Annotated in this window: 122 protein-coding genes and 1 tRNA gene (2 of these 123 running past the window's edge); 60 read left to right on the top strand and 63 right to left on the bottom strand. The window is 58.8% G+C overall.

Annotation, left to right across the window (positions count from 1 at the left end; all coding sequences use genetic code 11):
* Positions 1 to 836: the 3' portion of a diacylglycerol/lipid kinase family protein gene (locus HUO14_RS13615; protein ID WP_176280381.1), read on the top strand. It extends 73 nt beyond the left edge of the window; the window shows 836 of its 909 coding nt (coding positions 74–909); its start codon lies off the left edge, out of view; it ends in the stop codon at positions 834 to 836.
* An 11-nt stretch (positions 837 to 847) separates the two neighbouring features.
* Here the strand turns inward: HUO14_RS13615 and HUO14_RS13610 are convergent, their stop codons facing one another.
* The 10 genes from HUO14_RS13610 to HUO14_RS13565 form a co-directional block, all read right to left on the bottom strand.
* A complete protein-coding gene (locus tag HUO14_RS13610) occupies positions 848 to 1,738 on the bottom strand; it encodes an alpha/beta fold hydrolase (protein ID WP_176280380.1) in 891 nt (296 codons plus the stop codon).
* 77 nt (positions 1,739 to 1,815) lie between these two features.
* On the bottom strand, positions 1,816 to 4,554 hold the full coding sequence (locus HUO14_RS13605) for a carboxypeptidase-like regulatory domain-containing protein (protein ID WP_176280379.1): 2,739 nt from the start codon (positions 4,552 to 4,554) through the stop codon (positions 1,816 to 1,818).
* Between the two features lie 56 nt (positions 4,555 to 4,610).
* Positions 4,611 to 5,327 (bottom strand): fimbrial biogenesis chaperone, encoded by a 717-nt coding sequence (locus HUO14_RS13600; RefSeq protein WP_343046108.1) that lies wholly within the window; start codon positions 5,325 to 5,327, stop codon positions 4,611 to 4,613.
* Between the two features lie 357 nt (positions 5,328 to 5,684).
* Positions 5,685 to 6,176 carry a DUF4402 domain-containing protein gene (locus tag HUO14_RS13595; RefSeq protein WP_176280377.1) on the bottom strand — a complete coding sequence of 164 codons (492 nt, stop codon included), beginning with the start codon at positions 6,174 to 6,176 and terminating at the stop codon, positions 5,685 to 5,687.
* A 264-nt stretch (positions 6,177 to 6,440) separates the two neighbouring features.
* Positions 6,441 to 7,406 carry a ParB/RepB/Spo0J family partition protein gene (locus HUO14_RS13590; RefSeq protein ID WP_176280376.1) on the bottom strand — a complete coding sequence of 322 codons (966 nt, stop codon included), beginning with the start codon at positions 7,404 to 7,406 and terminating at the stop codon, positions 6,441 to 6,443.
* The gene (locus tag HUO14_RS13585; protein ID WP_176280375.1) at positions 7,406 to 8,188 is read right to left on the bottom strand and encodes a ParA family protein; all 783 of its coding nucleotides are present in this window, start codon (positions 8,186 to 8,188) and stop codon (positions 7,406 to 7,408) included. The genes HUO14_RS13590 and HUO14_RS13585 overlap by 1 nt, the downstream gene beginning before the upstream one ends.
* A 28-nt stretch (positions 8,189 to 8,216) precedes the next feature.
* Positions 8,217 to 8,834 (bottom strand): 16S rRNA (guanine(527)-N(7))-methyltransferase RsmG, encoded by a 618-nt coding sequence (gene rsmG / locus HUO14_RS13580; protein ID WP_176280374.1) that lies wholly within the window; start codon positions 8,832 to 8,834, stop codon positions 8,217 to 8,219.
* Positions 8,831 to 10,696, bottom strand: a complete 1,866-nt coding sequence (mnmG, locus tag HUO14_RS13575) for a tRNA uridine-5-carboxymethylaminomethyl(34) synthesis enzyme MnmG (protein ID WP_176280373.1) — start codon at positions 10,694 to 10,696, stop codon at positions 8,831 to 8,833. Before mnmG ends, rsmG begins: the two co-directional genes overlap by 4 nt.
* Before the next feature lie 73 nt (positions 10,697 to 10,769).
* A complete protein-coding gene (mnmE, locus tag HUO14_RS13570) occupies positions 10,770 to 12,068 on the bottom strand; it encodes a tRNA uridine-5-carboxymethylaminomethyl(34) synthesis GTPase MnmE (RefSeq protein ID WP_176280372.1) in 1,299 nt (432 codons plus the stop codon).
* Positions 12,069 to 12,083: 15 nt separating this feature from the next.
* Positions 12,084 to 12,356: a DUF6489 family protein gene (locus HUO14_RS13565; protein ID WP_067196713.1), complete on the bottom strand. Its 273-nt coding sequence runs from the start codon at positions 12,354 to 12,356 to the stop codon at positions 12,084 to 12,086.
* Between the two features lie 132 nt (positions 12,357 to 12,488).
* On the opposite strand from HUO14_RS13565, the gene HUO14_RS13560 reads away from it, so the two are divergent.
* Both HUO14_RS13560 and HUO14_RS13555 read left to right on the top strand, forming a co-directional pair.
* Entirely contained in the window at positions 12,489 to 13,187 is a 699-nt protein-coding gene (locus HUO14_RS13560; protein WP_176280561.1) for a dienelactone hydrolase family protein, read from the top strand.
* Complete coding sequence (locus HUO14_RS13555) at positions 13,184 to 13,585, top strand: nuclear transport factor 2 family protein (RefSeq protein ID WP_425500489.1); 402 nt, start codon at positions 13,184 to 13,186, stop codon at positions 13,583 to 13,585. The genes HUO14_RS13560 and HUO14_RS13555 overlap by 4 nt, the downstream gene beginning before the upstream one ends.
* Positions 13,586 to 13,616: 31 nt before the next feature.
* Here HUO14_RS13555 and HUO14_RS13550 read toward each other — a convergent pair whose 3' ends face one another.
* From HUO14_RS13550 to hemE, 5 genes are all read right to left on the bottom strand, one after another.
* Positions 13,617 to 14,345 (bottom strand): YjbE family putative metal transport protein, encoded by a 729-nt coding sequence (locus tag HUO14_RS13550; RefSeq protein WP_176280371.1) that lies wholly within the window; start codon positions 14,343 to 14,345, stop codon positions 13,617 to 13,619.
* A complete protein-coding gene (locus HUO14_RS13545) occupies positions 14,338 to 14,637 on the bottom strand; it encodes an antibiotic biosynthesis monooxygenase (protein WP_176280370.1) in 300 nt (99 codons plus the stop codon). The genes HUO14_RS13550 and HUO14_RS13545 overlap by 8 nt, the downstream gene beginning before the upstream one ends.
* Positions 14,638 to 14,656: 19 nt before the next feature.
* On the bottom strand, positions 14,657 to 15,913 hold the full coding sequence (rho, locus tag HUO14_RS13540) for a transcription termination factor Rho (RefSeq protein WP_176280369.1): 1,257 nt from the start codon (positions 15,911 to 15,913) through the stop codon (positions 14,657 to 14,659).
* A 146-nt stretch (positions 15,914 to 16,059) separates the two neighbouring features.
* A complete protein-coding gene (locus tag HUO14_RS13535) occupies positions 16,060 to 16,503 on the bottom strand; it encodes a CopD family protein (RefSeq protein ID WP_176280368.1) in 444 nt (147 codons plus the stop codon).
* Complete coding sequence (gene hemE, locus HUO14_RS13530; RefSeq protein WP_246255650.1) at positions 16,500 to 17,534, bottom strand: uroporphyrinogen decarboxylase; 1,035 nt, start codon at positions 17,532 to 17,534, stop codon at positions 16,500 to 16,502. The genes HUO14_RS13535 and hemE overlap by 4 nt, the downstream gene beginning before the upstream one ends.
* A gap of 301 nt (positions 17,535 to 17,835) precedes the next feature.
* Here hemE and HUO14_RS13525 point away from each other — a divergent pair, with 301 nt between their 5' ends.
* The 11 genes from HUO14_RS13525 to HUO14_RS13475 all read left to right on the top strand — a co-directional run bounded on the left by HUO14_RS13525 (position 17,836) and on the right by HUO14_RS13475 (position 24,975).
* Positions 17,836 to 18,681 carry a pyruvate, water dikinase regulatory protein gene (locus HUO14_RS13525; RefSeq protein ID WP_176280366.1) on the top strand — a complete coding sequence of 282 codons (846 nt, stop codon included), beginning with the start codon at positions 17,836 to 17,838 and terminating at the stop codon, positions 18,679 to 18,681.
* Position 18,682: 1 nt separating this feature from the next.
* Entirely contained in the window at positions 18,683 to 19,279 is a 597-nt protein-coding gene (locus HUO14_RS13520; RefSeq protein WP_176280559.1) for a Maf family protein, read from the top strand.
* Complete coding sequence (gene aroE / locus HUO14_RS13515; protein WP_176280365.1) at positions 19,276 to 20,094, top strand: shikimate dehydrogenase; 819 nt, start codon at positions 19,276 to 19,278, stop codon at positions 20,092 to 20,094. The genes HUO14_RS13520 and aroE overlap by 4 nt, the downstream gene beginning before the upstream one ends.
* Entirely contained in the window at positions 20,091 to 20,699 is a 609-nt protein-coding gene (coaE, locus tag HUO14_RS13510) for a dephospho-CoA kinase (RefSeq protein WP_176280364.1), read from the top strand. Before aroE ends, coaE begins: the two co-directional genes overlap by 4 nt.
* Positions 20,700 to 20,726: 27 nt before the next feature.
* Positions 20,727 to 21,422 (top strand): DNA polymerase III subunit epsilon, encoded by a 696-nt coding sequence (gene dnaQ, locus HUO14_RS13505; protein ID WP_176280363.1) that lies wholly within the window; start codon positions 20,727 to 20,729, stop codon positions 21,420 to 21,422.
* A 56-nt stretch (positions 21,423 to 21,478) separates the two neighbouring features.
* The gene (hpf, locus tag HUO14_RS13500; RefSeq protein WP_176280362.1) at positions 21,479 to 22,054 is read left to right on the top strand and encodes a ribosome hibernation-promoting factor, HPF/YfiA family; all 576 of its coding nucleotides are present in this window, start codon (positions 21,479 to 21,481) and stop codon (positions 22,052 to 22,054) included.
* A 127-nt stretch (positions 22,055 to 22,181) separates the two neighbouring features.
* On the top strand, positions 22,182 to 22,649 hold the full coding sequence (locus HUO14_RS13495) for a PTS sugar transporter subunit IIA (RefSeq protein WP_176280361.1): 468 nt from the start codon (positions 22,182 to 22,184) through the stop codon (positions 22,647 to 22,649).
* A 7-nt stretch (positions 22,650 to 22,656) separates the two neighbouring features.
* Positions 22,657 to 23,136, top strand: coding sequence for a PaaI family thioesterase (locus HUO14_RS13490; protein WP_176280360.1), 480 nt, complete (start codon positions 22,657 to 22,659; stop codon positions 23,134 to 23,136).
* Positions 23,129 to 23,467 (top strand): DUF1491 family protein, encoded by a 339-nt coding sequence (locus HUO14_RS13485; protein WP_176280359.1) that lies wholly within the window; start codon positions 23,129 to 23,131, stop codon positions 23,465 to 23,467. The genes HUO14_RS13490 and HUO14_RS13485 overlap by 8 nt, the downstream gene beginning before the upstream one ends.
* Before the next feature lie 204 nt (positions 23,468 to 23,671).
* Complete coding sequence (locus HUO14_RS13480; RefSeq protein ID WP_176280358.1) at positions 23,672 to 24,379, top strand: cell wall hydrolase; 708 nt, start codon at positions 23,672 to 23,674, stop codon at positions 24,377 to 24,379.
* Between the two features lie 80 nt (positions 24,380 to 24,459).
* Positions 24,460 to 24,975 carry an MmcB family DNA repair protein gene (locus HUO14_RS13475; protein ID WP_176280357.1) on the top strand — a complete coding sequence of 172 codons (516 nt, stop codon included), beginning with the start codon at positions 24,460 to 24,462 and terminating at the stop codon, positions 24,973 to 24,975.
* Positions 24,976 to 24,985: 10 nt separating this feature from the next.
* On the opposite strand, the gene HUO14_RS13470 is transcribed toward HUO14_RS13475, so the two are convergent.
* Positions 24,986 to 25,639, bottom strand: coding sequence for an ankyrin repeat domain-containing protein (locus HUO14_RS13470; protein ID WP_176280356.1), 654 nt, complete (start codon positions 25,637 to 25,639; stop codon positions 24,986 to 24,988).
* A gap of 94 nt (positions 25,640 to 25,733) precedes the next feature.
* Here HUO14_RS13470 and HUO14_RS13465 point away from each other — a divergent pair, with 94 nt between their 5' ends.
* Genes HUO14_RS13465 through HUO14_RS13455 form a run of 3 tightly spaced genes read left to right on the top strand, consistent with a single transcriptional unit; the run spans position 25,734 to position 27,533 of the window.
* Entirely contained in the window at positions 25,734 to 26,366 is a 633-nt protein-coding gene (locus tag HUO14_RS13465) for an SCO family protein (protein WP_176280355.1), read from the top strand.
* Complete coding sequence (locus tag HUO14_RS13460; RefSeq protein ID WP_176280354.1) at positions 26,354 to 26,800, top strand: YcgN family cysteine cluster protein; 447 nt, start codon at positions 26,354 to 26,356, stop codon at positions 26,798 to 26,800. Before HUO14_RS13465 ends, HUO14_RS13460 begins: the two co-directional genes overlap by 13 nt.
* Positions 26,787 to 27,533 carry a M48 family metallopeptidase gene (locus HUO14_RS13455; RefSeq protein ID WP_176280353.1) on the top strand — a complete coding sequence of 249 codons (747 nt, stop codon included), beginning with the start codon at positions 26,787 to 26,789 and terminating at the stop codon, positions 27,531 to 27,533. Before HUO14_RS13460 ends, HUO14_RS13455 begins: the two co-directional genes overlap by 14 nt.
* 7 nt (positions 27,534 to 27,540) lie before the next feature.
* Here HUO14_RS13455 and HUO14_RS13450 read toward each other — a convergent pair whose 3' ends face one another.
* Entirely contained in the window at positions 27,541 to 29,655 is a 2,115-nt protein-coding gene (locus HUO14_RS13450) for a transglycosylase domain-containing protein (RefSeq protein ID WP_176280352.1), read from the bottom strand.
* Positions 29,656 to 29,744: 89 nt separating this feature from the next.
* Positions 29,745 to 30,143: a peptide-methionine (R)-S-oxide reductase MsrB gene (gene msrB / locus HUO14_RS13445; RefSeq protein ID WP_176280351.1), complete on the bottom strand. Its 399-nt coding sequence runs from the start codon at positions 30,141 to 30,143 to the stop codon at positions 29,745 to 29,747.
* A gap of 153 nt (positions 30,144 to 30,296) precedes the next feature.
* On the opposite strand from msrB, the gene HUO14_RS13440 reads away from it, so the two are divergent.
* Positions 30,297 to 30,803, top strand: a complete 507-nt coding sequence (locus HUO14_RS13440; RefSeq protein WP_176280350.1) for a DUF4402 domain-containing protein — start codon at positions 30,297 to 30,299, stop codon at positions 30,801 to 30,803.
* Position 30,804: 1 nt separating this feature from the next.
* Here HUO14_RS13440 and holA read toward each other — a convergent pair whose 3' ends face one another.
* From holA to HUO14_RS13420, 4 genes are read right to left on the bottom strand one after another with little or no spacing between them, the layout of a single operon-like run.
* A complete protein-coding gene (gene holA / locus HUO14_RS13435) occupies positions 30,805 to 31,833 on the bottom strand; it encodes a DNA polymerase III subunit delta (RefSeq protein WP_176280349.1) in 1,029 nt (342 codons plus the stop codon).
* A complete protein-coding gene (gene lptE, locus HUO14_RS13430; protein WP_176280558.1) occupies positions 31,830 to 32,339 on the bottom strand; it encodes an LPS assembly lipoprotein LptE in 510 nt (169 codons plus the stop codon). Before lptE ends, holA begins: the two co-directional genes overlap by 4 nt.
* Before the next feature lie 8 nt (positions 32,340 to 32,347).
* Entirely contained in the window at positions 32,348 to 34,876 is a 2,529-nt protein-coding gene (leuS, locus tag HUO14_RS13425) for a leucine--tRNA ligase (RefSeq protein ID WP_176280348.1), read from the bottom strand.
* A 27-nt stretch (positions 34,877 to 34,903) separates the two neighbouring features.
* On the bottom strand, positions 34,904 to 35,353 hold the full coding sequence (locus HUO14_RS13420) for a DUF3576 domain-containing protein (protein ID WP_176280347.1): 450 nt from the start codon (positions 35,351 to 35,353) through the stop codon (positions 34,904 to 34,906).
* Between the two features lie 413 nt (positions 35,354 to 35,766).
* Here HUO14_RS13420 and HUO14_RS13415 point away from each other — a divergent pair, with 413 nt between their 5' ends.
* Positions 35,767 to 36,447, top strand: coding sequence for a hypothetical protein (locus HUO14_RS13415; protein ID WP_176280346.1), 681 nt, complete (start codon positions 35,767 to 35,769; stop codon positions 36,445 to 36,447).
* A 6-nt stretch (positions 36,448 to 36,453) separates the two neighbouring features.
* Here the strand turns inward: HUO14_RS13415 and HUO14_RS13410 are convergent, their stop codons facing one another.
* A complete protein-coding gene (locus tag HUO14_RS13410; protein WP_176280345.1) occupies positions 36,454 to 37,029 on the bottom strand; it encodes a thiamine phosphate synthase in 576 nt (191 codons plus the stop codon).
* Positions 37,030 to 37,064: 35 nt separating this feature from the next.
* Between HUO14_RS13410 and HUO14_RS13405 the strand changes: the two genes are divergently transcribed.
* Positions 37,065 to 37,754 (top strand): YggS family pyridoxal phosphate-dependent enzyme, encoded by a 690-nt coding sequence (locus HUO14_RS13405; protein ID WP_176280344.1) that lies wholly within the window; start codon positions 37,065 to 37,067, stop codon positions 37,752 to 37,754.
* Here the strand turns inward: HUO14_RS13405 and HUO14_RS13400 are convergent, their stop codons facing one another.
* Genes HUO14_RS13400 through pdeM form a run of 5 tightly spaced genes read right to left on the bottom strand, consistent with a single transcriptional unit; the run spans position 37,755 to position 43,427 of the window.
* Complete coding sequence (locus HUO14_RS13400) at positions 37,755 to 39,593, bottom strand: cation:proton antiporter (protein ID WP_176280343.1); 1,839 nt, start codon at positions 39,591 to 39,593, stop codon at positions 37,755 to 37,757.
* A 57-nt stretch (positions 39,594 to 39,650) separates the two neighbouring features.
* Positions 39,651 to 40,916 carry an adenosylmethionine--8-amino-7-oxononanoate transaminase gene (locus HUO14_RS13395; RefSeq protein ID WP_176280342.1) on the bottom strand — a complete coding sequence of 422 codons (1,266 nt, stop codon included), beginning with the start codon at positions 40,914 to 40,916 and terminating at the stop codon, positions 39,651 to 39,653.
* Positions 40,913 to 41,542: a dethiobiotin synthase gene (gene bioD, locus HUO14_RS13390; protein ID WP_176280341.1), complete on the bottom strand. Its 630-nt coding sequence runs from the start codon at positions 41,540 to 41,542 to the stop codon at positions 40,913 to 40,915. Before bioD ends, HUO14_RS13395 begins: the two co-directional genes overlap by 4 nt.
* On the bottom strand, positions 41,539 to 42,681 hold the full coding sequence (locus tag HUO14_RS13385; protein WP_176280340.1) for an 8-amino-7-oxononanoate synthase: 1,143 nt from the start codon (positions 42,679 to 42,681) through the stop codon (positions 41,539 to 41,541). The genes bioD and HUO14_RS13385 overlap by 4 nt, the downstream gene beginning before the upstream one ends.
* A gap of 17 nt (positions 42,682 to 42,698) precedes the next feature.
* The gene (gene pdeM / locus HUO14_RS13380) at positions 42,699 to 43,427 is read right to left on the bottom strand and encodes a ligase-associated DNA damage response endonuclease PdeM (protein WP_176280339.1); all 729 of its coding nucleotides are present in this window, start codon (positions 43,425 to 43,427) and stop codon (positions 42,699 to 42,701) included.
* An 80-nt stretch (positions 43,428 to 43,507) separates the two neighbouring features.
* On the opposite strand from pdeM, the gene trhO reads away from it, so the two are divergent.
* Together trhO and HUO14_RS13370 are read left to right on the top strand one after the other, a co-directional pair.
* Positions 43,508 to 44,446 carry an oxygen-dependent tRNA uridine(34) hydroxylase TrhO gene (trhO, locus tag HUO14_RS13375; protein ID WP_176280338.1) on the top strand — a complete coding sequence of 313 codons (939 nt, stop codon included), beginning with the start codon at positions 43,508 to 43,510 and terminating at the stop codon, positions 44,444 to 44,446.
* Complete coding sequence (locus tag HUO14_RS13370; protein WP_176280337.1) at positions 44,443 to 45,093, top strand: glutathione S-transferase; 651 nt, start codon at positions 44,443 to 44,445, stop codon at positions 45,091 to 45,093. Before trhO ends, HUO14_RS13370 begins: the two co-directional genes overlap by 4 nt.
* A gap of 204 nt (positions 45,094 to 45,297) precedes the next feature.
* On the opposite strand, the gene HUO14_RS13365 is transcribed toward HUO14_RS13370, so the two are convergent.
* From HUO14_RS13365 to HUO14_RS13350, 4 genes are all read right to left on the bottom strand, one after another.
* On the bottom strand, positions 45,298 to 46,104 hold the full coding sequence (locus HUO14_RS13365) for a transporter (protein ID WP_176280336.1): 807 nt from the start codon (positions 46,102 to 46,104) through the stop codon (positions 45,298 to 45,300).
* Positions 46,105 to 46,383: 279 nt separating this feature from the next.
* Positions 46,384 to 47,313 (bottom strand): retroviral-like aspartic protease family protein, encoded by a 930-nt coding sequence (locus HUO14_RS13360; protein WP_176280335.1) that lies wholly within the window; start codon positions 47,311 to 47,313, stop codon positions 46,384 to 46,386.
* A gap of 120 nt (positions 47,314 to 47,433) precedes the next feature.
* Positions 47,434 to 48,384, bottom strand: coding sequence for a retroviral-like aspartic protease family protein (locus HUO14_RS13355; RefSeq protein ID WP_176280334.1), 951 nt, complete (start codon positions 48,382 to 48,384; stop codon positions 47,434 to 47,436).
* Positions 48,385 to 48,443: 59 nt separating this feature from the next.
* A complete protein-coding gene (locus tag HUO14_RS13350; RefSeq protein ID WP_176280333.1) occupies positions 48,444 to 50,954 on the bottom strand; it encodes a ligase-associated DNA damage response DEXH box helicase in 2,511 nt (836 codons plus the stop codon).
* A 187-nt stretch (positions 50,955 to 51,141) separates the two neighbouring features.
* On the opposite strand from HUO14_RS13350, the gene HUO14_RS13345 reads away from it, so the two are divergent.
* Complete coding sequence (locus HUO14_RS13345) at positions 51,142 to 52,233, top strand: AI-2E family transporter (protein ID WP_176280332.1); 1,092 nt, start codon at positions 51,142 to 51,144, stop codon at positions 52,231 to 52,233.
* On the opposite strand, the gene HUO14_RS13340 is transcribed toward HUO14_RS13345, so the two are convergent.
* Complete coding sequence (locus tag HUO14_RS13340; RefSeq protein WP_176280331.1) at positions 52,217 to 52,672, bottom strand: DUF1801 domain-containing protein; 456 nt, start codon at positions 52,670 to 52,672, stop codon at positions 52,217 to 52,219. The two genes, HUO14_RS13345 and HUO14_RS13340, sit on opposite strands and share 17 nt — an antisense overlap.
* Positions 52,673 to 52,936: 264 nt before the next feature.
* Between HUO14_RS13340 and HUO14_RS16445 the strand changes: the two genes are divergently transcribed.
* Positions 52,937 to 53,059, top strand: a complete 123-nt coding sequence (locus HUO14_RS16445; RefSeq protein WP_281365411.1) for a hypothetical protein — start codon at positions 52,937 to 52,939, stop codon at positions 53,057 to 53,059.
* A gap of 179 nt (positions 53,060 to 53,238) precedes the next feature.
* Here HUO14_RS16445 and pgmG read toward each other — a convergent pair whose 3' ends face one another.
* From pgmG to HUO14_RS13325, 3 genes are all read right to left on the bottom strand, one after another.
* Complete coding sequence (gene pgmG / locus HUO14_RS13335; protein WP_176280330.1) at positions 53,239 to 54,648, bottom strand: phosphoglucomutase/phosphomannomutase PgmG; 1,410 nt, start codon at positions 54,646 to 54,648, stop codon at positions 53,239 to 53,241.
* Between the two features lie 88 nt (positions 54,649 to 54,736).
* Positions 54,737 to 55,174, bottom strand: a complete 438-nt coding sequence (locus HUO14_RS13330) for a J domain-containing protein (protein WP_176280329.1) — start codon at positions 55,172 to 55,174, stop codon at positions 54,737 to 54,739.
* Between the two features lie 3 nt (positions 55,175 to 55,177).
* Positions 55,178 to 56,002 (bottom strand): division plane positioning ATPase MipZ, encoded by an 825-nt coding sequence (locus HUO14_RS13325; RefSeq protein ID WP_176280328.1) that lies wholly within the window; start codon positions 56,000 to 56,002, stop codon positions 55,178 to 55,180.
* Between the two features lie 101 nt (positions 56,003 to 56,103).
* Here HUO14_RS13325 and panC point away from each other — a divergent pair, with 101 nt between their 5' ends.
* Together panC and HUO14_RS13315 are read left to right on the top strand one after the other, a co-directional pair.
* Positions 56,104 to 56,943, top strand: a complete 840-nt coding sequence (gene panC / locus HUO14_RS13320; RefSeq protein ID WP_176280327.1) for a pantoate--beta-alanine ligase — start codon at positions 56,104 to 56,106, stop codon at positions 56,941 to 56,943.
* 173 nt (positions 56,944 to 57,116) lie between these two features.
* Entirely contained in the window at positions 57,117 to 57,413 is a 297-nt protein-coding gene (locus HUO14_RS13315) for an SEL1-like repeat protein (RefSeq protein ID WP_176280326.1), read from the top strand.
* On the opposite strand, the gene HUO14_RS13310 is transcribed toward HUO14_RS13315, so the two are convergent.
* Genes HUO14_RS13310 through HUO14_RS13290 form a run of 5 tightly spaced genes read right to left on the bottom strand, consistent with a single transcriptional unit; the run spans position 57,410 to position 60,777 of the window.
* On the bottom strand, positions 57,410 to 58,567 hold the full coding sequence (locus HUO14_RS13310; protein ID WP_176280325.1) for a GNAT family N-acetyltransferase: 1,158 nt from the start codon (positions 58,565 to 58,567) through the stop codon (positions 57,410 to 57,412). The two genes, HUO14_RS13315 and HUO14_RS13310, sit on opposite strands and share 4 nt — an antisense overlap.
* Before the next feature lie 11 nt (positions 58,568 to 58,578).
* Positions 58,579 to 59,340, bottom strand: coding sequence for a glycerophosphodiester phosphodiesterase family protein (locus HUO14_RS13305; protein ID WP_176280324.1), 762 nt, complete (start codon positions 59,338 to 59,340; stop codon positions 58,579 to 58,581).
* Entirely contained in the window at positions 59,337 to 59,804 is a 468-nt protein-coding gene (locus HUO14_RS13300; protein ID WP_176280323.1) for a RidA family protein, read from the bottom strand. Before HUO14_RS13300 ends, HUO14_RS13305 begins: the two co-directional genes overlap by 4 nt.
* Before the next feature lie 12 nt (positions 59,805 to 59,816).
* Positions 59,817 to 60,494: an HAD family hydrolase gene (locus tag HUO14_RS13295; RefSeq protein WP_176280322.1), complete on the bottom strand. Its 678-nt coding sequence runs from the start codon at positions 60,492 to 60,494 to the stop codon at positions 59,817 to 59,819.
* Positions 60,487 to 60,777 (bottom strand): DUF3572 domain-containing protein, encoded by a 291-nt coding sequence (locus HUO14_RS13290; protein ID WP_176280321.1) that lies wholly within the window; start codon positions 60,775 to 60,777, stop codon positions 60,487 to 60,489. The genes HUO14_RS13295 and HUO14_RS13290 overlap by 8 nt, the downstream gene beginning before the upstream one ends.
* Before the next feature lie 52 nt (positions 60,778 to 60,829).
* Here HUO14_RS13290 and HUO14_RS13285 point away from each other — a divergent pair, with 52 nt between their 5' ends.
* Positions 60,830 to 61,198: a response regulator gene (locus HUO14_RS13285; protein ID WP_176280320.1), complete on the top strand. Its 369-nt coding sequence runs from the start codon at positions 60,830 to 60,832 to the stop codon at positions 61,196 to 61,198.
* Between the two features lie 18 nt (positions 61,199 to 61,216).
* Here HUO14_RS13285 and rpmG read toward each other — a convergent pair whose 3' ends face one another.
* Positions 61,217 to 61,384, bottom strand: a complete 168-nt coding sequence (gene rpmG, locus HUO14_RS13280; RefSeq protein ID WP_066741431.1) for a 50S ribosomal protein L33 — start codon at positions 61,382 to 61,384, stop codon at positions 61,217 to 61,219.
* Between the two features lie 195 nt (positions 61,385 to 61,579).
* Here rpmG and HUO14_RS13275 point away from each other — a divergent pair, with 195 nt between their 5' ends.
* The 4 genes from HUO14_RS13275 (at position 61,580) to HUO14_RS13260 (ending at position 66,910) form a co-directional block, all read left to right on the top strand.
* Positions 61,580 to 61,915 carry a hypothetical protein gene (locus HUO14_RS13275; protein ID WP_176280319.1) on the top strand — a complete coding sequence of 112 codons (336 nt, stop codon included), beginning with the start codon at positions 61,580 to 61,582 and terminating at the stop codon, positions 61,913 to 61,915.
* A gap of 12 nt (positions 61,916 to 61,927) precedes the next feature.
* The gene (locus HUO14_RS16520) at positions 61,928 to 62,494 is read left to right on the top strand and encodes a TMEM165/GDT1 family protein (RefSeq protein ID WP_176280318.1); all 567 of its coding nucleotides are present in this window, start codon (positions 61,928 to 61,930) and stop codon (positions 62,492 to 62,494) included.
* 132 nt (positions 62,495 to 62,626) lie between these two features.
* Complete coding sequence (locus HUO14_RS13265; protein WP_246255646.1) at positions 62,627 to 63,091, top strand: Dps family protein; 465 nt, start codon at positions 62,627 to 62,629, stop codon at positions 63,089 to 63,091.
* A 303-nt stretch (positions 63,092 to 63,394) separates the two neighbouring features.
* Entirely contained in the window at positions 63,395 to 66,910 is a 3,516-nt protein-coding gene (locus tag HUO14_RS13260) for an autotransporter domain-containing protein (RefSeq protein ID WP_176280316.1), read from the top strand.
* Between the two features lie 156 nt (positions 66,911 to 67,066).
* On the opposite strand, the gene HUO14_RS13255 is transcribed toward HUO14_RS13260, so the two are convergent.
* Positions 67,067 to 67,732 (bottom strand): cold-shock protein, encoded by a 666-nt coding sequence (locus HUO14_RS13255; protein WP_176280315.1) that lies wholly within the window; start codon positions 67,730 to 67,732, stop codon positions 67,067 to 67,069.
* 187 nt (positions 67,733 to 67,919) lie between these two features.
* Positions 67,920 to 68,282, bottom strand: a complete 363-nt coding sequence (locus HUO14_RS13250) for a DUF4870 family protein (RefSeq protein ID WP_176280314.1) — start codon at positions 68,280 to 68,282, stop codon at positions 67,920 to 67,922.
* A gap of 229 nt (positions 68,283 to 68,511) precedes the next feature.
* Between HUO14_RS13250 and HUO14_RS13245 the strand changes: the two genes are divergently transcribed.
* From HUO14_RS13245 to rpoN, 5 genes are all read left to right on the top strand, one after another.
* Positions 68,512 to 69,129: a ribonuclease D gene (locus HUO14_RS13245; protein WP_176280313.1), complete on the top strand. Its 618-nt coding sequence runs from the start codon at positions 68,512 to 68,514 to the stop codon at positions 69,127 to 69,129.
* Between the two features lie 59 nt (positions 69,130 to 69,188).
* Positions 69,189 to 69,833: an LPS export ABC transporter periplasmic protein LptC gene (gene lptC / locus HUO14_RS13240; protein ID WP_176280312.1), complete on the top strand. Its 645-nt coding sequence runs from the start codon at positions 69,189 to 69,191 to the stop codon at positions 69,831 to 69,833.
* Entirely contained in the window at positions 69,834 to 70,382 is a 549-nt protein-coding gene (locus HUO14_RS13235; RefSeq protein WP_176280311.1) for an LptA/OstA family protein, read from the top strand.
* A 204-nt stretch (positions 70,383 to 70,586) separates the two neighbouring features.
* Entirely contained in the window at positions 70,587 to 71,348 is a 762-nt protein-coding gene (gene lptB, locus HUO14_RS13230; protein WP_176280557.1) for an LPS export ABC transporter ATP-binding protein, read from the top strand.
* A gap of 2 nt (positions 71,349 to 71,350) precedes the next feature.
* Complete coding sequence (gene rpoN / locus HUO14_RS13225) at positions 71,351 to 72,865, top strand: RNA polymerase factor sigma-54 (protein WP_176280310.1); 1,515 nt, start codon at positions 71,351 to 71,353, stop codon at positions 72,863 to 72,865.
* Here rpoN and HUO14_RS13220 read toward each other — a convergent pair.
* The 6 genes from HUO14_RS13220 to HUO14_RS13195 form a co-directional block, all read right to left on the bottom strand.
* Complete coding sequence (locus tag HUO14_RS13220; protein WP_176280309.1) at positions 72,862 to 73,380, bottom strand: GNAT family N-acetyltransferase; 519 nt, start codon at positions 73,378 to 73,380, stop codon at positions 72,862 to 72,864. The two genes, rpoN and HUO14_RS13220, sit on opposite strands and share 4 nt — an antisense overlap.
* The gene (locus HUO14_RS13215) at positions 73,377 to 73,586 is read right to left on the bottom strand and encodes a DUF5818 domain-containing protein (RefSeq protein ID WP_246255644.1); all 210 of its coding nucleotides are present in this window, start codon (positions 73,584 to 73,586) and stop codon (positions 73,377 to 73,379) included. The genes HUO14_RS13220 and HUO14_RS13215 overlap by 4 nt, the downstream gene beginning before the upstream one ends.
* Positions 73,583 to 74,554, bottom strand: coding sequence for an oxidoreductase (locus HUO14_RS13210; RefSeq protein ID WP_176280308.1), 972 nt, complete (start codon positions 74,552 to 74,554; stop codon positions 73,583 to 73,585). Before HUO14_RS13210 ends, HUO14_RS13215 begins: the two co-directional genes overlap by 4 nt.
* Positions 74,555 to 74,674: 120 nt before the next feature.
* Positions 74,675 to 75,796: an alanine dehydrogenase gene (gene ald, locus HUO14_RS13205; RefSeq protein WP_176280307.1), complete on the bottom strand. Its 1,122-nt coding sequence runs from the start codon at positions 75,794 to 75,796 to the stop codon at positions 74,675 to 74,677.
* A gap of 84 nt (positions 75,797 to 75,880) precedes the next feature.
* On the bottom strand, positions 75,881 to 76,870 hold the full coding sequence (locus HUO14_RS13200) for a peptidylprolyl isomerase (RefSeq protein ID WP_176280306.1): 990 nt from the start codon (positions 76,868 to 76,870) through the stop codon (positions 75,881 to 75,883).
* A gap of 425 nt (positions 76,871 to 77,295) precedes the next feature.
* The gene (locus HUO14_RS13195; protein WP_176280555.1) at positions 77,296 to 78,399 is read right to left on the bottom strand and encodes a peptidylprolyl isomerase; all 1,104 of its coding nucleotides are present in this window, start codon (positions 78,397 to 78,399) and stop codon (positions 77,296 to 77,298) included.
* Between the two features lie 206 nt (positions 78,400 to 78,605).
* On the opposite strand from HUO14_RS13195, the gene HUO14_RS13190 reads away from it, so the two are divergent.
* From HUO14_RS13190 to HUO14_RS13155, 8 genes are all read left to right on the top strand, one after another.
* Positions 78,606 to 78,693, top strand: a tRNA-Ser gene (locus HUO14_RS13190).
* 421 nt (positions 78,694 to 79,114) lie between these two features.
* Positions 79,115 to 79,903, top strand: a complete 789-nt coding sequence (exbB, locus tag HUO14_RS13185; protein WP_176280305.1) for a tonB-system energizer ExbB — start codon at positions 79,115 to 79,117, stop codon at positions 79,901 to 79,903.
* A 4-nt stretch (positions 79,904 to 79,907) separates the two neighbouring features.
* Entirely contained in the window at positions 79,908 to 80,333 is a 426-nt protein-coding gene (gene exbD / locus HUO14_RS13180; protein WP_176280304.1) for a TonB system transport protein ExbD, read from the top strand.
* Positions 80,330 to 81,091, top strand: a complete 762-nt coding sequence (locus HUO14_RS13175; RefSeq protein ID WP_176280303.1) for an energy transducer TonB — start codon at positions 80,330 to 80,332, stop codon at positions 81,089 to 81,091. Before exbD ends, HUO14_RS13175 begins: the two co-directional genes overlap by 4 nt.
* A 17-nt stretch (positions 81,092 to 81,108) precedes the next feature.
* Positions 81,109 to 83,439: a TonB-dependent receptor gene (locus HUO14_RS13170; RefSeq protein ID WP_176280302.1), complete on the top strand. Its 2,331-nt coding sequence runs from the start codon at positions 81,109 to 81,111 to the stop codon at positions 83,437 to 83,439.
* 63 nt (positions 83,440 to 83,502) lie between these two features.
* A complete protein-coding gene (locus HUO14_RS13165) occupies positions 83,503 to 84,186 on the top strand; it encodes a Fe2+-dependent dioxygenase (protein WP_176280301.1) in 684 nt (227 codons plus the stop codon).
* A 56-nt stretch (positions 84,187 to 84,242) separates the two neighbouring features.
* Complete coding sequence (locus tag HUO14_RS13160) at positions 84,243 to 84,770, top strand: ferric reductase-like transmembrane domain-containing protein (protein WP_176280300.1); 528 nt, start codon at positions 84,243 to 84,245, stop codon at positions 84,768 to 84,770.
* Positions 84,770 to 85,096 (top strand): PepSY domain-containing protein, encoded by a 327-nt coding sequence (locus HUO14_RS13155; RefSeq protein WP_176280299.1) that lies wholly within the window; start codon positions 84,770 to 84,772, stop codon positions 85,094 to 85,096. The genes HUO14_RS13160 and HUO14_RS13155 overlap by 1 nt, the downstream gene beginning before the upstream one ends.
* A gap of 65 nt (positions 85,097 to 85,161) precedes the next feature.
* Here the strand turns inward: HUO14_RS13155 and HUO14_RS13150 are convergent, their stop codons facing one another.
* Genes HUO14_RS13150 through HUO14_RS13140 form a run of 3 tightly spaced genes read right to left on the bottom strand, consistent with a single transcriptional unit; the run spans position 85,162 to position 91,301 of the window.
* On the bottom strand, positions 85,162 to 88,416 hold the full coding sequence (locus HUO14_RS13150) for an efflux RND transporter permease subunit (protein WP_246255642.1): 3,255 nt from the start codon (positions 88,414 to 88,416) through the stop codon (positions 85,162 to 85,164).
* Positions 88,413 to 89,804, bottom strand: a complete 1,392-nt coding sequence (locus HUO14_RS13145; protein WP_343046106.1) for an efflux RND transporter periplasmic adaptor subunit — start codon at positions 89,802 to 89,804, stop codon at positions 88,413 to 88,415. Before HUO14_RS13145 ends, HUO14_RS13150 begins: the two co-directional genes overlap by 4 nt.
* Positions 89,805 to 91,301, bottom strand: coding sequence for a TolC family protein (locus HUO14_RS13140; protein WP_343046105.1), 1,497 nt, complete (start codon positions 91,299 to 91,301; stop codon positions 89,805 to 89,807).
* 138 nt (positions 91,302 to 91,439) lie between these two features.
* Between HUO14_RS13140 and HUO14_RS13135 the strand changes: the two genes are divergently transcribed.
* On the top strand, positions 91,440 to 92,081 hold the full coding sequence (locus tag HUO14_RS13135; protein WP_176280298.1) for a TetR/AcrR family transcriptional regulator C-terminal domain-containing protein: 642 nt from the start codon (positions 91,440 to 91,442) through the stop codon (positions 92,079 to 92,081).
* Positions 92,082 to 92,102: 21 nt separating this feature from the next.
* Here the strand turns inward: HUO14_RS13135 and HUO14_RS13130 are convergent, their stop codons facing one another.
* Positions 92,103 to 93,227, bottom strand: coding sequence for a M14 family metallopeptidase (locus HUO14_RS13130; RefSeq protein ID WP_176280297.1), 1,125 nt, complete (start codon positions 93,225 to 93,227; stop codon positions 92,103 to 92,105).
* On the bottom strand, positions 93,224 to 93,832 hold the full coding sequence (locus HUO14_RS13125; protein WP_176280296.1) for a DUF4136 domain-containing protein: 609 nt from the start codon (positions 93,830 to 93,832) through the stop codon (positions 93,224 to 93,226). Before HUO14_RS13125 ends, HUO14_RS13130 begins: the two co-directional genes overlap by 4 nt.
* 153 nt (positions 93,833 to 93,985) lie before the next feature.
* Here HUO14_RS13125 and galE point away from each other — a divergent pair, with 153 nt between their 5' ends.
* From galE to HUO14_RS13110, 3 genes are all read left to right on the top strand, one after another.
* The gene (gene galE, locus HUO14_RS13120) at positions 93,986 to 94,990 is read left to right on the top strand and encodes a UDP-glucose 4-epimerase GalE (protein WP_176280295.1); all 1,005 of its coding nucleotides are present in this window, start codon (positions 93,986 to 93,988) and stop codon (positions 94,988 to 94,990) included.
* A gap of 101 nt (positions 94,991 to 95,091) precedes the next feature.
* Positions 95,092 to 95,217, top strand: a complete 126-nt coding sequence (ykgO, locus tag HUO14_RS13115) for a type B 50S ribosomal protein L36 (RefSeq protein WP_011415100.1) — start codon at positions 95,092 to 95,094, stop codon at positions 95,215 to 95,217.
* Positions 95,218 to 95,224: 7 nt separating this feature from the next.
* Positions 95,225 to 95,854 carry an HAD family hydrolase gene (locus HUO14_RS13110; RefSeq protein ID WP_246255641.1) on the top strand — a complete coding sequence of 210 codons (630 nt, stop codon included), beginning with the start codon at positions 95,225 to 95,227 and terminating at the stop codon, positions 95,852 to 95,854.
* On the opposite strand, the gene pyk is transcribed toward HUO14_RS13110, so the two are convergent.
* Entirely contained in the window at positions 95,851 to 97,302 is a 1,452-nt protein-coding gene (gene pyk / locus HUO14_RS13105) for a pyruvate kinase (protein WP_176280294.1), read from the bottom strand. The genes HUO14_RS13110 and pyk overlap by 4 nt on opposite strands.
* A gap of 85 nt (positions 97,303 to 97,387) precedes the next feature.
* Here pyk and HUO14_RS13100 point away from each other — a divergent pair, with 85 nt between their 5' ends.
* From HUO14_RS13100 to ruvA, 7 genes are all read left to right on the top strand, one after another.
* Positions 97,388 to 97,696, top strand: a complete 309-nt coding sequence (locus HUO14_RS13100; RefSeq protein ID WP_176280293.1) for a DUF1244 domain-containing protein — start codon at positions 97,388 to 97,390, stop codon at positions 97,694 to 97,696.
* A gap of 43 nt (positions 97,697 to 97,739) precedes the next feature.
* Positions 97,740 to 97,982 (top strand): DUF2312 domain-containing protein, encoded by a 243-nt coding sequence (locus HUO14_RS13095; protein WP_067197204.1) that lies wholly within the window; start codon positions 97,740 to 97,742, stop codon positions 97,980 to 97,982.
* A 42-nt stretch (positions 97,983 to 98,024) separates the two neighbouring features.
* A complete protein-coding gene (locus tag HUO14_RS13090; protein ID WP_176280292.1) occupies positions 98,025 to 98,345 on the top strand; it encodes a heavy metal-binding domain-containing protein in 321 nt (106 codons plus the stop codon).
* Between the two features lie 22 nt (positions 98,346 to 98,367).
* Positions 98,368 to 99,117 (top strand): YebC/PmpR family DNA-binding transcriptional regulator, encoded by a 750-nt coding sequence (locus HUO14_RS13085; RefSeq protein ID WP_176280291.1) that lies wholly within the window; start codon positions 98,368 to 98,370, stop codon positions 99,115 to 99,117.
* A complete protein-coding gene (locus HUO14_RS13080) occupies positions 99,117 to 99,467 on the top strand; it encodes a DUF3147 family protein (RefSeq protein WP_176280550.1) in 351 nt (116 codons plus the stop codon). Before HUO14_RS13085 ends, HUO14_RS13080 begins: the two co-directional genes overlap by 1 nt.
* 1 nt (position 99,468) lies before the next feature.
* Positions 99,469 to 99,939, top strand: coding sequence for a crossover junction endodeoxyribonuclease RuvC (gene ruvC, locus HUO14_RS13075; protein WP_176280290.1), 471 nt, complete (start codon positions 99,469 to 99,471; stop codon positions 99,937 to 99,939).
* A gap of 246 nt (positions 99,940 to 100,185) precedes the next feature.
* Positions 100,186 to 100,791 (top strand): Holliday junction branch migration protein RuvA, encoded by a 606-nt coding sequence (gene ruvA / locus HUO14_RS13070; RefSeq protein WP_176280289.1) that lies wholly within the window; start codon positions 100,186 to 100,188, stop codon positions 100,789 to 100,791.
* Between the two features lie 140 nt (positions 100,792 to 100,931).
* Here the strand turns inward: ruvA and HUO14_RS13065 are convergent, their stop codons facing one another.
* The gene (locus HUO14_RS13065) at positions 100,932 to 101,237 is read right to left on the bottom strand and encodes a GIY-YIG nuclease family protein (protein WP_343046104.1); all 306 of its coding nucleotides are present in this window, start codon (positions 101,235 to 101,237) and stop codon (positions 100,932 to 100,934) included.
* A gap of 70 nt (positions 101,238 to 101,307) precedes the next feature.
* Between HUO14_RS13065 and ruvB the strand changes: the two genes are divergently transcribed.
* The gene (gene ruvB, locus HUO14_RS13060; RefSeq protein WP_176280287.1) at positions 101,308 to 102,339 is read left to right on the top strand and encodes a Holliday junction branch migration DNA helicase RuvB; all 1,032 of its coding nucleotides are present in this window, start codon (positions 101,308 to 101,310) and stop codon (positions 102,337 to 102,339) included.
* Positions 102,340 to 102,543: 204 nt separating this feature from the next.
* Here ruvB and dapD read toward each other — a convergent pair whose 3' ends face one another.
* The 5 genes from dapD to HUO14_RS13035 all read right to left on the bottom strand — a co-directional run bounded on the left by dapD (position 102,544) and on the right by HUO14_RS13035 (position 107,049).
* Complete coding sequence (dapD, locus tag HUO14_RS13055) at positions 102,544 to 103,380, bottom strand: 2,3,4,5-tetrahydropyridine-2,6-dicarboxylate N-succinyltransferase (protein WP_176280286.1); 837 nt, start codon at positions 103,378 to 103,380, stop codon at positions 102,544 to 102,546.
* Positions 103,377 to 104,060, bottom strand: a complete 684-nt coding sequence (locus HUO14_RS13050; RefSeq protein ID WP_176280285.1) for a pyrimidine 5'-nucleotidase — start codon at positions 104,058 to 104,060, stop codon at positions 103,377 to 103,379. The genes dapD and HUO14_RS13050 overlap by 4 nt, the downstream gene beginning before the upstream one ends.
* 50 nt (positions 104,061 to 104,110) lie before the next feature.
* Entirely contained in the window at positions 104,111 to 106,039 is a 1,929-nt protein-coding gene (gene dxs, locus HUO14_RS13045) for a 1-deoxy-D-xylulose-5-phosphate synthase (protein ID WP_176280284.1), read from the bottom strand.
* A gap of 97 nt (positions 106,040 to 106,136) precedes the next feature.
* Complete coding sequence (locus tag HUO14_RS13040; RefSeq protein ID WP_176280283.1) at positions 106,137 to 106,595, bottom strand: Fur family transcriptional regulator; 459 nt, start codon at positions 106,593 to 106,595, stop codon at positions 106,137 to 106,139.
* 46 nt (positions 106,596 to 106,641) lie between these two features.
* Positions 106,642 to 107,049 (bottom strand): MerC domain-containing protein, encoded by a 408-nt coding sequence (locus HUO14_RS13035; protein ID WP_343046103.1) that lies wholly within the window; start codon positions 107,047 to 107,049, stop codon positions 106,642 to 106,644.
* A 187-nt stretch (positions 107,050 to 107,236) separates the two neighbouring features.
* Between HUO14_RS13035 and HUO14_RS13030 the strand changes: the two genes are divergently transcribed.
* From HUO14_RS13030 to rpsI, 4 genes are all read left to right on the top strand, one after another.
* Complete coding sequence (locus tag HUO14_RS13030) at positions 107,237 to 108,253, top strand: COX15/CtaA family protein (protein ID WP_176280282.1); 1,017 nt, start codon at positions 107,237 to 107,239, stop codon at positions 108,251 to 108,253.
* Complete coding sequence (cutA, locus tag HUO14_RS13025) at positions 108,250 to 108,564, top strand: divalent-cation tolerance protein CutA (protein ID WP_176280281.1); 315 nt, start codon at positions 108,250 to 108,252, stop codon at positions 108,562 to 108,564. Before HUO14_RS13030 ends, cutA begins: the two co-directional genes overlap by 4 nt.
* Before the next feature lie 156 nt (positions 108,565 to 108,720).
* On the top strand, positions 108,721 to 109,200 hold the full coding sequence (rplM, locus tag HUO14_RS13020; RefSeq protein WP_176280280.1) for a 50S ribosomal protein L13: 480 nt from the start codon (positions 108,721 to 108,723) through the stop codon (positions 109,198 to 109,200).
* A complete protein-coding gene (gene rpsI / locus HUO14_RS13015) occupies positions 109,200 to 109,739 on the top strand; it encodes a 30S ribosomal protein S9 (protein ID WP_176280279.1) in 540 nt (179 codons plus the stop codon). Before rplM ends, rpsI begins: the two co-directional genes overlap by 1 nt.
* A 58-nt stretch (positions 109,740 to 109,797) precedes the next feature.
* On the opposite strand, the gene HUO14_RS13010 is transcribed toward rpsI, so the two are convergent.
* On the bottom strand, positions 109,798 to 111,109 hold the 3' portion of the coding sequence (locus HUO14_RS13010) for an oligosaccharide flippase family protein (RefSeq protein WP_176280278.1). The gene runs 35 nt beyond the window's last position; only the last 1,312 of its 1,347 coding nucleotides appear in the window; its start codon lies off the right edge, out of view — the gene reads right to left on this strand; it ends in the stop codon at positions 109,798 to 109,800.

The following is a 111,109-nucleotide window of genomic DNA, read 5'->3' as shown; positions in this document are numbered from 1 at the left end:
CGTTTCAGGCATGCGGAGCGCAGGTGCGGCTCGGCCGGACCGAAAGCGACGGGCTGTTCGATATTCTCCCCGATTGCGATCTCGTCTGCGTATCCGGCGGTGACGGCGCGTTGCGGCTGGTTGTCGCATCGATGGCCCGGACGAAAATATTGAAACCGCTCTGCGTCTTTCCCGCCGGCACCGTCAATCTGGTCGCCAGGGAACTCGGCTATTCCGATGACCCGGAGATATTTGCCCGCGAGGTGATGGCGGGATATCTCGACAAGGAAAAATCACGGCTGGCAGCGCCGATGGTAGCCTTCGATGGCCACCCATTTGTCGCCTGCCTTAGCGCCGGGCCGGATGGACAAGCGGTCGCCCGGCACGATCCTGCGCTGAAGAAACGCTTCGGCGGTGCTGCCTATGGCTGGGCACTGATCCGGCTGCTCGGCAACTGGCCGCAGTTCCGCTTTTCGCTGGCGCTGGATATGTCCGACGAAACCACCGATCACCTGAACTGCAGCGCCTTCTATGTGATCAAGGCGCGTCATTATGCTGGAAACTGGGTGTTGGCACCCGCCGCCAGATTGGGGTCACGACATTTCCACGTCCTATTGCTGACCCGGGCCCGGCGCCGCGACTTTTTGCGATTCATCACCCAGATTGCCCTGGGTCGCGATCCCGCACGACTCGATTTCGTCGAGTGCGTGCCGGCCTACCGGCTGACGATGATAGCGAAAGACGAAATCTCGCGATCGGCGGCGTTCCAGGCGGACGGCGACACGCTGGAGACCCAGCCGCACGAAATCCGGATGACCGGACAGACGGTTACTTACTGCCTGCCCCTAGCCGACTGAACACCGGTTGCTCATGCTGCCTTGCAGTGAGCCGTGATCAGATCCACCATTTTGGGCAATTTGCTCGGTGGCAAATCGTGACCCATGCCCTCGACCAGCTCAAAACTTGCGCCTTTGACATTGGCAGCGATATCCTGACCGCAGGCTGACGGGATGAGCGGATCTTCAGCGCCGTGAATGACCATCGTCGGGGCCGTGATCCGGTTGGCCGCAGGGCGTAGATTCCCGCTGTCGATGATCGCAGCCATCTGCCGTTTCGGACCAGCCGGATAAAAGGCCCGCTCCTGTGCAAGTTTCATCAATTCCCGCCGTTCGTCCGGCCGGTTGCGTCCTTCTTCCGACGCGATAAGCGAAGAAAAGGCCAGGCCCAGCTCCAGCGCCTCGTCCGGGGTCCGGGTTTTGGCGCGCGCCGTCTGCATCAGCACCTTGCGCACTTCCGCGTCGGCTCCCGGGAGGCCGGGGCCGTTGGTCGACGACATAACCGGAGTCAGGGAAAGCACGCGATCGGAATGCTCCGCCGCAATCAGCTGACCGATCATGCCGCCCATTGACGCACCGACAATATGCGCCCGGTCAATCTTCAGCGCATCGAGCACGCCAACCGCATCGCGGGCCATATCGCTCAAATTATAGGGTGCCATCTGCCGCTTGGGGAAAAAACGCTTGGCGATCATCTGGCGGAGCGGATGGGGCGGGCGTACGCCATCAAACTTGTAGCTGAGCCCGACATCACGGTTGTCGAACGTAATCACACGGAAGCCGTTTTTGACCAGACCGTTGACGAAATCCATCGGCCAGTAGACCAGCTGGGCGGTGTAGCCCATGACCAGAAGAATCGCAGGATCCTCTGGATTCCCGTGGTCTTCCGCTTCTATATTGATGCCATTGGCGATGATCTGCATGGATATTCCCTGACCTGTCCGAAAACAGAATCAGTAACAGAAAGCACAGCCGTTACAAGAACCGCAAACCTCTATGCCTAGGGCCGGTTTCCCGGTTCCGGCTGATCCACATCATTGGCCGCCATATTGGCATTGGACGTGACGGTGACCGTGCCCATGCGCGCCACCTGATTATCCTCGTCAACCACTACGCGAGTCAACAATGTGGTGGATACCTGGATAGCCTGCGCTGACAATTTGGCTATCCGGACGGCATAGCTGCCATAAGGAACCCCGTCGAACAGGAAGAAACCGTCAAATTCGGTCTGGGCTTCGCGAACCACACGACCTTCGACGTCGACCAGCTCCAGGCCAACGCCGGAAATGGTGCCGCCGCCCTTGCGGACCAACGTGCCCTCGACCTCGCCGGCGCTGACCAGCGGCAATTCCACCGTCACCGCGACCCCTGGCCGCGGCGTGATCACCACCCCTGGCAGGGCCGGCTGGACATAGGGATTGGCGAGACTGCTGCTGTCGATCCCGATCAGCACCGGTCGGAAAGGCTGCAAATTGTCGATAATCGCTCGCCCGTTGATATCGGTGGCGGTCAACGCCACCGACTGACCGGCGGTAAGCTCGACATTCTTTACCAGTGGCTCGTTTGACTGTCGGATACCGTCCCGGTTTTCGTCCCGATAGACAATCGCCATCGCCTGCCCGTTGTCGGCCAGCTTGTTGCTGGAGAAACGGAATTTGCCGTTTCGCGGATCGGGTCCCAGACTGAAAGCCAGATTGAGGCCGGCCGCCACCGAACCATCGGTTGCGGCCTCGGCGCTGGCGGTGAGCGAAAACTTGTCAAAACGGCGAATAATCCCGATTCCGGCTCGTCCACGGTCGAGACCGGCATCATAGCCAAGTTCCGCGCGCCAGTCCGAACGTTCCCCGGCACGCCATTCACCGGTGAAATTCACCCGTTCAAACCGTTTTTCCGGTGCCAGACGGTAAACCGCTTCTCCGCGCAGCCGGACCTTGCCGATCCGGCCATTGGCGAGCACCCGCGCGTCAAGCCGATCCGGCGGATCGGGTCCGACATCGCTGAAACGTTTCTCCCAGTTCAATTCCCCGGTTAGCGATAACCTGTTGAAATTAAGCGACATTCTACCAGTTACGTCGAGGCTGTCGCGGCCATCCGAGCGTGTCTCATATTGCGTATCGATGTGGAAGGGCACCGCGCGGCCACCAATCTTGAAACTGTGATCCACCGACAGGCTGTGGCGCGACTCGACATTTTCACCGATCTGATCCGAGACGAAATTGCCCCGTGCCCATAACGATTCGGCGGAAATATAGCTATTTCCGAGCTGACCGAGCAACTGGCCACGAAAGGCCGTTCCCTGATCGAGGTTCGAAGACGCCGAAAGCTCTAACAGCGCCGGTCCCACCGCTCGGCGCACCGATCCTTCCAGATAGTTATGGCGATTGCCGTCAATTTGCAGACTGAAAAGGGACGCTGCCACCGATGTCTTGGTGTTTATCCCCCGCTCGACACCAAATCCGCCGCGCCAGCCGGCCTGGCGGATCGGCACGAACGCGCCCAGCCGGATCAGGTCTTCGCCGGCTTCATTGATCCCCGCCCAATAATAGGTGTCTCGCGGTGGAATCGAGTCGAGCCCGACTGGAATGACTTTGGTGTCGCGCCGGACCTGGCCTTGTGGTCCGTACAGCACTATCTCGATGCGATTCTGTCCGTAGAGCAGCGGGACATCGAGAAATTCATAACGGCCGTCGGTGCGATTTTCGGCAAAGGCCAGCAATTGGCCGTTGCGATAAAGCTCTGCATCCCAGCCGCTCGGCAATTCGCCGCGGAAACTGGTACGATCAAAGCTGTCCGGGCGCTCGACCGGACGATTGGTCACCAATGCGCCGCGTCCCGCAACAGACTGCGATACCAGCGGCGTCGATATGGTCGACACATCGCCCAATGCGAAATGGGTGGCCTTCAATGGCCCGAGAAGTTTGCCCTTCGGATCGGTCCGGTAGGCCCGAAGCCGCAGATTTTCGGGAACGCCGCTGTTGTTTGAGGAAAGCCGGGCATCAAAGCTCGCCTTGCCGACCTCTCCGGATGCGTATAGTTCATAGCGCAGATCAAACTGCTGGCCCGAGCGCTTGTCTTTCAGGCCCCCGGCGGAAACCACCGCATCCACCGACGGAGTCCGCCAGAATCTATATGGCTCCGGGGATTGCGGCAGGGCGGACAGGTCAAAACTGTTGCGAGGACGGATTTTGGCGGCCTGTTCCTTGCGCTGGAGCGCCCGTTCGAAGGGCAGTTGAGTAGCAGACTCGATTGTCAGCAGCGCATTGGACAGATCGGGCTCGAGTTCGACATCAAGCCAGTCTGACAGGCTTTTCAAATCGACGCACCAGCCTTCCGGGACGTCGTGAATCTGCCCGGCCTGCAATTTTGCCTTCGTGTTCACCTTTTGTACTATGTTGCTGTCGCGGTCGATGGTCAGTGTCTGGGTCTCCGAGAAGATCCAGCCAGTTGCGCGGCGCGACTTCTTGTCGAGACGGAGTGGAATATCCATCGCCATGATCATATCGGCAAGGTCAACGCATATACCGGCATCGGTCTGGTAGCCCCTGACCCCGTCTCCAAGGCGATATTTGCCCGAACGAAGGTCAAACAACAGCGCATCGTCGTCGCTGGCGGTCCATTCGCTCGCCGCAAGGGCCGGCGGCGCCAGAAACAGCGAAGCCGCCGAGATCGCTGTGATCCCCGCGGCCTTGACCAGGGCATCAAAGCCCCGGCCGAGTATATTATGTCGCTGTCCCATCATTCACATCATGACTTAGTGGCGGCGTGAAGCCTACCTAAGCTACTGATATTAAATGCTTATCTAAGAACCATATCGGTTTTGGCGATCAGCCCGCCACCAGCATTGGCCGGCTCGTAATATTCGACCGACACATTGCCCTTGAGCTGCGCAGCCACTTCTGGCGGCACCGGCAAGACGACTTTGCGTTGATTCACCTCGGGATAGACCGCTATGCCGCGCGCAACCATCACCGGTTCGCTCAGTCCAGGCTTGATAACGCGGATCTCTCCATAAATGGACCGGTCTCCCGATCGATTGAGGTCGAAAGTCAACGCTTCACCATCCGTTTTCTTTTCTAAACGGCCATTGGCAATGGCCGCAGTTGCCTCCAAATTTCCCTGGCGGATGATGACTGGGATGGTCACTCCGTAAATTGGGGTCAGCGCGATAGAGAAGCCTCCCTCGGGAATATTCTGCTCGGTTACCGACCTGGCAGCAGGAATCGCCCGAAACAAAAGATGTGCCCGATATTCCCCGTCAGGAAGCCCTTCGGGGGCCCGCACACCCAGGCGGATCGCTTGTGGCTGGTTGGGCGGCAGGGTCACTCGACGCGGCGCATAGCGGATCATCGCCTTGGCGGCCTGCTCGATTTCATTTTCCTGTTCTTCGCTGACATCTTCCAGATTTCCCTCTGCTGTCATCCGACGAAGCTCGAGCGAAATACGATAAGTAGCTGTTTCCGAACCAATGTTATTCAGTATCACTTCGGTTCCACGCTGGCCGTCGATGACCACCCGGGTCGGAGCTACCAGTAGATCACCAGCCGCCTGCACTGGCGTAAGGGGCAATGCAATTGCTGATGCCAGGGCGCCCAGCCCGATGCAGGTTTTCCGCAACAATTTGAATCTCTGGATGATCATGATTTTCTCCGGTTTTACTGGTCATTCGGAGAGGCTGGTCTAAGGCCTGTCCCCACGCAGCCCTTATGGCCAAATAGGGTTACCAAAGCGCTAACCACAGTCGGTTTTTGGCGGACATTGCTGCGAGACGGACAGACCATGCTCCACAGAAAAGCCCGCTCGCAACCAGTGTCGCGAACGGGCTCCTTTGTTGGCTAGATCACCGGCCCCAGTGGACCGATGGTCCGGTTTTTAGTTGTAGTTTACGGTAACATTGAAGGTACCGACATAAGCGCCGTCAGCTTGGTTTGCGCCCACGTTGAGCAATCCACCGACGTTGAAAGATCCTACGCCACCGGTCAATGTCATGGTCGAAACGCTGGACACGATGTTGGCGGTCATGCTGTTCGTTCCGCTGTTCAGTGTAACACTGGGGTCCGAGGCAACGCTGACGGTTTCGCCATCGGTTCCGGTTACATCAAAACCCGCTGCGGAAAAGGCGCCCGAGCAAACGATGCCAGCACCACAAGAGCGGCCGCCACCGCTGACGGAAACCGTAGAAGCAGCTGCACCGCTCACGATCGTACCGAAGTCGAGGTCGCTGCCGTCAGAAGTAACGGTGACCTGCTGCAGGATGTTTGCGCGCGCATCAGCCGAAGCGGTTGCAGCATTTGCAGCATTGGCGCCCATGACAGAAGCCGCAAGCACGGAAGAAGCCAAAGCGGCTTTGATAAATTTAGACATAAGTTCTGGTCCCTATTTTTTTCAACATTGAAAGAGCACTTGCGGTGCGATCCCGTCAAACCCACTGACCGGAACGTCGCCAGAGCCAACATTCAAGTTCGCTTATCCAAGGGAAAGGATAAAACTTTGCTGTCAGCCATGGTTAATTTTTGACTAACCTTCTAACATGTTGATATAATACGGTATTTTGAGAATATCGGAATCAGGATTGCGGGCATTCCGTCCCCGCTCGCAGAGCAATGGCGACAAGATTATAGCCAGATCCTAGATATGCTCCCCGGTCAGCCGCTGGCAAATCAGATCGAGCTGGTCGAGATTCGCATATTCGATCGACATCGCTCCGCCCTGCCCGTTCGACTGGATATTCACTTTCAAACCAAGCAGATCACCGAGATGCGTTTCCAGCGCCTGGATGTCGGCGTCGGTCTCCGACATCAAAGCCTGTTTTTTCGCCGATACGGGCTTGTCCCCCGCCAGCGCTTTGCGAACCATCCGCTCGACGTCCCGGACCGACATGCCCTGTTTGACGATTTGCGGTGCCAGTTCGTCGGCATTGGGTGCATTGATCAGCGCACGCGCGTGGCCCATCGTCAGTTTCTCGTCGACCACAAGCGTCTTCACGCTGTCCGGCAGTTCGAGCAAGCGCATGAGATTGGCAATATGGCTCCGCGATTTGCCGACAACCTCGGCCAGGCGCGACTGGCTATGCCCGAAATCCTGACTCAGCTTTGCATAAGCCTCCGCCTCTTCGATGGCGTTGAGGTCCTTCCGCTGGACATTCTCGACGATCGCGATTTCCAGGGTTTCTTCATCGCTGAGATTGCGCACCACGGCGGGAATCTGATGCAAACGCGCGCGTTGTGCGGCTCTCCAGCGCCGCTCGCCGGCAACAATCTGGAAGTTCTTGCCATGCGGGCGCACGACAATCGGCTGAATCACGCCACGCTGACGCATGCTGTCGGCCAGCTCGTCGAGCGCGTCGGTATTGAAGGTCTGACGCGGTTGATCGGGATTGGGCCGGATGTCGGACACGGCGATCGAACGCAATCCGTCGATCACGGTGCCGGTGACCTGTTCCGCTCCGTCGCTGTCACCGCCGGACTGCGCGGACGTGTTGATCGGTTCTTCCCGCTGGATATCCCCGAACAGGCTGTTGAGTCCCCTGCCCAGGCCAGTGGCCCGCTTTGGTGCTTTCCTGCTGGTGTCTTCCTGCACGTTATCCTCTGCCATTATGCGGCTACCTTTCTGTCCGGCAAGCGTCCGATCAGTTCGCGCGCGAGGTCGATATAGGCAACCGACCCGCTGCAGCGATAATCATAGATCAAAGCAGGCAGACCGTGGCTTGGCGCCTCGGAAAGGCGAACATTGCGGGGGATAACGGTGTCGAACACGACATCGCCAAGGCAGGCGCGAACATCGTCCGACACCTGTTCGGTCAGCTTGTTGCGCCGGTCATACATTGTCAGGACAACGCCCATCACCGAAAGCTGACGATTGAACCGGGCGCGAATCCGTTCCACAGTCTGCAACAGCTGGCTCAGCCCCTCGAGCGCGAAAAACTCGCATTGCAGCGGAACCATGAGCGATTCGACGGCGACCATCGCGTTGAGCGTGAGCAGGCCGAGCGACGGCGGGCAATCGATCAGGCAGATATCCCAGCGACCATTGTCGGCGCTGTCCAACGCCTTTTTCAGACGATGGGTCCGCTCCTCGAAACCGACCAGCTCGACTTCGGCGCCGGAAAGATCAACGGTCGCCGGCACGATTTCGAGACCGGGTACTTTGGTCTGGTTGATACAATCCGCCAGTGGCACGTCGTTGATCAGCAAATCATAGCTGCTGTTAACCCGGTCGCCCTGCGTCAAGCCGAGGCCGGTCGAGGCATTGCCTTGCGGATCGAGATCGATCAACAGCACTTTCCAGCCGGTGGCGGCCAGCGCTGTCGCCATGTTAATTGCTGTTGTTGTCTTGCCTACGCCGCCTTTTTGATTGGCAATTGCGATACGAACCATGGTCTGTTCAGCCCTATAAAATAGGTTTCTAGCCCTTTCCCACCAAGATTCCGGCGTTCGGATCGGTCAAACTATGTTCCACGTGGAACATTTTTTGCCGTTTTGGCGACAGGCCTTTAAGTTCTCTTACCGCATTTTTTCCTTTAGGTAAGAGCCAAACCGTATTTTCTGTGGAAAAACGGTGTGAAAGTGCGATGAGCCGTTCCAAGGGAGCAAATGCACGGGCGCTAATTACATCTGCGGGAAAGCTCTCGACATTCTCGAGCCGGTCACCAATCACATTTGCATGATCCCCAATGCCGGTCTGGTCGACCACATGGGACAGAAACTCGACCCGCCGCTTGCGCGATTCAACCATATGAACATGATAAGGCGTCAGGATCGCGATGATGATTCCCGGAAAGCCCGCGCCGGTACCGAGGTCCAGCCAGGTCTGCCCGGTCTCGGGTGCTGGCGCGTAGCGCAGCAACTGCGCACTGTCGACGATATGACGGGCCCACAGGCTGTCGGCACTGGCCTGGGATATCAGGTTCTGGCGCTGCATCTCATCGCGAAGCAAGGCAATAAACGTTTCCAGCCTCTGCCATGTTTCACGTGAAACATCATATTCTGCGTGAAGCCAGGCTTGCGCTTCCTCTTCCGTCATGCAGCAATATTCCTTGAATCCCGACGACGGGCGTGAACAAGAATAGCCGCAAGGGCAGCAGGCGTGATGCCCCTGATCCGTGAAGCGGCGGCGAGGGATTCGGGCTGCGCCGTTGCCAGCCGCTCTACCATCTCGTTGGAAAGTCCGGCGATAGCAGCATATTCCATATCGTCGCCAAGCCTGATCATCTCGTTGGCACGAAGGTCGCGCAATTCGGATTCCTGTCGCTCGAGATAAGGCGCGTAGCGCGCGTCTTCTTCAATCTCCGCCAACAGGTCGGGCTCGGCAGATGACAAACATGCTTCCAATCCTTCCAGTGAAGCAAGCTCGATATTCGGAAAGCGCAGCCACTGGAACAGACTCTGCTTGGTTCCGTCGCGGCGCACATTGATCCCCAGCTTCACCAGATCCTCGCTGGAATAGACAGCTTCAAGAACCTTGGAAATATCGTCCCGCGCCTGTTGGCGATCACCAAACCAGTCGGCCCGCTCCCCGGCAACACAGCCAAGGGCCAGGGCAATCGGCGTCAGTCGGGTGGAGGCATTGTCCGCCCGCAACCGCAACCGATATTCGGCACGGGCGGTCAACATGCGATAGGGTTCGGTCACGCCCTGCAAAACCAGATCATCGATCATCACCGCCATATAGCTGGTGCCCCGATCGAGCGCCGGCGCGTCCTTGCCCTGGACAAGGCAAGCCGCGCCGATACCGGCGATCAGGCCCTGCGCCGCAGCCTCTTCGTAACCAGTGGTCCCGTTAATCTGTCCGGCACAATAGAGGCCTTCCAGATCACGAACCTTGAGCGACCGATCTAGCGCCCGCGGATCGATATGATCATATTCCACCGCATAGCCGGGAACGACGATTTCGGCCTTCTCGAGACCATCCATACTGCGCACGAAGGCGAGTTGAACATCGGCGGGCAATGAGGTGCTGATCCCGTTCGGATAAACGAGATTGGTATCGAGGCCTTCGGGTTCGAGAAACACCTGGTGCGAGTCACGATCGGAAAAGCGGTGAATCTTGTCCTCGATCGACGGGCAATAGCGTGGCCCCTGCGCATCGATCGCGCCACTGAACAATGGCGAGCGATCGAGCGACCCGCGAATGATTTCGTGAGTCCCGGCATTGGTCCGGCTGACCGCACAAAATGTCTGCGCGACCGTCCGTCCCTTTGACAGCGGCGACATCGTCCATCCGTCGTCGTCGGAGGGTTGCTCGGGCAGCGCCGCCCAGTCGATCGTCCGGCCATCAATGCGTGGCGGGGTCCCGGTTTTCAAACGGGCAATCGGCAGTCCCGCATCCCGGATCTGTTGACCCAGCGACACCGAAGCAGCCTCGCCGGTCCGGCCGCCCTCCAGTCTTTCCTCGCCACGGAACAGTTTCCCGTTGAGGAATGTGCCGGTCGCGAGGATGACGGCCTGCGCCTCGATTGTTGATCCATCCGCCATGACGATTCCGCTGACCCGTGATTCCGTCATGACCAGACTGGCGACTTCGCCCTCGATAATCGTCAAATCGTCCTGCGCGTCGAGCATCCGGTGGATCGCCGCCTTGTAGAGTTTGCGGTCGGCCTGGACCCTCGGCCCCTGCACCGCGGTGCCCTTGGAGAGATTGAGCATCCGATAGTGGATCGCTGCAGCATCGGCAGCCCGGCCGATCAGCCCGTCAAACGCGTCAACTTCGCGGACAAGATGGCCCTTGCCGAGACCACCGATGGCCGGGTTGCACGACATCGCCCCGATGCTGTCGCGGGTGAAACTGACCAGCGCGGTCGATACGCCCATGCGCGCGGCAACAGCCGCTGCTTCGCAACCGGCATGGCCTCCGCCCACCACGATGATGTCAAATATTCGGTTCATGGCGCAGCCCATAGCCCAAGCCGGTTTGCAGGTCAAAATCTACCGGTTATGGCCACTGTTCCACGTGGAACAATCATTTGCCGATACAGAATTTTCCGAACAGGCCGTCGAGCATATCTTCGGTGCTCGCCTTGCCGGTGATCTCGTCCAGCGCCTTGCGCGCCATGCGAAGATGTTCGGCGACAATCAGATAATCCGTCTCGTCGATAACCGCCGACAGAACATCCCGGGCGGTGGATAGCAGTCCGGCCTGACGCGCGTTGACGCTGACCTGGTCACCATCGGGGAGAATGTCTTTCGCCCGGACGATCAGTTGATCGACCAGAGCGTCCATCCCCCGACCGCTGACCGGCGACAGGGTGAAGGCGGCGCTTGCTTTCGGCTGGTGATCCGGATGGTCGCAGCGGGAACTGATCTCGATGAGATTGTCCTGCGCCGGTCCCTGCCCCTCCTCGCCCAGCCACAATATTATATCGGCGGCAGAAAATTGCTGGCGTGCCCGGTCGATGCCGATTTGCTCGATCGTCTCCGCTCCGCTATCGCGAACGCCGGCGGTATCGATGAAGAGAAACGGAATGCCGCCCAGTGCGACCGGCACCTCGATCACGTCCCGCGTCGTTCCGGCGATATCCGACACGATGGCCGCTTCGCGCTCGACCAGGGCGTTGAGCAATGTCGACTTCCCGCTATTGGGCGGTCCGCCGAGGACCACCCTGATCCCGTCGCGCAACTTTTCAGCGCGCGGCCGTTCCAGAAGATTGCCCATATCATCGACCAACGGGCGGACGCTGTTCTGGATCCCCGCAACCTGCTCGGGCGCAACATCATCCTCGTCGGAAAAGTCCAGCTCGGCTTCAACCCGCGCCGACAGCGCCAGTATCTGCTGCTGCCAGTCATCAATCTTGCGCGACAAGGCACCACCGGCATTGCGGACCGCTGCCTTGCGCTGCAACTCGGTTTCGGCGAAGAGAAGATCGGACAGACCTTCAGCCTCCGCCAGATCCATTTTGCCATGGGTGAAAGCGCGGCGAGTGAATTCGCCCGGCTCCGCTCTGCGCAGGCCATCAATCTGTTCAAGCGCCGCTTCGATCGCCCGGATAACCGCGCGGCCACCATGGCAGTGAATCTCCGCCAGATCTTCACCTGTCGCGCTGTTCGGCCCCGGAAACCACAGGCATAAAGCCGAATCCAGCAGCTCCCCGTTAACCATATTGGTGATATTATACAGGCCTGCAACCCGCGGTTTTGGTAAATGTTCGGTGAGCGCTTCGAGCGCCTGCCCGGCCCGCGGCCCGCTGATCCGCAGGATTCCTATCGCCGCCGGCGGTTGTCCGCTGGACAATGCGAAAATTGTATCATCAGCGGACAACATGTCTGAAAGCGGCAGCTAGTCGTTCTTTTTCTTGGTCGATGAAGATTTGCCGCCACCCGATGCGGCACCCATGGCACCGGTCAGGAAGGAGGAAAACATCTTCAGACCCGCTTCTCCCATCGGCGCGATGATCTTGGTGAAATTCTGCAATTGCTCGACCGAATTTGCACCCTGCAGGAATTTCGACATTTCCTGGACATAGCTTTCGTTGAGTTTCGCGACGTCGGGCAAGCCGATCAGGCGGCGCGCCTCTTCCGGTGTGCAATCCAGTTCAACGCTGACTTTCATTATATATTCCTCTTTTTGGCCGTCGCGACGAAGTTCCCCCTCCATGCAACAGGTTGATGTTCGACCTTGCCTGCCACCGATATGGGGATATTGTGGTCAAAGAATCAAGACATGATGCAAAGGAACGACAAGATGGGTGCAATCGAACAGGTAAAAACATTGAGCGGAGACGCCGAAATTCCCTGCTACATGGCACGACCTCAGGGTGAGATCAGCGCAGCGATCATCGTCATTCAGGAGATTTTCGGCGTCAATGAAGGGATCAGGGCGAAATGCGACCACTGGGCCAGCAAGGGCTATCTCGCCATCGCTCCCGACCTGTTCTGGCGGATCAACGAAGGCACCGATCTCGACGCCGATGTCGAGGCTGAATTCCAGCAGGCGCTCGATCTGATGGGCAAATTCAACCAGGATCAGGGCATTCGCGACATCGAAGCGGTCATCCATTTTGCTCAGAACAGCATCGGCAGCCACAAGATCGGCTGCGTCGGTTACTGCCTCGGCGGCCGTCTGGCCTTCATGACCGCCTGCCGCACCGATATCCGCGCCTCGGTCGGATATTACGGCGTCGGTATCGACGGCCTGCTCGGCGAGAAGCACGCGATTGCGCATGAAGTGATGCTGCACATTCCCACCGCCGACGGATTTGTGCCCGCCGATGCACAAGCCGCAATGCACGCCGGACTGGATGACCATCCGAAAGTGACCCTGCACGATTATGACGGTCTCGATCACGGATTTGCCGCCGAGTTCGGAGACCGCCGCGACGACGTTGCCGCAACGCTCGCCGACAGCCGCACCGAAGCCTTTTTCAAGGAACATCTGGCATGAGCACCCGTGACAATCTGAAAGTCTGGCATGACCGGATGGAGAACAAAAGCCCGGGAGAGCTCAGCGCGCAGATCGCCGATGATGCCGTGTTCCACTCCCCGGTCGTCCACACCCCGCAAGCCGGCAAACCATTGGTCATGGCCTATTTGTCGGCGGCGGATAATGTCCTCGGCAATGACAGCTTCCGCTACGTCCGCGAAATCGTCGACGAAAGCGTCAATATGGCGATGCTCGAGTTCACGCTCGAGCTCGACGGCATCCAGGTCAATGGCGTCGATATCATCAGCTGGAATGACGAAGGCAAGATCCAGGATTTCAAGGTCATGGTCCGGCCGCTCAAGGCGATCAACAAGGTCTGGGAAGAAATGGGCAAGATGCTGGAGACGATGAAGGGCTAGGCCGCCTCATTCATTTGCCGCATCTTTTCCATTAACCGAACAGCGTCAGCACACCGATCGTCTGCTCGTCACCCATCAGCCCGGAATAGATCATCTTGCCGGCGACATAGACGATCACCGCCAGCCCCAGATAGGCAATCCATTTGTAGCGCTCGATATATTTGGCGATGACATTGGCCGCCAGCCCCATCAGAGCCACCGAAAGCACCAGACCGATCACCAGAATGCCGGGATGTTCGCGGGCAGCACCGGCGACGCCGAGCACATTGTCGAGACTCATCGAAACGTCGGCCGCCATCACCGCCCAGGCTGCCGCCCAGAAGGTCTTGCCCGACTTGACGCCGCTATGTTCGTCGCCCTCGATTTCGGGTGAACCGGCGGATTCCCCTTCGTGGAAAATCTCGCGGTAGAAATTCCATGCGACCCAGAGCAACAGAAGGCCGCCAGCCAGCACCAGACCGACGATCTGCAGCAGCTGCACCACGATCAGCGCGAATAATATGCGCAGCACCAGAGCCGCCCCGATGCCGATCAGGATGACCTTGCGCCGTTGTTCAGCCGGCAAACCGCCTGCCAGTGCGCCGACGACGATCGCATTGTCGGCGGCGAAAACCAGATCGATCAGGATGACCTGACCAAAAGCCGCCATCGCCTCGGGTGTTCCGATCTTCGAGAAATCGGTAAGGATTGCTTGCCAGATGTCTGCAGGCGAACCGAGGCCAGCGGCGGCGGCGGAAAAGATGGAAATCAGGTCAATCATCGAAAATACTCGCTCCGTAATAAGCTATCTCGGGCATCGGGTCGTAAAAAGCGTGGAGCAATGCGCGCCAGCGCTGATAATCTGCGGACCGGCGAAATCCGTCGCGATGCGATTCCATCCGGTCCCATGTCACCAACAACAAATATCGCTCCGGGTTCCCTGAATGCGGTCGAACGTCGATCGAATGGAAACCCGGCTGCCGCGCAATCAGCGGTCTGGCCTGCGCCATCGCCGCTTCAAAGGCTTCTGATTGCCCCGGTCGAACCTGCAATAAGGCATGTTCCAAAATCACCGGAGCAATGCAGTCGTTTCTACTGGTTCATACTGTCGAAGAAATCATCGTTGGACTTGCTGTCCTTCATCTTGTCGAGCAGGAATTCCATCGCGTCGATCGTCCCCATCTGCATGAGAATACGGCGCAACACCCACATTTTCTTGAGTTTCTCGTCCTCGACCAGCAGCTCTTCCTTGCGGGTTCCGGACTTGCCGACATCGAGCGCCGGGAAGATACGCTTGTCAGAGACCTTTCGATCAAGCACGATTTCAGAGTTGCCGGTGCCCTTGAATTCTTCAAAGATGACTTCGTCCATCCGGCTCCCGGTATCGATCAGCGCGGTGGCAATGATCGACAGCGAACCGCCTTCCTCGATATTACGGGCAGCACCGAAAAAGCGCTTCGGACGCTGCAGTGCGTTGGCATCCACACCACCGGTCAGCACCTTGCCCGAGCTCGGCACCACGGTGTTATAGGCACGGCCAAGACGGGTGATGGAATCGAGCAGGATGACAACATCATGCTTGTGCTCGACCAGGCGCTTGGCCTTTTCGATTACCATTTCGGCAACTTGGACGTGGCGGGTCGCCGGCTCGTCAAAGGTCGAGCTGATCACTTCGCCCTTCACCGAACGCTGCATGTCGGTCACTTCTTCCGGCCGTTCGTCGATCAGCAACACCAGCAGATAGACTTCCGGATGATTGTCGGTGATCGCCTTGGCGATATTCTGCAGCAGCACGGTCTTACCGGTCCGGGGCGGCGCCACGATCAGCGCGCGCTGGCCCTTGCCCTGCGGCGAAATGATATCGATCACCCGGGCGGACTTGTCCTTGTCGGTCGGATCGAGACTGTCCAGCTTGAGCTTCTCGTCGGGATAGAGCGGGGTCAGATTGTCGAAATTCACCCGGTGGCGCACAGCATCCGGATCATCGAAATTGATTGCGGTCAGCTTGGTCAGGGCAAAATAGCGCTCGCCATCGCGGGGTGCGCGGATTTCGCCTTCGACCGTATCGCCGGTGCGCAGACCGAATTTGCGGACCTGGTTGGGAGAGACGTAAATGTCGTCGGGACCGGCAAGATAATTGGCTTCCGGCGAACGCAAGAAACCAAATCCGTCGGGCAGCACTTCGATCGTTCCAAGCCCCATGATCAGTTCGTCCTGATCCGCGAGCTCTTTCAAAATCGCGAACATCAGATCCTGCTTGCGCAGGGTCGACGCGGTTTCAACGCCTAGTTCTTCGGCCATCGAGACGAGGCCGGCGGGGGATTTTTCTTTTAGTTCTTTTAAATGCATGGAGGTTTATCCAGATAAATTGGGGAAGCTATTTTTATTTTGCATGTGTGCAGCTGGTGGCTGTCGACGATGTACATGAAAATTTCGCCCGGACGGGCTTTGACGCCTGATTACGCCTTTGTTATTTCTGTGTCAACTGAGCCCGGTCAGAACGGCTTGATAATCACCAGTATCACGATGACAGCAGCCGCAATGCCGGGTACTTCATTGACCAGCCGCAATTTCCTGTCGGTCATCGTCCGTTCGCCGCGCGACAGTTTTTTGGAATAGGCGATCATCCAGCCGTGATAGCCGGATAGCGCCAGCACCATCAGCAATTTGGCATGAAACCAGCCCTGGCTGAACGCGCCGATATCATAGGCGAGCGCCAGTCCGACCACCCAGACGATGACCAGCGACGGATTCAGGATGATCTTGCGAAGCTTGCCCTCGCGCTCGATCCATTTGGCATCTTCGTCGGAGCCAACGGGGGATTCCTGATGATAGACGAAGAAGCGCGGCATCATGAACAAGCCCGCCATCCAGAAGATGACGAAGATGAGATGGGCTGATTTCAACCAGAGATAGAGCATGGACAGAATTTCATTCATTGCCTGACAAGTGTAAGCAGCTTTTCAACATGTTCAATGGGCGTATCGGGTAAAATACCGTGGCCGAGATTGAAGATATGCGGGCGGTCTTCAAAGACTTGCAGGATATGCCGGACCGATTGTTCCAGCGCTTCGCCGCCGGCGATCAGCGCCAGCGGATCGAGATTGCCCTGCAGCGGCAGATCGACCGGCAGGTTTTCATGGGCCCAGACCGGATCGACCGTTTCATCCAGGCCAATTGCATCGGCACCGGTTTCATTGGCATAAGCGACCAGTTTCGCGCCGGCCCCCTTGGGAAAACCGATGATCGGCAGATCGGGATGAACCGCTTTCAGCCGTGCTATGATCTCTGCATTGGGCGCAATTACCCATTTTTCAAACTGCGCCGGTGACAGCGATCCGGCCCAGCTGTCGAACAGCTGCACCGCATCAACGCCGGCCTCGATCTGGCCGAGCAGATATTCGACGGTATTTTCGATGATCGCGTTGATCAGTTCGGCGAAAGCCGCTTCGTTCTGATAGGCAAAACGCCGGGCGACACCCTGATCCTTGCTGCCCTGGCCGTGGAGCATGTAAGTCGCGACCGTCCAGGGGCTGCCGGCAAAGCCCATGAAGGTCGTTTTGTCGTCGAGCCGTTCGGAGACCCGGCGCACGGTGGCGTATATGGCTTTAAAATGCTCGGGAGCACCCTCTAGAGACGACAAAGCGGCATCGACCAGCCTTGGTGCCAGCCGGGGTCCCTCTCCGGTCTCAAACCACAATTTCTGGCCCATCGCGTGCGGGACGATCAAAATGTCGGAAAACAGGATCGCGCCGTCAAAGCCAAACCGCTTGATCGGCTGCAATGTGACCTCGGCGGCCGCTTCGGCATCATAGCAAAGCTCGAGAAATCCGCCCTTTTGCGCGCGCAATTCGCGATATTCCGGCAAATAGCGCCCTGCCTGGCGCATGAGCCAGACCGGCGTTTGATCGGTCTTCCTGCCGAGCAATGTCTGAAGAAGAATTTTTTGAGAGTCGGTTCCGTTCGGCATAGAAAGACGGTCATCCATTATATTATATAAGTATTTAATTTAAAATTGTTGTTGATGATGGGGCGTGGAAAAGGCGGTAACCCGCCAGCGCCGCAAATACAAACAGATTGACAGGCGGGGCTTAATGAAAATTTAACCGATTCCGAATTTCGATCCCCGCTATCCACAGACTGTGGATGGAATCTGTCAATGTTGGCCTGCTGTGGATAGATTGGCGGGAGTCGGGGATGAATATGGTCGAACCACTTATCCCCAACTTCATCCCTTGCTTTATCCCCCGTGAAATCACAAAGCTTAGGCCATGAACAGGCTCCACCTCCATCTGCTTTCGGATTCCACCGGCGAGACACTGGAAAATATCGCCAAGGCAGCGCTTGCCCAGTTTGATGGCGTCGAGATCATCAAGCATTTCTGGCCCATGGTCCGTTCGGAGAAGCATCTCAACCGGATATTGGCCGAGGTCGCGAATAATCCCGGACTGGTCATCTTCACCATCGTTAACCGCGATATCAGGGCCAAGCTCGAACGCGAATGCCGGCACCTGGGCCTGCCATCGGTTCCTGCGCTGGACACGGTGACCGATGCCTTGTCCAATATGCTGGGACAGGAAGCCAAGGCGCGGCCCGGCCGCCAGCATGTTCTGGACGCTGCCTATTTTGCCCGGGTCGAGGCGATCCAGTTCACCATCGCGCATGATGACGGCATTGGCTGGGAAAATTGGGAAGAGGCGGATATCGTGCTCGCCGGTGTTTCCCGGACCTCGAAAACCCCGACATCCATCTATCTTGCCAATCGCGGGTTCAAGACCGCCAATATTCCGATCGTGCCGGAATCGCCGCCTCCCGATGCCCTGTTTCATTTGAAGAATCCGCTGGTCGTCGGGCTGATCACCGGTGCGTCGCGTCTGGTCCAGGTGCGCCGCAACCGCCTGCTGTCGCTCAACCAGGCCCCGGAAACCGACTATGTCAACGAAGAGAAGGTCAAGGCCGAGACGCTCTATGCCCAGCGGATGTTTGCCGATAACGGCTGGTCGATGATCGATGTGACCCGCCGTTCGATCGAGGAATCGGCCGCGGCGATTATCAATCTCTACAACGAGCGCCATGTTGCCGCCGAAGACAGCAAGAAAGTCGTTCCAAGTGAATGATATGCCCGTGATACTGGCGTCGAGGAGCCAGGCGCGGCTGGCGATGCTGACCGCCGCCGGCGTTGCGGTCGAGGCGATTGCGCCCAATGTCGACGAGGAATCGCTCAAGGACGGGCTGAAAAGCGAGGGCATAACCGCCCGCAATCTTGCCGACGCGCTGGCCGAGGCAAAAGCGGTCCGGCTGTCGCGGCGTGCGGGAACCGCTCTGGTGCTGGGTGCGGACCAGGTTCTCGCGCTGGAAGACGGAACGATGCTCGACAAGCCGGTCGATCCCGCAGACGCGATCGCGCATCTCAAGCTGCTGTCCGGCAGGAAACATAAATTGTTCAGCGCCGCGGTGATCGCCGAAGAAGGGCGTCCGGTGTGGCGTCATGTTGATATCGCGACGCTCTCGGTCCGGAACCTGAGTGACTCTTTCATCGCGCAATATGTCGAGACGGAATGGGACAATATCCGCCACTGTGTCGGCTGTTACGAGATTGAGGGCCGCGGTGCCCAATTGTTCTCCGCGATCAGCGGCAGCCAGTTCACGATCATGGGATTGCCGCTTCTCCACCTGCTGGACTATCTTCGCATAAGAGGAATTTTGACGTCATGACCACCAATATCCCCTATGCCGAAGTGATCGGTGATCCGATCGCGCAGAGCAAATCCCCGCTGATTCACAAATTCTGGCTCGAACGGCTGGCGATCGAGGCCGATTATCGGGCCCATCATGTCCTTCCCGCCGATTTGACCGGCTATATTGCGCAGCGCAGCGCAGACCCGTCCTGGCGCGGCTGCAATGTGACCCTGCCGCACAAACTGGCGATCATGGATCTGGTGAGCGATCCCGGCGGCGTGCGCGACAAAATCGGCGCGATGAACACCATCGTGCGACAGGAGGACGGCAGTCTGATCGGCACAAACACCGATGCCGCCGGTTTCATGGCCCCGATTGCCGACAGCGACTGGTCGGGCAAACATGCGGTTGTGATTGGAGCGGGGGGTGCCGCGCGGGCGGTGCTGTTCGCCCTGAAACAGGTCGGCATTGGCGAAATAACCTTTGTCGCGCGCAGCGGATTGAAGGCGACCGGCCTGCTGATGCAGGCATCGGTGAAAGGCGGCGTCCTGCCGATGGATGCGCGCCTGCCGGAGGCCGATATATTGATCAACGCCAGCCCGCTCGGGATGACCGGCAAGCCGCCGCTGGAACTCGATCTCGATCCCCTGCCCGCCGATGCCCTGGTCTACGATCTTGTCTATGCCCCGCTTGAAACCGATCTTCTGCGCGCGGCGAAAAAGCGTGATCTGGCGGTGGTCGATGGTCTCGATATGCTGATCGGTCAGGCGGCTCTGGCCTTCGAGCTGTTTTTCGGCGCCACGCCCCCGATGGAAGATGATGAACAGCTCCGGAAGCTGTTGACCGCATGACCGTCCGCGACCGACCCTATATTATCGGCCTGACCGGCTCGATCGGGATGGGCAAGTCCACGGTGGCGCAAATGTTTGCCGATGAAAATGTGCCCCTGTTCGACGCCGATGCCGCGGTGCACCAGTTGCAGGGACCCGGCGGCGCTCTGGTCGACGCTATCGAATCGATGTTCCCGGGATGCACGAATAGCGAAGGCGTCGACCGGCAGAAACTGGGAGCCGCGGTGCTCGGTGATCCGGCGGCCCTGAAGCGGCTGGAACAGTTGATTCATCCGGCGGTCGGGGAAATGCGGCTGGCCTTTCTGCAGGACAACAGGGACCAGCCGATGGTCCTGTTCGACATTCCCTTGCTGTTCGAGAAATCCGGCGCGGACGGCATCGATCATATTGTCGTGGTTTCCGCCAGCGCGGAGGACCAGCGCGCCAGGGTTCTGGCCCGTCCGGGTATGACCGAAGAGCGGTTTGAACAGATAAAGTCGCTGCAAATGCCGGATGCGGAAAAGCGCAAACGGGCCGATTCCGTGATCGATACATCGCTGCCGCTGGCAGAAACACGACAGCAGGTTCAGAAACTTGTTCAAAAACTGAAAGCATCCCTTGCGTAACCCAGAGTTCGGTCCGATATTGAGCTTATGCGAGAGATAATTTTCGACACCGAAACCACCGGATTTGATCCACAAACTGGAGACCGGATGGTGGAAATCGGCTGCATCGAAATGATCGACCGGATCGAAACCGGCAACAGCTTCCACTGCTATTATAATCCCGAGCGACCGATGCCCAAGGCGGCCGAGAATGTGCACGGGCTCTCCGACATATTCCTGTCCGACAAGAAACTGTTCGCACAAGGTGCGGAAGAGCTTCTGGCTTTTCTCGGCGATTCAAATCTGGTCGCGCATAATGCCCAGTTCGATTTCAATTTTCTCAACGCCGAACTGGTCCTGTGCGGTTATAAACCGATATCGCGGTTTCGCATGATAGACACGCTGGCAATCGCCAAATCGAAACATCCCGGTGCCAAATTGTCGCTTGATGCCCTGTGCTCGCGCTACGGCATCGACCGCAGCCACCGGGTGAAGCACGGAGCGTTGCTCGACGCGGAATTGCTGACCCAGCTTTATATCGAATTGACCGGCGGGCGGCAGATCGGCCTGGGGCTGGCCGAAGACAGTGGCGGAGGCGATTCCGCCAATATGAAACCGATAGTTCAGCAGGTGCCGCGCAGACCCTTTATGGCGGTTCGCGAACATCATGCATCGGCGGATGAACTGGCGCGGCACAAGAAATTCATCGAGGGCATTGAAAGCCCCTTGTGGACAAAGGTTTGACGGATTTAGACGTACCGACAATCGTGTAACGGTACCAAATGAAGAGGAGAATTAATATGGAAGTTCGTGTTTCGGGACACCAGGTTGATACTGGCGATGCTCTGCAAACCCACGCCGAAGATCGGATGCACGCGATCGCCCAGAAATATTTTCCCAAGGCACTTTCAGCCAATGTAACGGTGAGCAAGGCACCGCATTCGCAGTTTAAATGCGATATCGTCAATCATGTCATGCAGGGCCTGATGCTCAAGGCCGATGCCGAGGCCGGTGATGCCCACCAGGCTTTTGAAAAAGCCGCGGACAAGGTTGAAAAGCAGCTGCGCCGCTATATGCGTCGACTCAACGACCATCATGTTCAGGCGCAATATGCGGCGAAACAGGAAGAAGCCGCCTACCGGGTGTTTGAATCGTCGGACGACGACGAGGAAGAAAGCGAGGTCAATGGCGACTCCCCCCCGATCATCGCCGAAACCAGCACCGACATCCCGGTCACCAGCGTTTCCACCGCGGTGATGATGATGGATTTGCGCAACACCGGCGCGCTGATGTTCAAAAACTCTGGCACTGGTGCCCATAATATGGTCTATCGCCGCGGAGACGGCACCATTGGTTGGGTCGAACCGCACAGCTGATAGGGCCGCATTTCCGTTAAGGGGCCGGCAATGGTGGTTCTGCCAGTCGGCCCGAAGCGCTCCGGCGTACAGATTTCGAGATATTTCTCGATCTGGCGGATTATCGCCGGGACAAAAGGAAAATATGATGACTATCTTGTCCGTTCGATTGGATATCACTGCCGTCAGGGATTGTCCCGGCGCCGGCAGCAAGGACGAAATTCTGCGCATGATCGGCGAGATCGGGCAGGAATGCTACCGGCTCGATGCCAAAACCATCGAAACGGGGCTGATCGCTCGCGAAGCCTTGGGATCTACCGGATTTGGCAGGGAAATCGCCCTGCCGCACACCAAATTGGCCAATCTCGACGGTTGCACCGGTATCTTCCTCCGGCTCGCCGAACCGGTTGCCTTCGATTCCCACGATGGCAAGCCGGTCGATCTGATCTATGCCCTGTTGTCGCCGGAAAAGGCGGGAGTCGAACATCTGCAGGCTCTGGCCGAGATTTCCCGGTTCCTGCGGGACGACAATATGGTGGCCAAGTTGCGGGGCGCATCGGGTCAGGACGCCCTCTATGCCTTGCTGAGCAAACAACGCAATCAGCAGGCTGCCTGAGCGGACCATGGCAGACGAATCCGACAAGATCGCGGACACAGGCGGCGCCCAAGGGCATTTCCGGGCTCTGGAACGGCTCTATGCGGAAGCGCCCATCAACCAGCTGTTCGATTCCCGTCTCGAAATTGGCGAAGCCGGTACCGCAAGAATCTTCTTCGATGTCGACGAACGCTATTATCACGCAGCCGGGGCCGTCCACGGCACCGCCTATTTCAAGATGCTCGACGATGCGGCCTTCTATGCCGCCAACAGTCTGGTCTCCGACCGTTTCATCCTGACCACCGCCTTCAACCTGCTGTTCACCAAGCCGCTCAAATCCGGTCCGGTGATCGCGGAAGGCCGCTGGGTGAGCGGCAAGCGGCGGGTATTTGTCGCCGATGCGCGGCTGGTCGACAGCGAGGGCGAGGAAATAGCGCGTGGCACCGGAACGTTCATGCGCTCGCATATCCCTCTGGCATCGCTGCCGGGCTACAAGACGGATGATTGAGCCGCGGCTTTCCGCAGAGATGAAGGTCCAGTCCCTGCTCAGACTGGTCAGTCAAAATGGTGGCTTTGGCGCCGTGCTGAAAAAGGGTGACCGGATATCCGGTGCCATTCTCATCCAATGCCTCGAAAAGGGCGAAAACCCTAAGCTGCTGGAGAATATGCCGTCGCTGGACGGCCTGCCCAACTGGCAGCAAATCTGGCCTCAAGCTACTGATAACAATAAAGAATTGTACGAATATATCAGCCAGAGATTTCGCTTTGACCCCGATATGTGGTTAATTGAACTGGATATCCCGGATGCGGAACGGCTCATCGCCCAAATGGGTCAGTAAACTTGACTTTATTTCCCAAAACCATAATTGGCGCTCAACTTTGATGCGCAGGTTGCTGCTGACTTGGTCGTGAATGACAGGCAGAAAACACGCAGACGGGGGGAACAGAAACAGACCTACGCCGTGATTTTCGGGTCTGTTTTTGGCGGTTTTGACGGGAATGTCACGATTCGCTCTGGTCTCACCGCATAATAACATAGGTTTATGAGCAAAATTTTTCGTGCTGCAAGCGCCCTGTCGCTTGCCATTACTACGGTTGTGGCCTTGTCGGTTACCGATGTCTCCTTCGCTTTGGAAGCATCTGACGAGACGCCCGAAACCGAGATTTTTGTCGATCCGGCCCTGCTGGAAGAGGACGAATCAGATCAAACGATCATATTTGGCGAGCAACAGGAAGTTGTCGCTGAAATTCCCCAGGATGTTATCGAATCAGACAAGATCGCCAATGAAGACACGGATCGTGGCTTTGGCGCTGACGTCGATTTTGTAAATTATGATGCCCTGACCCTGCGTGAACTGGTGCGCCAGCAATCGGTCGACGGTTCGCTCGATGCCGAAATGCAGTGCCTTGCCGGAACCGTCTATTTTGAATCCAAGGGCGAATCGCTGCAAGGCCAGCTGGCTGTTGCCCGCGTCGTTCTTGCCCGTGTCGCATCTTCGCGCTTTCCCGACAGCATTTGCGGCGTTGTCTATCAGCGCAGCCAGTTTTCCTTCGTGCGCGGCGGCAAGATGCCTCGCATACACACCGGGCGCCAGAGCTGGCGCAATGCGGTAGCAATCGCCAAGATTGCGGTAAACGACGGCTGGGAAAGCTCGGTCGAGGGCGCGTTGTTCTTTCACGCCCGTTATGTTTCGCCCGGCTGGCGGCTCAAGCGTCTGGCAACGATCGATAATCACGTCTTTTATCAATAGACCTTGCGAGAATATCGAATTTGTAGAGGCTCCCTCACGGGGGCCTTTATTTTGTTCTTTTTATGTTCTAGCTAACGGACATGACGACAACCGAAGATTCATCCGATCTGCTGAGCGGCCATGACGCACTGACCGGCGCGCAGGCCGTCGCGCGCGGCGTCGCCCGGATGTTTCTGCGGCACGATATTCTGGTGTTGCCGGAAGTCAGTCTGCGGAACAAACGCCGGGCCGATCTGATGGGGATTGATGCCAAGGGCCAGATCGTCATCGTCGAGATCAAGGTCGCGCGCAGTGATCTGCTCGGCGACGGAAAATGGATGGAATATCTCGACTATTGCGACCGGTTCTACTGGGCCTTGCCAATCGGGTTTGACGCTTCCCCGGTCGATGGTGCCGATTTCCTGCCCGAACGCACCGGTCTGATCATCGCCGATGCCTATGATGCGGAAATGGTCCGTCCGGCCGCAACCAATGCGCTCGCTCCGGCGCGGCGCAAGACCGAGACCATGCGCCTGGCCCGCCGTGCGATGCGCCGTGCCGCGGTCTCTGACGGCTGGATCAGTCCCGACTCGGCGCTGCACCAGTTCGGCGGCTAGGGATCAGATATCAGCCTTCCGGGCCAAAGAACCGGCCCTCGGCCTCGGGTTTCTTGTCGGCGTCCGCCTTTTCAATCTCTGCCAGAATCCCGGCGGTCCGGCGGTCCTGCCTGGCGTAGTCGCGCGCCGATTTTCCGGCCAGCGTATCGGTCCGGTCCGGATCGGCGCCGTTGGCCAGAAGCAGACGGACCAGTTCCGCATCGCGCAGCTGAACCGCTCGAATAAGGGCGGTCTCGCCTTGCTTGTTGGTGTCATTCACCCTGGCCTTCTTGGCCAACAGGGTCCTCACCCCGTCCACAAACCGCAGCTGGGTCGCCAGAAGCAGAGGGGTCATGCCCTCTTTGTCCGCCAAATTGGGATTGGCCCCCTTTTGCAGCAGAAAGCCGAGCCAGATATTGTCGCGTCGTTCGACCACGATATGCAGGGCGGTCTCGCCGGTCGAGATGTCGCGCGTATTGACGATCACCGAACCCGGCTGGCTGAGATATTTGGTCGCTTCCTCGCCGTCCCGGTCTTTGACCGCCTTGAGGAAATTATAACTGTCGGAAAATTGTGCCGAAGCAGGGGCGGATAGTGACATGGCTGCGGCGCCGAGCACCGCGAAACGCAGGGCCAGCACGAGTTTACCGGCCCAAAGCGTGGCTGAAAGATGGTTGTTGAACATTATTGGCCCCATTTTTTCGTCGAAGAGTCTCTGCGTCGATCCGCTGCAAACCCTGTCTATCAATTATCTGTTGAAATTGATCAACTAGCAGACCATGTCTGGCCGGGTAATGAACAATATCAAAAATATCGCGAAAATGATCCTCGGCGCAGGGTTACTGGCCATCCTGGCAGCCTGCAACCCGACCGCCGGCGGGGGCGGATCCGAAAACATGGAACCACCGCTTGCCGGTGCCAGGATCGGCGGTCCCTTCACGCTGACCAACCAGGATGGTGGCAAAACCTCGGACACGCAGTTCAAGGGCCAATATCGGATCGTCTATTTCGGATACAGCTATTGTCCGGACGTCTGTCCCGTGGATCTTGCCAATATCATGCTCGGTCTCAAGCAGGCTGAAAAAGAAAATCCGGAATTGGTGAGCAAAATCCAGCCGATTTTCATATCGGTCGATCCCGGACGCGATACGCCGGCTGTGCTGAAACAATATGTTTCCGCCTTTCACCCGCGACTCATCGGCCTCACCGGTACCCCGGAGGAAGTCGCGGAAGTCGCCGAAAAATATCTGATCATCTACGACGTCCGCAATGATGAAGGTGCGACCGAATATCTCGTCGATCATAGCCGTCAGGCCTATTTGTTCGGACCGGACGGAGAGCCACTGGCGCTATTGCCTTTTGACGGAACGCCGCAGGATGTTGCTGCGGAAATTGCCCGATGGGTGCGCTAGACTCCGAGCAACCCTTCTGGGAACTACCGCTTGAATCGCTGGATCGCGGACAGTGGGAGGCCTTGTGCGACGGCTGCGGCAAATGCTGCCTGCTGAAAGCGGAGGACGAGGATGACGGTCAGATTTACATGACCAACATCGCCTGCAAATTGCTTGATCTGCAGAGCGCCCAGTGCAGTGATTATCGCCACCGCAAATTCCGCGTTCCCGATTGCGTCCGGCTGACCCGCACCAAGCTGGAAGAATTTGACTGGTTGCCGGACAGCTGCGCCTACAAGATGCGCGCCAGAGACCTGCCGCTGCCAGCATGGCATTATCTCGTCTCCGGTGACCGTGAATCGATCCACAGGGCGGGCCAGTCGATCCGTGGCAAGGTCATTCCGGAATCGAAAGCCGGACCGCTAGAACAACATATTCTCGATGCTCAGCTTTAGCAAAGCCCGTTCCGAGGCGCAGGAAATTTTCCTGGATGGCAAAAGCTATCCGCTCCAGATCCGGCGATCAAAGCAGGCCCGTTCGATCATCGTTTCGGCAGATACGGTCAAGCGGGTCGTCTGCCTGACCATGCCGGTCTATGCGTCGGAAGATCAGGCTCTGCGATTTGCCCGGTCGAAATCCGGCTGGCTGAACGCCCGCTTTGCCGAAGCCGTCCCCCCGGTCCCGGTCGAGCATGGCAGCCAGATCGCGTTTCTGGGCGAGCCGCATATCATTCGCTGGTCTCCGGATTTTGCCAGAGCGCCCCTGCTCGGGGAAGGCGAAATCCGGCTTGGCGGTCCGCAGGAACATGTCGAAACCCGAATCCTGCGCTGGCTGAAGGCCCAGGCGCGAACCGTCTATGCCGACGACCTCGCCTTTTATTGCGAGCGGGCTGGCACTGATTTGCCCAAATTGGCGGTTGGCGATGCGCGCCGACGCTGGGGCAGCTGTTCCGGTCGCAAGTCGATCCGGCTGAGCTGGCGGCTGGTCATGGCTCCGCCCCACGTCCGCCGGTCGGTTGTGGCGCACGAGGTGGCGCATCTCACCCACATGGACCACAGTCCCCGTTTCTATGCGTTGCTCGACCGGATTTTTGAATCGGACCGGCGCGTCGCCGACCGCTGGCTCAAACAACATGGCCGTGGCCTGCATATGGTCGGAGTGGAGCAACCAGCCCCGCTGGCCGACTGACCGCTTATTATTGGCCTTCCGGACGGAGCGTTTCGGGGAGCAGGGATTCCGGCTGATTCTGGGGCGGCAACGGTCTGGGCTTTCTGACGGGAGCCGGCTCCGGTCTGCGCGGAGCAGGATCTGCGCCGCGGCCGAGCACTGAATCGATCCATTCCTGGTCCAGACGAGGATTGTCGGCGGCCTCGCCACCTTCCAGATCAAATTCTATCCCGCGACCGGTCTCGATCGGCATGCCGTTTTCATCGACATAAATACCGTCTTCCGGCTCGCCAAACAATTCATCCTCGTCCGGCTCCAACTGCCATTCCGGCAGGACCAGCTCGGTATCAAATTGTTCGACCTTGCGCTTGGCCACGGCCGTTTTCATGAATTGCGCGAACGCCGAGGCCGGAGCCCGGCCACCCTGCAGGCCACCGACCGGTTTTGCGTCATCGCGCCCCATCCATACGCCGGTGGTCAGGCCGCTGGAGAAGCCCAGGAACCAGCCATCCTTGTTGCTGCTGGTGGTCCCGGTCTTGCCCGCAACCGGCCTGCCGATCTGCGCCGCCCGCCCGGTGCCGGTGTTGACCGCCGTCTGCATCAGGTCGGTGATCCCCGCCGCGACCCACGGGTCGACCAGCACGCGGCTGCCGTCAAATTTGCTCTGGTAGAGAACATCGCCCTTCATCGTCTGCACCTTGGTGATGCCGAACGGCGTGATCGCGACCCCTTTGGCGCTGATCGAGGCAAAGGCACGGGTCATGTCGAGCAATCGAACATCGGAGGTGCCGAGCACCATCGACGGATTGGTATCGATCGGCGTGGTGATGCCGAAGCGGCGCGCCATATTGGCGATCGTCGAGGTACCGATGTCATTGCCAATCGCCGCCGCGACGGTATTTTTCGAAAAGGCAAAGGCGGTCCGGACGTCAATATCACCGGCATAGCGGTTACCGCTGTTACGCGGCGTCCAGTTGCCGATCGTGATCGGCGCATCGGTTACCGTATCGTCGGGCGAATAGCCTGCCTCCAGCGCCGCCATATAGACGAACACCTTCCAGGCGGAGCCGGGCTGACGCACCGCCTGGGTGGCGCGGTTATAGTTGGATGTCACATAATCGGTGCCGCCCACCATGGCGCGAACCGCACCATCACGGTCGATCGCGACCAGCGCGCCCTGGGCACCCGCCGGTACCCGCGACTGGATAGCGGTCGCCGCCGCGCGTTGCATATCGAGATCCAGAGTGGTCCAGACTTCGATCGGCTCGACCGCTTCGTCGATCAGCAATTCGAGTTGTGGCAGCGCCCAGTCGGTAAAATAGCGGACGCTGTTTTGCCGTGGTTCCGGTGCCAGCTTGACCGAAGCCGGCTGGGCTTCCGCGGCCTCGGTTGCGGTTATGGCACCGGCGTCCTGCATCACTTCCAGCACCACGGTTGCCCGCCCGATTGCCGCTTTCGCGTCGGCGGTCGGCGAATAACGCGACGGGGCCTTGACCAGTCCGGCGATGATGGCCGCCTCGGCGAGGCTGAGATCTCTGGCGCCATGGGCGAAGAACCGGCGCGAAGCGGCATCGATGCCATAGGCCCCGCCGCCATAATAGACCTTGTTGAGATAGAGCTCGAGAATCTGCTCCTTGGAAAATTTCCGTTCTATGGCCAGCGCGAGCAGGATTTCCCGCCCTTTTCGGCCAAAGGTCCGGTTGTTGTTGAGAAATATATTGCGCGCCAGCTGCTGGGTGATCGTGGAGCCGCCCTGGGCCCAGTGGCCGCGCTGCATCCTGACCTGGATGGACCGCGCGATACCGATAGGATCAACACCGGGATGGTTTTCGTAGCGCCGGTCCTCGACCGAGACCATCGCGGCCTTCATGACCTCCGGAATATCCGGATATTGCAGCCACTCGCCATAGCTCGGGCCCATCGAGAACAGCTCCTTGCCGTTCACGTCGAGCACCCGGATCATCTGGCCATTGGGCGAGGATTTCAGATCCTCGAAGCCGGGAAGGGAAGAGCGGACAACGAGCACCGCCACCACCAGGGAAATAGTCGCCAGAAGTCCTGCAATCAGGCCGGTTTTGACCAGCCGCCAGAACCATTTGCGCGCTGGCCCCTGCTCTGATTTGCGTTTTTTGCCACGCGCCATATTGATCTGCCCACTATACGCTGAATATAAGTTTTTCTAGCGTGTCGCCGCCTTACTGCAGGCTGAACGCGGGGAAATACAGCAAAAAATCAGTCTTCCTTCGGTTCAAAAGCCATCGCCGCGCTGTTCATGCAATAGCGGAGGCCGGTTTCGGTCGGACCGTCGGGGAAAACATGGCCGAGATGGCCGTCGCAAGTGGCGCAGCGGACCTCGACCCGGCGCATGCCGAGGCTATTGTCCTCGATCTCGGTGACCGCGTCGCTATCGGCAGGGATCGAGAAACTCGGCCAGCCGCAACCGCTGTCAAACTTGCTTTCCGATTCAAACAATTTGCTGCCGCAGCCGGCGCAGAAAAATTCACCGTCGCGATATTCGGCGTTCAGCGATCCGGTAAATGGCCGCTCGGTGCCGGCTTCGCGCAGCACGTGATATTGTTCAGGCGATAGCCGTTGTCGCCATTGTTCGTCGCTCAAATTTGTTTTTTCCATGCCGTGTAAATGGGGCCTCGATCGCAGACGGTCAATAGGGCTGGCGCGGAAGCTCACAGCGAATCGGGGCTCCGCTTAACCGGATATTCACCATATCCCGCCAAAATATCTTCTATGACCATGGTAGGAAATCGCTGGCTGGCAGGAGCAATCATGACCGCATATCTGGCATTCCTGCCGGATATGGCGCAAGCGCAATGCCGCCTGTGCGCGGATAGCCCGATGTCGGACAGTCTCTCCCAAACGGCGGCCGGCAAGCAGGAAATCCCGTTGCAGATCGAGATTACCGCCAATCTGGATTTTTCGCGCATGGCGCTGATCGGCGGCGGTGGCGGTATGGTCAGTATTGATCCGATGTCCGGTGCCAGGCAGATGAGCGGCAGCATCGCCAATCTCGGTGGTATGTCGCTCCACGGCGAAGGACGGCTGACCGGAGAACCGGGCCGGAACGTGCGGGTGTCCCTGCCGGAAAGAATATTGCTGAGCGCGCCCAATGGTTCGACGGCGGAGCTCGAGAAGCTGGAAACCAACCTGCCGGCCATGGCAAGGCTTGATCCGGCCGGACGGCTGGTCTTTACCTTTGGCGGACAGTTGCGGCTGCGCGGCGATGCCAATGGCCAGTTTCGCGGGCGGATCGCGATCACCGCCGACTACGAATGAGCTAGCGGCTTCTCGCTGCCTTCCGCGCGATCAGCAGCAATTCTTCCTCGAGCAACACCTGGTCCGGCTGACCGCTGCTTTTCAGCGTGATCTCGAGCTGCAGAATCCGCTCTATCAGTCGGGCGATATGGGCAGAGGACCAGATTCTCAGCTGCCGCTTGAAATGCTTCTGTTCCTTGAAAAAGACGCTGGGATGGCCGGCGACCGAATCGACATTGGCGCCATTGTCGACCTTGGACCGCAGCTCTGCCAGCTTGGTGAGATGGCGGAGCATGATCCTGATCAGGCCGATCTCGCTAATGCCCTGCGCGCGCGAGGCGGCAATCTCGCGCGCCAGCCGCGGCCCGTCGCCATTGAGCGCGGCGTGGATCAACAGGCCGATATCCTCTTCGTCATTTTCGGCACCGAGCAAGGCGAGAACGTCGGATTCCGGTGTTTGCGGGTTGTCGGGCGTGGCGTCGAGATAGAGGGCGATTTTTTCCACCTCCAGCCGCGCCAGCACCAGATCGTTGCTGGTCAGCGCGGCCATTTCCTGCGCCATTTCCCGGCTCAGCTTCACGCCTTCCGTTTTTGCCATGGTCACGATCGCCGCTGCCGCCTGTTCCGGTGTGGTCTCATAGCAGGTCGCGATCAACGCATCCGGCGCGGCGATGATTGATTTCGCCAGGGCGGTCTTGTCACCCATGCCGGGGGCGATGACAAAGACCGGATCGCCGCCCGACCCGCTTGCCAGCAAGGTTTCGATCGCATTCGTCGCCCGGACCGCTTCGCCGCTGTTCAGCCGCAGCACGATATAGCGCTTGTCCCCGAACAGCGAGGCGGAATTGGCCTCGTCATTGAGGCGCGCAGCGCTTTCGGTGACGTCGGCGATGGTCATGTCGACCCGCTCTGCGGACTGGGCCAATGGTTTGACCAGTTCGTCGACCAGCGCCTGACAGCGGGTGACGTTGGGACCGCATAAAAGGACCAGACGGCATGGATTGGCGGCAGAATGAAAGCGCCTGACAATCTCTTCCGGCTTGACCTTCATGGTTGCGGTTGCGCGTTGGCCTCGGTCCGGGCGAATAGGGAAAGCCGGGTTACAATCTGGTTGGCGACGCGGGTCGCCAGATTTTCCAGCGCGGTATCTTCCGCAGCAAGGGTCGCATATTCGGACGATACGACGTCGATCCCGGCATCCGAACCCGCGGTTGCGTCCAGCACGACGACCGAATCGGCGAGACGGACCAGCTGATAGCGGGCGCGCAAGGTTCTGCGCTCGCGGGTGATCCGGTCATCGCTGCGCACACCAAATCCGGCAATCTTGTCGTCCAGTACGATCATCAGCCGGTATTTTGCTTCCTGGCCCTCAAACGCTTCGAGCTGATCCTTGAGCGCGTTGCGGGTCAACCATCCCGCTTTGCCGGCGATCGGCTCGATTTCGACATGGCCGAGCTGCTGCGCGACGACACCGCTGGTGCCGCCGGAGTAGAGCGGCCGCAGGTTGCACCCGGCCAGCATCGCCGACAATGTCACCAACAGGGTGATCCGGGCCATCACAGCCGTCATATTACGATATTGACCAGTCGGTCGGGCACGACAATCACCTTCTTAACTTCCGCTCCGTCGAGACTACGCTGCACCTTCTCGGATGCCAGAGCAAGTTCTTCAAGCTGCTCTTTGCTGCTGCCTTTTGCAACGGTAATTGTATCGCGCAGCTTGCCGCGGACCTGGATCGCGATGGTCACTTCATCCTCGACCAGCAGACTTTCGTCGACCTCCGGCCAGGGCGCATCGGCGACCAGCCCGGTTTCGCCGAACAATGCCCAGGCCTCTTCGGCGATATGCGGAACCATCGGAGCGACGATCCGGGCGAGCGACTTGATCGCTGTCGTCCGGTCTGCAGAAGGCTGCGATTTCTCGATCAGATTGACCAGTTCGAAAATCTTCGCGACCGCCTTGTTGAACGACAATGCTTCGACGTCGCCGGCGACTCCGGCCACGGTCTGGTGCAGCTTGCGGCGGAGCGCCTTGTCTTCGCCCTCATCGCTGCTGTCAGCAACCGCGATGAACAGACGCCAGAGCCGCTGGACAAAGCGCCAGCTGCCCTCGATGCCCGCTTCCGACCAGGGCAGGTCGCGCTCGGGCGGGCTGTCGGACAGCATGAAGAAACGCACCGCGTCGGCGCCATATTGTTCGATGATCGGATCGGGGTCGACGACATTTTTCTTCGACTTCGACATTTTCTCGACCCGGCCGGTGGTGACCGGCGACCCGTCCGAAATCACAGCCCAGTCGGCGCCGTTTTTCTCGACCTCGTCGGGCGACAGCCAGCTGCCGTCGCCATGTTTGTATGTCTCGTGCGTCACCATCCCCTGGGTGAACAGGCTCTCGAACGGTTCCGCGAAATCCAGCTTGCCGATGCTCGCCAGCGCCCGCGTCCAGAAACGCGCATAAAGCAGATGCAGGATCGCATGTTCGACGCCGCCGATATATTGCGTCACCGGCAGCCACTGCTTGACCACTTCAGGATCAAAGGGCCGGTCGTCCGGCTGGCTGGCAAAGCGCAGGAAATACCAGCTGCTGTCGACAAATGTGTCGAGCGTATCGGTCTCGCGCCGCGCCGCCTTGCCGCATTTCGGGCAATCAATATGTTTCCAGGTCGCGTGGCGCTCGAGCGGATTGCCCGGCGTTTCGAAATCGATATCCTCCGGCAGGACGACCGGAAGCTGATCCTTGGGGACCGGCACCGGACCGCAATCATCGCAATGGATGATCGGAATCGGCGTGCCCCAGTAACGTTGCCGCGAAACACCCCAGTCGCGCAGCCGCCAGGTGGTCTGGGCCTTGCCCCAGCCTTCCGATTGCGCGCGATCGATCACCGTCTGCTGCGCCGCTTCGACGGTCATGCCGTCAAGGAATGCGCTGTTCACAATCTTGCCGGGACCGGTATAGGCTTCATTGCCGACATATTCCGCAGCGGTTTCCTCGCCATCGGACACGACGCGCTTGACCGGCAGGCCATATTTGCGGGCAAAATCGAGATCGCGCTGGTCATGCGCCGGTACGCCGAAAACCGCGCCGGTGCCATAATCCATCAGCACGAAATTGGCGACATAGACCGGCAACTGCCAGTCGGGATCCAGCGGGTGGGTGACGGTCAGGCCGGTGTCAAAGCCCTTTTTCTCCATCGTCTCGAGCTCGGCAGCGGTGGTCCCGCCCGCCTTGCATTGCTCGGCGAAGGCGGCGAGCGCCTCGTTCTGGCCGGCCAGTTTCTGGGTCAGCGGATGGTCCGCAGCCAAAGCCACGAAACTCGCACCGAAAATCGTGTCCGGCCGCGTCGAGAAGACCTCGACGCTGGCGATATCGCCCTGCGCTTCGGCCAGAGCGAAATGAAATTGCAGCCCCTGCGACTTGCCGATCCAGTTTTCCTGCATCAGCCGCACTTTTTCCGGCCAGCCTTTCAACTCGTCCAGTCCAGCGAGCAAATCTTCGGCAAAATCGGTGATCTTCAGGAACCACTGGCTGAGCTTGCGCTTTTCAACCTGCGCACCGGAACGCCAGCCCTTGCCGTCGATCACCTGTTCGTTGGCGAGCACGGTCATGTCGACCGGATCCCAGTTGACCGCCGATTCCTTGCGATAGACCAGACCGCCCTCGAACAGGTCGATGAACAGCGCCTGTTCCTGGCCATAATATTCCGGATCGCAAGTCGCCAGTTCGCGGCTCCAGTCAAAGGCAAAGCCCAGAGTCTTCAGCTGACTGCGCATCGAGGCGATATTGGCTCTCGTCCACTCGCCGGGATGGACCTTCTTTTCCATCGCCGCATTTTCCGCCGGCATGCCGAAGGCGTCCCAGCCCATCGGGTGGAGCACTTCATAGCCCTGCATGCGCCGGAAACGGGCGAGCACATCGCCCATCGTATAGTTGCGGACATGGCCCATGTGGATGCGGCCCGACGGATAGGGAAACATCTCGAGCACGTAGCTGCGCGGCTTGCTGCTGGCGTCATCCGCCTCGAAAGTGCCGGCGGTCGCCCAGCGCTCTTGCCAGCGTTTGTCCGCCGCCAGTGGATTGAATCGCTGATCGGTCATTGCGGCCCCATGATGCGGGAGGAAAGTTTAGTTGGAAATCACACCGCGTCGCAAATCGCGCGCCTTGGTCAGAATGATCTGTTCCAGCTTCTGCGTCGTTGCCGCCTTCACCGGAGCATCGACCCAGGTGCCGTTCTGGGCGATCTGGCGCGACGCAGCAACCCGCAGCGCATCGGCGCGCAAATCGCGGTCGAGAATCGAAACATTGATCTTCATCCGCTCGCCCGGATTCTGCGGATTGACATACCAGTCGGTCAGGATGACGCCGCCATTGCTGTCGGTCTGGGTCAGCGGCATGAACGACAGGGCATCAAGCGATGCGCGCCACAAATAGCTGTTCACGCCAATCGTGGTGACCTGCGATGCGGCGAGATCGGCCTTGGGCCGCTCTTTTCCGCCACAGCCGGACAGCAGGGACAGAGCCAGCAGGCCAGCGGTTACAGAAGGCAGTAAACGGGTTGATTTGAGGCGGGACATGAAGCGCTCCTGATTGCATTTTGCGCCGATACGAAATCTTTTTGCAGGATTTGTCCCGGACGCGAATATATTTCAGCGCTCTCTATAAATGCTTTGCCGCAGGGGGCAAGCACAAGCGCATGTTTTGCTCTTGTGCATCGGGGACTGAACGCCAGTTGAATGGCGGTAAAATCATCTCAGGTTCATCATGGCTCGGCTATTGTGCCTTAAGATTGTCCGGACAGAAGCGTTACCGATCTGCAACAGAAAGCCGACGCTTGGGTAAAATCGGACAAATGCAATAACTTGACTCGTGCAGGGTGTCGGAATTTGCTATAGCCATTGTCTATCAAAGGGGAATAAGTGTCGTCATGACGAAAAAGGGCAGTCATTTGGGTTGGTTAGCGACGGGAATCGCTATCTCTGGCCTTGCCATGACCCCTGCTCTGGCGCGCGTGCTTTCCGGCGACGACGATATGGTATCCCTCAAGACACTGGGATCGGTCGGTTCTTTCACCGTGGCCGGTGCCGACCCTGATCTGGCCGCCAAATATGAACTCAATTTCCTGCGCGGAAATGCGAGCTTCAAATTCACGCCGACGGGCGGCACGATTGATGGCGAACGGTCTGTCACCGTAGTGGTTCGGCAGAAGTCGAGCACCAACGCTGTTTCCATCCGTGAAAATATTCTCGCCGCTGCACCCGGATCGGGTATCACCAGCGCCGCGAAAATTGCTCCTGTTTCCTATAGCCTGGGTTCTGCGAAGGGCCTGAAGAGCTTCGCCATTCCGGTCAAGAAGCTGGCCGGTAACGTGCCCGACCTGTCGGAAATTGGTGCAGCACCTGTGCTGGGCGAGGAAAATAGCGGCAAGAAGAGCCGTTTCAACACGCGCATGTCGATTGACGCCTCGGCGCCGATCAACGCTGCGCCCCGCGCTCTGGATGCCAGCCAGAAAGATTATACGCTTGATGTCGGCGGCAGCTACTCGCTGACCCGTAATCTGGACGTGACCGCCGGTGTCCGGATCAACAACGAGCGTGACCGCATGGCACCGCTGACCGACAATCGTCAGGATAGCCAGGCCGTCTATGTCGGAACCCAGTTCCGCTTCTAAACCCTGTCAGCTTAAAGCATCGATTGCCGCCCAGCCATGGGACGAGCTATTTTTGCGCGCCCGGTAGCGGCGCTGATTCATCCCGCCGAGAAATATGACCACACCGTTGCACAAGGCCGCAAGCCTCCGGACTTGCGCCGGATTGAGCGGGCGCTGGCCGGGGTGCGATCTTGTCGCAAAGACGGGTGAAAGAAAATATATCGCGGCACCGGCGCGGTTCGCCTGATGGATTTCCTGCGCATTATGGACCGGCGCGCTGTGCAGCAGCCCGCGGTTCAGCGCGCGGCGGGAATGCCGGCCATGAACGCCATCGGCGCGCCAGCGTCTGGCCAGCGCCGGTGATCCGGCGAGAAACACCATATGCCCGCGCCGCCGGGCAGTCTTCCTGACCGATTCAAACCGCTGACGCCGCGATTGTTCGTCGAGATGATAGTGGCGAAAGATTATCCCGCTCCCGCGCGGCAATCGCAAGATCGTCCGGTCCAGATCGCGGTCGTTGCGCTTGTCGGTGAACAGCCATATTTGCGGTAACGCGAAACCCGCCGGCTCAGGCAAAACGGTGGAGGGCTGGTCTCGCAACATAAGCGTGCCTATAGACGCATGCTTGGCGAAAGAGAATGACAGTGACAGGTAAGAAATTGGAAAACCCCCCGCTCGACGAGATTGGCCGCAAGATCGAGAAATCTGCGAAGATTGCGGGCCGCAAGGCCGATGAAGTCGCGCTTGTCGCGGTGTCGAAAACCCGCAGCAGCGACGAGATCCGTCCGCTTCTCGAATCGGGTCATCGCGTTTTCGGCGAGAACCGGGTTCAGGAAGCCGCGGAGAAGTGGCCGGCCTTGAAAGCGGAATATCCCGACGTCGAGTTGCACATGATCGGCCAGTTGCAATCCAACAAGGCGGCAGAAGCCGTGGCGCTGTTCGACTATATCCACTCGGTCGACCGCATGTCGCTGGTCAAGGCGCTGGGTAAGGAAATGGACCGTCAGGACCGCCACCCACCTTGCTTCCTGCAGGTCAATATCGGTGAAGAGTCGCAAAAGGGCGGCTGCGATATCGCTGCGGTTCCCCAGATGCTGCAGCAGTTGCGCGACGCCGGCATCAAGGTCGCCGGTCTGATGGCGGTACCGCCAGAGGGCACCAATGCGATGCCCTATTTTGCTCTGCTGGCCAAACTCGCTCGCGACAACGGTCTGGACGGACTCAGCATGGGAATGTCCGGAGATTTCGAAAAGGCGATCAAGCTCGGCGCGACCCATATCCGCGTTGGCACGGCCCTGTTCGGACCCCGGGAAACAAACCAGACCTGATCAGCTTTCGCCGTTTTTCTCGCTCTCCTTGGCGGCGCGGTCTGCCTTGCGCTCTTCCGGTGTGTCCGGGGCAACATAGCTGATGACGACATCGCCATCCTCGATTACCGGCCGGGCATCGGTCGCGAAAAACAGCAGTCGCCGGTCCGGCTTGAAAACAGCCAGCGGTTCCTCGTCGGTTTCGAGATTCTTGCGGTAATCCTCGACGGTGAATTTCTCGGTGATATTGGTCTTGCTGAATCGCCAGCCGGCCAGGTCACGGTCGAGCAAAGTGCCGAAATCGGTGCCGGATTCGAACAATAGCCGGCCATGGCCGACGCGGCTCTTGCTCTGTCCGTCATTGGCCAGCCGGCTGATCTGTTCATAGCCCATTTCCGGACCCAGATCGGCGGTGATCAGCTGGTTCTGGCTGTCATTGTCGGTGGCGGCGATGAGATGCTGGAATTCGCCCATATCGATATTGTCATTATGCGCCTCGTCGAGCACATCGCCGTGGCGGACGGCGAGACCTTCGCTGCGCGCCCGGCGCAGGGCGAATTTGCTATTGTCGGTCACCAACACTTCAATATCGAGCGATTTCAGCATCTTGCCGAGAGAAATCGACCAGCGATTGGCACCGGCAATCAATATGCCCTCGCCCTTGCCTTCCGAAATCCCCAGCCGCTCGGCTACCCATGAAGCAGAAAAGCCATGGGCAAAAATCGTCGCGATGACGACCGCAAAGCTGAGCGGGACCAGCGCCTCGGCGCCGGGAAATCCGTAGTCGACGAGGCGAATGGCGAACAGGCCGGTGATCGCGACCGCGACGATACCGCGCGGCGCGATCCAGGCGATAAACAGTCGCTCGCGCCACGGCACCGAACTGAACAGCAGCGCGACCAGCACTGAAATCGGCCGGACAACGAACAAAAGCAGGATCAGGAAAATGACAAATTGCGGCCGGAACTGCTGGACCGTTTCCCAGTCGAGCGTGGCGGACAAAATGATGAACACGCCGGAGATGAGCAAGACTGCCAAATCTTCCTTGAACCGGTAGAGCGCCTGGCTCGAGTAGATCTGCCGGTTGGCCATCACGATACCCATCACGGTGACCGTGATCAGCCCGGTTTCATGTTTGATCAGATCGGCGATGACAAAACCGAAGATGACGGTGACCAGCAGGAACGGGGCCTTGAGATATTCCGGAACTTTGCCTCGTGGAAATAGCCAGGTAAGAGCAAAGCCAAGCCCCGCACCGATCAGTCCGGCGATGAAGCTGGCGGCCAGCACATCCATGCTGATGACCGCGATATTGGCGTCCGGGCCTTCGTAGGTGATATAGGCGTAGATGCCGACGGCAAGCAGAGCGCCGATCGGATCGTTGACGATCCCTTCCCATTTCAGGATGTTGCGCACCCGGGACGGGACCCGCAAAGTCCGGAGCATCGGACCGATCACGGTGGGACCGGTAACGATCATGATACCGCCAAGCAGCGCCGATATTTCCCAGGACAGACCCGCGCCATAATGGGCCGCAGCGGTGCCCAGCACCCAGGCAATCGGTCCGGCGACGAACACCATCGCGGTAACCGCACCGCCCGCTTGCCGCAGCTCGCGGAAGTTCAGGCTCAGCCCGCCCTCGAACAGGATCACGGCAACCGCCAGCTTGATGATCGGTTCCTGCAAGGCCCCGAAATCGCGTTCGGGATCGATGATCCCCAATATCGGTCCGGCGATGATGCCGACAATCAGCATCAGCGCAATAGCCGGACGACCCGTCCGCCAGGCTATCCACTGGGCGCCGATACCGAGCAGGCCGATCAGCGCGATCTTGACCATGAGTGAATCTACTATTTCCATGATCTATCCTTGGCGGGTTTTTCCGGCTTATGCAAAAAACTTTGCTGAGCCGCAGGCTCAGCGATTACCGAAATGGTCGACAGCTTGTTCAATAACGCCATAAACCGAATTCAGATCCTCGCCGTCGATGCAATATGGAGGCATGATGTAAACCGTATTGCCCAATGGCCGAAGTAAAATGTTGCGATCCCGGAAAAACCGCAGGAGTTCCGGTCCCAGGCTGGACATATAGCCACCTGCACCATCGTCGAATTCAAACGCCAGGATGGTGCCGCACTGGCGCAATCCGCTGACGGCAGACCTGTCCGCCAGGCGGTCCGAGAACGCGCGATGCGAAGCGATGATCGCATCGATCCGTTGCTGGACCGGCTCGTCGCGCCAGATCGCCAGATTGGCATTGGCGGCCGCGCAGGCGATCGGATTGGCGGTAAAGCTGCTCGAGTGGAAGAACATCTGCGCGCGGTCTTGCGAATAATGCGCCTGATAAATCGCGTCCGTGGCAGCGGTAACCGCCAGCGGGATGATGCCGCCGGTCAGCCCCTTGGCCATGCACATTATATCCGGTTCGACGCTCGCCTGTTCGCAGGCAAAGACGGTGCCGGTGCGGCCCCATCCGGTCATCACTTCATCGGCGATGAACAGGACATCATGTTTGCGGCAGATATCCGCCATCTGCTTCAAGATGAAGCTACTATATATTTTCATGCCTCCCGCGCCGAGGACCAGCGGCTCGACGATCAGCGCGGCCGGCCGATGATCCTTGTCGCTGCAATAGGCTTCGAGCTGGTCCAGCGCTCGCTGCTCGGCTCCGGCTTCCGGAAAGGCGATTGTGCCGACGTCGAACAACAGCGGCGCATAAGCCTGGTTGAACACGCCACGCGCACCGACCGACATCGCGCCGATCGTGTCGCCATGATAGCTATGCTCCATCACCAGGATCTTCTGGCGAGCCTCGCCGCGATTATGCCAATAGCCGAGCGCCATTTTCAGCGCGACCTCGACCGCCGTCGAGCCGCTGTCGGAAAAGAAAATATGCTGGAGGGAATCGGGCAGGAATTCCGAGAGCCCGTCGGCCAGCTTGCGGGCCGGTTCATGCGTCCACCCGGCAAAGATCATCTGGTCAAGCCGGGCGCTCTGCTCCTGGATCGCGCCGACGATAGCGGGATGGCAATGACCATGGGTCTGCACCCACCAGCTCGATATCGCGTCGATGATCCGGGTGCCGTCCGCCCGGTAAAGCGCCGCGCCCTCGGCCCGGGCGATCTCCGGAATCGGTTCACCGAGGCCGTGCTGGGTGAACGGGTGCCAGATATTGATGCTCATATTGCAAAATCCGCCAGATTGAAGTGGGAGTCAAAGGCTGTCTTGACGTCATCCGGCTCAAGCCTGTCGATCCACGGCAGACGCCCGAGATGGCGGACATTGCCGATCCGGCAGATGGTCTGCTCGCTGTCGACATTCTCCGGGCCGGTAAAGGCCACGCCGTGGACCGGCACGCCGCGCCGGCCTAGCGCCTCGATCGTCAACAGGCTGTGGTTGATCGTTCCCAATCTGGTCGAAGCGACAATGATCACCGGCAGGCCCCAATCGGCGAACAGGTCGGCGAACAGCAGCTCCGGATTGACCGGCACCAGCGCGCCGCCGGCGCCCTCGATGACCAGCGGGCCGTCGACGTCGGGAATGACGAAATCATCGCGCGCAATTGCAACGCCTTCCTCTGCCGCCGAAAAATGCGGCGAAGCGGGAATCGTCAGCCGGTGGCGCTCGGGCAATATCCTGCCAGGATCGACGCCGCCGATCCGCGCCACGGCCTGGCTGTCGGTTTCGTCCGCCAGCCCGGCCTGCACCGGCTTCCAGTAATATCCGCCCAAAGCCGCGGTGAGCGCGGCGGCAAAGACGGTCTTGCCGATATCGGTGTCGGTACCGGTGATGACAAATGTCCCGCTCATGCGGCTTTCTCCATGGCCAGTGCGTCGTGCAATGCGGTCGCAAGGCTCCTGATATCGGCCTCGGTGACGTTGAGAGTCAGCGAAATGCGCAACCGCGCGGTTCCGGCTGGCACGGTCGGCGGGCGAATGGCGCGGACGTCAAACCCCTGGCGCTGCAACCTTGCCGCCACATCCACCGCGACCCGGTCTTCGCCGATTATGACGGGAAAAATCTGGCTGTCCTGATGGTCTCCCAGCGAAAGCCCTGCGAAACAGTCCCGCGCCAGCGCGATATGGCTTGCCAGACCGGCCTGCAGGGAAGGGTTGTCCGCGACATGCGCGATCGCGTGATGCGCCAGATGCGCGGTCAACGGGCTCGGCGCGGTCGAGAAAATGAATGGCCGCGCGCGGTTGATAAAAAATTCGCGCAGGATCGTCGCCATGGTCAGCAAGCCGCCTTCGCCGCCGAGGGCCTTGCCAAAGGTGCGCAAAATGATGACATTCTCGCGATGACCCAGATCTCCAGACAGGCCAATGCCCCCTTTTCCGTAGACTCCGACCGCATGGGCCTCGTCGATCACCAGGATGGCGTCATGAATGTCGGCGGTCCGCGCCAGCTCGGCCAAGGGCGCGCGGTCGCCGTCCATGCTGTAGAGGCTCTCCGCCGCGATCCAGGCGGTTCCTCTGCCGCCCGCCGCCCGCCACGCCCGGATTTCCCGCTCGACCGCGTCGCAATCATTGTGGCGGAACGACCGGTATTCGGCCCGTCCCAGTTTCATGCCGTCATGAACGCTGGCGTGGACATATTCGTCATACAGCACCAGATCGCCGGTCTGCGGCAGGGTCGCGAACAGGGCGACATTGGCAGCAAAGCCGGAACCGAAGAACAGGCTGGATTCCGCGCCATAATGGCTTGCGGCGAAGCTTTCGAGCGCTTCATGTTCGGGATGATTGCCGCCCAGCAGCCGCGACCCGCCCGATCCGTGCGCGATGCCATCGGCGATCGCATTTTGCGCAACCTGCCTGAGATAGGGGCTGCGCGACAGGCCGAGATAATCGTTGGACGAGAAATCCCGGCCCGCCGGCACCGACAATCGCCGCTTGCGGCCTGCTGTTTCCAGCGCGTCCAGTTGCGCGCGATAAGGTGCGAATCGATCCATGTCCGCGCCGTTAGCAGTCAGCGGTCGGTGGTGGCCAGAGGCAATGCGAGCTGCGGTTGATCGATCCTTTCGATGCCGATGTCCCGAAACGGCAGCGGGAATCGCACCGGCTGCTGCTTGAGACCGATAATCGCCTCGGCCGGACCGCCGACGCAGGCCTCGATCACCGCATCCTGTGCCGCCATGCCGCCAGTCAGTGCACCGAAAGCGGGCATGATCAGATGATGGCGGCCTCTGACGAAGCAGCGTCGCGAAACATGGCGGCCGCGCACGGCAACGCGATATTTGGGGTGATAATGGCCCGATATCTCGGGCAATAGGCTGTCGGCGCTGGCCTCGTGGCGGAGCGCGAGCCCCTCGCCGGTCCATTCGTCAACCACCTGCCCGCCCCACGTGCCCGCTACGTCACGGTCGTGATTGCCGGTGATCCAGACCCACTCCAGCGCGCCGGTCATCGTCACCAGCCGCCTCGCCGCCTCCGGTTCGAGCCGCGCCTCGCCTTCGCCATCATGATAATTGTCGCCGAGGCAGAAAACCGTGGTCGCCCCGGTTTCGTCCACCAGTTCCGCCAGTTCGGCCAGCGTTGCCTGGCTGTCATAAGGCGGCAGCATCTGCCCCTGACGCGCATAAAAGCTCGCTTTTTCGAGATGGAGGTCGGCCACCAGCAGCGCATTTCTGGCCGGCCAGTAGAGCGCCGCAGGCGCGACGATATCAAAGCGGTGATTGGCGAACAGAAGGGGAACCATGGCTCGCTATGCGATGAACACGCAGATGATGCAAGTCGCCGGGTTGGAATTTCCTGCCCGTCCGCCCTATATGCGCTCCCATGACCGAATCTCCAACTCCTGTAAAAGTCGCCGCGCTCTATCATTTTGCCGTGGTCGACGATCCTGCTGCGCTGCGCATGCAGGTCCTCCCGCTCTGCGAAGACCATGGCCTGAAAGGCACGATATTGCTGGCCGGGGAGGGAATGAACGGCACGATTGCCGGTGCGCCCGACGCGATATACGCGGTGATCGACGGCTTGCGCTCGCTGCCCCGCTTTGCCGATCTCGAGGTCAAATATTCCGAAGCCAGCACGATGCCCTTCCTGCGGATGAAGGTGCGGCTGAAGAAGGAAATCGTCTCGATGGGCGTCGAGGGCGTCGATGCCGCAACCGAAAAGGGCGCTTATGTCGAGCCGACCGACTGGAACGACCTGATCGCCGATCCCGACACGATCGTGATCGACACGCGCAACGCCTATGAGGTGGCGATCGGCAGCTTTGACGGCGCGATCAATCCGAACACCGAAAGCTTCCGCGACTTTCCTGCCTGGTTCGACGATTTTTCGGAGAAATTGCGACAGGATTCGCAGAAGGCTCCGAAGATCGCCATGTTCTGCACCGGCGGCATCCGCTGTGAAAAGGCGACCGCCTATGTGAAGGCGCAGGGCTTCAAAGATGTCCAGCATCTCAAGGGCGGAATCCTCAAATATCTCGAACATGTCCCCGAAACCGAAAGCCTGTGGCAGGGCGACTGTTTCCTGTTCGACCAGAGGGTCGCCGTCGGTCACGGATTGCGCGAAGCCGATTATGGCCAATGCTATGCCTGCCGGATGCCGCTCAACGCTGCTGACCGCGCATCACCGGACTATATTCCCGGCGAAGCCTGTCCGCATTGCATCGACCAGAGGAGCGACGAACAGCGCGCCCGCTACCGCGAACGCCAGCGTCAGGTCGAAAAAGCCGCCGCAGCCGGCCGGCAGCATCTCGGGACCGAATGACCGACCTGCCGGTCCTCTACAGCTTCCGGCGCTGCCCTTATGCGATGCGCGCGCGGATGGCGTTGCTGGTCAGCGCCACTCCGGTCCGCCTGCGAGAAGTCGTGCTGCGCAACAAACCGGAAGAAATGATCGCCGCATCGCCCAAGGCCACGGTTCCGGTGCTCGTGCTGCCGGATGGACAGGTGGTCGATGAAAGTCTCGCGATCATGCACTGGGCGCTGGCTCGTAATGACCCGCAAGGCTGGTTGCAGGGCAGCGCGACCGAATCCGAACTGATCGCACAGGCCGATGGCCCGTTCAAACAGGCGCTCGACCGCTATAAATATCCCACGCGCTATGAAAATGTCGACCCGCTCGACCATCGTGCTGCCGGACTGGCCTTTCTCGAAAAGCTGGACGGCCTGATCCAGCCACCCGGCCAGCTAATGGGCGCGAAGCCCACGCTGGCCGACCACGCCATCTTCCCCTTCGTCCGCCAGTTCGCCAACAATGACCGCGACTGGTTCGACCAATTGCCTCTGTCAGCGCTGCAGAAATGGCTAGGCGAGCATCTCGCCTCGCCGCTGTTCGCCACGACGATGGTCAAATATCCGCAGTGGGTGAGTGGAGATGTCGAGCCGGTTTTTGCTTTGCAAGTGGCGACTTAGCGCGGGCGAAACCATCGAGGTTCGGGAATAGTTGCGCCGATCAGCGCAATCCGGACTCGCGCAAAACCACGAAGACGCAAAGCGGCTCGATAATACAGAGGATTACACGGATTTTTCTAGCCTTCGTGGCTTTGTGTCTTCGTGCGAGTCATAATATCGTCTCCACTATGCTGCCGGAAAGCACCAGACAAGCGCACCTCTCCCTCAAATTCCGACCCGCAATTTCAACCCGACCCGCGTATCCGGCGCGGCGTCCGACAGGCCGACGGCGCCATCGACGCCGATGCGGACCGAGCGGGTCAGATTGGTGCCGAAGCCCATGTTGATGCTCTGGCTGTCGCCGATACTGGAGGAAGCGGACTGTTCGTAGCTATAGGAAGCGGTCAGCGCGCTGTTCTTGCCGAGCAGGAGATGGCTGCCGGCGGCTCCTGAAAGCGTGTTGCGCGTTTCGAAATTTTCGGGTTCTCCGATGATCGTATAGCTGGCGCCGACGAACGGCACGACCGCGCCCATTTTCCTCGAAAGCTGGCCGGAGACGCCATAGTCGACCTTGCCGGTCCCGAGACCTTTTTCCCGCGATGCGGTGGGGACCTTGACCGACGCGCCGACGCTGGCGTTCACGCCGGAGACGGGCAACTGATAGGCGGCATTGAGAGACAGGTCGCCGATGCCCTCGCGCTTGACCTGACCGTTCTGGGTGCCGCTCGAGCCCAGCAGAGGCGTGCCGAACAGGCCGCCCTGGTTGATGATGACCTCCTGCGGAGCGGTCGAGGAAATATAGGGGAGCGAGGCGGACGCGCTGAACCGGCCTTTGGTCACCGCCACGCCGGTGGTGGCGAAGGTGGTTTCATAGTCCAGTCCTTCGCCGACATCGCCTTCGAGATGGTCAACGCCGGTGAAGAGCTGGAACCGTGTTTCGTCTTTCGGGCCGACATTCTGTTGTTCGCTACTATCCTGAGCGAGCGCAGGGCTGGCGGCGAGGATTATCGGCAAGGTCAGAATAATACGCATATTTGTTCGCTCCTGGAAGAACAGGCAATGCGCCCGGGCGGCGCATGCCTGTCTGTGTGTGGAGGGAACGAAGCGGGGGGCCGGTTTAATCCATAATTTTTTTGGAAAAGCGATTCAGGCGGGTGCAACGAGTGGGAAATATCGTTTCCGGCACGCGCAATATTCTATCCAACAATGGCCGAAAAAACCGTTCTTGGCCCAAACTTTGACAAACTTTGGGACGGTTGGGCGGGAGCGCGTCGCGCTGGCCGGTCCGGATTCGCTCCGGCCATTGCCTGCCTAGTTGAAATAGGCTCTGGCATCCCTTGGCGCGAGAAAATGGATTTTCCGTTTGGGAAAGTCGATCGCGACCTGGTCAAATTTGCGCAGCACGTCCATCCCGAGCAACAGGGTCGGCTTGTTGCCCAGACCGAAGCGCTCGAACGGCGGCGCATCGGCGAAGGCCACCAGCATACTGGCGAAGCGGGCGCGGCCGATCCGGAATTCGCGGACCCTGCCAAATTCAACCCCCAGAGTCTCTCCGGTGACCGCGATCAGCAGATTTTCATCACCCAATTCCCTGGCGCGTCTTCGCAGTCGTTTCTGCAGCGCCAAATTGCCGATCGAAACCTGCGCTCCGGTATCGATGATCACGTTGACCTCGACACCGGCAATCGTCGCGTCGGTAAAGATCAGCTGGCCAGAACGCCGTTTGGCGGTCACCACGATTTCCCGCGACCTGGGCAGGTCGCGGGCATTTTCGGCATCCTCGATGATGATCTGGTTGGCGAGAAAATCGAACAGGATCCGCTGGTCCTGCAGCCCGTCGAGGCCCAATATGCCATCGGCGCCGATATGCTGTGCTGACAGGACGGGTGAAATCAGGCCGCCATAGCTTTTCCGGCCGAGCGTGAGGCTGGGCACGAAAACCATGTCGACCGTCGAGGTGCCGGCAATGCTCATCAAGCTGGCCGGCTCCTCGTCCTCCAGCGCCAGATTGTCGGCGACCTTGCGCGAAATCACGGTTCGCTCCGCGCCGGTATCGATGACAAAGGAGAAAGGGCCGTTTCCTTCGATGCTGACCGGCACGGTCATCCGCTTGGCGCGGTCCTGCTCGATACCGACAATCTCGCCGACGGGATCGGTCAGGCTGTCGGGCGCGACCGGCTGGCCGAGCGGAACGGGATAGGCGAGCGCCAGCGCGGATGCCAGAATGGGGGGCATGCTCATCAAAAAGGCCGACATATTATCTCCGATCTGTTTGCTCCGGGCCGCATCAGCTTAGGCTCCGGCTTGGGGCTTGCCACAGGGATAGCATAAACGCCTGTCTGGTCTCGACCAACAACGTCGCTAAACTCCCTCCGGCAGCAGGAAATAGATTGTCCGGTTGGCGAAATCGATCGCCACCCGGTCGAATTTGCGCAGCGCGTCCATGCCCAGAAACAGCGCCGGTTTCTTGTCCAGTTTCAGGGCCTTGAACGGCGCGATATCGGCGAAGGCGATCGGGATCACGCCAAAACGGGCGCGCCCGATCAGCAGCTCTTCGGCGACACCATAATCGGCCGCTACCGAGCGGCCGGTGACATCGAGCAGATTGGTCTGCTGCAGCGCGGATGATTTCAGCCGCAACCGTCTTTGCAGCGCCTTGTTGCCGATAGACAATTCGCCGCCGGTATCGATGATCACGCTGGTCCTGACCCCGGCAATCGTCGCATTGGTGAAGATCAGCTGCCCGGAGCGTCGTCTTGCCGTCACCACGATTTCCCGCAGCGACCGGCTGCGCAGCTTCTCGCCGGTGTCGCCGACAGAAATCTCCTTGGCGGCAAAATCGAACAATATCCGCTGTCCCTGCAGGCTGTCGAGCCCGAGGACGCCGTCGGCACCGAGATTGGCCGAACGGAATATCGGCGAAACCAGGCTGTCATAGCTGCGCTTGCCCAGGGTCAGGCTGGGGACATAGACGGTCTGTACGACGGTCGTGCCGGCCAGCGAGACAATCTTGACCTCGTCCTCCAGGTCGAGCGCCAGCGCGCCTGCAACCTCTCTGGACAATATGGTGCGCTGCGATCCGGTATCGATGATGAAATCATAAGGCCCGCCCTCGGCGATGCTGACCGCGACGGTCATCCGTTCGACTTGGTCCTGTGCGATCGCTATCTGCTCTGCATCGGGGTCGAGAAACTGCTCGGGCATCGCATCGGCGATATAGGCTTCGGTTTCCGGTTCGACCGGAATGGCCACGGCCAGCTGGCTCGCGAACAGCGAGGCGCAGAGCGGAAGCAGCATGGCTGGACAGGTCATGGGCCCACTATACGCCAAAAACCCCGTCCTTCCTAATCCGGCACCACCGGAACGGACCTCTAGTCGATTTTCATCGCCTCGTTGATCAGCGATTCCGCCTCGATCAGCAGCGCGTCGTCGGTCGCCCCCTGCGCCACATGTTCGCGCCCGATCATCACCAGCACCGGCACCGCGAGCGGGCTGACTCGCTCCAGCTCGACATGGATTATCGAGTCCGCCGCCCGGTCGAGCAGGTCGCCGAGCCGGCCGACATCGGTCATCCGTGCCCTCGCGTCCGCCCAGGCCGCCTGCATCAGCAGATGATCCGGCTCATATTTGCGCAATACGTCAAAGATGAGATCGGTCGAGAAGGTCACCTGCTTGCCGGTCTTGCGCTTGCCGGGATGCTGGCGCTCGACCAGCCCACTGATCACCGCCACCTCGCGAAAAGCGCGCTTGAGCAGATGCGATCCCTCGACCCAGTCGAAAAATTCCTCCTCCAGGATGTCGGCGCTGAACAAAGGGCGGGGATCGGTGACCGGCTCGACGCTGTAGCAGGCCAGCGCATAATCATTGGCGACAAAACCGACCGGCTTGAGCCCGCGATCCTCCATCCGCCGGGTAAGCAGCATGCCGAGCGACTGGTGCGCGTTCCAGCCTTCGAAACTGTAGGCGACCATATAATGCAGCTTCTTGTGCGGGAAGGTCTCGACCAGCAATTGCCCCGGTTCGGGCATGACCGAGCGATGGTCCTGCATCTCCAGCCATTCGCGGACATCGTCGGGAAAACGCGACCAGCCGGCCCGGTCGGTCAGGAAAGCGCGCACCCGGTCGGACAAATGGGTGGTAAGCGGCAGCCGCGCGCCGCCATAGCTCGGGATCATCGCGGCTTTCTTGGCCGCGCGGACGATCACATCGCTGGCATCCATCTTGATCAGCTCGAGACTCAGCCCGGCGAAGAAAAACGTGTCGCCGACCGACAGCATCGCGGCAAAGCCTTCCTCGACCTTGCCGAGATTGCGGCCATTTTTGAAGCGGACATTCATCATCGCGCCGTCGACGATGATCCCCGCGTTGAGCCGGTGCTGGGCGGCAAATTTCGGATGGGTCAGGGTCCAGATGCCCTTCGCATCCCGCCGCAACCGCTTGAACCGGTCATAGGCCTTGAGCGCATAGCCCCCGTCGCGGGTGAAATTGAGCACCCGCTCGAACTGCTCCTTCGACAGGGCGCTATAGGGCAGGGCGCTTTGCACCTCGTCGAGCAGATCATCCTCCTGAAACGGTCCGGCGCAGGCACAGCTCATCACATGCTGGGCGAGCACATCGAGCCCTCCGGCGCGAAACGGCTCACCATCGCGGCGCCCTTCATTGACCGCATCCAGCGCCGCCTGCGCCTCGAGATATTCAAAGCGGTTGCCGGGAACCAGCAGCGCCCGGGACGACACATCCAGCCGATGGTTGGCGCGGCCGATCCGCTGCAGCAGCCGCGAGGAACCCTTGGGCGCGCCCATCTGGATAACGCAGTCGATATCGCCCCAGTCGACCCCGAGATCGAGCGAGGCGGTGCAGACCAGCGCCCGCATCTTCCCTGACGCCATGGCGTTTTCCACCTTGCGCCGCGCCTCGCGCGACAGGCTGCCGTGGTGGACGCCGATCGCGAGATTATCCTCGTTGATATCCCACAGCTTCTGGAAGGTGAATTCGGCGAGAAACCGCGTGTTGCAGAAGACCAGGGTCATCCGGTTCCTGCGTATCTGCTCCATCACCTGCGGGATCGCATAGGTCCCGGCATGACCCGCCCATGGCACGCGCACCGGATCGCCTTCGGGCGTTTCGGGCAGCATGATCGACAGGTCCGCGGGAGCACCTTCCGCTCCGAGTACGTGTTTCACGCTGTCGATATCGCCATAAGGCGCCAGCCAGGCGCGGAAATCATCCGGTTCGGCCACCGTCGCCGAGAGTGCGACGCGCTGTATCTCCGGCGCAATCTTCTGCAACCGCGCCAGCGACAGAGCCAGAAGGTCGCCGCGCTTGCCGGTGGCGAAGGCATGGACCTCGTCGATCACCACCCGCCTGAGACCGGCGAACAGGGTGAGGCTTTCGGGCTGGCTGAGCAGCAGGTTGAGCGATTCCGGGGTGGTCAGCAAAATCTGCGGCGGCTTGACCCGCTGGCGCGCCTTGCGGCTGGCCGGCGTATCGCCGCTGCGGGTCTCGACCGTGATCGGCAGGCCCATTTCCTCGATCGGCGTCAGCAGGTTGCGCTGGACATCGACCGCGAGCGCCTTGAGCGGCGAGATATAGAGCGTATGGAGATCATGCCGTTCGTGCTGAGCCTGTCGAAGCACCGGCCTTGGCGCAATCGACCCTTCGGCGGGCCCAGGGCTAACGGATGTCTCTTGCTCGCCTTCAACCAGATCAACAAGCGTGGGCAAAAAGCCCGCCAGCGTCTTGCCCGCCCCGGTCGGTGCCGTCAGCAGGGCGTGGCGTCCCGCCCGGGCCGCCGCGAGCATTTCCAGCTGGTGCTTGCGCACCGCCCATCCGCGCGAGGCAAACCAGTCGGCCAGAATCGGCGGGATATTGTCGTCGGCCATTGTGCTGATATTGCTCCGTTCTACCTCCCGCCGATACGCTCTCGCGCTCCCGCAACACTATAGATAGTGTAGAAATCCCGACTGGCAATGACGTCTGATCCTTGCCCGCCCTGCAATATTCCCGTATCCGCTGGCCAAATAAGGTGAAACGCGGTTGCGCGAGCGGACCCAATAAGAGCGACATATTATGGACAATCGGGAAACATCGAAAAAGCGTGTCGAATGGGGATTTCTGATCACGCTTCTGGTGATAATCTCATTGGCATTTGGCGTTCTGATCGAACCGTTTTTCGGCGCTATCGTCTGGGGCGTTGTTGTCGCGGTCCTGTTCCGCCCGGTCTACGAGCGCCTGTTGTCCTATCTGCCGGGCCGCACCAATCTGGCTGCGGTGATCACGCTGCTCCTGATATTGTTGCTGGTCGTGGTACCGACGATCCTGCTCGGCATGGCCCTGGCCCAGGAAGCGGCCAGCATCTATTCGCGGATCCAGGACGGTGAAATCGATTTCGGCGCGGTGTTCGAGGCGTTTGAATCCTCGCTTCCCCAGTGGATGCAGACCCAGCTGGCGGCTTATGGCTATGATGATTTTGCCGGGATCAGGGAAAAGATCGAACAGTCGATTTCCGCGATTCTCGAATTTCTCGTCAGCCGGGTGCTGAGCGTCGGGCAGGGGGCGTTCCAGTTTCTGCTCAGCCTTGGCGTCATGATGTACCTGACCTTCTTCCTGCTGCGCGACGGGCGCGCATTGGCCGAACGGATCGAGGATATCATCCCGCTGGGCGCGGAAAAGCGGGAAATATTGAGAGAAAAATTCCTCGTCGTGATCCGTGCAACGATCAAGGGCAGCCTGATCATCGCGATCATCCAGGGCACTCTCGGCGGTCTGGTATTCTGGGCGCTAGATATCCGCGGCGCCTTGCTATGGGCGGTATTGATGGGGATATTCTCGTTGATCCCGGCGATTGGCACCGGCTTTGTCTGGGTTCCCGTCGCGCTCTACCTGTTTATCACCGGCGCTATCTGGGAGGCTGTGGTGCTGGTTCTCTGCGGCGTGTTCCTCATCAGCATGGCCGACAATCTCGTACGGCCGATTCTGGTCGGCCGGGATACGCGGATGCCGGATTATGTGGTGCTGATCTCGACGCTTGGCGGGTTGCAGCTGTTCGGCATAAACGGCATCGTGATCGGCCCGCTGGTCGCGGCGTTGTTTATCGCGATCTGGGGGATTTTCTCCGAAATGCACCAGGACAAGAGCGAGATCGTCAAGGCCGGGGATTGACCGGGTCGGCGCGAGAACGGGCCGCCTGGCCGGAATCGCGCAGATGATAGGTCAGGGCCATGGCAAGACAATGGCGGATCGCCTCGACCGGCAGCTCGTCTTTGACATCCAGCACAACCGCACGATTGCCGTCAAAATTGAGCCTGTCCCGATATAGCTGCCGATAGCGTTCGACCAGATCGGTCTGGCAATGGACATAGAAAGCATATTTGTCGTCACGCTTCTTGTGACGGTTGATCCGGATCGTCGTTCCCGCTCCGGTGGCCGACGTCAGAAACGCCGGCTCACCCCATTTGAGCGTTTCCTCCAGCGGCCCGATCGCCGGATTGTCACCAGCGACCTCCAGCACCAGCTGCCGCAGTGCGATCAGTCTTTCAGCCAGGGCATCGGGAAAGTCTTTCCAGGCAGCAAGCGTATGTTGAGGAATTTCATCCGTCATTCGCACCCATTATCAGCAGATCGGCGGATTTGTCACGCGCCCCGGATCAGCCGACCTCGCCGAGCGCCGGTGGGAGCTCCCGGACCAACACATGGGGAAATTTCCCAACAGTCGGGATCGAATGTTGGCAGCTCTTTTCAGAATTACGCCTAAATCATTGTAAAACAGCGAAAGATAAGAACTGGCACGCACTGTGCAAAGCTATTCCCATCTTCGCTGACAGATATTGCGAAGCCCAAATTTAAACCGTGAAGGAATTACAAAATGTCGAACATCAATATCCAGAACCATGTCGCCGCCGCTTTCGCCGCTGTTATCTCTGCTGCCGTTCTCGTCGCTGCAAGCGTCGGTCCCGCTGTTCAGAATAGTGCGTCACTGATCGCATAACATAATTCAACCCAAGGAGAATATCATGCCCCGCTTCACTTTGCGTCAGGAAATCGCCGCCGGTATCGCCGCCATGTTCTGCTCGGCAATATTCGTAATCTCGTCGGTCGGTCCGGCGACCAATGGCGCAACCTTGATCTGACAAAGGTCAGCCGGTTTGCACCGGACCGTCCCGGGAGCTAGTGCCCCGCCTGCTCGCCGCGCTCCAGCCCCGACAGTGCCAGCTGCTCGTCAATTTGGGCCATCAGCCGGTCCAGTCCGTCATGCGATTTCGCTTCGGCCCGGGCAACCAGTACATCCTGGGTGTTGCTGGCGCGCAGCAGCCACCAGCCGTCTTCGGTATTGACCCGCGCACCGTCGGTATCGTTCACCTCCGCCCCGCTGGCCGACAGTCGCTCGAGGACTTCGTCGATCACCGCGAACTTGCGGCTTTCATCGACCTGAAAGCGCATTTCCGGCGTGTTGATCATCTCGACCATGTCGCTGCGCAGCTGGGTGACCGATTTGCCGATATTGGCCGCCGCCTGGATCAGGCGAATGGCGGCATAGGGCGCATCGTCGAAACCGTAATAATCATGTTTGAAAAATACATGGCCGCTCATCTCGCCGGCCAGCGGTGAGCCGGTTTCCTTCATCTTGGACTTGATCAGGCTGTGGCCCGTCTTCCACATCAGCGGTTTTCCGCCGAGCTCGGCGATCCGGTCGTATAAAGCCTGCGACGCTTTGACGTCAGCGATGATGGTTGCGCCGGGTTCGCTTTTCAGCACGTCCTCGGCAAAGATTTGCAGCAACTGGTCACCCCAGATCACCCGGCCCTCGCCGTCAATCGCGCCGATCCGGTCGCCGTCACCATCGAACGCAACGCCGAAATCCAACCCTTTTTCGGCGACCAGCGCCTTCAGATCCTCGAGATTCTTTTCTTCCGTCGGGTCGGGATGATGGTTGGGGAAAGATCCGTCAACCTCGGTGTAGAGAAGATGATGTTCTCCGGCCCCGCGCTCGGCGAGCAGTTTTGTCAGTTTCTCGATCACCGGCCCGGCGGCGCCGTTGCCGCAGTCCCAGCCGACCCTGAACGCGCCGCCGGTGAAATTCTTCAGCAGGCGTTCGACATATTCGTCGATGATGTCGATCCGCTCCACCGATCCACTGCCGCTATCCCAGTCACCCTCTGACGCCATGGTTCCGAGTTTCAGGATATCCGCTCCGAAAAACGGCCGACCCTGAAACACCATTTTGAAGCCGTTATAATTGGCAGGATTGTGGCTGCCGGTAATCATTATGCCGCCCTGGACCGATTCCAGTACGGATTCGGCATAATAAAGCATCGGAGTGGGGCCCATTCCGACAGAAACGGCATTGATTCCGGCATCATTGAGACCGCGGATCAGCGCGTCCTCGAGCATCGGCGAGCTGGTGCGTCCGTCAAATCCGGTGGCGACCGCGCTGCCGCCGTCGCGGGCAATCAACGTCCCGAAACCCCGCCCGATAGCATAGGCATCCTCTTCCCCCAGCGTCTCTCCGATGATCCCGCGAATATCATATTCACGCAGCGAAGAGGGGTGAAAATCATGTGTGGGGGGTGAAGTCATGATGGGGTTCCCGGATTGTTGGATTTGCCCGATTGTAAGGGGCAAATGCCTATAAATCCAGTCTTTCCGTCGGTCCGGGCGGGCGTGGTTACCGGCGTCCGGATGCTTCCAATTCTTCCAGCAGCAGGTCCCGCGCGCGGTTGATCATCTGTGCCAGATGCTCGTCCCCGCCATTGTCGGGATGATGTTCCGCCAGCCGTTCCTTCCAGGCGGCGTTGATCTCGATAAATCCGGCATTATCGCTTACGCCCAGCAGCGATCGGGCCCGGTCGAGTTCAAAATTGCGCGGCTTGCGCTTCGGTTCCTCGATTTCGTCGCGGGCCGGTATCAATATCCGCCAGCCGCTCAGAAAAGCCGCGCCGGCAATCATCGCTCCGCCCATGATCCATCCGCCGCCGCGCAGGAAGTTCGCACCCACCAGCGCCATCACCAGAGCCAGCCACTGGTTGGGAGTCATCGTCTTTGCCTTGCCCGACAACACCAGCCAGGCCAGAATGGCGCCGCCGAATATGAGCAATGGCACCATCGGTCAGGCCACCAGCTGTGGCTTGGAGCGGGCAGGCTTGTCGTTATCCGGCAGCTGCTGCGCGGATTGCGGCAGGGCAAGATGCTTGATCAGTTCGCGCAATTCCTGACGCGCCGCCAGATGGCTTGTTGCCAGACGGCCGAGATGCTTCTTGTCGAGCATCGTCAGGCCCGAAGGGAAAAGCTCGCGATAAATGACTCGCTCGCTGAGGCCCGGGATGATCCTGAACCCAACCCGCCGCGACAATTCGGTCAGCGCGGCAACGATCCGCTTCATATTATGCGCTTCGACATATTGGGTCCGGTTTCTCAACAGCACCCAGTCGATCGTATTGCCGTCGACTCTGGCCCGTTCCTTGCGCGCGTCCCAGATCAGTTCCGCGTAAAAGCTCAATTTGCGGACCTTGTAGGTTTCCGGGTCGACTTGCCCGATCAGGTCGAAATCGACAAAACTGTCATTGATCGGCGTGACCAGTGTATTGGCTCGGGTTGCAACATAGCGGGCATATTTGTCATCGCGGCCGGGCGTGTCATAGAGCAGGAAATCAACCCCCGCAGACATCCGCTCGATCAGCTGTTGGAGCCCCGCCAGATCGTCCCCGTCGAAGACATCATAGAATGGCTGCGGAATATCGATATTCAGCCGCTTCATCGTCGCGTCGCGGTTTTCCAGATAGCGATAGGATGTCCGCTGGCGCGGATCGAGATCGATGATCGCGACCTTGTGGCCCTGATAGGCCAGCGCCACCGCAACATGTACGGCGGTGGTCGACTTGCCGGTCCCGCCCTTTTCATTGGCAAAGACGATATGGTGCGCGCTGCTGGTCACGTTTTGGTTTCTATCCCTGTTCTTGGCCCTTGCGAAGGGCTGTTCATCGTCGCATAGCCTACCAGAGCTTTACAGAAAAATCTAAACGCAAAGAGTGTTCCATGCAAATTGTTCGACAGCTAGATCCGTTGCGCAATGCCTTGGCGGAGTTTCGCGCAGCGGGGCTGACAATCGGTCTGGTCCCGACAATGGGAGCGCTGCACGCCGGACATATGCGGCTGGTCGAAGTGGCGCAGAGCCAATGCGATGCCGTGATCGCTTCGATTTTCGTAAATCCGACCCAGTTTGGCGAGGGTGAGGATCTAGATGCCTACCCGCGTCAGGAAGCCGCCGATGCTGCCCTGCTAGAGGCTGCGGGCGTGAAACTGCTGTGGGCGCCAACCGCTGATCAGGTCTATCCACCCGGCTATGCCACGAATGTCAGCGTGAGCGGGATCAGCGACGGCCTCTGCGGGGCAGCGCGTCCCGGCCATTTCGACGGCGTCGCCACGGTGGTTGCCAAATTGTTCAATCAGGTCCGGCCCGATGCCGCCTTTTTTGGCGAGAAGGACTATCAGCAACTTGCGGTTATCCGGCGGATGGCGCGCGATCTTGATTTTTCCCATGAAATCGTCGGAGTGCCCACCGTTCGGGACGCCGATGGACTGGCGCTGTCGTCGCGCAATGCCTATCTGACCGCAGAAGAAAGAGCCGATGCGGTTGCGCTTCCCGAAACGATGCAGGAAGCTGCAACAGCGATAGCAGCGGGCAGTCCTGTTGCTGATATATTGTCGGACGCAAAGGCGCGATTACTGCGGTCGGGATTTCACAAAGTCGACTATTTCGAACTACGCGACGCCGATACGCTGGCTTTATTGGATGATTTTACAAGATCTGCCCGTCTTCTTGCGGCCGCTCATATCGGCCGAACCCGTCTGATCGACAATATCCCCGTTTCATAGGGGCTGCGCCACCGATTCGTTAACCATGCAATCGCGTGGATCGGTGCGAAATCGTGGCGCATTTCCGCGATATGCTTAATTTTCCGCAATTCGCGTTAACCATTCCTTTAGGAAATTGCGGTGAAAGTCGTCCCGTCGCCATTACTTGCGGCAACAAAACAGGGACTGACAATATGGGCAACAGCATGAAAAGCGCGGCCTTTCTGATAGAGAGCCGCCTCTCGGACGCAGCAAAAGGCAGCAGCAATGCATATTTTGATCTCGGTGTGATCTATTCGACCGGATCGGAGGGCGTCGACGTTGATCTGGTTGAAGCCCATAAATGGTTTAATCTGGCGGCCTTGTCCGGCCATGACGAAAGCAAGGTCTGCCGCGCAGAAATTTCGCTGGACATGACAGCGCGCGAAATTGCCGAAGCGCAGCGGGAAGCGCGCAGCTGGTTGCAAGACAACACACGCCGCGCCGCTTAAGCTGAATTCGGTCTTTTAAACGGCCCCATTTCGGCCAGAAATTCAATGTCGGCAGCGACTGCCTGCCGCTCGCGTTCCAGATAGTCGGCGATCGCCGACCTAAACCCCGGATCGACGATATAATGCGCTGACCAGGTCGGCACCGGTTGATAGCCCCGCGCCAGTTTATGGCTGCCCTGCGCCCCTGCTTCGACCGTCTTCAATCCCCGCGCTATGGCCGCGTCAATCGCCTGATAATAGCAAATTTCGAAATGCAGAAACGGGATTTCCCGCGTGCAACCCCAATAGCGCCCGTAAAGCGTCTCTTCGCCGATGACGTTGAGCGCCCCGGCAACCGGAATGCCGTCCTGCATCGCAAAAATCAGCAGCAGTTTGCTCGCCATTTTCTGGTGCAGCAGGTCAAAGGCGGTGCGGGTCAGATAGGGCTGGCCCCATTTGCGCATCCCGGTGTCCTGATAAAATTCCCAGAAATAGTCCCAATGCTCGGGCTGAATATCGTCCCCCGTCAGATGAACAATCTCCACGTCTTCCCGGGCCTTGACCCTTTCCCGGCGGATAGCCTTGCGTTTCCGGGAAGATAAGGCAGCGAGGAAATCGTCGAAACTCTGATAGCCGTCGTTGCGCCAGTGGAACTGGCTATCGGTGCGGATCATCCACCCTGCTTCCCGAAAATGGTCTAGCTGGTCCTCGGTAACAAAGGTTGCGTGGACCGACGAAATGCCGTTGTTCCGGGCGAGTTGTTCGGCTGCTTTCAGCAGTGGCACGGCCAGAGCCCGGTCGCGCAGCAGCAGGCGAGGCCCTGGCACTGGCGAGAAAGGCGCGGCGATCTGGATCTTCGGATAATATTGGCCACCAGCCTGTTCAAAGGCGTGGGCCCATTGCTGGTCGAATATATACTCGCCCTGGCTGTGGGATTTGAGATAGCTGGGCAGGCAGGCCGCGATCTCGCCGGCACCGTCTTCGATGACGATCGGCAGCGATTTCCAGCCGGTGCCCGGGCCGACGCTTCCCGACAGCTCCATCGCGGACAGAAATGCATGGGAAACAAACGGATTGTTTGACCCGGCACAGGCGTCCCACTGGTCTGCCGGCAGGCTGGCGATGTCATCGGCAACGCGGGCGTGAATTTCGGTAGCAGCAGGGGAATCGGACATTGGGATCGATACTATCCGCTTTGCGGCAACTCATAAACCGGTTCGTCGGCATATAGTGACGCGCTTTTCTCTTGATCGGCCGACCGTACCGTCCAGGTCACCACCGGTAATCCGCGGACCCGCTGCGAAGCGGCAAAGCGGGAGGGCAGGTCGCGGATGTCGTAAGCCAGAAAATCAGGCTGCGCTGTCCAAAGGTTGCGATGGCGGGCGATCCGGCCGCGCCAGTTCTTGCTATCCTCCTCGGTGACCACCAGCCCGCGAACGACATGTGCTGCATTCTTGCGAAACCACGCGCCGACCAGCGGGTTGAAAGACATGACCGCGGCCTTGCCGCCATAGCCTTCCAGCGCCCGGCGGACCGACAGGCATAGCGGGCCAACCAGCATGTTGCGCGATTTGATTTCGATCAGGATCGGCACCCGTCCGGCAACCTGCGCCAGCGTTTCGCGCAAGCGCGGTATCTTGCCATGCCCGCCGTTCAGCTGGATTCCGTCAATATCGTCGGCGCGCAATCTCCCGATCGCGCCGCTCTGAGCGGTCAGGCGGTCCAGCTCATAGTCGTGGAAGACAAAGGCGCGGCCATCCTCGGCTGCCTGGACGTCGCATTCGATTCCATGGCCCAGTTTGATCGCGGCTTCAAAGGCGGCGGGACTATTCTCGAGCACGCCATCGCCATGCAGACCGCGATGGGCATAAGGCTGGCCCTTCAGGAACGCTACGCGTTCGGGCGCCGGGGCAGGCGCCAGCAGATTGTCCAGCAGCGCCGCGATCACTCGGGTTTCAGGGCAATTATGGCGTCGACCTCGACCGCAACGCCGAGCGGCAATGACGAAACGCCGACCGCGCTGCGGGCATGCTGTCCTCCAGCACCAAAAATCACCGCCATCATGTCGGAACAGCCATTGGCGACCTTGGGATGGTCGGTATACTCCGCCGTACTGTTGACGAAGACGCCGAGTTTTACAATCCGGTCGACACGGTCGAGCGATCCGGCCGCTTTCTTGATCTGGGCCGCGATCATCAAGGCACAGGCCTTTGCGGCCTGCTGGCCTTCTTCGAGAGACATGTCGTCTCCCAGCCGTCCGGTAATCAACTTGCCATCACTCATCGAGACCTGGCCGCTGATATAGAGCAAGCCGCCCGCTTCAACCGCCGGAACATAGGAGGCTACCGGAGCAGCGGGTGTCGGCAGCTCGATGCCCCTGGCTGTCAGGGCGCTTTCAATATTATCGGTCATAAGGCAAATCTCTCATGCATGGTTGGCGGGGTCAAGCTCTTGCGATGACAGGTCCATCGCCGGAGCCGGTTCGGCATTTTCAAATTTGTCGGATATCCAGGAAAGAGCGTCTCCCCAAAGATCGATACGCGCATTGGCGGCCGGATTTGTAATGATATGCTTTGCCAGGATCGGCTCGCCGACCATCTGCAATCGCCAGACATCGGGCGCATGTTTGGCGACACTGCCATGCTGGTGCCCGAGGTCGTCGACAAAGACGGTGACCGACGGTTCAAATTCCTCGAGGATATTGGCCAGCAGTTCGCCTTTGCCGCCCTGATTGGTGTAAACGGGAAAATCGATGCCGACGGCCTTGAGCTGTTCCGCCCGCGCTTCGCGGCGATCATCCAGCAGGTTGGTCAATATGACGACATCGGCGACTTCGCCGAGCTTGTTGATCGACTCTACCGCGCCTTCTATTGCGCCCTGACGATACATTTCGGTGTCGAAAAATTCCTTCAGCATCGGCCAGATCTGCTCGGGCAGGACCTGAGTCCCATCATGTTTGTGGCGCAACGCCTCCGCGAAATTGCTCCCGTTCTCGAGATCGAAATGGATGTGCTTGTCGCTGTCCAGCCATTGCTGGAACGGCACCACCATATGAAGCAGGACTTCGTCGCAATCGCTGATCAGAAGGGGCCTGTTACTCATAAAAATCTCCGGGGGCGTTAAGATGATGTGCGGCGGCAGCCAGTTTATCGGGTGCGATACCAATGGCCTCTGCACAGGCAATCAGATCGGGTTCGTGATTGGCGAGAAAGCCGAGCAAGGACGCCAGCATCGTCGGGTCCTCGAGACCTGACCTGAGTTCGCGCGGGTCCAGTCCGGTCAAAGCGAGCAGCCGCTCCGCGCGGTCCTGGTCCTGCAGCACCCAGCCGAGCGCCTGCAAGGCGATGATGTCGGCATCGGGTCCGAGATTGGGATTTGTTTCCATTGCCGCTTTCGCCTAATGGGTCGGCAACAAGTTTGAAAGGGCAAAACCGGTCGTGGCAAAAAGAGTGTTGGTGGTCGAGGACAATGAGTTGAACCTCAAGCTGTTTTGCGACCTGCTGCGGGCCCATGCTTTTGTCGTCGAGCCGGTCAGCGATGGTCGCGAGGTGCTCGAAAAGGCGCGCAGTTTCGTGCCGAATCTGATCGTCATGGATATCCAGCTGCCGCATGTCAGCGGCCTGGAGCTGATCGAGCAGATCAAGAAAGACGCTCAGCTCAAGATCATACCGATCATGGCTGTGACCGCTTATGCCGGCAAGGGAGATGAAGACCGGATATTGAGCGCCGGGGCCGAAGCCTATGTCTCCAAGCCGATATCAGTCGCAAAATTCATCGAATCGGTGCAGAAGGTTCTGCACCGTTAAAGTCGGATCAAAAGCGGTTTACTTGATCTTGGCTTCTTTGAATTCGACATGCTTCCGAACAACCGGATCATATTTGCGCTGCACCATTTTCTCGGTGAGATTCCGCGGGTTCTTGCGGGTTACATAGAAAAAGCCTGTGTCCGCCGTGCTGACGAGTTTGATCTTTACATTGGCTGGTTTCGCCATGGTGCATTCCTTAAGGCAGAAGCTGAAATAAAAACAGCGACGCATCGGCGCCGCATCCGTTCCCGCGCTAATGGTGAAAATGCCAGCCAATGTCAAGAAAAAGCCTGCGCCGCTATTCTGCCGAAAAACGCCGCGCCGTTTACCTGTTCTTAACCATGTTTTTCCTATGATATCACTGGAACAGGGGCAGTTGCGATGAACCATGATCAGAATCTATTCGTACAGGCAGAAATGCATGCCTTGCTCGACGAATTGCCGGCGGAACTGATAGTTCGGCATCCGGTGCAGTTTCTGATGCATCTGGACCATGTCCGGCAAAAGGCTACCCAACATCATCTGACCGCTCTCCATGATCTGAGCTGTGCGTTGGAAGCTGCCCTGCAGCCTGCCATCACAAACGGTGGCGCTACAACCGTTGTACGCTTCTATCTGGAAGCAATGCGGTCGACTCTCGACTGCGAAGAGATCAGCCCGGCGATGACCGAAGCGTTGATGGCCAATGTGGCGCTGCGTCTTGGCGGCCAGCCTTAGCCGCATAGAATAGTGGATGCGTTTCTAACCTCGCTTTTCGCCATGGCCCTGGCCGAATTTGGCGACCGCCCCCAGATTCTCTGCGCCGCTCTTGCAATCCGATATGGCCGTGTATCCCCTGTCCTCTGGGGACTGGGTCTGGCAACGCTCTGCAATTGCGCGATTTCCGCGGTGGCCGGATCTGCGGTCCACCAGTGGATCAGCGAAGACCCCCTGCAACTTTTCTACGCTCTCTCCCTGATCTTTGCCGGAATCGGCATGGTGGCCTGGCGACGACCGACCGACCTGCTCGACGACTGGAGTCTTGGGCCGTTCTGGACTTCGTTTCTGGGCCTGTTCATCCTGCAATTTGGTGACAAGGGCCAGTTCATCCTGGCTGCCACCGCCGCGCGGACGGATATGGCATTATTTGCGGCAGCCGGTGGATGGGTCGGGGTGATGATTGCCTGTGTGCCGGCTATTCTCTTGCGGCGGCGGCTGGCCGATGCGATTCCGATTGCCAAGGTCCGGTTCGTCGGGGGCGCTGCGTTCCTGTTGGTCGGCGGCATATTGGCGCTCAGCGCGTGGGGAATTGTCTGACTAAGTCAGTCAGTTGCTCACTCAGGCCCTGTTGATCGATATCCTCAATCTGTGACAACCAGATTTCCCGTTGGAAAGCCACTCCGGGCGCGCGTATTTCTTTGCCATATTGAAATGAACAGGAGAAAGACAATGACCACCGGGGACAATGCAAAAAAGGCGGTAGCGGAAGCACTGAACGGCATTCTGGCGGACAGTCTCGCGCTCTATCTCAAGACCAAAAATTTCCACTGGCACGTTTCGGGGCCGCATTTCCGTGATTATCATCTGATGTTTGACGAACATGCCGCGCAGATACTCGGCACCACCGACCTGATTGCAGAACGGGTTCGCAAAAACGGGCATCGCACCCTGACTTCCATTGGTGATATCGCCAAACGACAGAGCCTTTCCGATAATGATGACAGCAAGGTCGCGGCGTCGGACATGCTCGCCGAGTTGCGCGCGGACAATCTCAAACTCGTGGCAAAATTGCGCGACGCAAAGGAGCTCGCCGGCGAAGCGGGCGACAATGCGACCGACGGCCTGCTCGACGACTGGACCGATCAGGCCGAAGAACGCGCCTGGTTCCTGTTCGAAATTGCACAGAAAGATTGAGCCAGGACATAATAACAGTCGGTGGACGAGATAGAATTCGTCCACCGAATCGAATTATCGCCGCCGCCCGTCAATGTAACGGGGTGGCGGCGAAAAATGGCCGAAATTGGCCAATAACTGTTGCGTAATAATCACAACTGTAACGAAAGTCATGGCTCCCCTTTGAAGAAAGTCACGGAAAACCGCCGTTTCTTCACCTTATATTAATGTCCTGAATAAGTTTCGCTTTGATTCGGCTGGAAAAATCACGCAAAGCTATAACTTGAGTCTATTCCGGCTGGGCATTTTAGGGGACATTATTCCATGATCAAGAACTTCGGACGAGCCACACAATCTGTACTTTTGCGGACCGCAGCAACGGGGGCAATAGCTACTCTCGCTCTGGCAACCCCTGTTCATGCGATTGTGCCCAACGATAATTTCACCCCTACCGATATTATTGATGAAACCGGCGCAAACGGCGTCGGGATGTTCTTCCGCAATGACGGTTTTGTCTGCAGCGGTACCTTGATCAATCCTCGTACTGTGTTGTTTGCTGCTCACTGTGTTAACAGCAACCTCGAGAGCGATTTCTCCGAAAATGGCCTTCGCTCTGCATTCTCCTTCGATGACAATGCGCTTCCCGGATTTGTTGACTGGATCAACAACGGCTTCGCATCAAACCCCGATCTGTTTGTCTACAACATCAGCCAGATCTATTATCATCCTGATTCCCTCGTAGATCCGAATGCGTTTGGATTCCTCGAAGCTGATATCGCACTCGCTGCTCTTGATGATCCAGCGCGGGATATTCCGACCTGGGCATTGCTGTTCTCGCCGCTGCCGACGCCCGACGCGATCAGCGACGAAGACGGCACCGGCTATCACGTAAACATAACAGGCTATGGCCGGTCAGGTAGCGGCACGACCGGTGCGTCTCAGGGCATCGACTGGCGCCGCCGTGCAGCCGAAAACATGCTCGGTTCGCTGACGTCATTTGATGACCGTAACCAGTTCCTCTTTGGCGATCCTTTCGGTGATCTCCCGCAGGTTCTTTATCGTCTGGACTTTGACGATCCGAACAAGACAAACCCGTTTGATTTCAATCTTTACAAAGATGAGCCGCGTGTTCGGGAAGCAACGACGGCAGGCGGAGACTCCGGCGGCCCCTTGATTCTCGATGCCGCCAACAACAGCCTCTCGGACGAAGATCTCCAGATCGGGGTTCTTTCCGGCGGTTCGCGGTTCTTTGGGCCTCAGGTCTTCAGTTCCTACGGCACGGAAAGCTTTTATCAGCCACTGTTTCTCTTCGCCGACTATATCGCGGCCACGAATCCCTATCGCTATGTCAGCGCGAAAGCTGGCGATGGCGCATGGGAAGACGCAACCCACTGGCAGAGCGATCTCGACCCTGCCTATCGGATCATCGACGCGGACGGTAATGTCGTAAACGGTTTCCCTGGCACACAATCAGCGGGTCGTACTGGTGACAGTCCTCAATTTGGCGAAGTTTGTTTTGATCCAGAAGGCGCTAATCCAGGTGATGGCTGCCAGGATCTTGCGACGGGTGATGCGACTCCTCCCGCGCGGGAAGGTTCGGCTCCGACGCCAGCACCCGCTTCCAATATTGGCGAAGCACGGGTTCCAAACGCGTCTCCGGTTGTTGTAGCATCTGCAGAAGCAGAGGCTACTGCGGTTATTTCGCAAGTCGCTTCCGCCGGACGGCCAACAATCGCTGCCAATGCTGCGATCCGTGGCGAAGCCATGATCGTTGAAAATGTCGCGATCAGCGGTGGCGCTTCGTTGGTCGAGAATGTCGCGATCAGCGGCGGTGCAACACCGGTCGCCCTCGCTTCTTCCGATGGCGGACCGGAAGCCGTTGAAGAGCAGCCCCACGCGCCTGGCGATCCGCAACCGGCGCCAACCATCGAAAACGGGCTAGCCGGAGCGACCGACTTCATTCCAGACAACGTGGATTCCGATATAGACGGCATCCTGGCAGGACGGCGTTACTTCGAAGTGACGCTTAATCAGGCTGGCACGACAACCCTGAGCAGCGCGCGGACGATCGATCGTCTGAATGTTGGCGGAGCGGCCGGGCTCGTGATCGATAGTGCCGGTAGCCTGACTCTCGAAAACGACGGCAACCAGACGGGTGGTCGTGTTGCAGTCAATGGCATGTTGACCAGCGCCTATGACTACACACTGTTTTCCGGGCTGCTCTCGGGCACCGGTACGGTGAATGCTCCGTTTGTAACCAGCATCGCGGGGGGCATCGCTCCGGGCACGATGGGTACCATCGGCACGTTGACGATTGACGGAAATCTGATTCTGGCTTCCGGATCAACCGTTCTTGCCGACCTTGGAGCAACCGGAAATTCCGATCTGCTGGCCGTGACCGGTGAAGCGAACCTTGGTGGTAATGTCGGATTGGGTCCGGTTTCCGGTTTCCAGACGGTGACCCCGAGCACCTATCGCATTCTAACGGCGGATGGCGGGGTGACCGGCCAGTTCGATGGCGTGGCAAACGTATCGGCCGTCCTGCTTTCCGAGCTTATCTACAGCGCAAACGCGGTCGATCTGACAGTGAGCGCGCAGAGCTATCAGAATGTCGTGGATGGAACGGACCCTCTGCAGGTTAGCTATGCAGCGCTGATGGACCGCAATCGCGGCAACGTTGCCACTGCCGGTCTGTTCTCTGTTCTGGACTTCGCGGATGCGGCAACCATTCAGTCCACTTTCAACAGCTGGGCGCCGACTACGGAATCGACGGTCCAGTCCATGGGTCGCGGGATGTTGGGCAATGTTGCCGGTTTGCACCAGAACAGAATCAGCATGGCGGACCGTTCCTCGAACGGAGGTACGGTGGCCGTTATCGGTCGTCCGATGCAACTGGCCGCAGCATCTTTGGGTGGCATGGTCGCGAACGGCTCTGCTGTCCTGAGCGATGCAGCTGCAAGCGCCGATGATACTGTAATGCGCTCCGGCGGCGTCAATGAAGACATGGCGGTCTATCTTGCCGGCGGATACGTGAACGGTGATGGCGGATCGATGCCGCTCAGCAATCCGGGTGCCGGTGCCGACGGAGAAGATGAATTTGACGGCTTCTTCATCTCCGGTGGCATCGAATATTATCTCGACGAGTCGTCCTTCATCGGACTGTCTGCATATTATTCGGACATCGATGCCACGGTGGCATTGGGCAACACCGCGCAATCAAAAGCCATCATGGGTTCCGTTTACGGTCGCAGCAAGACCTTTGGTGACCTGATACTGGATGCGCGGGTGACATTGGGTACATATAATGTCGAAACGTTGCGCAACGTGACGCTTGGTGCACAGACATTCGGCCTGACGACCGACGATGACAGCCTGGTGTTCGGTTCCGAAATCGGATTGTCGAAAGAACTGGATCTTCTTGAATCAATCGTTTCTCCGGGTATCCGTGCCCGGGCAGCGAAGATCAATTTCAGCAATGTTAGCGAACAAGGCGGCGGACCGGCCCTGGCGATTATTCGGCCAGACTATGCCAGTATCCAGGGCCTCGCAGGCGTGGAATTCAAATCGAAGCCGGGCAATAAATTGCAGCTGCGCGCTTCGATGAACTATGTCCACGAGTTCATGGACAATCCCAATGCATTTGCCGCAAATTTTGTCGGCGGAAATGGCGCAGTGGTGCCGTTCCAGCTGGTAAATGCTGATAAAAACTGGGGCGAAGTCGGCGTCGGCTTGCGGTACAACGCCGGTAACATCTCGTTTGATCTATCTGCCGATTCCACGGTCGGTCGGTCGGACGTCTCCAGCCAGGTATATTCGGGCGCGGTTACCTTCCGCTTCTAGAAACCGGACACATTGAAAAGCCCGCCGGAACGCGCGTTTCGGCGGGCTTTTCTTTGTCTGTTGCCCGGCACCGGTCTCGATGTCCTTCGAGCACATAAAAAAAATAGCGGACCCGAAGGCCCGCTACTCATGATTTCCTGAACAAGATCTAACCCGCTATTTTGCGGTCAAATTCACTGCAGCGGTTTTCCCGCGCTGGTCTACTTCGAGTTCGAATTCGAGCTTGTCGCCTTCTTCCAGCCCGCGCATTCCGGCGCGTTCTACGGCTGAGATATGGACAAAAGCGTCCGGCTGGCCGTCATCACGCTGGATGAAGCCGAAGCCCTTGGTGCCGTTGAAAAATTTGACCGTTCCGGTCGCTTTTTCTCCGGTAAGTTCCCGGCGGGGCGCGCCGCCACCGCGCTCTTCGCGAGCGCTGTTCGTAACTTCGATCAGATCGCCTTCGATCTGTATGTCGGAAGCCGAAACCTTGCCGCCACGGTCGACCAGCGAAAATCGCAACGTCTGACCTTCTGCGAGCCCTTTCAGGCCTGCGCGTTCGACTTGGCTGATATGAACAAAAACATCCTCGCCACCACCGTCTTGCACGATGAAGCCAAAACCCTTTTGCGCATTGAAAAACTTTACTGTTCCGGTGCTTTCGCCGACAACCTGGTCTGGCATACCGCCACCGCCGCGTCTGGCGCCGCCGGAATCACTGTCCGGTCGCGTATATCTCTCTACGGGCGGACCGCTATCACCTTGGTATCCATCGAAGTTTTCGTCACCGAAGCCGTCGCGCTTGTCCCGGCCTCTACCTCGCCGGTTTCTGTCAAAACCCATTCTTAAATCGTCACTTTCAATTCGCCCTACCCAATAATCCCAATGCTGCAGCGGACGATTTCCAAAGCATTGTTCGCGCGAATCTAATTGCCACGCGTCTCAACTATATAGAAAAACAGACGAATAAGCGAATGAATTCGATGTTCGGGTCAGAATCTCGTCGATTCAGAATTCGACGGCGCCTTCGTCACAAAAGCCATGATTTCGGATCAGCCATCGGTTCATGTTTCTGGGCTTTGGACAAAGCGACCACGGACCGAACCAATATCCATAGAAACAGCGCCAGCAGAATCGGAATGCCGATCAATATTATCGACAGAATTCCGCCGATTATGCCGACCACGAGCCCGATGACAAATGTCCTGACGTGGAATTGCAGATGGCTTTCTTCCCAGGTGCCGGCGACTTCGTCTTTCCAGACCAGAGCCAGGATGAAGCCGACGATTCCGGTAATGCCCACAACAAATCCGGCGATGTAGAGGAGCGAGACGATCGTCGCCTTGTTGAAGTCGAAGCCGGTAGCGGTTGCCTTGGGTGCTTTTTCGCTCATATCGTCGAATTCCTCCTCCGTTTGCGCCACCGATCCGAGTTCCTGGCCAAACTAAACTTGCTGTTTGAACCGGCCTGCGGCACATAGCATATCCAATGATGCGGAGCTGTCAATTTTTTGCAGCCGGAGATCTGGCCAGGACCCCCAGTGGAATGAAAAGGGTATTGTGCCGGCGTTACGGTTGAGAAAAGGAAGCTGCGCCAGCGATTAAATGGACAGGCAGAATATAATGGCAGTTTTTTTTCATGAAGAAGACCTTCCCGCAGGCGTATTAGGCGAGGGTGCCGTCGCCGTTGATACCGAAACCATGGGTCTCCAAACCCCCCGTGACCGTCTGTGCCTGCTGCAGATATCGGACGGCCAGGGTGACGAGCATCTGGTGCGCTTCGGCCCTGATAGCGACTATGCTGCCCCGAACCTTCGCGCGATTTTGTCCGATCCCGATCGCGTGAAACTCTATCATTTTGCCCGTTTCGACCTCGCTGCCATCGAACATTATATGGGCGTGATGGCAGAGCCGGTATTCTGCACCAAAATCGCTTCGCGGCTCATCCGGACCTACACCGATCGCCACGGCCTGAAGGAACTGGTCCGCGAATTGCTCGGCCAGGATATTTCCAAACAACAGCAGTCCAGTGACTGGGGCAACCCCGAACTGAGCGAGGCCCAGCGGGAATATGCAGCATCGGACGTTCGCTTTCTGCACCGGTTGAAGGATGAACTGGAAATCCGGCTCGCGCGCGAGGACAGGACCGCTCTGGCGCAGGCTTGCTTCGACTTTCTGCCCGATCGGGCCCGGCTGGATCTCGCGGGTTGGCCGGAAACGGATATTTTTGCCCATGCTTAAGTTGTTGGACCTCAAGCACAATCGATTTAAGTTCCGGTTTTTGGGATTGTAACGCAACCATGTCGACCGCCGCCAATCTAGTCCGGACGAAGCGTCAGGAATTTGCTGCTCCGAACGGCAAGCACGACCGCAATGTGAAATGGTTGCGGTTCATCCTGCCGGTTGGCGTCGGAGCATTGGGGTCCATGCTGGCGCTGGCTCCGTTCACCATGTCCGGGGAACTCAGCTTTGTTCTCGACAAGAATAGTGTCGAGGTTGCCAGGGAACGGATGCGCGTGACCGAGGCGCTCTACCGGGGCGAGGATAGCGAAGGCCGCCCGTTTTCGCTGAAAGCAGGGTCTGCCGTGCAGAAAAGTTCGCGCGAAGCGGTTGTGGATCTCAAAGACCTTTCGGCCCGGATATTGCTGCAGGACGGCCCGGCCCAGATTCGTGCAAATCAGGGTCGCTATGACATGGATCAGGAAAATGTCCTGGTTCCGGGGCCCGTGCAGGTCGAGTCTGCCAGCGGCTACCGTCTTTCGACCAGCAATGTGACCGTTGATCTCAAGCAACGGACGTTGACAAGCGGAGGCGCCGTGGAAGGCCGAACCAATATCGGCACATTTGGAGCGGACCGGCTGGAAGCCGATCTGGCAGAGCGTACGGTTAGCCTCGAAGGCAATGCGCGTTTGCGGATCGAACAAAATGGATTAAGAAGACCCTAGATGAAATTGAACCTATTTCTTTCGCTGTCCGGCGGCACCGCTATCCTTGCTTCGGGACTTTTGTTGCTCGCGGGCCCGGCTCCTGCCCAGGTCTTTGGCAGTCACAACAGCAACGCACCGGTGAATTTCGATGCCGGCCGGATAGAGGTACAGGATCGTGCCGACCGCGTCGTGCTTTCGGGCGCTGTCCGGGTCGAGCAGGCTGGACTGGTGCTCAACGCAGCGCGGATGACCGTTGCCTATCGCAACGCCGGCGGGATCGAAATCGACCGGATCGATGCATCGGGCGGCGTAACGGTCAGGAAAGCGGGTGACACAGCTTCGGGCAATGTTGCGATATATGACCTCGATCGGCGTCTCATCACCCTATTGGGCAATGTCACATTGACTCAGGGCACCAACCGTCTTTCGGGCGGACGTGTCATCATCGATCTTGCATCAGGCAGATCGACGATAGATGGCCGTTCGACGGGCGGCTCTTCGGTCGGGTCCCAGGATTCGAGCGGACGCGTATCCGGTACCTTCACGGTGCCGCAGCGCAAAGACTGACGCCCCGAACCGGCAGCGGATGAATTGTGCCGTTTCCGCTCTCCCTGTGCTTGATTATTGCCGCGAAAAAGCCATTTTCAATATAGCATGCACAAAGCTTGCCAATTCGGTCCAGATTGGGGCATGCTCTCAACCAACGAACAAGACAGCCCATGCAAATGAGGACGAATAATGAACGACGCAGCGGTCACTGACATTCCGGCGATGGCCGATCCGGGGGCCGCCATGGCCAGCGACGCCATGGAACATGGCCTGGCCGTTGTTTCCATCGCCAAAAGCTATGACAAGCGCTCGGTCCTGTCCGACGTGTCACTGTCGGTAGGGCGCGGCGAAGTCGTAGGCTTGTTGGGCCCGAATGGTGCCGGGAAAACGACCTGTTTCTACTCTGTCATGGGGCTGGTGCGGCCGGACGCCGGCCGGATCATGCTCGATGGCGAGGATATTACCGCTTTGCCGATGTACCGCCGGGCGATCCTCGGCATCGGCTATCTTCCTCAGGAAACCTCTATTTTTCGCGGCATGACCGTCGAACAGAATATTCTGGCGGTGCTCGAGATGGTTGAGCCCGATGGTGATGTCCGGCATGAAACGCTGGACCGGCTACTCGATGAATTCGGACTCACAAAGCTGCGCAGTTCGCCAGCAATGGCCTTGTCTGGTGGCGAGCGGCGGCGATGCGAGATTGCCCGCGCGCTGGCCGCGAGCCCGTCGATCGTGCTACTCGATGAACCATTTGCCGGTATCGATCCGCTGTCGATCTCGGATATTCGTGATCTGGTCTGCCAGTTGCGTGATCGCGGCATCGGGGTTTTGATCACGGACCATAACGTCCGCGAAACGCTCGATATCGTCGACCGCGCCTGCATAATCTATGACGGCCAGGTGTTGTTTGCCGGCAGCCCCGAAGATCTGGTTGCGGATGCCAACGTCCGACGGCTCTATCTGGGCGAAGGTTTCGCTCTCTAGCAATGGCACTCGCGCCTCGTCTCGATTTGCGGCAGAGTCAGTCGCTGGTGATGACGCCGCAATTGCAGCAGGCGATCAAGCTGCTGACCTTGTCCAATCTCGAGCTCGAAACATTCATTTCCGACGAGATCGAGAAAAACCCGCTTCTGGATACCGGAGATATTTCGACCGAAAGCGGTGAAGTCAGCGAGAATGAGAACGGACCGAGTGAGGCTGCCGCGCAGGGTAGCGACGAAATATTGTCGACCGGACCGGCGGAATCGGAATCCACGCTCGACATGCAGGGCGATACGGACAGTTTTTCCAACAACAGTCTTTCGGACAGCGACGGCGCGCTCGATGGCCAGCTCGGGCTCAATGGTTCCAGTTCCGGCTCCGGTGCGGCGGCCAGCGGTGAAGCCCCGGATTTCGAGAATATGCTGGTCGCCGAAATAACCCTGACCGATCATCTGATGGATCAGGCCGGCGCCGTTCTTTCGGGTATGGACCTGTTTGTTGCCCAGCATATCATCGACCAGATCGACGAGTGCGGCTATTTGCAGGCAGACCTGCTTGAGCTGGCCCAGCGGCTGAATGTCGGGCTCGTCGACGTTGAACGCATATTGGATAGTGTCCAGACGCTCGACCCGGTCGGTGTCGGTGCGCGAGATCTGGCGGAATGTCTGGCCCTGCAGGCAAAGGACGCCGATCGCTATGATCCGGCGATGGAGCGTCTGATCGACAATCTCGATCTGCTGGCGAAAGGCGCGCTGCCGCAACTCAAGCGGATATGCGGTGTCGACAATGAAGACCTGATGGACATGATCAGCGAGTTGCGCAACTATGACCCCAAGCCCGGTTGCAAGATTGGCGGCGGTGCGGTGCAGGCGGTGGTCCCGGACGTGTTCATCGCCGAGCGGGCAGGCCGTTGGATCATCGAAGTGAACAGCGCCACTTTGCCCAAGGTGCTGGTAAACCGCACATATTATTCCGAGCTGAAAGACGGCGCGCAGGACAAGGAGTCAAAGGACTGGCTCAACGAATGCCTCGCCGACGCCAACTGGCTGGTCAAGGCGCTCGACCAGCGGCAGCGGACGATTGTCAAAGTCGCAACCGAGATCGTCAAACAGCAGGAGGAGTTTTTCCGCAAGGGGGTCGCGCATCTCCGTCCGCTGACGCTCAGGCATATCGCCGAAAAGATCGAGATGCACGAATCGACCGTCAGCCGGGTGACATCGAACAAATATCTCTCCTGTTCGCGCGGGACTTTTGAGCTCAAATATTTCTTCACCAGCGGAATCCAGTCGTCGACCGGCGGCGAGGCGGCGTCGGCGGAGGCGGTCAAAAGCCATATCAAGGCGCTGATCGATGATGAGGACCCGAAGAAAATCCTGTCCGACGACAAGCTGGTCACGCTGTTGCAGGCCAAGGGCTTTGACATCGCCCGGCGCACGGTCGCGAAATATCGCGAAGCGCTCGGCATGGGCAGTTCGGTCCAGCGCCGCCGGCAAAAAGCGCTCGAGGGTAAGGCCGCCTAGACCGGCTTGCGTAGCACCGCAAATTCCAGTTCGGGAGATTTCGGCCGGCCGAAGCGTTCGTCGCCATGGGGAAAGGGCCGGTGCTCGCCGGTTCGCGCATAGCCGCGCCGCTCGTAATAGGCGATCAGATCGCTGCGCTGGCGGATGACGGTCATCTCCATGGCCCTTGCCTGCCAGTGGTCGCGGACAAATTGCTCCGCCCGTACCAGCAATTCCTTCCCAAGACCTGACGCCTGCAAATCGGGATCGACGGTCAACAAGCCGAGATAGGCGAGCCCATCTCCGACATGGGAGAGCTGGACGCACCCCGTGATGGCGTCGACGTTTTTCGCCAGCAGGATGACCTGACTGTCGGCCTCGATGATTTCCCGCAACGCCTTGGCATCGGTCCGCTGTCCGCCGAGCAGGTCGGCCTCATGGGTCCAGCCGCGCCTGGCGCTTTCGCCGCGATAGGCGCTTTCGACCAGCGCGTGGAGGCGTGGAATATCGCCGGTCCCGGCACGGTCGAAATTCATGTCAGCCGGATTCCCTCTGCTTCGAGCATCGCATTGCCGGTGATCCGCCCGGTCACCACCACCCTTTTCTCGACTTCGTCAATCGGGGTGCGCAACAGTTCGAGCCGATAGCGCTCGCCATCGTCGCACCGCAGAAAGAAGCCGGTCGCATCGCGCTGCAGCAACCCGGCATATTCGCTGGTCTCCTTGCCGTCCTTCACCATCATGCAGTCGCGAGCAACGTCTCGCTGAGCTCCCAAAGCCGTTCGGCATCCTCGTCAATGGTGATATGCGGTGCGCAATGCATGAAGGATGGCGAGTCTTCTCCCACCAGCTGTGCGACGTCGCAATCCTCGCAATAGACGCCCGGCATATCGTCAAGCAGCGGTGACGTGGCGGCCCACAAGCTCGTGGTACAGCCCTGGCTGGTGGTCTTGAATATCTCGGCAATCATCGGCGGGACCGTGCCGTCCTTGTTCAGCCATCCCAGTTCAACCTGCTCTTCCCGGGGCAGATGGCGTTGCAGCGGAGTAAAAATGCCGCCCGGATGGACCGAGAAGGCACGGCCGCCAAAAGCCTGCATCCGGCGGCTGAGCGCATTGGCGAACAGGGCGTTGGCGCTCTTGGCCTGAGCATAAGCGACCCATTTATTATAGTCGCTGTTCTCGAACTGGATATCATCCCACAACAGGCCGTTGCGCTTGTGAGCGACCGACGACAGCGCGACCACGCGCGGTGCGGAAGCTTTTTCGAGCAAGGACATCAGCGCCTTGGTCAGCGCGAAATGGCCCATGTGATTGACACCGAACTGGCTTTCCCATCCGGGCCCGACCCGCTCGAGTGGACAAGCCATGATGCCGGCATTGTTGATCAACAGATCCAGCGAATCGATATCGCCGGCCACCGAGGCAGCGAAGTCGCGCACCGAAGCGAGATCGGCAAGGTCCATTTTTGTCGAAGAGACATTGCCGTCGATGGTCGCCAGATTCTCTTTTGCTTTTGCCGGATCGCGTACCGGCACGATCACCGTCGCGCCAGCACCCGCCAGCGCGCGGGTGGTTTCCAGACCAATGCCGGAATAGCCGCCGGTGACGATGGCGGTCTTGCCGGACAGATCAATGCCGGCGAGTATTTCGTGCGGTTCGCTCTTCGCTGGAAATCCCGAGCCGAGCGGTTTCTGGTCTGCTGCTGCCATGTAGGTCCGTCCTTCTTGTTATGCCGTTTGTCCTGAGCTTGTCGAAGGACATATTTCGTCCGAGAGATGTGGTTCGACAAGCTCACCACGAACGGATCAAACAGCTGTTCTCCAACCAGATTACGCCTTCAGTCCCACAATCTCCGATACCGGCATATATTCATAGCCCAAATCCTCGGCGACGGCCTTATATGTGACTTGGCCATTCCAGACATTCAGCCCCTGGGCAAGATGCGCGTCGTCCCGCAGCGCCGCTTCCCAGCCCTTGTCGGCAATCGCCAGCGTGTGGGGCAGGGTCACATTGTTGAGCGCATAGGTCGAGGTGCGCGATACCGCGCCGGGCATATTGGCGACGCAATAATGGACGATATCATCGACGACATAGGTCGGGTCTTCGTGGGTGGTCGCCCTGGAGGTTTCGAAACAGCCGCCCTGGTCGATCGCAACATCGCAGAGCACCGAGCCGGGCCGCATGGACTTCAGCATTTCGCGGGTCACCAGCTTTGGGGCTTCCGCGCCCGGAATCAGCACGGCACCGATGACCAGATCCGCTTCGGCAACGCATTCGGCCAGATTGGCCTTGTTGGAGAAGCGGGTCTTGGCGCGCGATTCAAAATGGGTGCCGACCGATTCCAGCACATCCGGATCGCGGTCGAGGATTGTCACATCCGCGCCGAGACCGGCGGCCATTTGCGCGGCGTTGAAACCGACGACACCGCCGCCGATGATCGTGACCTTGCCAGGGGCAACGCCGGGGACGCCGCCGAGCAATATACCGCGACCGCCATGGGCTTTTTCCAGCGCCGTCGCACCAGCCTGGATCGACATCCGCCCGGCGACCTGGCTCATCGGCTTGAGCAGCGGCAATCCGCCTGTGCCGGTGACCGTTTCATAGGCAATGCAGATTGCTTTCGATTTGACCAGGTCTGCGGTCTGTTCCGGATCGGGCGCGAGGTGGAGATAGGTGAACAAGATCTGGCCTTCGCGCAGCATCGCCCGTTCGACCGCCTGCGGCTCCTTGACCTTGACCACCATGTCGCATTTTTCGAAGATATCGGCAGGGGTCGAAGCAATGGTTGCGCCGGCATCGATATATTCCGAATCTTCGGCACCGATGCCAAGGCCTGCCCCGGTTTCGACCAGCACATCATGGCCGTGGGCAACCAGCTCACGGACCGATTCCGGGGTCAGGCCGACCCGATATTCATGGTTCTTGATTTCTCTTGGGGTACCGACGCGCATGGGGAGGCTCCTGTTTCTTGAGTCTGTCGGCAATCAATAACAGCAAATATCGGCCTGCGCGAGACGCCTTGTAATTTTATTGCCCTATCTTGAAACTTTCCTAATCGGCACGGGCACGGTGCAAATATTGCCATAGCCGCCATGCGCCTCGATATATTGCAGCAGCGCCGGGCTGTAGCTGGCGAGATATTCGTAAGCCGGTTGATCGGCGAGCGGCAATTCGCTCGCCAGCCGGATCGATTCAATCTCGGTATATTCCGATTTGTCGGCATAGAAGCCGCCCGGATCGGTGCCGAGCGGGAGATTCTGCAAATGCTCCAGCCCGGCGATCACCCGGCCGACCATGCCGAAGGTCGTATCGAGACTGCGCGCCGCTTCGCCGGTGATCACCGACATTTCCGCGCCGGTTCCGGCGTCGGGCGGATCATAATGGGCCGGCGACAGCGACCCGCGACAGGTCAGCGGATAATAGCGAAGCTCGCCGTCCACGGTCTTGCTGCCGATCGGCCAGCCGCCACCGAAACCGACTTTCTGCGCTCCTGTATTCTCGTAGATCATCTTCATCAGCGGCTGGATTTCGGTGCCCTGATATTGGTTGCTGTAATCGACCGCCGCCTTGAGCGCCGCCATGTCGGCGTCGCGTTTCACCCCGAGCGCGGCATTATAATATTCGCTCTCAGGAACAGTCTCGAGGCCTTTCGGCAGCTTCTTGGCGTCGGGATTGCCGCCGAACTGGGTGACGAAATCCCTGGCGACGCGGTAGATTTTGGTGCCGTCCCACCAGCGGGTGCGGGCAAAGGTCCGGACGTTGCGAACATGGCCGCCGGAAAGACTGGCCGGGAGCAGCTGGATCACCGCCTCCCGTTTGCTGCCGTCGGCGGCATCGGGCAGGGTCATCACCATCAGATCGGTGAGCGGGATCGGCAGCCAGTGCTCGGCCGGGGCGGCAGCGAGGATTTCGCCGGGGCTTTGTTCTGCGATTTCTTCCTGCGCCAGTGCCGGGGCAGCCAGTGAAAAACAGCCGAGGACAAGCGACGAAAAGACCATCTGTACGGATCGAAAATAGTGTTTCATGCAACTCCTGCCTCGTTGAACTTTACAAACTTTACACTGTTAAGAAAAAATAAGCTTCCTGCCCCCGGTAAAGGCGATTTCGTACCCCGCCGCAGGGCGGGGCCCAGTCGAGTCCTGTCGATAGGTTTTCAGACGCAAAGGCGCGACTGTTCTGGACCCCGCCCTGCGGCGGGGAACAATTGGGTCACACAGGGTCACACCCCCTTTTGCGAAGAAAAATTCGTGTCCGGAAATTGCTGAAAACCGCAGTTTGGAGGATGAAGACAGACTTTCGACCATGAAGCCAGGCTAACCCAAATTACCGGCTGTAGGAAAGGCAAAATACTTCACTGTGCCCCGGCGAAGGCCGGGGTCCATCTCCCGAGCGAGCGACCAGACGCAATGGCGAGAGATGGGCACCTGCCTGCGCAGGTGCACCGCCTTCCTCACTCCCCCTTCACCCGTCGCACCGGCACCGGAATATTGCAGATATCCGCACCACCCGCTGGCACGATGAAGAACGGATCGCGGCGATTGGCGCGGGCGTCGGCATATTTTGCGAAGACCTCGCTCTCGGTATCAAGATACTCGAAGGCAGGTGACGGGTCTTCGGCCAGTGCATCACCCAGGCGGATCGAGATGATCGGTACACGCTTGCTGGCGTCCTCGTAAAATCCCAGCTGCCCCTTGCCGCGCGGCAGGCTGGAGAGATGTTCGATCCCCTCGATAATCCGTCCGACCACCGCAATGTTGCGATCCAGATGGCGCGGTGCGTGGCCGATGACGGTGTAAAGCTCGGCACCGCTGCCGGTATCAGGGGACAGGTTGCGGCCGACACCGACGGCGCCGTAGCAGTGGACGGGCCAAAATTTAGGAATCAACGTTTTTTCGTCGGTTTCGCCAGCGATCGGCCATCCAGCGGTGATGGATGGGACATCCGAATACCGATCTGCTAACTGAGCCCTGAGCGAATTTGGGTAGCCCTTTTTTTTCTTTTCTTGGTCCAAATCAAATTTTTCAAGATCTATTCCAGCCAATATCATTGCATTAATAACTAGTGACAATTGCTTGTCCGAAATTTTATCAGGTTTGAGAGGAAATTGTGGAAAATCAGGAAGTGTCAGCGTGTGATAATCACCCTCCGGCACCGTCTCCAAACCCTCCGGCAAAGCCTTCTGCTCGGTCTCGCCCGATTCCGGATTATCGTAACCGGCATCCCCCCATTGCACGACATAATTGTCCTGCACCCGGTTGATGCTGGTGCCGTCCCACCAGTGCGCGGCGGCCAGCTTGCGGATATTGCGGATCCAGCCCTGCGAAAACGGTTCAGGCATCAGCTGGATGACCACGCGGCGGGCGTTGCCTTCGGAATCGGCGGCGAGGTCCATGACCAGCAAGTCGCTTGGCGCGATGGTCACCCAGTCGCTGGCCGGGGCGGCATCGACTATCGCATTGGGGCTGGGATATTCGGGTTTTTCGGCGTCCTGGGCGAGGGCGGGTGTCGCGCTCAACAGAGCGAATAGTGAAACAGCGGCGCTGATCTTTCTCATAAACATATCCCCCAAATTCCGTTCGTGCTGCGCTTGTCGAAGCACGGTTATATACGCACCCGGTCCTTCGACAAGCTCAGGACGAACGGGTTTAATTGCTGGCGTGAACCCTAACCGCACACTATCGCTTGCGAAAGCCCGATTCCCCCATTAGGGAAGCCTCGCTGTCTGAACTTCGACCATATTCACGGGTCAGGCGGTAATGCGGAGCCGTGGCAGAGTGGTCGATCGCGCACGCTTGGAAAGCGTGTATAGGGCAACCTATCGAGGGTTCGAATCCCTCCGGCTCCGCCAGCTATCCTTATCGTTTACATTCATTCTGCCACACAATTGTCGTGGCCGAGAGGCGCTGCAGGCATTTAAATGCAGTCGGCCAGCGAAGCTCGATCGCATTGTCCTGAGGCAAGGCCAGCATATTTCGCCGGAATCCGGCAGCTGGCGGCCGATCGGTTTTCGACGACTAGCCAAACAAACGAACGCTCACAGGCCCATCCTACCGCGCGCCTGCCCATCTCGAAGCAAATGGAACATTAGCCAATTCCGCCGAACGGCAGCAGCCCGCCGGCCAGTTCCAGTGTTGTTTCCAGCGTGCGCGAAACTGGTCAAAAGCACGACGATCCTTAATTCTAATGAGAATCACTTGCATTAGCAGAGCATTTCTGCAAGTTGGCCGCTATTGCGAGTGATTCGCACTTAGACGGCTTTGGGGGTCTGAATGAAACTTGAATTTGAAAAATGCGCGATCGGCGTCGTTGCCTGCTTTGCATTCATTGCACCTGCTTCAGCGATGGCCGCGCCTGCGGTGGCGACAATACCGGTTGAACTGAGCGTTGCAGGCATGTTTGCCCAGGCGGACTGGATTGTGAAACTCGTCATTGTCGGCCTTGCATTCGCTTCCCTTGCCAGCTGGACGATCTTTATCGCCAAGACTTTGGAATTGCGCGCCGCGACTGCGAAAGCACGCGAAGCCCATGATGGTGCCATCGTGCTGAAATCGCTGGACGACGCGAACGGCGTCGCGGCCTTGAACGGCAACGCGCTGGTGACAGAGGCATCGACGGAGCTGGCGCTATCGTCGGATGCCCTGAACGACGGCGAAGGCGTCAAGGAGCGGATCGTCTCCCGTTTTGAGAGATATGAAGCCGCGCTAGCCCGCCGCCTGACCCGCGGCGTCAACATTCTTGCCACAATCGGTGCCACCGCCCCCTTTGTCGGGCTGTTCGGAACGGTCTGGGGCATCATGAACAGCTTTATCGGTATCGCCGAAAAGCAAACAACCAATCTTGCCGTGGTCGCTCCGGGCATCGCCGAAGCGCTGCTGGCGACCGCGCTTGGCCTCGTTGCCGCCATTCCGGCGGTGATCATGTACAATCATTTCTCGCGCCAGATATCGGCCCATCGCGCGCTCGTTTCCGATACCGCGGCGGCGATTTTGCGCCTCGTGTCTCGTGATCTCAGCCGCGGCGTCGCTTCCGGCAAGCGCGAAGCCGGCAGGAAGGATTGAGACGATGTCGATCCGGCTATCCGACACCAGCGACGACCTCCCGGTCAATCACGAGATAAATGTTACTCCGTTTATCGACGTGATGCTGGTGTTGCTCATCATTTTCATGGTTGCAGCGCCGCTCGCAACGGTGGACGTGAAAGTTGATCTGCCAGCCTCGAACGCGGCAGCGGCGCCAAAGCCCGACAAGCCGGTCTTTCTCTCGATCCAGGCAGACGGCAAGATTCTTGTCGATGAATCCATCGTAACGCTGGCCGAACTGGGCGCTGCCATTGGGGTCGCCACCAAGGCCGATAAAGAGCAGCGCATCTATCTGCGCGCCGACAAGACAATAACCTATGACACGATCATGGGCGCGATGAACAAGCTCCGCTCCGCAGGCTATCTCCACGTCGCGCTTGTGGGCGCCGAAACAACGGGTCCACAATGAATGCGCCGTTTCTCGATCGGGCCGAGCAGCGGCAATGGGTCTTTGCCGGGCTGACGGCGCTCGCTGCGCATGGCGTGCTTGCCTGGACGCTCACAGCCTGGGACAAAGAGCCTGTCCCGCCAATGCCGGAGCCCGTTGTTCTGGTCGAACTGCCTCCGGCAAGCGGGGCCTCTTCTCCTGCGCCGGAACAGCCGTCGAGCGACCCGCGACCCGCTGACCCCGTGCCGATTGAGCAAATACATGCTTCGCTGGATAGACCCGTCACGCGCGCGCCTGCTCCGCCCGTCCCGGCGGCGTCGCCGAAACAGTCACCGGTGGCGCAGCCGCAGCCCATGGCTCTGCGCAATAACAGTCCCGTCATTTTGCCATCACCCAGAACAGCCGTCAGTGCCGGTCCCGCCGCCGCTGCTCCTGAAAAGGCGCCATCCAGCGAAACGTCCGGCGATAGTCCGCAGGCACGGAAGGAAAAAGCCGATTATTTCGCGATGGTTAGCGCGCATCTGAACCGCCGGAAGCAATATCCGTCGGAGGCGCGCAAGGCCCGCCAGCAGGGCGTGGTCAAGGTGCGCTTCACAGTGGGTCGAAGCGGCAATATTTCCGGCGTTTCGATCAGAGGATCCAGCGGATACGCGATACTCGACGAAGCTACTCTCGCGTTGATGCAGCGCGTGGCACCGCTGCCCCGCATGCCTGACACGATGGTTCAGGGCAGCGTCACCATCACCCTTCCCATTGATTATTCACTCCGAACACGATGAAAAAGGAAATCGACATCATGAACAAGAATATCCTGCGCCCGACGAGTCTCAGATCCCAGAGCGTCAGTCATCGCAGCCTCGCCACATGCGGCGCAGCAGCAGCCTTGGGGATCACCACGATGATCGCGGCCACTCCGGCTTTTGCCCAGGATGCCGAGCCGGAAGAGGTCGAACTGGAAACGCTGCGGATCGAGGATGATACCGCCGACGTAAACCCGTATACGCAAAAGGGTGCACCATATAAGGCGCGCATTTCAGCTGATCCCCGCAGAGTGAAGCCACTGGCCGAAACGCCGGCGACCATCACGGTCATCACCGAAAGCCAGATCGAGGAAGCAGGGACCACCGACCTGAAGGAAATTCTGTCCCAGCAGCCAGGCGTGACGATCGGCACCGGAGAGAATGGCAACGCATTTGGCGACCGCTATATCATCCGCGGCGAGGAAGCCAGAAGCGACGTTTTCGTCGATGGCCTGCGCGATCCCGGCATGACCACGCGGGAGAGCTTCGCTGTGGACCAGATCGAAATAACCAAGGGCCCAAGCGCGACCTTTGCCGGACGCGGAGCGACCGGCGGAGCGGTGAACGCTATCACCAAACAGGCCAGCACGGACTATAATTTCAGCCGGGTCGATCTGGGAATAGGAACCGACAATCTTTATCGCGGGACGATAGATACCAACTGGCTCTTGTCCGACAATGCCGCGATCCGCGCGAATCTCCTATATTCAAATCAGGATGTTCCCGGCAGAGATCCGGCAAATCGGGAACGGTGGGGCGCAGCGATCTCCGGCACGTTGCAGGTAAGTGATGCCGTGCGCTTTTCGCTCGACTATTATCACCTGACCGCCAACGACAAGCCCGACCTCGGCAGCTATGTGACCGCAAGCACGGCGGACGGCTACGGAGAACCGTTTGACGATATTCCCGCGTTTACCCAGGACGGAGACTTTCTGAAATCCGATGTCGATACCGTCACCGGCCGTATTTTCATCGAGCCATTTGACGGATTCAAAATCGTCAACTCGACCCGCTATGGTGAATCGAGCAATGGCTATGTGACAACCGGCGCGCGCGGTGGCGTGGACGGCGCCACCATAGCCCTGAGCGACCATCAGGGTTGGCAGGAAGTGCGCTATTTCGTCAACCAGTTCAACGCGATCAGCAGCTTTGACACCGGATCTCTGGCCCATACATTGATTGTCGGCAGCGAATATTCCGACCACAAGGTTACAAACGGCGTCTATTCGATCACCAATAGCGGCGCGACCAATTGCACGGTAAGCGGCCGCGGCGGGACACGGCCCGGCTATTGTATCACGGATGCCGACGGCAACCTGATCGTTGAACCGGATGCGATACGTTCGTTGCTTGGCCGCGAAATCACAAGAGATGGATCGGACAGCGTCTGGCAGGTCAGCGCGCTTTCCTTCTATGCGATGGACACGGTTGATATCACGCCCTGGCTCTCGATCAACGGTGGCGTGCGGCTCGATGCTACAGACTTTAGCCTGGCAACCCGCGGCGAAGATTACCGCCAGAACGAAACGCTGTGGAACGGCCATGCCGGGATCAGCATCAAGCCTGTCGACGAAATGATGCTCTATGCAAGCTGGGGCACAGCAAAGAATATCAACGGCGGCGAGTCCGATCTGGGTTCCAATTGCGGCTATGGCGGTTTCTGCGTGGACCCGGTCAATCCTGCTGTCAGCGGCAGGCCTGAATCCTCGACGAGCTTTGAGGCAGGCCTGAAATGGGACCTGTTCGACGACCGGTTCCTGCTGACCGCAGCCGTATTTCAGACAACCAAGTCCGATATTTTCGAGCTTGGCTCGGACGACTATTCGATCGAAGGCGCGATCAACACCGGCAAGACCCGGGTGAAAGGGATCGAACTGGGGGTTGTCGGCAATATAACGGACCGCCTCTCTGGTCAGATCGGCGTTGTAATCATGGACGCCGAGGTACTGGAAAGCATTGATCCGGACAATGTCGGGCTAACGCTTTCGAACTTTGCAGATACCCAGGCCACCGCTCAAATCCGCTACCAGGCAACCGAGCAGTTCGCATTTGGCGCAACCGCGACGTACAAGAGCGCCATGTATGCCGGTCAGCCCGATAGCGCTGCCAGTTTCAATGAGACAGCCGGTCGCTATTCCTATCGCGTACCGTCCTATGCGGTTGTCGATGCTTTCGCCCAGTATAAGTTCAACGAACATTTCTCCGGCCGGATCAATGTTCAGAATGTCGGCGATGCGGACTATTATACCGCGGCTTATCGCAGCGGTGCTTTCCTCTATAAAGGGGATGAACGAAGAGCTACTGTGACTTTGACAGGTCGTTTCTAACCGGAGCGGCGGAAAGCAGTTCTGCTTTCCGCCGCAACGACCCTAATATTTGCGAGAGAGAATATGATCACCGTCATCGAACAGCTTCTGACCAGGGATGAAGTCGAGCAGTTCCGGGCCAAGCTTGCAAAAGCCGACTGGATCGATGGCGCGCAGTCGGCGGGCACCCGCTCGGTTGCAGTCAAGCAAAACCAGCAACTTGACCGGGCGGACAAGCTGGGCAAGCAGCTGGGAGAGATGATTCTCAGAAAACTGGGCAACAACGCGCAATTTGTTTCTGCTTCGCTCGCAGAGAAAATCTGGCCGCCTGCATTCAATCTCTATCAGAATGGCGGCCATTACGGCACGCATAGCGACGCCGCGCTGATGCGCTTGCCCGAATCCGGTCTCACGATCCGCAGCGATTTGTCGGCAACGCTCTTTCTGTCCGAACCGGATGAATATGACGGCGGGGAGCTGCTGATCGAAGAACAATTTGGTGCTCAGGCGGTAAAACTCGCAGCGGGTGACATGCTGCTATACCCGTCGTCCAGCCTGCATCAGGTTACCCCGGTCACCCGTGGGCAGAGAATATGTGCAATCACATGGATGCAAAGTGCCGTCGCGGACGGCGCAGCGCGTGAGATGCTCTACGATCTCGATCAGTCGATACAGGCCTTGTCGCTGGATCGTCCCAAGGATGATCCCGACATAGACCGTCTGGTGCATGTCTATCATAATTTATTGCGACGCTGGGCAACGGTATGAGCCGGATCGTGTGGAAGGCCCTATGCTGGGCTATTCTGGCTATTCCCGGCCTTGGCATGATTTGGCAGTTTTCGCACAATGACATGCTGGCCATGGACATACTGCACCCCAGTGGCGAGATATCGATCCGGCTCATGATCCTCGCCATGCTGGCCGGCCCCCTGTCGGAATTTTTCGGACTCAACCGGTTTTTCAGAGCCTGGCTCGCGATGCGGCGTAATCTGGGAGTTGCGGCATTTGGTTATGCGATATTGCATCTGGCATTTTATTTTCTCGATATGCCCGACGTTGCCGCTGTGCTGGATGAACTGGGCATAGCCGGCATCTGGACGGGGTGGCTGGCATTGGCGCTGATGATCCCGCCAGCCTCGATCAGTTTCGACAAGGCCATGCAAAGGCTCGGTCGAAAATGGAAAATGATCCAGCGTCTCGTTTACGCAGCCCTGATCATCAGTCTGGTCCACTGGCTTCTGCTCGATTGGGATTGGTGGCCAGCATTTATTCATCTCGCACCCCTGATGATTGCATGGGGTCTCCGCTGGTCAAGTGCCCGGAGAAAAGCGTCTCTTTTACGGAGTATATAATGCACAATAAAGTTTATCGCCTAGCTCTTGCGGCCATTGCCGGAGCAACGCTTCTCACGGCTGCACCGGCTTATGCCGATGGCAATGTCCAATGCAAATCCGGCCCGGTCAAGAACTGGAAGCCGATTGCGAAAATGAAGAAGAAAGTCTGGATGGAAGGCTGGGAGCTGTTGAAATTGCAGGTCGAAGGGGACTGTTATGAAGTCTACGCTCGCAACGAAAGCGGGCAATCCATCGAAGCGTTTTTTCACCCTGTGACCCTGGAAAAGCTGCTGGTCTATCGACGCGGAAGCGAAATATACAGGTCCCCCACTTTCCCGAAGTGAAGAATGAAAGCTTTCAGAAACCGGGCTGCCGCGCCGGCTGACAGGCTGAGCTCCGTCCCGTAAGTCTAAGCCGGATGCGCTCTGTTTGACCAGGCCCGCCATTTTCTTTGCAAGCGCCGCTTCCCGCGATATTCCAGCACCGCCAGCGCGGGGATGAGAAGCTGGAGAATGATCGCCCCGAACAGCACCCCGAAACCGAGACTGGCCGACATCGGGATCAGGAACTGCGCCTGAAGGCTGGTTTCGAACGTAATCGGTGCCACGCCGAGGAAGGTGGTCAGCGAGGTCAGCATGATCGGGCGAAATCGTGACTTGGCTCCGTTGATGATAGCGTCTTCGATTTCCATGCCATCGGCGAGATTCTCGTTGATGAAATCGATCAGCACCAGCGATCCGTTCACGATGACACCCGACAAGGCAATGATACCGAACATGCTCAGCACGCCCAGTGGCAGGCCCAGGATCAGATGGCCGATCAGCGCCCCGATAATGCCAAAGGGTATGACCGCCATTATGATCAGTGGCTGGACATAAGAACGGAAAGGTATCGCCAGCAAGGCGTAGATCATCAGCAGCGCGGCGAGAAAGGCGATGCCCAGATCACCGAAGGATTCCTGTTGTTCCTTCTGTTCGCCGCCGAACGTATATTGCAATTGGGGATAGTCGGCCTGCAGCGCCGGCATGATTTCGCTGTCCAGGGCATCGGCAATTTCCTGGCTGGTGACGACATTGTCATCAATATCGGCGGTAATGGTGGTCACCCGTCGTCCGTCGGTGCGGCGAATGACCGACGGTGCCTGGCCAAAGGAAACGTCGGCGAGCGAGGAAAGTGGCACTTCGCCACCCGCTACACGGACCCGGAAACGTTCCACATCCGCGATCGAGTTGCGCTCTTCTTCGGGCAGCCGAATGTAGACCCGCAGATCTTCCTGTCCGCGCTGCACTCTCAGCGCCTCGCTGCCGAAGAATGCGGCACGGACCTGAAGCGCGACATCCTGGAGCGTCACTCCGAGCGTGCGTGCCTCGGGTTTCAATCGAAGCTGGATTTCCTTCAGACCCTCGTCCTGATCGGTTTCGATATCGAAGACGCCGGCGAAGCGGTTCAGTTCCTCCATCAGCTTGACCGAGGCCGCCTCAATGGCCGCCGGGTCGGGATCAGAGAGCTGGACGTCGACCGGTGCACCGACCGAGAGAAGGTCGGAGGCAAAAACCAGCGATCGGGCTTCGACAATTGGCCCGACCGCCTCGCGCCAGGCATTTTCGAAATCCGTTGACGCCAATTCCCTCTCGTCTCCGGGAATGAAGCTGAACTGGACGCTGGCAATATTGGATGAAAAACCTCTGCTCGCCGCAGCTTCTGGCCCGTTCAACCGCGGACCCTGGCCGACCAGGGTGAATATCCCGCTCAACGGCGAGGCTTCATCCTCTTCCCGTTCTGCGTCAAATTTCGCAAAGGTCTCGCGGCCCTTTTGTTCGATCAGCCGGGCAATTTTCTCGGTATCGCCGATCGTCGTGCCGGCCGGCATCTCCAGACTGGCCGTGACAATGTCCGCCTCGATAGCGGGGAAAAAGGAGCTTTTTATAATTCCGGCTGGAACCAGCGAGCCGACGACGATTAGCAGCGCCACGCTACCGGAGATTACAACGAACGGCATGCGGACGGAAAAATTCAGCGCCCGGTCGAGAGGACCGTTGAGGAAGGCCTGGAAGTAGAAATCCACGCTGGCCTGTACCCGCTCGAAAAAGCGGGTCACTGGATTGCGGGTCGGTGTGCCGGGTGCGGGGAGATGACTGAGGTGGTTGGGCAGGATCAGCAGACATTCGACCAAAGACAAAGCCAGAACCGCAACCACGACCAGCGGGATGTCGAACAATATTTTTCCGATGGTGCCGCCGATGGCAAAGAGCGGCGAAAATGCCGCGACTGTCGTCAGGACCGCAAAGATGACCGGCACGGTGACCCGCCGGGTGCCGCTGATCGCGGCGCCCAGTCCGGTGCGGCCCCTGCCGCGCTGCGCGTAGACATTTTCGCCGATAACAATCGCGTCGTCGACCACCAGACCCAATGCAAGAATGAATCCGAACAGCGAGAACATGTTGAGGCTCGAACCCATCAGATCGAGCAGGAATATCGCGCCGACAAAGGTCACGCCGATGCCCAGCGCCGTCCATCCGGCAAGCCTGATATCGAGAAACAGGGTCAGCGCGAGCAACACCAGAAACAGGCCGATTGCGGCGTTTTTCAGCAGCAGGCTCAAGCGGTCGTTGAGCAATTCACTGTCATCGTCCCAGATCGCATAGGATATGCCATCCGGCAATGTTGGCGCAAATTCCGAACTCAGATATTCCTTGGCCGCGCGCGCGACATCCAGCACCCGCTCGTCGCTGGTGCGGAAGACCTCGACAAAGGCAACCGGCTGACCGTTGTAAAGCGATACCAGATCGGAATCCTCGAACCCGTCGCTGATATTTGCCACCTCGCCCAGACGGACCAGCGCGCCGTCCTCGTTGCTCACCAGAATGATATCTTCAAAATTCTGCTGGTTGTAATTCTGCCCGATTGTCCGGACCCTGACTTCCTCGCTGCTGGTGTCGATCGAGCCGGCCGGGCTGTCGAGACTGCTGGCAGCGACGGTGCGGGATATATCATTGAGCGAGAGGCCGAATGCCTGCAGCATATTTTGCGGGACCTCTATCGACACCTCATAGTCGCGTATCGAACTGGTATCGACGAAGGAAATCTCCGGCAATGATGCCAGTGATTCCTCCAGCCGATATGCCGTTTCCTTCAGTGCGGTTTCGGATACGTCGCCGAAAATGGCAATGCGCATCACGCTCTGTCGTGTCGTCAGCTCCCGGACAGAGGGCTCCTCGGCATCGTCGGGGAAGGTCTGGATCTGGTCGATCTCGGCCTTGATATCATCCAGCGCCCGGCTGATATCGGTCCCCAGTTCCAGTTCGACCGATACCGCTCCGACATTTTCGGCGGCGTTGGATTTAATCTCTTTGACATTTTCGACCGCTTCAACCGCTTCCTCGATCTTCCGGACAATCGTTTCTTCGACCTCGTCCGGTGTCGCGCCGGGATAGGTGACGCTTATCTGGACCGTATCCAGACTGTTTTCCGCGAAGACCTCCTGAACGATTGTGCCGTAGGACGTAATCCCGGCGACGAACAAGAAGATCATCAGCAGATTGGCTGCGACGCCGTTGCGGGCCATGAACGCAACGACTCCACGTTGTTCCATGATTTCCTTGCTGGGCTGCTCGGGCACGGGTTCGTCCGCAGGGGGTCGATCGGGATCAGATGGCTTTGTCATTTAGCAGCGGTTGCTTTCGCGGGCGTCTTTGGCTTGGCTGGAGCGGGGGACGGGCCAGACTGCGAAGCCGTCTTGTCCAGGCTCGGCTTTGCAATCCTCACCCGCAGTCCTTCGGTTGCGATTTTCAGGTTCCCGGTGATCACTACCGGCTTGTCGCCAAGGCCCGATGTGCTGATCAGCGCCGTCTTGTCGGTCCGCTGCAATATTTCCACCGCGACAATATGAATCCTGTTGTCGCGGACCAGCCAGATCTTGTTGCCCGCTTTCAGCGCGGCCAGCGGAAGCACCCCATATTCCTTCATCGCCCTGCCGGTAATTTCTGCGTCGACAAAGCTGCCGACGAACAATGGCGGCGCGCTGGCGGCGGTAGCCGTCGTTCCGCTCCCATTCTGCTTTGCGGCGGGGGAGCCGCCACGCATTGGATTGGGGATACGCAAAAATATGTCGATGGTGCGGGTTTGCGGATTGAGCAGGCGATTCACGCGGTCAACATAGGCCGACCAACGATAGCGGGTGCCGCCATAATTGGAATAGACAGACGCTTCGATCCTGTTGCCCGCTCCTGCCCGGAACAGCTGGGGAATCAGTGCCGCTTCCTTTTCGGACAAGGGAATGACGGCTTCGTAATCGGCCGTGCCGACGATCGAACCCAGCGATTGGCCGGGCTGGACAAAACTGCCTAAGGCTATTTGTTCGGTTTTGACGACCCCCGAGAAGGGCGCGGTGACAACCGTGCGTTTCAGCGCAGTCCGGGCGTTGGCCAATTGTGCCTCGGCTCGGCGCAGGCCGGCCTGTGCTGATTTCAACTGCGGTTCGCGGGTTGCCAGACCGTTGGAGCTGATGCTCTGCTCTGCCACCTGTCGTCCGGCCTGTGCCTTTTGGACCAGCACGTCCGGCGGTAATATCTGCGCCGCATAATCGCTGCTGTCGACGCTGGCATATGCGTTGCCGGCGCTGGCGCCGCGCTGCTGGAAACGGGCGAGTTCCGCCTTTGCCAAGGCGACTTCTTCGCGTGCCTGCAGCACCGACACGCCTTGCGCTGCGACATCGGCTTGCGCGGTTTGCACCGCGTTGCGATAGTCGGCGGTATCAATCCGGAAGAGGGTTTCTCCGCGCGCTATCAGCTGACCTTCGCGAAGGGCCGGATTTACATAGACCAGCTTCCCGGCAACTTCGGCGGCCAGTGTCAGTTCCTCGCGCGCACGAACCGTGCCCGCGCCGCTGATCAGCAGATTTCCGGAACGGATTTCCACCGGCTCCGCCTGGACCAGGGGAATCTGCTCAACCGGCGCTTTTTCTTCCGGCTCCGACCGCAGCAGGATCAATGCTGCGGCAATCAATATGGCCCCGAGCAGGATCAAGCCGCCTATAACGCGTTGCCGATGCACTTATTTTTCTCCCTGAGAGGTTGCGGTGGCATTGTCGCCAACCGGCTGCGGGACCATGTCTGATGTTTGATCCCAGCTGCCACCAAGCGCCCGGTGGATAGCCAGCCGCGAAAGGGCGACGCCGCGCGCCGCCGAGGACAGTGAGGACTGGACCTGATATTGCGCGCGCAAGGCATCAAGATAGTCGACATAGCTTCCCACACCATTGGCGAAGCGCCGCGACTGCAACCCGGCCGCCGCCGTCGCCTCGTCCAGTTGCGAGAATAGAAAACGGTAACGTTGCCGCTCTTCCTCGTAACGTTCGATGGCGGAGGACACTTCCTGATAGGCCGTCAATACGGTGCGGGCGTAGACCGCGGTCTGCTGGGCATATTGGGCATCGGCCATTTCGATATTGGCCCGGATGCGGCCGCCCTGGAACAGCGGCGCAGTCAGATTCGCTCCAAGATTCAGCACCCAGTTGTCGAATATATCAAGGGCCTGGGAAGGGTTGCCGCCCTGCGATCCGGTGCTCGCGGACAGGCTGAGCGACGGAAAACGTTCGGCGCGCCGTGCGCCGAGATTATACCGCGCCGATTCCAGCCGCTGGCCTTCGGCATATATGTCCGGCCGCTGGGCCAGCAGGTCGATCGGCAGCCCGGCAGGCACCGATTCAAATATCAGTTTCGGCGCAAGTTTTGTGCCGATCAGTGCATCCATATTGTCGGAATATCGACCAACAAGCACGGCCAATTGTCCCTCGATCGCGGCCAGCTGGCTCTCGCGCTGTGGCAGGCTGGACTGGATATTGCGAAATTCCTGCCGCACCTGATAGAGTTCGAATGAGGTCACCAGCCCGCGGCGATAGCGATCCTCGGTCTGTTCCAGCCGGTCACCCAGCACGTCGATGATCTTGGTAGCAAGACCAATTTGGTGGCGCGCATCCACTATGTCAAAATAGCTTGTGATGGTTTCGGCGAGAACGGCGAGGCGCACCGACTGCAAATCGGCGGCGGAGGCATTAGCATCGGCCCGTCCGGCCCGGGCATCGTTGCGCAGCTTGCCCCAGATATCGAGCTCGTAGGAAAAGGCGAGGCTTGAGGAATAAGTCTCGTTCTCGATCCGGCTTGCTCCGGCACCGGGTATCGCGCCAAAGCTTGTGCCGGCGGTGGGCGATTCGGAATAGCTGCTACCGAGGCCGGCGTTGACTTGCGGGAACAGGCCGCTCCTTGAAATTTTCGCGCGCGCTTCGGCCGCTCTCAGCCTCGCCGTGGCTTCGGCAAGATCAAAATTCTTCGCCAGCGCCTCGTCGAGCAGGGCATTCAGGACAGGATCCTCGAACGACTCCCACCAGCGGGCCGGCTGGTAATCGCCTTCTGCACCGAGCTTTGCAAATTGCGAAGGGATGCCGGCAGCGATCTCCGGAGCGGCAGACCGGGGTGCAAGACTCACGCAGCCGCTGGTTGTCAGAGCAACCAGAAGAAGCGATGCCTTGATCCTGTTTGGGCTTTTTTTCACAATATCTTTCGCAATTGCGCTGGCCCGGACCTTACCAAGCCCGTCTAAAATGCCACCGGTGAAAATGAACGTCAACGTTTTATTTGAACGCTACCGTACATTTTGATATAGGGAGATTACTGAAGAGAGGAACAAGCCGTGAAAAACGCGGATCATACCAATATGCTGTTGCACACCGACCGGCCGGCGAGCCAGCGGAAGATCGTCGATATTCTGGCTGCCGCCAGGACCGAGTTTTTTGCCAACGGCTTCTCCGCAACCAGCATCGAAGCAATCGCGGCGCGGGCCTGCGTGTCCAAGGTCACGGTCTATTCCTGGTTCAAGAACAAGGAGAACCTGTTTGGCGAAGTGGTCAAAACCGAATGTAGCCAGATGCGCAAATATTTCGTGGTCGAAAATCTCGAAGGCACAGAACTCCGGGATATCCTGATATCCGCGGCGCACGGCATGCTGAATTTCCTGATGCGCGACGAGATGGTCCGTTTTGAACGGGTGCTGGCCGCCGAAGTGAACCGGGACCCGAAAATCGGTGAATATTTTCTCGACAACGGTCCGCGTATGCTGCTCGGTGACCTGACCAACCTGCTCAATGCCGCGATCGAGCGAGGGGAAATCCGGAGCGAGAATGTGACCGAATCAGCGGAAATGTTTGCCGGTCTGACCATGGGCAGAATGGATCTGTTTCTCCGCTACGGCCACAAGGTCATGATGACCGAGGAAGACAAGAAAAAACGGGTCAATCGCGCCGTCGACGCCTGGCTGACGCTCCACCGGGTATAGTTTCGCGATTCTCCCGCCGGTTCAGATATCGTCGATCATCTCGGCGAGGGTCGCCAGACATTCGCGGGCGAGCAGATTGCTGCGTTCGGGAGACCAGCCCTGCTCGGCATCGGGCAGATCGCGATTGTCCTTGAACGGCATCTCCAGTGTCATCGCGACCGCGCCGAACCGTTCGGCGAGCTGATTGGTCGACATTGACAGATTGGCCTTGCCCTCTGCGGCGGTCGGATAGCCGAGCGTTGTCTGGAAATCGGGCGTGCGTTGCGCGAGCCGGTTGCGGAAGCCGTGATATTTCTCCAGCTGGGCGTCTGTGATCGACGGGATGCCTTCGAAGCCGGCGATGAAAACGGCCGGAATCGCTTCGTCTCCATGTACGTCCATGGCGAAATCGACACCGCTTTCGTCCATCGCGTTGCGGACGCAGAGAACTTCGGGGGATTTCTCGGCGCTGGGCTCATGCCATTCGCGGTTGAGATTTGTACCTGCGAAATTGGTTCGTAAATGACCCATGCGCGAACCATCTGGGTTCATATTGGGGACGATATGGAACCGGCATTGTTGCAACAACAGCCGTGCCTGGGGGTCTGCGGGATCGGTCAGCATCTCCAGCGCGCCTTCCATCCACCATTCGGCCATGCTCTCGCCGGGATGCTGGCGGGCATAGAGCCAGACCTGCTTGTCACCGCTGCCCAGTTCCAGACAGTCAATCGGCTGGCCCTCGAGACTATGGCCCAGTGTCCGGACCGCTACGCCTTCAAACCCTGCGGTTTCGGCGATCAGGTCGTGATGGCGTTCCATGCTGTAAGGCGCGAAATAGGCGAACCAGACGATATTGCTGGCTGCGGTATAGCGAATCGACAAGGTGCCACTCGCTTCGTCATAGCTGCTCGGCGCGCGGCCCCAATAGTCCCGGTCCTCGCTGACACAGGCATCATAATCGGGCCAGCCCTGAGGATAGGCCGATTCCTTGAGACCGCCAATGTCGAGTTCCAGTTCGTCGCCAATCTCGCAGGCTACCCGGAAATGGAACCATTGGAAAAATTCGCTGTCCTTGTCCTTGCGGATCGACAGTTTGGCGGTGGTGCCATTGATGGCGTGGACTTCGATATTGCCGCTATCGAACGCGGAGGTGATTTGAATGTTCATGGCACCCTGATAGTGGTTCCGGACTCTCCGGGGAAGTCCTTGAATAAGGCTTCCGCCAATTTGGCGGCGGCCAGGCCAGGCTGGGATGCCGGCGAGCCGTCCTTTGCTTCGACCGATGCGCGACCTTCCCAGACAATTTCGCCACTTTCGCGTTCGGTCAGGCGCACGGAAAGTTCGGTGACGATCTTGTCTTTCGGTGGGCCGCTGAGGTCGATGCCAATGCCCAGGCCGACACCGGACCCGCGACTGCCGGTACTGCCGCCGACACCGACCGAGACCGGTGACCGTGATCCGCTCGCGCTCAAGACTGCTCTTTCGAGCGTGTAGCGGACAATATAATCGCTGTTTTGCTTGTCATCACGCGCTTCGGAAAACCCGACCCGCTGCAATTCGCGCAGTAATGCTGCCGAATAGGTTGCATATTCGATGCTGCTGCTATGACCTTCGTCGGTCACGTTGGGCCGGATGATGACACTGCCCGGTACAATCGGAGCCACCTGCGCGTTGTGGAAACGGGTGACATCAACCGGCGGTGTCATTGCCGTACAACCGGACAGGAGCGCTACCGCCAATGCCGTCGTTGCAAATGATTGGAAACCGGCCATGATACTCACTCCTTAAACTGCCTGAATCTATATTAGCGCATAATCGCCGAGACTGCGGTAAAAAAATATATATGCAGGCGGCCGTGGTTAACCGATTGGAGACGCCAACATGTTATCCAGCCGATATAGGATATATATAGGAACGTAAGATTAATGGCGAAACCGTTCACGATATTGGTCACCGGCGGAGCAGGCTATATTGGTAGCCACGCGGTGCTGGCGCTGCTGGATGCCGGATGGCCGGTCGCGGTGATCGACAATCTGACCACCGGCTTTCGCTGGGCCGTCCCGGAGGGGGTCGCCTTTCATGAGGGGGATATCGAGGATAGCGCTCTGGTCGCGAAAATCATCCAGGACAAGAATATCGGTGCGATCATGCATTTTGCCGGTTCGATCATCGTACCGGAATCGGTCGCGGATCCGCTCAAATATTATCACAATAACAGCGCCAAGAGCCGCAGCCTGATCGAATCGGCGGTGAATGGCGGCGTCCACCATTTTATTTTCTCGTCCACCGCCGCGACTTATGGCATTCCCGAGGAAAGCCCGGTCAGCGAAACCACGCCGCAGCTTCCGATCAATCCCTATGGCATGTCCAAGCTGATGACCGAGCATATGCTGCGCGATGTCGCGGCGGCGCACGACCTGAATTTCTGTGCCCTGCGCTATTTCAACGTCGCCGGTGCCGATCCGCAGGCCCGCACCGGCCAGTCGACCGCTGGCGCCACCCATCTGATCAAGGTTGCGGTGGAGGCTGCGCTCGGCAAGCGCGACAGCGTTGCTGTTTTTGGCAGTGACTATGATACGCCCGACGGCACGGGTGTCCGTGACTATATTCACGTCTCGGACCTTGCCGCGGCGCATGTGCTCGCGCTCGAAGCCCTGATTGCCGACCCGAATCAGAATCATCTACTCAATTGCGGCTATGGTCGCGGCTTTTCGGTGCTCGAAGTGCTCGACGCCGTTGACCGCGTTACCAACCAGAAAATTGTCCGGAAAATGGAAGGCCGCCGCGCCGGCGATCCCGATTCGCTGATTTCGGACAATCGTGCGATCATGAAACGCTTTCCGTGGCAGCCAGAACATGCCGATCTCGACGTAATTGTGGCCCATGCCCTCGCCTGGGAGCGCAAACTGATCGAAATTCGCGGAGAATAGCGCTGGTCGCTTGACTTTAGCGGTTGTCGACCGTAATTGCCCTGCTTCAACGCAGCATGGCTGCTTTCAAGAAATTCAAAAAATCAAGGCGTGGTACCAAAATGAAAGTCCGCAACTCACTGAAGTCGCTTAAAAACCGTCACCGGGATTGCCGCGTTATCCGTCGCCGTGGTCGCACATATGTGATCAACAAGACGAATCGCCGGTTCAAGGCACGCCAGGGCTAATTGCCTGATGATGGCAGAGACTTCTGCCATTTCCAAAATTGACACCGTCATCTTCGATATAGGCAATGTCCTGTATCGCTGGGATTTGCGCTGCCTGTTTGCAAAGCTGATCGACGATCCCGAAGAGCTGGACTGGTTCCTCGCCCATGTGGTGACCCCGGAATGGCATTTTCAGCATGATGCCGGGCGGCCCTTTGCCGACATGGTCGCGGAACGCAGCCGCGAATTTCCAGAATATAGTAATCATATCCGTGCCTATTCCCGGCGGTTCCCCGAATCGATTCCGGGACCGGTGGAAGGCATGCTCGATCTGGTTCGCGCATTGGCGAATCGCGGGGTCCCGCTATTCGCGATCAGCAATTTCGGTGCTGAATCCTGGGCGCAATTCCGGCCATCGGCTCCGATATTCGACCTGTTTTCCGACATTGTCATTTCCGGCGAAGAGAAATTGATCAAGCCGGATGCCGCGATCTACGAATTGGCGCTGCAGCGCTTTTCCCGCCGCGCCGACCAATGCCTGTTCATCGACGACAGGCCGGAGAATATCGAGGCGGGCGAAGCCGTCGGAATTGCCGGCCATCATTTCACCAGCGCCACCAGTCTCGAGAACGAGCTGAAGGCTCTGGGTCTGGCCTAGCTGTTCTTGAGCTCGTCTCCGCTGAGACGCACGATATGCAGCAAATTGGTCGACCCTGGGGTACCAAAAGGCACGCCAGCGCAAACGATCAGGCGCGAACCGGCTTCGCCCAGCTTGTGGCGCAAGGCCATCCGCTTGGCCTTGGCGATCATTTCCTCGAAATCCGAAACGTCGCGCGTGACCACGGCATAGGCGCCCCACAACAATCCGATGCGCCGGGCGGTGTGGCGATTCGGGGTCAGCACCAGAAGCGGAACCGAGGGGCGTTCCCGCGCCATTCTGCGGGCGGTCGAACCGGATGCGGTATAGCAGACAATCGCGGAGGTCTCGATCGTGCGGGCGATATTGTAGCTGGCAGCGGCCAGCGCATCTGCGGTGGTTTCATCCGGCACGGTTTCGGTGAAATGCACCCGATCGGCGTAGGACGGATCATTTTCGACCTGCGCGGCAATCCGGTCCATCATGGTTGCCGCTTCGATCGGCCAGTCTCCGACCGCCGATTCCGCCGACAGCATGATCGCGTCGGCGCCGTCGTAAATCGCGGTTGCGACGTCGGAGACCTCGGCGCGGGTCGGAGTCGGCGATTTGATCATCGATTCGAGCATCTGGGTGGCGACCACCACCGGGCGTCCGAGCGCGCGGGCTGCGGCGACGATTTTCTTCTGCAGCGGCGGCACCTGCTCGGGCAACAGTTCCACGCCGAGATCGCCGCGCGCGACCATCACGGCATCTGACAGTTCGAGTATCTCGTCGAGCCGGTCGATCGCGGCCGGTTTCTCGATCTTGGCCAGCAACGCGGCTTTGCCGCCGATCAGCCGCCGCGCTTCAGCGACATCCTCAGGCCGCTGGACGAAGCTGAGCGCGATCCAGTCGACATCCTGTTCCAGCGCAAAGGTCAGATCCTTGCGATCCTTGTCGGTCAGCGAACTGACCGGCAGCACCACTTCGGGAACATTCACGCCCTTGCGGTCGGAAATTTCTCCGCCGACGATCACTTTGGTCGCGACGCTCTTGCCGTCCGCCTCGGTCACTTCGAGACGGATTTTTCCATCGTCGAGCAACAAGGTGTGGCCCGGCTGGAGGGTGCTCAATATTTCCTTGTGAGGCAGGGTGACGCGCGTTGCGTCGCCCTTTTGCTTGACCATGTCGAGCGTGAAGCTTGCCCCCTCTTCCAGCATCACCGGCGGCTTGGCAAAGGTGCCGATGCGCAGTTTCGGTCCCTGCAGGTCGGCGAGGATGGCGATCGGCCGGCCGACTTTCTTTTCCAGCGCCCGGATCGATTTGACATTGGCGGCGTGGGCCGCATGTTCCCCGTGGCTCATGTTCATCCGGAAAGCGTCGACACCGGCACGGTACATTTTCTCGATCATTTCCGGACTGCCGCTGGACGGACCAAGCGTCGCCAACACCTTGACTTTGCGGTTACGGGAGAAAATTGGCGATGCCATGTACAATTCCTCGGTGGCGCTTTAATTGCGCGTTGCCTATTTCTATTTCATGACAGGTTCATGATAAAAAACAACGGAAACGAACATGATCGACGATATTTCTGACGCTACTGCCGCCGCGGCCTTTCGCCGCCTGGTCAAACATCTCCAGCACCGCCACGACGCGGAAAATATCGATCTGATGGGGCTGGCCGGATTTTGCCGCAACTGTCTTGCCGACTGGGTGATGGAAGCGGACCATGCCGCCGGAGGATCGATCGCCAAGGACGAGGCCCGCCATATAATCCACGGCATGCCGGCGAGCGAATGGAAGCAGAAATACCAGACCGAGGCGACGCCGGAGCGGCTCAAAAAGATGAAGGAAAGCGTGGCCAAAAACGCCGACGCGCCTTAAAGGCAGGCTCCGAATCCGAATATAGATTTAAAGGAATGAAACTATGAGCGAAGGCAATGTCGCCGCAGACCAGCTGCGCCTGTTTATCGAACGCATCGAGCGGCTGGAAGAAGAGAAAAAAGGCATGGCGGACGATATCCGCGATGTTTATTCCGAAGCGAAATCACAGGGCTATGACGCGAAAATCATGCGCCAGATCGTTCGCCTGCGGAAAATGGAAGCCCATGACCGTCAGGAAATGGAAGCCATTCTCGACACCTATAAAGCGGCGCTTGGCCTCGCCTGATCAATAGGCTAACAGTCGAATTTTAGCGGCGGGAGAGCAACGATGATCGTGACCACCACACCCAGTGTCGAAGGCCGCGCGATCCGCGACTATCGCGGGATCGTGATCGGCGAGGTGATTGTCGGCGCGAACCTGTTCCGCGACCTGTTTGCCAGCATCACCGACATTGTCGGAGGCCGCTCCGGCAAATATGAAAATGTCCTGAAACGCGCGCGCGACGAAGCACTGGCGGAGATGGAAGCAGAGGCGGCCAAAGTCGGCGCCAATGCCGTGGTCGGCGTTGACCTTGACTATGAGGTTGTTGGCGACAAGGGATCGATGCTGATGGTATCGGCATCGGGAACCGCGGTAATCGTGGAATAGCAAATCGGGAATTTGAGGTAAAATGGCAGGCCATAGCAAATTTAACAATATCAAGCATCGCAAGGGCGCTCAGGACAAGAAGCGCGCGGCGCAATTTTCCAAGCTCTCGCGCGAGATAACCGTGGCGGCCAAGTCCGGCATGCCGGACCCGGATTTCAATCCGCGCCTGCGGCTGGCGGTCAACAGCGCCAAGGCGGTGTCGATGCCGAAGGACAATATCACGCGCGCCATCGAAAAAGCGACGGCGAACGAAGGCGATGACTATAGCGAGATTCGCTACGAAGGCTTTGGTCCGGGTGGTGTTTCCCTGATCATCGAAACGCTGACCGACAATAATAACCGCACTTTCACCAATGTTCGCACGATAATGTCACGAAATGGTGGCAATTTGGGCGAAAGCGGTTCGGTTTCGCACGGTTTTGACCGGGTGGGCTATATCCAGTATCCGGCCAGCGCCGGCGACGAGGAAAAGGTTCTCGAAGCGGCAATGGAAGCGGGTGCGGAGGATATTTCTTCCGACGAGGACGGCCATGAAATCTGGACCGCGATGGAAGACCTTCATGAAGTGTCCGGCGCGCTGGAAAAGGCGCTCGGCGAAGCGGCCAGCGTCAAGCTTGCCTGGCGCCCTTCGGTCCAGGTCGAAGTCGACCAGGAGCAGGCCGAGACCTTGCTCAACCTGATCGACATGCTGGAAGAAGATGACGACGTCCAGACGGTCTGGGGCAATTATGACGTGTCCGACGAAATCATGGAAAAACTGAACGCCGAGTGATGTGGGAATTTGTCGCCAAGGCCGCGCTTGCAGGAGTGATCGTGGCAATGGTGGCAGCCATTGCACAACGTCAGCCAAGCTTCGGGGCGCTGGTCGCCTCGTTGCCGCTGATCTCGATATTGGGCATGATCTTCCTCTGGTATGCGCGACCTGACACGGAAAACATGGCGCTGCACGCTGAGGCAACCTTCTGGTATGTGCTTCCATCTCTTCCAATGTTCCTGCTGATTCCGGTGCTGCTGCGCAATGGTATCAGCTTCTGGCTCTCGCTGGCCGCAGGATGCCTGCTGACCGTAAGTCTCTATCTGATCATGGCTTTTGTCGGTCGCCGCATGGGTCTGCCGATTTAATATGATCATTCTTGGCCTTGATCCGGGTCTCGGCACCACCGGCTGGGGCGTGATCGTTGCGGACGGCAATCGCCTGTCCCATATCGCCAATGGCCAGATCAAGACCGACAGCAAGATGGCGCTCGCCAGCCGGTTGCTGAAGCTCGATCTCGAACTCACTGACCTGCTGCTCGAACATAAGCCGGACGGCGCGGCGGTCGAGGAAGTCTATGTCAACAGCAACCCGCAGAGCACGCTGAAGCTCGGGCAGGCGCGCGGCGTGGTGCTGCTCGGCGCTTCGCGGACCGGAATCGAGGTCGGCGAATATTCGGCGCGGACGGTGAAGAAATCGGTGGTCGGGGTCGGCAATGCCGACAAGGACCAGGTACAGGCGATGCTGAAGATCCTGCTGCCCGGGGTGAAACTGGCCGGCGCGGATGCCGCCGATGCGCTGGCGGTGGCGATCACGCACGCGCATCATCGGAAGAGATAGCCGGGCAAAACACCGGTTGTCCTGAGCTTGTCGAAGGACCTTGGAGCGCGCGAATCCGTATTTCGACAAGCTCAGCACGAACGGATTTATCGCACGAAGACACAAAGTCACGAAGATACAAAAGCACCATCAACTTGGTGCCTTCGTGTCTTCGTGCGAGCCCCTTTCTATAACACCTGCTGGCGCAGCGAGAGAAAGAACAAAACAAAAACTCGACAGATTCGCCTGCTGCGCTAAAACACGGACATGATCGCAAAACTCACCGGCACAATCGACGAAATCGGCACGGACAATATCGTGCTCGATGTGAACGGCGTCGGCTATCTGGTTTTCTGCTCGTCGCGGACCATCGGGGCGATTGGCGGCAAGGGCGACGGGGCGACCATCTATACCGAGATGCAGGTCAGCGAGACCGACATGCGGTTGATGGGCTTTGCCAGCGGCTCGGAGCGCGACTGGTTCCGGCTGCTGATCTCGGTGCAGGGTGTCGGAGGCAAGGTGGCGCTGGCGATATTGTCGGCACTGGAACCGGGCGAAATTTCGCGGGCCATAGCAATGGGCGACAAGGCGATGGTTTCGCGGGCAAACGGGGTTGGTCCGAAACTGGCGTTGCGGATTGTCAATGAATTGAAGGACAAGGTTGGCGGCATTGCCACCGATCCGATTATTGGAGCAGGCGGCGTAGTCCACGCGCCATCGAACAACAGCGCCGATGCGGTCAGCGCGCTGCAGAATCTCGGCTTTAAACCGGCGGATGCGAGCGCGGCGGTTGCTGCGGCGGATGCCGAAGTCGGGGATGGAGCGACACTGGACGCGCTGGTGCGGCTGGCGTTGAAGAAGGCGGCGCGGTGATGGATGGCTTGCACGGGCAGTCTCATGAGCATTCTTTCCGTCACCCTGAACTTGTTTCAGGGTCCATTTCTCCGCGCTCACAGGCTGTGATTGGTTCGCGGTGGATACTGAAACGAGTTCAGCGTGGCAGTTGTGTGAAGTCAGCCACTAATAGGCGGCAACCCAAGATTGACCGCGAGATCAACCCATTGCGGGTTTTCCGATTCAATCAGATTGATCTTCCAAGGACGATGCCAGTTTTTCAGTTGTTTCTCTCGTGTGATCGCGCTGGTCATGTCGTCGAACATTTCAAAGCGGACAAGGCGATATACAGCATATTTAGATGTATATCCGGGCGCCAGTTGGTTGCGGTGCTGGTGAAGGCGCTGGATCAGGTTCGACGTTACGCCGATGTACAACGTACCGTGGGGCTGGCTGGCGAGTATGTAGACGCATGGTTGTTTCACTTGTCGCACGGGCGGTATATGGACGCACCATGGACCCTGAAACAAGTTCAGGGTGACGCATTCAGGGGTATTGGCCGTTACTGACAATCCGCATCTTACGCCGCAGCGCCAGCCGGAGGACATCGATGCCGCCCTGCGCCCGAAAACGCTCGACGAATTTATCGGGCAGGAGGCGGCGCGTGGCAATCTCCGGGTGTTTATCGAGGCGGCCAAGGGGCGCAGCGAGGCGCTGGATCATGTGCTGTTCTTTGGACCTCCCGGTTTGGGCAAGACCACGCTGGCGCAGATCATTGCGCGGGAACTGGGCGTCGGTTTCCGCGCCACTTCGGGGCCGGTTATCGCAAAGTCTGGCGATCTCGCGGCGCTGCTGACCAATCTCGAAGAGGGCGATGTCCTGTTTATCGACGAAATCCACCGGCTCAATCCGGTGGTCGAGGAAGTGCTCTATCCGGCGATGGAAGACCGCGCGCTCGACCTGATCATCGGCGAGGGACCGTCGGCGCGTAGCGTGCGGATCGACTTGCCCGCCTTCACCTTGATCGGAGCGACGACCCGCCAGGGTCTGCTGACCACACCTTTGCGCGACCGTTTCGGTATTCCGGTGCGGCTCAATTTCTATACGACCGAAGAGCTGGAACTGGTTGTCCACCGCGCCGCGCGCCTGCTTGATCTCGATATTGCGCCCGACGGCGCGACCGAAGTGGCGCGCCGCGCGCGGGGTACGCCGCGGATTGCCGGCCGCCTGCTCCGCCGGGTAAGGGATTTTGCCAATGTCGCGGGGACCCGGCTTGTCGACCGGACAATCGCCGATGAATCGCTGGTTCGTCTGGAAGTCGACAGCATCGGCCTCGACGCGATGGACCGGCGCTATCTCCATATGATTGCGGATGTCTACAAGGGCGGCCCGGTCGGCGTGGAAACGCTGGCGGCTGGTCTTTCCGAACCGCGGGACACGGTGGAGGAAGTGATCGAGCCCTATCTGATCCAGCTCGGCCTGATCGCCCGGACGGCCCGAGGCCGGACGCTCAACGATCGCGGGTGGAAGCATCTCGGCCTGACGCCGCCTGCCGGTAAAGAAGTGGACGGAGAGCTGTTCGATTGAGTTTTTCCTCTCCCCTTGAGGGAGAGGATGTCAAAGCCTTGCGAGCTTGCTCGTTAGGCGACGTTGGAGAGGGGAGCTTCGGAGAAAGTCCGCCTTGCCGCTCACCCCTCACCGAGTTTCACTAATCAGCATGCAGATAAGTTCCACTTTTCCTCTCCCTCGAGGGGAGAGGAAATCACCCGTTTAATTTGGCCGGTCTGGCGATCAGTCGCGCAGCAGTTCGTTGATCCCGGTCTTGGAACGGGTTTGTGCATCGACCGTCTTGACGATGACCGCGCAGTAGAGCGACGGCCCTGGTACGCCGTCGATATTGACCTTCGGAGGCATGGTGCCCGGAACCACCACCGAATAAGGCGGCACTTCGCCGATCCAGATCTTGCCGGTGACCCGGTCGACGATCTTGGTCGATGCGCCAAGATAGACACCCATGGAAAGCACCGCACCTTCGCCAACGCGGACGCCCTCGGCGACTTCGGCGCGGGCGCCAATAAAGGCCCCGTCTTCGATGATCACGGGATCGGCCTGCAACGGCTCCAGCACCCCGCCAATTCCGGCGCCGCCGGAAATATGGACATTCTTGCCGATCTGCGCGCAGCTGCCGACCGTGGCCCAGCCGTCGATCATTGATCCTTCGTCGACGAAGGCGCCGATGTTGACGAAGCTCGGCATCAGAACGACACCTTTACCGATGAAGGCGCCCTGTCGGACGACCGAGCCTGGTACCGAGCGAAAGCCTGCCTCGCGGAAGCGGTTTTCGCCCCATCCGGCAAATTTGCTGGGCACTTTGTCCCAGTGATTGGCGCCGCCCGGACCTTCGATCAGGACATTGTCGTTGAGCCGGAAGGAGAGCAGAACCGCTTTCTTGAGCCACTGGTTGACCACCCATGCGCCATCCTTTTTTTCCGCGACCCGCGCGGTGCCGTTGTCGAGCATCGCCAAGGCCTGATTGACCGCGTCGCGTTCCGGTCCCTGCGAGGTCAGGCTCAAGGATTCGCGCTTGTCCCAGGCGGCGTCGATTACGGTCTGCAGTGCTGCGGTCATGATATTATTTCTTCCTTCGCATGGTGGAGGCCGGTCACCCAGCTTTCAAGATCGGTAATTTCGTGGTCAATATAGTCAGGATCATGTTCCCGGCCAGCCCATTCGGCGCCAGTGTTGACCCATACGGTGGTCATGCCCAATGCTTTCGCCGGACGCAAATTGCGCGCAGTGTCTTCGACGAACAAGGCGCGGGAAGGATCGATTCCGGTTGCGGCGATCATGCTGTGATAGGCGACGGTCTGTGGTTTGGGCACCATGCCGGTATCCAGTATATCGTGCATCTGGTGAAACAGGTCCCCCAGTCCGCGCCTCTCCAGCACCCTCTCGGCATAAGGCCGGTCGGCATTGGTAAAGACCAGCTTCTCGCCCGGCAGCGCGGCAATCGCCGCGCGGACCAGCGGTGCAGGCGACAGGCGGTCCATATCGATATCATGGACGAAATCGAGGAAGTCGGCGGGATCGGTACCATGATGGTGCATCAGGCCGGCCAGCGTCGTGCCGTGGTCGTGAAAAAAGCCCTTCTGGATCTTCCGCGCCTCGACCAGATCGCAATCCAGCGCCCTGGCGATATATTCGCCCATCTTGATGTCGATCAGTGCAAACAGATCGCAGGATGCCGGATAGAGCACATTGTCGAGATCGAAGATCCAGTGATCGATATGGGAGAGTTCCGGTGGCATGGCGCAACCGCCTAAAGGGCGTTCCCGACAATCACAAGCGGCAATATAGGCTAGGCCCGCGCTCCCTCATCCTCGATATTGGCGCTATTGTGGCGCAGTGCCTTGAGGACCGTCTCGACGATGCCGTCGGCGTCCAGCCCGGCTTCGGCATATTGCACGTCCGGCTTGTCCTGATCCTGGAAGATATCGGGCAGGCGCATGGTACGGATTTTCAGTCCCGCATCGGTCAGACCATTGTCCGATGCATAGGTCAGGACATGAGCGCCGAGACCGCCGACCGAGGCTTCCTCGACCGTGACCGCTACTTCATGGGTCGTCAGCAACTTGCGAATCAGTTCCTCATCGAGAGGTTTGGCAAAGCGGAGGTCGGCGACGGTGGTGCTCAGGCCCTTTGCCTCAAGCCGCTCTGCTGCCTTCTTGGCTTCCTCGAGCCGGGCGCCGAGCGAGAGGATCGCGACCTTGGTGCCCTGTTTGACGATCCGGCCCTTGCCGATTTCCAGCTTTTCCAGAACGTCCGGAATCGGTACGCCGGTGCCGTTGCCGCGCGGATAACGGAAGGCTATTGGCCCTTCGTCATATTCCGCTGCGGTGTAGGTCATGTGGGCGAGTTCGGCTTCATCCGCTGCAGCCATTACCACCATATTCGGCAGGGTTGCGAGATAGGTGACATCGAAGCTGCCGGCGTGGGTGCTGCCGTCGGCACCGACCAGTCCGGCACGGTCGATCGCAAAGCGGACGGGCAGATTCTGGATGGCCACGTCGTGGACAACCTGGTCATAAGCGCGCTGGAGGAATGTAGAATAGATGGCGCAGAAGGGACGCATGCCCTGCGCGGCAAGGCCGGCAGCAAAGGTCACCCCATGTTGTTCGGCGATGCCGACATCAAATGCCTTCTCTGGGTGGGCCTTGGCAAATCTGTCGACACCCGTGCCGGTCGGCATGGCTGCGGTAATCGCACAGATACGCGAATCGCTGTCGGCCAGTTTGGCAAGAGTTTCGCCGAAAACATTCTGATAGGCGGGCGGTCCGCCGCCCGGACCCTTGTTCTGCTTGCCGGAAACAACGTCAAACTGGGCGACACCGTGATATTTGTCAGCGGCTTCCTCGGCAAATTTATAGCCTTTGCCCTTTTCGGTCACGACATGGATCAGACAAGGGCCTTCTCCGGCATCGCGTACATTTTCCAGGACCGGGATCAGATGTTCCAGATTATGACCGTCGATCGGCCCGACATAATAGAAGCCGAGTTCCTCGAACAGGGTCCCGCCCATGGTCATGCCGCGGGCATATTCGTCGGTCTTGCGCGCCGCGTCGTAAAGACCCTTGGGCAGCTTGCGCGCGATGCGCCGCGCCAGTTGGCGCACGCCGAGAAATTCGCGGGAAGACACGATGCGGGCGAGATAGGCCGAAAGCCCGCCGACCGGCGGTGCAATCGACATGTCATTGTCATTGAGGATGACGACCAGCCGGTTGCCCGCGGCCTCGGCATTATTCATCGCTTCATAGGCCATGCCGGCGCTCATCGCGCCGTCGCCGATGACCGCAATGCCCCGGCCTGGCTTATCGTTCAGCTTGTTGGCGATCGCAAAGCCGAGCGCGGCGCTGATCGAGGTCGAGCTATGCGCCGCACCAAAGGGATCATATTCGCTTTCCGACCGTTTGGTGAAGCCGGATAATCCGCCGCTCTGGCGCAGGGTTCTGATCCGGTCGCGACGACCGGTGATGATCTTGTGCGGATAGCATTGATGGCCGACATCCCAGATCAGGCGATCTTCGGGAGTATTGAAAACATAATGGATTGCGGTGGTCAGTTCGACCACGCCGAGACCGGCACCCAGATGGCCACCGGTGGTAGACACCGTGTCGATAACCTCGGCGCGCAGCTCGTCGGCAAATTGGCGGAGCTGGGCAGGTTTTAACTTACGCAAATCTGCTGGATAGGAGACGTCATCCAGCAATGGTGTATTCGAAACTGGCATATTCACTCCCTGATTGGTCCCAGCTTTAACGCCATCGCGGCGGTCTGTCGAACTTTCAGCAGCCTGCCTGTGAACCTATGCTGACAAATCGGATTGGTTAGCTGCATTTCTGGCAAATGCCGCGCACCTCGATCACCGGGCGGATGGAGTTAAAGCCCTCGCTTTTTGCCACCGTGCGCACTTGCTGGGACAGAGGGTCGTCGTCGATATGGGTTGCTTCGCCGCAGGTGTCGCAAACGAGGAAAATACAATCATGCGCGCAGCCCGGGTGGCTATTGGCAAGATAGGCATTGGCGCTTTCGACCCGCATCGCGAGATTGTTGGTCACGAATAGGTCGAGAATCCGGTACACGCTGTTCGGGGCGACGCGTTTGCCGCGTGCGGTAGAAACGAGCTCGGCTATGTCATAGGCAGAGGCCGGGCGGGAGAAACCTGCAAGCGCATCAAAGATAGCCGCCCTTGTATCGGTCCATTTCTCGCCGGATTTTTCCAGATTGTCACGTGCGGCATCTGCTAGAGATTCGCCGTGATGCTCATGATGATCATGTTTTCCCATAGGGATAATTTAGGGATGTTTGGCCGCAAGGGCAATGGGGAGCAGTTTAATGGGTGGCGCGGTAATTCAGATCATGGGCAAGTGCCAATATGCCCACACCGAGCATGGTATAAAGCACCTCAGCTCCGTTATGCCCGTTCTCGTGCCCGAGCGAGATCGCTCCGATCATGATTCCCAGTCCCAGACCGCCGATCGCCGCTGGCATCATATAACCATGATCCAGAACACCGCGACCGAGGGTGAACAGGCCGAGCGCAATCGCGATTCCCAGACCGATTTCATGAACCAGCGGGTCGAGCAGCATGCCGCCCGCCGAGGAAAGGATGGCGACTATAGCAATTGTCGAGACGCAGTGGACAAGACACAGGCCGGACACGAGCACGGCCACACGATCCCACAGGCCATCCCTGACCAAAAGACCATCTTTGTTCCACAATTTTGCTGCCGTAAACACGACTCACTGTCTCACTTGTTGCTTGCGTATGAGCGATATAGGGAGATGCGTGTTAAGATACAACATAACATTTTTGAAGTTTGTGGCTTTTTCCGGCCGGGGTCCCCGTTTCCGGTTGTCAGAACCCGGTTTTAATCGCAAATAGCGGCCGATGACGGACCAGAGCTCCTCGAAACAGCCAAATGATATGGCCACCGCCCGCCCGATAGCTATCGCAAACTGGCTTTATTCGGTCGCCTTTCTGGTATTCATCATGGTCGTTGTCGGCGGCATCACCCGGCTGACCGAGTCGGGGCTGTCGATAACCGAGTGGAAGCCGGTCACCGGAGCGTTGCCGCCGCTTAGCGAAGCGGACTGGTTGTCGGAATTTGCCAAATATAAGCAAATTCCCGAATATCTCGAAATCAACGGTCCGGCCGGCATGACGCTGGCGGATTTCAAATTCATCTATTTCTGGGAATGGGTTCACCGGCTGCTCGGACGGGTGATTGGCCTGGCCTTCGCGTTGCCGCTGCTCTGGTTCGCGGTCAAGCGGGCCATACCATCGGGCTATGGCTGGCGATTGCTCGCCTTGCTCGCGCTCGGCGGGCTTCAGGGCACAATCGGCTGGTGGATGGTCAGCTCGGGCCTGAGTGAACGGACCGATGTCAGCCACTTCCGGCTGGCGGTGCATTTGCTGACCGCGCTGTTCATCCTCGGCGGTCTGGTCTGGACCGCGCTCGACCTGCGTCAATTGGCGGCGGGAAATGCAAGGCCGGCCCGGGTGACGGGCCTCGGCTGGACGGTATTGGCCGTTCTGTTCATCCAGTTGCTGTTTGGCGCATATACGGCAGGTCTGAATGCTGGCTACGTGTCCAATACGTGGCCGTTGATGAACGACTATTTTGTCCCCGGCGGGATTGGCTGGGATAGCGGCTGGTGGGCTGCGCTGAATAATGATCCCTATCTGGTGCATTTCATCCACCGCTGGTGGGCATGGGTCGCTGTGGGATTCCTCGTGTTTCTCGCGCGAAAGGTGCGACCTATCGACCGAAGGGCTTCGGTCGCTGTTCACATTGCGTTCGGCACCCAGATATTGCTGGGCATCGCAACCGTGATGACCGGGATCAACATCCATCTCGCGGTGCTTCATCAGGCGGTCGGTGCTCTGGTCGTCGCTTCCACCGTCTGGGGCGTCCATCTGATCGGCCGCGAATCACGATGACCCGCTCGCTATCGCTGATCTATTCGACCTTTGGTTCCGAGGAGGAAGCGCGGGACGTCGCGAAGATATTGCTGCAGGAAAAGCTGATCGCCTGCGCCAATCATTTCCCTCCGATAGTGTCGCAATATGAATATCAGGGGGAGTTTCACGAAGATCGTGAGTTCCCCGTACTCTTCAAAACCTCAGGAAAGCTTGCAAAACCGGCGGGAGACCGCTTGCTGGCCCTGCATGGTTTCGAGACGCCTGCCATTCTTCACTGGAAGGCCGAGGCTTCGAATCCGGGCTATGAAAATGATTGTCGAGGCAATTGAAAAACCCCCTTCGGTAATATTATACCCGTCGGCTAAGCCCCGCTTTCGCTTGACTTGCCGCAAAAACAACGCCATTGGCGCCCCAGTCGGCCGGATCATCGCGTCCGGCTTTTATCATTTCTAAATCACATCATTCTCCCAGAAGGAGCAAACCCCATGAAGGGTATCACCAAACAGACCCAGTCGGCGAAGCCTGCTGAAGTCGAAAAAAAATGGCATATCGTTGATGCCACAGATCTGGTCGTTGGCCGGGTTTCGTCGATTATTGCCAATATTCTGCGCGGCAAGCACAAGCCAAGCTACACCCCGCACGTTGATTGCGGCGATCACGTCATCGTGATCAATGCTGAAAAGGTGAAGTTCACCGGCAACAAGACCAAGCAGAAAACCTATTACAAGCACTCCGGCCACCCCGGCGGCATCAGCGGTACCACTGCGGAAAAGATCCTCGAAGGTCGTTTCCCGGAGCGTATCATCGAAAAAGCTGTCGAGCGGATGATTCCGAAAGGCCCGCTTGGCTTCGCCCAGATGCGCGCGCTGCATGTTTTCGCTGGTACCGAGCATCCTTATGCCGGCCAGAACCCGGTGGCGCTCGACGTCGCTTCGATGAACCGTAAGAACAAGGTGGGCTCATAATGTCTGACGTAAAAACCGATCTCGCTGATCTAAAAGATATCGCTGGCCCGGCTGTTGTGGATGCACCAGTTGCTGCAGACGCCGAAGCTGAAACCGTGGTTGCTGAACCGCCCGTCTCGACCATGCCTTTGCGCGAGCAAGAGCTGGACAAGTTCGGACGTGCCTATGCGACCGGTCGTCGGAAAGACGCGGTTGCCCGCGTTTGGCTGAAGCCTGGCAAAGGCAAGATCACGGTCAATGGCCGCGATCAGGAAACCTATTTTGCGCGCCCGACCCTGCGTCTGGTCCTCAACCAGGTTTTCGCCATCACCGAGCGTGAAGGTCAATATGACGTCGAAGCAACCGTCAAGGGCGGCGGTCTTTCAGGACAGGCCGGAGCAGTCAAGCACGGCATTTCGCAAGCCCTGACCAAATATGAACCGGCTTTGCGGTCGGCAGTGAAAGCCGAAGGCTTTCTTACCCGTGACAGCCGCAAGGTTGAACGCAAGAAATATGGTAAGGCAAAAGCGCGTAAGAGCTTCCAGTTCTCCAAGCGTTAAGCGAAACCAGATCGATATTCGAAAAGGCGGCCTGCGGGTCGCCTTTTTTTTTGCTCGGCTATTGAGGCGGGCGCGGTCTTTGCGTGCGGGCCCGGGGTTGGATGATTGCTGCCCGGCTCGAGATGAAAAGAATTACGGTCGTGAGGATCGCAGAGATCAGCATCACCCAGGCGGCGCCGATTGTCCCGAATCTTGGCAGGAAAACCGCCAATAGCGCGCCAAGAGCGACCAGTCCGGCGAGTCTGGCGAACAGCGCATTGCGCGCGCGGCCAGCTGCCTGGAGCATGGGTTCCAGCCCAAGTCCGGCCAGACTGATAATGGTCGCTGCACCGAGCAGCAGCAAAATGGGGAAAGCGGCAAGATATTCGGGTCCGGATATCAGGGCTATCATATATTTGCCCAGCAGCAGCAGGCCGAGGAACAGCACCGCGCCGCTGATCGCGGAGACGCGCAGCGATCGCCAGAACAAGCCGCGCAATTCCCGTGACTGGCCGATCGCGAATAGTCGCGACAGTTCCGCAAACAACGGGCGGGCGAATACTTCGGAGAGGCGGTTGAGGCTGTTGGCGATCTGGTCCGCCAACCGGAACAGGCCAGCGGCAGCCGGGCCTACGAAGAAGCCGACAATGACCACCACCAGTCGCTCGCGCACGACGTTGACCAGATAGGCGAGGTTGGTGAACAGCAGAAATGCCAGAAATTCTTTCCGGTCAGGCGCTTCGACGGCAACGGTCGAGGCTTGCAGCGGATGCATGTCATGGCGGCGCCACACCATCACCCACATCACTACAAAGCTGATAAATTCAGACAATCCCCAGACGACCAGAAAACCCGTCATCGAGGGCAGGGTCAGATATAATATCAACGCGCCGACGAAGCGGACAATGGGGATTATCGCGTCGCCAAAGGCGTTGCCGCGATAGCGGTCCTGCGCACGCAAAATGCCAATGGGCGTCGAGCGGACCGATAGAAAGATGATCAGGCCATAGCCCATGATTGCCTGCACAACGGGGGCGGACCAGTTGAACTGGGAGGCCCCAAAGGGCAGCATCAGCCACAAGGCAACACAGGCCGCAATACCGCCCAGCAATTCGATCCAGAAGCTCTGCCATGACAGTTTCCGGAATTTCCGGTCCTGACCGGCCAAGAGATAGGGTACACCAAATTGCACCACCGCCTGCCAGGTCTGGAGCTTCAATATTGCAGCGAGAACCTGGACCGCGCCGACAATCACCATGAACTCGCCAAAACCGGCGACGCCCAGGGTGCGGGTCAAAATGGCGAGATAGAAGATGCTCAATATCGCGCCGACGCCCTTGGCAGAAAACAGCCAGCTGCTGTTACGAAAGACGCGGACAAGCGAATCTTCG

This window comes from Parasphingorhabdus flavimaris (genome assembly GCF_013371215.1).
GTDB lineage: Bacteria > Pseudomonadota > Alphaproteobacteria > Sphingomonadales > Sphingomonadaceae > Parasphingorhabdus > Parasphingorhabdus flavimaris.
This window is presented reverse-complemented; position numbering and strand designations above follow the sequence as displayed.

Coding starts and splice junctions, on each gene's coding strand:
- HUO14_RS13610 (WP_176280380.1), bottom strand. CDS start 1,738: ATGCAGATCATCGCCAATGGCATCAATATAGAAGCGGAAGACCACGGG.
- HUO14_RS13605 (WP_176280379.1), bottom strand. CDS start 4,554: ATGATGGGACAGCGACATAATATACTCGGCCGGGGCTTTGATGCCCTG.
- HUO14_RS13595 (WP_176280377.1), bottom strand. CDS start 6,176: ATGTCTAAATTTATCAAAGCCGCTTTGGCTTCTTCCGTGCTTGCGGCT.
- HUO14_RS13590 (WP_176280376.1), bottom strand. CDS start 7,406: ATGGCAGAGGATAACGTGCAGGAAGACACCAGCAGGAAAGCACCAAAG.
- HUO14_RS13585 (WP_176280375.1), bottom strand. CDS start 8,188: ATGGTTCGTATCGCAATTGCCAATCAAAAAGGCGGCGTAGGCAAGACA.
- rsmG (WP_176280374.1), bottom strand. CDS start 8,834: ATGACGGAAGAGGAAGCGCAAGCCTGGCTTCACGCAGAATATGATGTT.
- mnmG (WP_176280373.1), bottom strand. CDS start 10,696: ATGAACCGAATATTTGACATCATCGTGGTGGGCGGAGGCCATGCCGGT.
- mnmE (WP_176280372.1), bottom strand. CDS start 12,068: ATGTTGTCCGCTGATGATACAATTTTCGCATTGTCCAGCGGACAACCG.
- HUO14_RS13565 (WP_067196713.1), bottom strand. CDS start 12,356: ATGAAAGTCAGCGTTGAACTGGATTGCACACCGGAAGAGGCGCGCCGC.
- HUO14_RS13560 (WP_176280561.1), top strand. CDS start 12,489: ATGGGTGCAATCGAACAGGTAAAAACATTGAGCGGAGACGCCGAAATT.
- HUO14_RS13555 (WP_425500489.1), top strand. CDS start 13,184: ATGAGCACCCGTGACAATCTGAAAGTCTGGCATGACCGGATGGAGAAC.
- HUO14_RS13550 (WP_176280371.1), bottom strand. CDS start 14,345: ATGATTGACCTGATTTCCATCTTTTCCGCCGCCGCCGCTGGCCTCGGT.
- rho (WP_176280369.1), bottom strand. CDS start 15,913: ATGCATTTAAAAGAACTAAAAGAAAAATCCCCCGCCGGCCTCGTCTCG.
- HUO14_RS13535 (WP_176280368.1), bottom strand. CDS start 16,503: ATGAATGAAATTCTGTCCATGCTCTATCTCTGGTTGAAATCAGCCCAT.
- hemE (WP_246255650.1), bottom strand. CDS start 17,534: ATGCCGAACGGAACCGACTCTCAAAAAATTCTTCTTCAGACATTGCTC.
- HUO14_RS13525 (WP_176280366.1), top strand. CDS start 17,836: ATGAACAGGCTCCACCTCCATCTGCTTTCGGATTCCACCGGCGAGACA.
- HUO14_RS13520 (WP_176280559.1), top strand. CDS start 18,683: ATGCCCGTGATACTGGCGTCGAGGAGCCAGGCGCGGCTGGCGATGCTG.
- aroE (WP_176280365.1), top strand. CDS start 19,276: ATGACCACCAATATCCCCTATGCCGAAGTGATCGGTGATCCGATCGCG.
- coaE (WP_176280364.1), top strand. CDS start 20,091: ATGACCGTCCGCGACCGACCCTATATTATCGGCCTGACCGGCTCGATC.
- dnaQ (WP_176280363.1), top strand. CDS start 20,727: ATGCGAGAGATAATTTTCGACACCGAAACCACCGGATTTGATCCACAA.
- hpf (WP_176280362.1), top strand. CDS start 21,479: ATGGAAGTTCGTGTTTCGGGACACCAGGTTGATACTGGCGATGCTCTG.
- HUO14_RS13495 (WP_176280361.1), top strand. CDS start 22,182: ATGACTATCTTGTCCGTTCGATTGGATATCACTGCCGTCAGGGATTGT.
- HUO14_RS13490 (WP_176280360.1), top strand. CDS start 22,657: ATGGCAGACGAATCCGACAAGATCGCGGACACAGGCGGCGCCCAAGGG.
- HUO14_RS13485 (WP_176280359.1), top strand. CDS start 23,129: ATGATTGAGCCGCGGCTTTCCGCAGAGATGAAGGTCCAGTCCCTGCTC.
- HUO14_RS13480 (WP_176280358.1), top strand. CDS start 23,672: ATGAGCAAAATTTTTCGTGCTGCAAGCGCCCTGTCGCTTGCCATTACT.
- HUO14_RS13475 (WP_176280357.1), top strand. CDS start 24,460: ATGACGACAACCGAAGATTCATCCGATCTGCTGAGCGGCCATGACGCA.
- HUO14_RS13470 (WP_176280356.1), bottom strand. CDS start 25,639: ATGTTCAACAACCATCTTTCAGCCACGCTTTGGGCCGGTAAACTCGTG.
- HUO14_RS13465 (WP_176280355.1), top strand. CDS start 25,734: ATGTCTGGCCGGGTAATGAACAATATCAAAAATATCGCGAAAATGATC.
- HUO14_RS13460 (WP_176280354.1), top strand. CDS start 26,354: ATGGGTGCGCTAGACTCCGAGCAACCCTTCTGGGAACTACCGCTTGAA.
- HUO14_RS13455 (WP_176280353.1), top strand. CDS start 26,787: ATGCTCAGCTTTAGCAAAGCCCGTTCCGAGGCGCAGGAAATTTTCCTG.
- HUO14_RS13450 (WP_176280352.1), bottom strand. CDS start 29,655: ATGGCGCGTGGCAAAAAACGCAAATCAGAGCAGGGGCCAGCGCGCAAA.
- msrB (WP_176280351.1), bottom strand. CDS start 30,143: ATGGAAAAAACAAATTTGAGCGACGAACAATGGCGACAACGGCTATCG.
- HUO14_RS13440 (WP_176280350.1), top strand. CDS start 30,297: ATGACCGCATATCTGGCATTCCTGCCGGATATGGCGCAAGCGCAATGC.
- holA (WP_176280349.1), bottom strand. CDS start 31,833: ATGAAGGTCAAGCCGGAAGAGATTGTCAGGCGCTTTCATTCTGCCGCC.
- lptE (WP_176280558.1), bottom strand. CDS start 32,339: ATGGCCCGGATCACCCTGTTGGTGACATTGTCGGCGATGCTGGCCGGG.
- leuS (WP_176280348.1), bottom strand. CDS start 34,876: ATGACCGATCAGCGATTCAATCCACTGGCGGCGGACAAACGCTGGCAA.
- HUO14_RS13420 (WP_176280347.1), bottom strand. CDS start 35,353: ATGTCCCGCCTCAAATCAACCCGTTTACTGCCTTCTGTAACCGCTGGC.
- HUO14_RS13415 (WP_176280346.1), top strand. CDS start 35,767: ATGACCCCTGCTCTGGCGCGCGTGCTTTCCGGCGACGACGATATGGTA.
- HUO14_RS13410 (WP_176280345.1), bottom strand. CDS start 37,029: ATGTTGCGAGACCAGCCCTCCACCGTTTTGCCTGAGCCGGCGGGTTTC.
- HUO14_RS13405 (WP_176280344.1), top strand. CDS start 37,065: ATGACAGTGACAGGTAAGAAATTGGAAAACCCCCCGCTCGACGAGATT.
- HUO14_RS13400 (WP_176280343.1), bottom strand. CDS start 39,593: ATGGAAATAGTAGATTCACTCATGGTCAAGATCGCGCTGATCGGCCTG.
- HUO14_RS13395 (WP_176280342.1), bottom strand. CDS start 40,916: ATGAGCATCAATATCTGGCACCCGTTCACCCAGCACGGCCTCGGTGAA.
- bioD (WP_176280341.1), bottom strand. CDS start 41,542: ATGAGCGGGACATTTGTCATCACCGGTACCGACACCGATATCGGCAAG.
- HUO14_RS13385 (WP_176280340.1), bottom strand. CDS start 42,681: ATGGATCGATTCGCACCTTATCGCGCGCAACTGGACGCGCTGGAAACA.
- pdeM (WP_176280339.1), bottom strand. CDS start 43,427: ATGGTTCCCCTTCTGTTCGCCAATCACCGCTTTGATATCGTCGCGCCT.
- trhO (WP_176280338.1), top strand. CDS start 43,508: ATGACCGAATCTCCAACTCCTGTAAAAGTCGCCGCGCTCTATCATTTT.
- HUO14_RS13370 (WP_176280337.1), top strand. CDS start 44,443: ATGACCGACCTGCCGGTCCTCTACAGCTTCCGGCGCTGCCCTTATGCG.
- HUO14_RS13365 (WP_176280336.1), bottom strand. CDS start 46,104: ATGCGTATTATTCTGACCTTGCCGATAATCCTCGCCGCCAGCCCTGCG.
- HUO14_RS13360 (WP_176280335.1), bottom strand. CDS start 47,313: ATGAGCATGCCCCCCATTCTGGCATCCGCGCTGGCGCTCGCCTATCCC.
- HUO14_RS13355 (WP_176280334.1), bottom strand. CDS start 48,384: ATGACCTGTCCAGCCATGCTGCTTCCGCTCTGCGCCTCGCTGTTCGCG.
- HUO14_RS13350 (WP_176280333.1), bottom strand. CDS start 50,954: ATGGCCGACGACAATATCCCGCCGATTCTGGCCGACTGGTTTGCCTCG.
- HUO14_RS13345 (WP_176280332.1), top strand. CDS start 51,142: ATGGACAATCGGGAAACATCGAAAAAGCGTGTCGAATGGGGATTTCTG.
- HUO14_RS13340 (WP_176280331.1), bottom strand. CDS start 52,672: ATGACGGATGAAATTCCTCAACATACGCTTGCTGCCTGGAAAGACTTT.
- HUO14_RS16445 (WP_281365411.1), top strand. CDS start 52,937: ATGTCGAACATCAATATCCAGAACCATGTCGCCGCCGCTTTCGCCGCT.
- pgmG (WP_176280330.1), bottom strand. CDS start 54,648: ATGACTTCACCCCCCACACATGATTTTCACCCCTCTTCGCTGCGTGAA.
- HUO14_RS13330 (WP_176280329.1), bottom strand. CDS start 55,174: ATGGTGCCATTGCTCATATTCGGCGGCGCCATTCTGGCCTGGCTGGTG.
- panC (WP_176280327.1), top strand. CDS start 56,104: ATGCAAATTGTTCGACAGCTAGATCCGTTGCGCAATGCCTTGGCGGAG.
- HUO14_RS13315 (WP_176280326.1), top strand. CDS start 57,117: ATGGGCAACAGCATGAAAAGCGCGGCCTTTCTGATAGAGAGCCGCCTC.
- HUO14_RS13310 (WP_176280325.1), bottom strand. CDS start 58,567: ATGTCCGATTCCCCTGCTGCTACCGAAATTCACGCCCGCGTTGCCGAT.
- HUO14_RS13300 (WP_176280323.1), bottom strand. CDS start 59,804: ATGACCGATAATATTGAAAGCGCCCTGACAGCCAGGGGCATCGAGCTG.
- HUO14_RS13295 (WP_176280322.1), bottom strand. CDS start 60,494: ATGAGTAACAGGCCCCTTCTGATCAGCGATTGCGACGAAGTCCTGCTT.
- HUO14_RS13290 (WP_176280321.1), bottom strand. CDS start 60,777: ATGGAAACAAATCCCAATCTCGGACCCGATGCCGACATCATCGCCTTG.
- rpmG (WP_066741431.1), bottom strand. CDS start 61,384: ATGGCGAAACCAGCCAATGTAAAGATCAAACTCGTCAGCACGGCGGAC.
- HUO14_RS13275 (WP_176280319.1), top strand. CDS start 61,580: ATGAACCATGATCAGAATCTATTCGTACAGGCAGAAATGCATGCCTTG.
- HUO14_RS13265 (WP_246255646.1), top strand. CDS start 62,627: ATGACCACCGGGGACAATGCAAAAAAGGCGGTAGCGGAAGCACTGAAC.
- HUO14_RS13260 (WP_176280316.1), top strand. CDS start 63,395: ATGATCAAGAACTTCGGACGAGCCACACAATCTGTACTTTTGCGGACC.
- HUO14_RS13255 (WP_176280315.1), bottom strand. CDS start 67,732: ATGGGTTTTGACAGAAACCGGCGAGGTAGAGGCCGGGACAAGCGCGAC.
- HUO14_RS13250 (WP_176280314.1), bottom strand. CDS start 68,282: ATGAGCGAAAAAGCACCCAAGGCAACCGCTACCGGCTTCGACTTCAAC.
- HUO14_RS13245 (WP_176280313.1), top strand. CDS start 68,512: ATGGCAGTTTTTTTTCATGAAGAAGACCTTCCCGCAGGCGTATTAGGC.
- lptC (WP_176280312.1), top strand. CDS start 69,189: ATGTCGACCGCCGCCAATCTAGTCCGGACGAAGCGTCAGGAATTTGCT.
- HUO14_RS13235 (WP_176280311.1), top strand. CDS start 69,834: ATGAAATTGAACCTATTTCTTTCGCTGTCCGGCGGCACCGCTATCCTT.
- lptB (WP_176280557.1), top strand. CDS start 70,587: ATGGCCGATCCGGGGGCCGCCATGGCCAGCGACGCCATGGAACATGGC.
- rpoN (WP_176280310.1), top strand. CDS start 71,351: ATGGCACTCGCGCCTCGTCTCGATTTGCGGCAGAGTCAGTCGCTGGTG.
- HUO14_RS13220 (WP_176280309.1), bottom strand. CDS start 73,380: ATGAATTTCGACCGTGCCGGGACCGGCGATATTCCACGCCTCCACGCG.
- HUO14_RS13215 (WP_246255644.1), bottom strand. CDS start 73,586: ATGATGGTGAAGGACGGCAAGGAGACCAGCGAATATGCCGGGTTGCTG.
- HUO14_RS13210 (WP_176280308.1), bottom strand. CDS start 74,554: ATGGCAGCAGCAGACCAGAAACCGCTCGGCTCGGGATTTCCAGCGAAG.
- ald (WP_176280307.1), bottom strand. CDS start 75,796: ATGCGCGTCGGTACCCCAAGAGAAATCAAGAACCATGAATATCGGGTC.
- HUO14_RS13200 (WP_176280306.1), bottom strand. CDS start 76,870: ATGAAACACTATTTTCGATCCGTACAGATGGTCTTTTCGTCGCTTGTC.
- HUO14_RS13195 (WP_176280555.1), bottom strand. CDS start 78,399: ATGAGAAAGATCAGCGCCGCTGTTTCACTATTCGCTCTGTTGAGCGCG.
- exbB (WP_176280305.1), top strand. CDS start 79,115: ATGAAACTTGAATTTGAAAAATGCGCGATCGGCGTCGTTGCCTGCTTT.
- exbD (WP_176280304.1), top strand. CDS start 79,908: ATGTCGATCCGGCTATCCGACACCAGCGACGACCTCCCGGTCAATCAC.
- HUO14_RS13175 (WP_176280303.1), top strand. CDS start 80,330: ATGAATGCGCCGTTTCTCGATCGGGCCGAGCAGCGGCAATGGGTCTTT.
- HUO14_RS13170 (WP_176280302.1), top strand. CDS start 81,109: ATGAACAAGAATATCCTGCGCCCGACGAGTCTCAGATCCCAGAGCGTC.
- HUO14_RS13165 (WP_176280301.1), top strand. CDS start 83,503: ATGATCACCGTCATCGAACAGCTTCTGACCAGGGATGAAGTCGAGCAG.
- HUO14_RS13160 (WP_176280300.1), top strand. CDS start 84,243: ATGATTTGGCAGTTTTCGCACAATGACATGCTGGCCATGGACATACTG.
- HUO14_RS13155 (WP_176280299.1), top strand. CDS start 84,770: ATGCACAATAAAGTTTATCGCCTAGCTCTTGCGGCCATTGCCGGAGCA.
- HUO14_RS13150 (WP_246255642.1), bottom strand. CDS start 88,416: ATGACAAAGCCATCTGATCCCGATCGACCCCCTGCGGACGAACCCGTG.
- HUO14_RS13130 (WP_176280297.1), bottom strand. CDS start 93,227: ATGAACATTCAAATCACCTCCGCGTTCGATAGCGGCAATATCGAAGTC.
- HUO14_RS13125 (WP_176280296.1), bottom strand. CDS start 93,832: ATGGCCGGTTTCCAATCATTTGCAACGACGGCATTGGCGGTAGCGCTC.
- galE (WP_176280295.1), top strand. CDS start 93,986: ATGGCGAAACCGTTCACGATATTGGTCACCGGCGGAGCAGGCTATATT.
- ykgO (WP_011415100.1), top strand. CDS start 95,092: ATGAAAGTCCGCAACTCACTGAAGTCGCTTAAAAACCGTCACCGGGAT.
- HUO14_RS13110 (WP_246255641.1), top strand. CDS start 95,225: ATGATGGCAGAGACTTCTGCCATTTCCAAAATTGACACCGTCATCTTC.
- pyk (WP_176280294.1), bottom strand. CDS start 97,302: ATGGCATCGCCAATTTTCTCCCGTAACCGCAAAGTCAAGGTGTTGGCG.
- HUO14_RS13100 (WP_176280293.1), top strand. CDS start 97,388: ATGATCGACGATATTTCTGACGCTACTGCCGCCGCGGCCTTTCGCCGC.
- HUO14_RS13095 (WP_067197204.1), top strand. CDS start 97,740: ATGAGCGAAGGCAATGTCGCCGCAGACCAGCTGCGCCTGTTTATCGAA.
- HUO14_RS13090 (WP_176280292.1), top strand. CDS start 98,025: ATGATCGTGACCACCACACCCAGTGTCGAAGGCCGCGCGATCCGCGAC.
- HUO14_RS13085 (WP_176280291.1), top strand. CDS start 98,368: ATGGCAGGCCATAGCAAATTTAACAATATCAAGCATCGCAAGGGCGCT.
- HUO14_RS13080 (WP_176280550.1), top strand. CDS start 99,117: ATGTGGGAATTTGTCGCCAAGGCCGCGCTTGCAGGAGTGATCGTGGCA.
- ruvC (WP_176280290.1), top strand. CDS start 99,469: ATGATCATTCTTGGCCTTGATCCGGGTCTCGGCACCACCGGCTGGGGC.
- ruvA (WP_176280289.1), top strand. CDS start 100,186: ATGATCGCAAAACTCACCGGCACAATCGACGAAATCGGCACGGACAAT.
- dapD (WP_176280286.1), bottom strand. CDS start 103,380: ATGACCGCAGCACTGCAGACCGTAATCGACGCCGCCTGGGACAAGCGC.
- HUO14_RS13050 (WP_176280285.1), bottom strand. CDS start 104,060: ATGCCACCGGAACTCTCCCATATCGATCACTGGATCTTCGATCTCGAC.
- dxs (WP_176280284.1), bottom strand. CDS start 106,039: ATGCCAGTTTCGAATACACCATTGCTGGATGACGTCTCCTATCCAGCA.
- HUO14_RS13040 (WP_176280283.1), bottom strand. CDS start 106,595: ATGGGAAAACATGATCATCATGAGCATCACGGCGAATCTCTAGCAGAT.
- HUO14_RS13030 (WP_176280282.1), top strand. CDS start 107,237: ATGGCCACCGCCCGCCCGATAGCTATCGCAAACTGGCTTTATTCGGTC.
- cutA (WP_176280281.1), top strand. CDS start 108,250: ATGACCCGCTCGCTATCGCTGATCTATTCGACCTTTGGTTCCGAGGAG.
- rplM (WP_176280280.1), top strand. CDS start 108,721: ATGAAGGGTATCACCAAACAGACCCAGTCGGCGAAGCCTGCTGAAGTC.
- rpsI (WP_176280279.1), top strand. CDS start 109,200: ATGTCTGACGTAAAAACCGATCTCGCTGATCTAAAAGATATCGCTGGC.